General features: G+C 59.4%; 110 protein-coding genes and 1 pseudogene (1 of these 111 cut by a window edge). 52 read left to right on the forward strand and 59 right to left on the reverse strand.

Annotated features, from left to right (window positions below):
- The 5 genes from dnaA (at position 1) to LOY28_RS00025 (ending at position 7,547) form a co-directional block, all read left to right on the forward strand.
- Positions 1 to 1,521 carry a chromosomal replication initiator protein DnaA gene (gene dnaA, locus LOY28_RS00005; RefSeq protein ID WP_007934322.1) on the forward strand — a complete coding sequence of 507 codons (1,521 nt, stop codon included), beginning with the start codon at positions 1 to 3 and terminating at the stop codon, positions 1,519 to 1,521.
- Between the two features lie 39 nt (positions 1,522 to 1,560).
- A complete protein-coding gene (gene dnaN, locus LOY28_RS00010) occupies positions 1,561 to 2,664 on the forward strand; it encodes a DNA polymerase III subunit beta (protein ID WP_007903001.1) in 1,104 nt (367 codons plus the stop codon).
- A 20-nt stretch (positions 2,665 to 2,684) separates the two neighbouring features.
- Positions 2,685 to 3,788 (forward strand): DNA replication/repair protein RecF, encoded by a 1,104-nt coding sequence (recF, locus tag LOY28_RS00015; RefSeq protein ID WP_018927321.1) that lies wholly within the window; start codon positions 2,685 to 2,687, stop codon positions 3,786 to 3,788.
- Positions 3,789 to 3,793: 5 nt separating this feature from the next.
- Complete coding sequence (gene gyrB, locus LOY28_RS00020) at positions 3,794 to 6,211, forward strand: DNA topoisomerase (ATP-hydrolyzing) subunit B (RefSeq protein WP_007934319.1); 2,418 nt, start codon at positions 3,794 to 3,796, stop codon at positions 6,209 to 6,211.
- Positions 6,212 to 6,324: 113 nt separating this feature from the next.
- Positions 6,325 to 7,547, forward strand: a protein-coding gene (locus tag LOY28_RS00025) for an IS3 family transposase (RefSeq protein WP_258612894.1) whose coding sequence is annotated in 2 segments (ribosomal slippage) — positions 6,325 to 6,676 and positions 6,676 to 7,547 — 1,224 coding nt in all. Because the reading frame shifts where the segments join, the coding sequence is not laid out codon by codon here.
- Between the two features lie 59 nt (positions 7,548 to 7,606).
- Here LOY28_RS00025 and LOY28_RS00030 read toward each other — a convergent pair.
- Positions 7,607 to 8,326: a response regulator transcription factor gene (locus LOY28_RS00030; protein ID WP_026286512.1), complete on the reverse strand. Its 720-nt coding sequence runs from the start codon at positions 8,324 to 8,326 to the stop codon at positions 7,607 to 7,609.
- A gap of 236 nt (positions 8,327 to 8,562) precedes the next feature.
- On the opposite strand from LOY28_RS00030, the gene LOY28_RS00035 reads away from it, so the two are divergent.
- The 3 genes from LOY28_RS00035 to LOY28_RS00045 all read left to right on the forward strand — a co-directional run bounded on the left by LOY28_RS00035 (position 8,563) and on the right by LOY28_RS00045 (position 12,426).
- Positions 8,563 to 8,766, forward strand: a complete 204-nt coding sequence (locus LOY28_RS00035; RefSeq protein WP_172901216.1) for a hypothetical protein — start codon at positions 8,563 to 8,565, stop codon at positions 8,764 to 8,766.
- Positions 8,767 to 9,108: 342 nt separating this feature from the next.
- Complete coding sequence (locus LOY28_RS00040; RefSeq protein WP_372240837.1) at positions 9,109 to 10,095, forward strand: FecR domain-containing protein; 987 nt, start codon at positions 9,109 to 9,111, stop codon at positions 10,093 to 10,095.
- Positions 10,096 to 10,113: 18 nt separating this feature from the next.
- The gene (locus LOY28_RS00045; protein WP_258612895.1) at positions 10,114 to 12,426 is read left to right on the forward strand and encodes a CHASE2 domain-containing protein; all 2,313 of its coding nucleotides are present in this window, start codon (positions 10,114 to 10,116) and stop codon (positions 12,424 to 12,426) included.
- A gap of 182 nt (positions 12,427 to 12,608) precedes the next feature.
- On the opposite strand, the gene LOY28_RS00050 is transcribed toward LOY28_RS00045, so the two are convergent.
- From LOY28_RS00050 to glyQ, 4 genes are all read right to left on the reverse strand, one after another.
- A complete protein-coding gene (locus LOY28_RS00050; RefSeq protein ID WP_018927315.1) occupies positions 12,609 to 13,388 on the reverse strand; it encodes a 1-acyl-sn-glycerol-3-phosphate acyltransferase in 780 nt (259 codons plus the stop codon).
- An 81-nt stretch (positions 13,389 to 13,469) separates the two neighbouring features.
- On the reverse strand, positions 13,470 to 14,009 hold the full coding sequence (gene gmhB / locus LOY28_RS00055) for a D-glycero-beta-D-manno-heptose 1,7-bisphosphate 7-phosphatase (RefSeq protein WP_167331188.1): 540 nt from the start codon (positions 14,007 to 14,009) through the stop codon (positions 13,470 to 13,472).
- 4 nt (positions 14,010 to 14,013) lie between these two features.
- A complete protein-coding gene (glyS, locus tag LOY28_RS00060; protein WP_018927313.1) occupies positions 14,014 to 16,068 on the reverse strand; it encodes a glycine--tRNA ligase subunit beta in 2,055 nt (684 codons plus the stop codon).
- Positions 16,065 to 17,018: a glycine--tRNA ligase subunit alpha gene (gene glyQ / locus LOY28_RS00065; RefSeq protein WP_003213601.1), complete on the reverse strand. Its 954-nt coding sequence runs from the start codon at positions 17,016 to 17,018 to the stop codon at positions 16,065 to 16,067. The genes glyS and glyQ overlap by 4 nt, the downstream gene beginning before the upstream one ends.
- A gap of 81 nt (positions 17,019 to 17,099) precedes the next feature.
- Here glyQ and tag point away from each other — a divergent pair, with 81 nt between their 5' ends.
- Together tag and LOY28_RS00075 are read left to right on the forward strand one after the other, a co-directional pair.
- The gene (tag, locus tag LOY28_RS00070; RefSeq protein ID WP_018927312.1) at positions 17,100 to 17,657 is read left to right on the forward strand and encodes a DNA-3-methyladenine glycosylase I; all 558 of its coding nucleotides are present in this window, start codon (positions 17,100 to 17,102) and stop codon (positions 17,655 to 17,657) included.
- A 40-nt stretch (positions 17,658 to 17,697) separates the two neighbouring features.
- Positions 17,698 to 18,585 carry a lysophospholipid acyltransferase gene (locus LOY28_RS00075; protein ID WP_018927311.1) on the forward strand — a complete coding sequence of 296 codons (888 nt, stop codon included), beginning with the start codon at positions 17,698 to 17,700 and terminating at the stop codon, positions 18,583 to 18,585.
- Between the two features lie 60 nt (positions 18,586 to 18,645).
- Here LOY28_RS00075 and LOY28_RS00080 read toward each other — a convergent pair whose 3' ends face one another.
- The 5 genes from LOY28_RS00080 to def form a co-directional block, all read right to left on the reverse strand.
- A complete protein-coding gene (locus tag LOY28_RS00080; protein ID WP_018927310.1) occupies positions 18,646 to 18,960 on the reverse strand; it encodes a tetratricopeptide repeat protein in 315 nt (104 codons plus the stop codon).
- 142 nt (positions 18,961 to 19,102) lie between these two features.
- Positions 19,103 to 20,476, reverse strand: coding sequence for a Trk system potassium transporter TrkA (gene trkA, locus LOY28_RS00085; protein WP_018927309.1), 1,374 nt, complete (start codon positions 20,474 to 20,476; stop codon positions 19,103 to 19,105).
- A 22-nt stretch (positions 20,477 to 20,498) separates the two neighbouring features.
- Positions 20,499 to 21,809 carry a 16S rRNA (cytosine(967)-C(5))-methyltransferase RsmB gene (gene rsmB, locus LOY28_RS00090; RefSeq protein ID WP_258612896.1) on the reverse strand — a complete coding sequence of 437 codons (1,311 nt, stop codon included), beginning with the start codon at positions 21,807 to 21,809 and terminating at the stop codon, positions 20,499 to 20,501.
- Positions 21,806 to 22,765, reverse strand: a complete 960-nt coding sequence (gene fmt, locus LOY28_RS00095; RefSeq protein WP_258612897.1) for a methionyl-tRNA formyltransferase — start codon at positions 22,763 to 22,765, stop codon at positions 21,806 to 21,808. Before fmt ends, rsmB begins: the two co-directional genes overlap by 4 nt.
- Positions 22,766 to 22,835: 70 nt before the next feature.
- A complete protein-coding gene (gene def, locus LOY28_RS00100) occupies positions 22,836 to 23,342 on the reverse strand; it encodes a peptide deformylase (protein WP_007941507.1) in 507 nt (168 codons plus the stop codon).
- Positions 23,343 to 23,511: 169 nt separating this feature from the next.
- Here def and LOY28_RS00105 point away from each other — a divergent pair, with 169 nt between their 5' ends.
- The 3 genes from LOY28_RS00105 to LOY28_RS00115 all read left to right on the forward strand — a co-directional run bounded on the left by LOY28_RS00105 (position 23,512) and on the right by LOY28_RS00115 (position 26,337).
- Complete coding sequence (locus tag LOY28_RS00105) at positions 23,512 to 24,537, forward strand: LysM peptidoglycan-binding domain-containing protein (protein ID WP_258612898.1); 1,026 nt, start codon at positions 23,512 to 23,514, stop codon at positions 24,535 to 24,537.
- An 80-nt stretch (positions 24,538 to 24,617) separates the two neighbouring features.
- Positions 24,618 to 25,724 carry a DNA-processing protein DprA gene (gene dprA / locus LOY28_RS00110; RefSeq protein ID WP_258612899.1) on the forward strand — a complete coding sequence of 369 codons (1,107 nt, stop codon included), beginning with the start codon at positions 24,618 to 24,620 and terminating at the stop codon, positions 25,722 to 25,724.
- A 55-nt stretch (positions 25,725 to 25,779) separates the two neighbouring features.
- On the forward strand, positions 25,780 to 26,337 hold the full coding sequence (locus LOY28_RS00115) for an L-threonylcarbamoyladenylate synthase (protein WP_018927304.1): 558 nt from the start codon (positions 25,780 to 25,782) through the stop codon (positions 26,335 to 26,337).
- Between the two features lie 116 nt (positions 26,338 to 26,453).
- On the opposite strand, the gene LOY28_RS00120 is transcribed toward LOY28_RS00115, so the two are convergent.
- Entirely contained in the window at positions 26,454 to 27,431 is a 978-nt protein-coding gene (locus tag LOY28_RS00120; protein WP_019580323.1) for an NADPH:quinone reductase, read from the reverse strand.
- Positions 27,432 to 27,612: 181 nt separating this feature from the next.
- On the opposite strand from LOY28_RS00120, the gene hemF reads away from it, so the two are divergent.
- Together hemF and aroE are read left to right on the forward strand one after the other, a co-directional pair.
- Entirely contained in the window at positions 27,613 to 28,527 is a 915-nt protein-coding gene (gene hemF, locus LOY28_RS00125) for an oxygen-dependent coproporphyrinogen oxidase (RefSeq protein ID WP_018927302.1), read from the forward strand.
- A gap of 13 nt (positions 28,528 to 28,540) precedes the next feature.
- Positions 28,541 to 29,362, forward strand: coding sequence for a shikimate dehydrogenase (gene aroE, locus LOY28_RS00130; RefSeq protein WP_018927301.1), 822 nt, complete (start codon positions 28,541 to 28,543; stop codon positions 29,360 to 29,362).
- A gap of 61 nt (positions 29,363 to 29,423) precedes the next feature.
- Here the strand turns inward: aroE and LOY28_RS00135 are convergent, their stop codons facing one another.
- The 3 genes from LOY28_RS00135 to betC all read right to left on the reverse strand — a co-directional run bounded on the left by LOY28_RS00135 (position 29,424) and on the right by betC (position 33,658).
- On the reverse strand, positions 29,424 to 30,992 hold the full coding sequence (locus tag LOY28_RS00135) for a SulP family inorganic anion transporter (protein ID WP_111453122.1): 1,569 nt from the start codon (positions 30,990 to 30,992) through the stop codon (positions 29,424 to 29,426).
- A gap of 202 nt (positions 30,993 to 31,194) precedes the next feature.
- Complete coding sequence (gene choX / locus LOY28_RS00140; protein ID WP_138866570.1) at positions 31,195 to 32,127, reverse strand: choline ABC transporter substrate-binding protein; 933 nt, start codon at positions 32,125 to 32,127, stop codon at positions 31,195 to 31,197.
- 16 nt (positions 32,128 to 32,143) lie between these two features.
- Positions 32,144 to 33,658, reverse strand: a complete 1,515-nt coding sequence (betC, locus tag LOY28_RS00145; RefSeq protein ID WP_258612900.1) for a choline-sulfatase — start codon at positions 33,656 to 33,658, stop codon at positions 32,144 to 32,146.
- A gap of 114 nt (positions 33,659 to 33,772) precedes the next feature.
- Here betC and LOY28_RS00150 point away from each other — a divergent pair, with 114 nt between their 5' ends.
- Positions 33,773 to 34,723: a choline sulfate utilization transcriptional regulator gene (locus tag LOY28_RS00150; protein WP_096481545.1), complete on the forward strand. Its 951-nt coding sequence runs from the start codon at positions 33,773 to 33,775 to the stop codon at positions 34,721 to 34,723.
- A gap of 5 nt (positions 34,724 to 34,728) precedes the next feature.
- Here the strand turns inward: LOY28_RS00150 and LOY28_RS00155 are convergent, their stop codons facing one another.
- Positions 34,729 to 35,394 (reverse strand): NAD(P)-dependent oxidoreductase, encoded by a 666-nt coding sequence (locus tag LOY28_RS00155; protein WP_018927296.1) that lies wholly within the window; start codon positions 35,392 to 35,394, stop codon positions 34,729 to 34,731.
- A gap of 83 nt (positions 35,395 to 35,477) precedes the next feature.
- Between LOY28_RS00155 and LOY28_RS00160 the strand changes: the two genes are divergently transcribed.
- The 10 genes from LOY28_RS00160 (at position 35,478) to LOY28_RS00205 (ending at position 46,490) form a co-directional block, all read left to right on the forward strand.
- Positions 35,478 to 35,804, forward strand: coding sequence for a DOPA 4,5-dioxygenase family protein (locus tag LOY28_RS00160; protein WP_230174647.1), 327 nt, complete (start codon positions 35,478 to 35,480; stop codon positions 35,802 to 35,804).
- Positions 35,805 to 36,197: 393 nt separating this feature from the next.
- Positions 36,198 to 37,505 carry a CitMHS family transporter gene (locus LOY28_RS00165; RefSeq protein ID WP_018927294.1) on the forward strand — a complete coding sequence of 436 codons (1,308 nt, stop codon included), beginning with the start codon at positions 36,198 to 36,200 and terminating at the stop codon, positions 37,503 to 37,505.
- Between the two features lie 82 nt (positions 37,506 to 37,587).
- A complete protein-coding gene (locus tag LOY28_RS00170) occupies positions 37,588 to 38,355 on the forward strand; it encodes a TerC family protein (protein ID WP_258612901.1) in 768 nt (255 codons plus the stop codon).
- Positions 38,356 to 38,566: 211 nt separating this feature from the next.
- On the forward strand, positions 38,567 to 40,225 hold the full coding sequence (locus LOY28_RS00175) for a Na/Pi cotransporter family protein (RefSeq protein ID WP_018927292.1): 1,659 nt from the start codon (positions 38,567 to 38,569) through the stop codon (positions 40,223 to 40,225).
- 55 nt (positions 40,226 to 40,280) lie between these two features.
- Entirely contained in the window at positions 40,281 to 41,657 is a 1,377-nt protein-coding gene (locus LOY28_RS00180) for a pitrilysin family protein (protein WP_258612902.1), read from the forward strand.
- 239 nt (positions 41,658 to 41,896) lie between these two features.
- Positions 41,897 to 42,925: a DUF5924 family protein gene (locus LOY28_RS00185; RefSeq protein ID WP_028940067.1), complete on the forward strand. Its 1,029-nt coding sequence runs from the start codon at positions 41,897 to 41,899 to the stop codon at positions 42,923 to 42,925.
- A gap of 53 nt (positions 42,926 to 42,978) precedes the next feature.
- Positions 42,979 to 44,127 carry an ABC transporter permease gene (locus LOY28_RS00190; protein WP_258612903.1) on the forward strand — a complete coding sequence of 383 codons (1,149 nt, stop codon included), beginning with the start codon at positions 42,979 to 42,981 and terminating at the stop codon, positions 44,125 to 44,127.
- On the forward strand, positions 44,124 to 44,927 hold the full coding sequence (locus tag LOY28_RS00195) for an ABC transporter ATP-binding protein (RefSeq protein WP_018927288.1): 804 nt from the start codon (positions 44,124 to 44,126) through the stop codon (positions 44,925 to 44,927). The genes LOY28_RS00190 and LOY28_RS00195 overlap by 4 nt, the downstream gene beginning before the upstream one ends.
- A 1-nt stretch (position 44,928) precedes the next feature.
- Positions 44,929 to 45,867, forward strand: coding sequence for an MlaD family protein (locus tag LOY28_RS00200; protein WP_018927287.1), 939 nt, complete (start codon positions 44,929 to 44,931; stop codon positions 45,865 to 45,867).
- The gene (locus LOY28_RS00205) at positions 45,864 to 46,490 is read left to right on the forward strand and encodes an ABC-type transport auxiliary lipoprotein family protein (RefSeq protein WP_018927286.1); all 627 of its coding nucleotides are present in this window, start codon (positions 45,864 to 45,866) and stop codon (positions 46,488 to 46,490) included. The genes LOY28_RS00200 and LOY28_RS00205 overlap by 4 nt, the downstream gene beginning before the upstream one ends.
- A 50-nt stretch (positions 46,491 to 46,540) precedes the next feature.
- On the opposite strand, the gene LOY28_RS00210 is transcribed toward LOY28_RS00205, so the two are convergent.
- From LOY28_RS00210 to LOY28_RS00230, 5 genes and pseudogenes are all read right to left on the reverse strand, one after another.
- Positions 46,541 to 47,770: a nucleoside recognition domain-containing protein gene (locus LOY28_RS00210; RefSeq protein WP_258612904.1), complete on the reverse strand. Its 1,230-nt coding sequence runs from the start codon at positions 47,768 to 47,770 to the stop codon at positions 46,541 to 46,543.
- Positions 47,771 to 47,874: 104 nt separating this feature from the next.
- Positions 47,875 to 49,206: a glutamate/aspartate:proton symporter GltP gene (gene gltP, locus LOY28_RS00215; protein WP_018927284.1), complete on the reverse strand. Its 1,332-nt coding sequence runs from the start codon at positions 49,204 to 49,206 to the stop codon at positions 47,875 to 47,877.
- A 683-nt stretch (positions 49,207 to 49,889) separates the two neighbouring features.
- A pseudogene (locus LOY28_RS00220) lies at positions 49,890 to 49,994 on the reverse strand (Ivy family c-type lysozyme inhibitor); the annotation flags it as partial.
- Positions 49,995 to 50,060: 66 nt separating this feature from the next.
- The gene (locus tag LOY28_RS00225) at positions 50,061 to 50,225 is read right to left on the reverse strand and encodes a DUF1328 domain-containing protein (RefSeq protein ID WP_003177151.1); all 165 of its coding nucleotides are present in this window, start codon (positions 50,223 to 50,225) and stop codon (positions 50,061 to 50,063) included.
- A gap of 81 nt (positions 50,226 to 50,306) precedes the next feature.
- On the reverse strand, positions 50,307 to 50,594 hold the full coding sequence (locus LOY28_RS00230; RefSeq protein WP_064615662.1) for a hypothetical protein: 288 nt from the start codon (positions 50,592 to 50,594) through the stop codon (positions 50,307 to 50,309).
- A 440-nt stretch (positions 50,595 to 51,034) separates the two neighbouring features.
- On the opposite strand from LOY28_RS00230, the gene algB reads away from it, so the two are divergent.
- Both algB and LOY28_RS00240 read left to right on the forward strand, forming a co-directional pair.
- On the forward strand, positions 51,035 to 52,381 hold the full coding sequence (algB, locus tag LOY28_RS00235) for a sigma-54-dependent response regulator transcription factor AlgB (protein WP_018927282.1): 1,347 nt from the start codon (positions 51,035 to 51,037) through the stop codon (positions 52,379 to 52,381).
- Positions 52,382 to 52,391: 10 nt separating this feature from the next.
- A complete protein-coding gene (locus LOY28_RS00240; protein WP_018927281.1) occupies positions 52,392 to 54,182 on the forward strand; it encodes a KinB sensor domain-containing domain in 1,791 nt (596 codons plus the stop codon).
- Positions 54,183 to 54,194: 12 nt separating this feature from the next.
- On the opposite strand, the gene LOY28_RS00245 is transcribed toward LOY28_RS00240, so the two are convergent.
- The 7 genes from LOY28_RS00245 to LOY28_RS00275 form a co-directional block, all read right to left on the reverse strand.
- The gene (locus LOY28_RS00245) at positions 54,195 to 55,811 is read right to left on the reverse strand and encodes an EAL domain-containing protein (protein WP_018927280.1); all 1,617 of its coding nucleotides are present in this window, start codon (positions 55,809 to 55,811) and stop codon (positions 54,195 to 54,197) included.
- Positions 55,812 to 55,884: 73 nt separating this feature from the next.
- Positions 55,885 to 56,664: an N-acetylmuramoyl-L-alanine amidase gene (locus tag LOY28_RS00250; RefSeq protein WP_258612905.1), complete on the reverse strand. Its 780-nt coding sequence runs from the start codon at positions 56,662 to 56,664 to the stop codon at positions 55,885 to 55,887.
- Positions 56,665 to 56,766: 102 nt separating this feature from the next.
- Positions 56,767 to 58,806, reverse strand: coding sequence for a diguanylate cyclase (locus LOY28_RS00255; RefSeq protein WP_258612906.1), 2,040 nt, complete (start codon positions 58,804 to 58,806; stop codon positions 56,767 to 56,769).
- The gene (locus LOY28_RS00260; protein ID WP_007940704.1) at positions 58,807 to 59,667 is read right to left on the reverse strand and encodes an endonuclease/exonuclease/phosphatase family protein; all 861 of its coding nucleotides are present in this window, start codon (positions 59,665 to 59,667) and stop codon (positions 58,807 to 58,809) included.
- A 14-nt stretch (positions 59,668 to 59,681) separates the two neighbouring features.
- The gene (locus tag LOY28_RS00265; protein WP_258612907.1) at positions 59,682 to 60,323 is read right to left on the reverse strand and encodes a thiol:disulfide interchange protein DsbA/DsbL; all 642 of its coding nucleotides are present in this window, start codon (positions 60,321 to 60,323) and stop codon (positions 59,682 to 59,684) included.
- A gap of 198 nt (positions 60,324 to 60,521) precedes the next feature.
- A complete protein-coding gene (locus LOY28_RS00270; protein WP_007940706.1) occupies positions 60,522 to 61,133 on the reverse strand; it encodes a cytochrome c4 in 612 nt (203 codons plus the stop codon).
- A gap of 46 nt (positions 61,134 to 61,179) precedes the next feature.
- On the reverse strand, positions 61,180 to 61,470 hold the full coding sequence (locus LOY28_RS00275; protein ID WP_019020904.1) for a cytochrome c5 family protein: 291 nt from the start codon (positions 61,468 to 61,470) through the stop codon (positions 61,180 to 61,182).
- 191 nt (positions 61,471 to 61,661) lie between these two features.
- Here LOY28_RS00275 and yihA point away from each other — a divergent pair, with 191 nt between their 5' ends.
- Positions 61,662 to 62,303: a ribosome biogenesis GTP-binding protein YihA/YsxC gene (gene yihA / locus LOY28_RS00280; protein ID WP_258612908.1), complete on the forward strand. Its 642-nt coding sequence runs from the start codon at positions 61,662 to 61,664 to the stop codon at positions 62,301 to 62,303.
- Between the two features lie 298 nt (positions 62,304 to 62,601).
- On the opposite strand, the gene polA is transcribed toward yihA, so the two are convergent.
- On the reverse strand, positions 62,602 to 65,370 hold the full coding sequence (gene polA, locus LOY28_RS00285) for a DNA polymerase I (protein WP_018927275.1): 2,769 nt from the start codon (positions 65,368 to 65,370) through the stop codon (positions 62,602 to 62,604).
- 74 nt (positions 65,371 to 65,444) lie between these two features.
- On the opposite strand from polA, the gene LOY28_RS00290 reads away from it, so the two are divergent.
- The gene (locus LOY28_RS00290) at positions 65,445 to 65,735 is read left to right on the forward strand and encodes a DUF2782 domain-containing protein (RefSeq protein WP_018927274.1); all 291 of its coding nucleotides are present in this window, start codon (positions 65,445 to 65,447) and stop codon (positions 65,733 to 65,735) included.
- Positions 65,736 to 65,793: 58 nt separating this feature from the next.
- Positions 65,794 to 66,744, forward strand: coding sequence for a homoserine kinase (locus LOY28_RS00295; protein ID WP_018927273.1), 951 nt, complete (start codon positions 65,794 to 65,796; stop codon positions 66,742 to 66,744).
- Between the two features lie 93 nt (positions 66,745 to 66,837).
- On the opposite strand, the gene LOY28_RS00300 is transcribed toward LOY28_RS00295, so the two are convergent.
- The gene (locus LOY28_RS00300) at positions 66,838 to 67,758 is read right to left on the reverse strand and encodes a zinc ABC transporter substrate-binding protein ZnuA (protein ID WP_086945255.1); all 921 of its coding nucleotides are present in this window, start codon (positions 67,756 to 67,758) and stop codon (positions 66,838 to 66,840) included.
- 66 nt (positions 67,759 to 67,824) lie between these two features.
- On the opposite strand from LOY28_RS00300, the gene zur reads away from it, so the two are divergent.
- The 7 genes from zur to LOY28_RS00335 all read left to right on the forward strand — a co-directional run bounded on the left by zur (position 67,825) and on the right by LOY28_RS00335 (position 73,410).
- Positions 67,825 to 68,307, forward strand: a complete 483-nt coding sequence (gene zur / locus LOY28_RS00305) for a zinc uptake transcriptional repressor Zur (RefSeq protein ID WP_026286509.1) — start codon at positions 67,825 to 67,827, stop codon at positions 68,305 to 68,307.
- Positions 68,307 to 69,092 carry a zinc ABC transporter ATP-binding protein ZnuC gene (gene znuC, locus LOY28_RS00310; RefSeq protein WP_007940713.1) on the forward strand — a complete coding sequence of 262 codons (786 nt, stop codon included), beginning with the start codon at positions 68,307 to 68,309 and terminating at the stop codon, positions 69,090 to 69,092. Before zur ends, znuC begins: the two co-directional genes overlap by 1 nt.
- Positions 69,085 to 69,873 carry a zinc ABC transporter permease subunit ZnuB gene (znuB, locus tag LOY28_RS00315; RefSeq protein ID WP_019580298.1) on the forward strand — a complete coding sequence of 263 codons (789 nt, stop codon included), beginning with the start codon at positions 69,085 to 69,087 and terminating at the stop codon, positions 69,871 to 69,873. Before znuC ends, znuB begins: the two co-directional genes overlap by 8 nt.
- Positions 69,874 to 69,910: 37 nt before the next feature.
- A complete protein-coding gene (locus tag LOY28_RS00320; RefSeq protein WP_064615672.1) occupies positions 69,911 to 70,627 on the forward strand; it encodes a PA5502 family lipoprotein in 717 nt (238 codons plus the stop codon).
- A 247-nt stretch (positions 70,628 to 70,874) separates the two neighbouring features.
- Positions 70,875 to 71,882 (forward strand): methionine ABC transporter ATP-binding protein, encoded by a 1,008-nt coding sequence (locus tag LOY28_RS00325; protein WP_007940716.1) that lies wholly within the window; start codon positions 70,875 to 70,877, stop codon positions 71,880 to 71,882.
- Positions 71,882 to 72,556: a methionine ABC transporter permease gene (locus LOY28_RS00330; protein WP_018927268.1), complete on the forward strand. Its 675-nt coding sequence runs from the start codon at positions 71,882 to 71,884 to the stop codon at positions 72,554 to 72,556. The genes LOY28_RS00325 and LOY28_RS00330 overlap by 1 nt, the downstream gene beginning before the upstream one ends.
- Before the next feature lie 80 nt (positions 72,557 to 72,636).
- Positions 72,637 to 73,410 carry a MetQ/NlpA family ABC transporter substrate-binding protein gene (locus LOY28_RS00335; protein WP_018927267.1) on the forward strand — a complete coding sequence of 258 codons (774 nt, stop codon included), beginning with the start codon at positions 72,637 to 72,639 and terminating at the stop codon, positions 73,408 to 73,410.
- A gap of 152 nt (positions 73,411 to 73,562) precedes the next feature.
- On the opposite strand, the gene LOY28_RS00340 is transcribed toward LOY28_RS00335, so the two are convergent.
- From LOY28_RS00340 to LOY28_RS00360, 5 genes are read right to left on the reverse strand one after another with little or no spacing between them, the layout of a single operon-like run.
- Positions 73,563 to 74,198, reverse strand: coding sequence for an SCO family protein (locus LOY28_RS00340; RefSeq protein ID WP_018927266.1), 636 nt, complete (start codon positions 74,196 to 74,198; stop codon positions 73,563 to 73,565).
- On the reverse strand, positions 74,195 to 75,094 hold the full coding sequence (gene cyoE, locus LOY28_RS00345; protein WP_018927265.1) for a heme o synthase: 900 nt from the start codon (positions 75,092 to 75,094) through the stop codon (positions 74,195 to 74,197). The genes LOY28_RS00340 and cyoE overlap by 4 nt, the downstream gene beginning before the upstream one ends.
- Positions 75,082 to 76,161: a heme A synthase gene (locus LOY28_RS00350; RefSeq protein WP_018927264.1), complete on the reverse strand. Its 1,080-nt coding sequence runs from the start codon at positions 76,159 to 76,161 to the stop codon at positions 75,082 to 75,084. The genes cyoE and LOY28_RS00350 overlap by 13 nt, the downstream gene beginning before the upstream one ends.
- A gap of 10 nt (positions 76,162 to 76,171) precedes the next feature.
- Positions 76,172 to 76,765, reverse strand: a complete 594-nt coding sequence (locus tag LOY28_RS00355; protein ID WP_026286508.1) for a hypothetical protein — start codon at positions 76,763 to 76,765, stop codon at positions 76,172 to 76,174.
- Positions 76,731 to 77,471 (reverse strand): SURF1 family protein, encoded by a 741-nt coding sequence (locus LOY28_RS00360; protein WP_018927262.1) that lies wholly within the window; start codon positions 77,469 to 77,471, stop codon positions 76,731 to 76,733. Before LOY28_RS00360 ends, LOY28_RS00355 begins: the two co-directional genes overlap by 35 nt.
- A 70-nt stretch (positions 77,472 to 77,541) precedes the next feature.
- Between LOY28_RS00360 and LOY28_RS00365 the strand changes: the two genes are divergently transcribed.
- Positions 77,542 to 77,745 carry a twin transmembrane helix small protein gene (locus LOY28_RS00365; RefSeq protein ID WP_018927261.1) on the forward strand — a complete coding sequence of 68 codons (204 nt, stop codon included), beginning with the start codon at positions 77,542 to 77,544 and terminating at the stop codon, positions 77,743 to 77,745.
- Positions 77,746 to 77,760: 15 nt separating this feature from the next.
- On the opposite strand, the gene LOY28_RS00370 is transcribed toward LOY28_RS00365, so the two are convergent.
- The 4 genes from LOY28_RS00370 to coxB form a co-directional block, all read right to left on the reverse strand.
- Positions 77,761 to 78,648: a cytochrome c oxidase subunit 3 gene (locus LOY28_RS00370; protein WP_018927260.1), complete on the reverse strand. Its 888-nt coding sequence runs from the start codon at positions 78,646 to 78,648 to the stop codon at positions 77,761 to 77,763.
- Positions 78,649 to 78,681: 33 nt separating this feature from the next.
- Entirely contained in the window at positions 78,682 to 79,239 is a 558-nt protein-coding gene (locus LOY28_RS00375) for a cytochrome c oxidase assembly protein (RefSeq protein ID WP_018927259.1), read from the reverse strand.
- Positions 79,240 to 79,404: 165 nt separating this feature from the next.
- Positions 79,405 to 80,997 carry a cytochrome c oxidase subunit I gene (gene ctaD, locus LOY28_RS00380; RefSeq protein ID WP_018927258.1) on the reverse strand — a complete coding sequence of 531 codons (1,593 nt, stop codon included), beginning with the start codon at positions 80,995 to 80,997 and terminating at the stop codon, positions 79,405 to 79,407.
- An 82-nt stretch (positions 80,998 to 81,079) separates the two neighbouring features.
- Positions 81,080 to 82,207, reverse strand: coding sequence for a cytochrome c oxidase subunit II (coxB, locus tag LOY28_RS00385; RefSeq protein ID WP_019580289.1), 1,128 nt, complete (start codon positions 82,205 to 82,207; stop codon positions 81,080 to 81,082).
- Between the two features lie 372 nt (positions 82,208 to 82,579).
- Here coxB and LOY28_RS00390 point away from each other — a divergent pair, with 372 nt between their 5' ends.
- Positions 82,580 to 83,230 carry a hypothetical protein gene (locus LOY28_RS00390; protein ID WP_018927256.1) on the forward strand — a complete coding sequence of 217 codons (651 nt, stop codon included), beginning with the start codon at positions 82,580 to 82,582 and terminating at the stop codon, positions 83,228 to 83,230.
- Between the two features lie 110 nt (positions 83,231 to 83,340).
- Here the strand turns inward: LOY28_RS00390 and LOY28_RS00395 are convergent, their stop codons facing one another.
- The 3 genes from LOY28_RS00395 to LOY28_RS00405 form a co-directional block, all read right to left on the reverse strand.
- Entirely contained in the window at positions 83,341 to 84,870 is a 1,530-nt protein-coding gene (locus LOY28_RS00395; RefSeq protein ID WP_111453137.1) for a SulP family inorganic anion transporter, read from the reverse strand.
- A 130-nt stretch (positions 84,871 to 85,000) separates the two neighbouring features.
- On the reverse strand, positions 85,001 to 85,732 hold the full coding sequence (locus LOY28_RS00400) for a carbonic anhydrase (RefSeq protein WP_018927254.1): 732 nt from the start codon (positions 85,730 to 85,732) through the stop codon (positions 85,001 to 85,003).
- A 243-nt stretch (positions 85,733 to 85,975) separates the two neighbouring features.
- Entirely contained in the window at positions 85,976 to 87,034 is a 1,059-nt protein-coding gene (locus LOY28_RS00405) for a PA0069 family radical SAM protein (RefSeq protein WP_258612909.1), read from the reverse strand.
- A 242-nt stretch (positions 87,035 to 87,276) separates the two neighbouring features.
- On the opposite strand from LOY28_RS00405, the gene LOY28_RS00410 reads away from it, so the two are divergent.
- Both LOY28_RS00410 and LOY28_RS00415 read left to right on the forward strand, forming a co-directional pair.
- Entirely contained in the window at positions 87,277 to 87,582 is a 306-nt protein-coding gene (locus tag LOY28_RS00410; RefSeq protein ID WP_018927251.1) for a hypothetical protein, read from the forward strand.
- Between the two features lie 255 nt (positions 87,583 to 87,837).
- Positions 87,838 to 88,485 (forward strand): dual specificity protein phosphatase family protein, encoded by a 648-nt coding sequence (locus LOY28_RS00415; protein ID WP_026286506.1) that lies wholly within the window; start codon positions 87,838 to 87,840, stop codon positions 88,483 to 88,485.
- 46 nt (positions 88,486 to 88,531) lie between these two features.
- Here LOY28_RS00415 and LOY28_RS00420 read toward each other — a convergent pair whose 3' ends face one another.
- Both LOY28_RS00420 and prlC read right to left on the reverse strand, forming a co-directional pair.
- On the reverse strand, positions 88,532 to 88,819 hold the full coding sequence (locus LOY28_RS00420) for a YheV family putative zinc ribbon protein (protein ID WP_064615693.1): 288 nt from the start codon (positions 88,817 to 88,819) through the stop codon (positions 88,532 to 88,534).
- A complete protein-coding gene (gene prlC / locus LOY28_RS00425; RefSeq protein ID WP_258612910.1) occupies positions 88,816 to 90,867 on the reverse strand; it encodes an oligopeptidase A in 2,052 nt (683 codons plus the stop codon). The genes LOY28_RS00420 and prlC overlap by 4 nt, the downstream gene beginning before the upstream one ends.
- 101 nt (positions 90,868 to 90,968) lie before the next feature.
- Here prlC and LOY28_RS00430 point away from each other — a divergent pair, with 101 nt between their 5' ends.
- Complete coding sequence (locus LOY28_RS00430; RefSeq protein ID WP_007940736.1) at positions 90,969 to 91,514, forward strand: gamma carbonic anhydrase family protein; 546 nt, start codon at positions 90,969 to 90,971, stop codon at positions 91,512 to 91,514.
- Positions 91,515 to 91,559: 45 nt separating this feature from the next.
- Positions 91,560 to 92,210: an HAD family hydrolase gene (locus tag LOY28_RS00435; RefSeq protein WP_086945262.1), complete on the forward strand. Its 651-nt coding sequence runs from the start codon at positions 91,560 to 91,562 to the stop codon at positions 92,208 to 92,210.
- A gap of 38 nt (positions 92,211 to 92,248) precedes the next feature.
- Here the strand turns inward: LOY28_RS00435 and LOY28_RS00440 are convergent, their stop codons facing one another.
- Positions 92,249 to 93,340 (reverse strand): aminopeptidase, encoded by a 1,092-nt coding sequence (locus LOY28_RS00440; RefSeq protein WP_258612911.1) that lies wholly within the window; start codon positions 93,338 to 93,340, stop codon positions 92,249 to 92,251.
- Between the two features lie 59 nt (positions 93,341 to 93,399).
- Here LOY28_RS00440 and LOY28_RS00445 point away from each other — a divergent pair, with 59 nt between their 5' ends.
- Complete coding sequence (locus LOY28_RS00445; protein WP_018927245.1) at positions 93,400 to 93,816, forward strand: hypothetical protein; 417 nt, start codon at positions 93,400 to 93,402, stop codon at positions 93,814 to 93,816.
- 40 nt (positions 93,817 to 93,856) lie between these two features.
- The gene (locus LOY28_RS00450) at positions 93,857 to 94,276 is read left to right on the forward strand and encodes a hypothetical protein (protein WP_018927244.1); all 420 of its coding nucleotides are present in this window, start codon (positions 93,857 to 93,859) and stop codon (positions 94,274 to 94,276) included.
- Positions 94,277 to 94,282: 6 nt separating this feature from the next.
- Here the strand turns inward: LOY28_RS00450 and LOY28_RS00455 are convergent, their stop codons facing one another.
- Together LOY28_RS00455 and LOY28_RS00460 are read right to left on the reverse strand one after the other, a co-directional pair.
- Entirely contained in the window at positions 94,283 to 94,516 is a 234-nt protein-coding gene (locus LOY28_RS00455; RefSeq protein ID WP_018927243.1) for a DUF1161 domain-containing protein, read from the reverse strand.
- Between the two features lie 178 nt (positions 94,517 to 94,694).
- Positions 94,695 to 95,126 (reverse strand): OsmC family protein, encoded by a 432-nt coding sequence (locus tag LOY28_RS00460; protein ID WP_008152515.1) that lies wholly within the window; start codon positions 95,124 to 95,126, stop codon positions 94,695 to 94,697.
- 238 nt (positions 95,127 to 95,364) lie between these two features.
- Between LOY28_RS00460 and LOY28_RS00465 the strand changes: the two genes are divergently transcribed.
- The gene (locus LOY28_RS00465) at positions 95,365 to 96,366 is read left to right on the forward strand and encodes an LLM class flavin-dependent oxidoreductase (protein WP_258612912.1); all 1,002 of its coding nucleotides are present in this window, start codon (positions 95,365 to 95,367) and stop codon (positions 96,364 to 96,366) included.
- Between the two features lie 62 nt (positions 96,367 to 96,428).
- Here LOY28_RS00465 and LOY28_RS00470 read toward each other — a convergent pair whose 3' ends face one another.
- Entirely contained in the window at positions 96,429 to 96,653 is a 225-nt protein-coding gene (locus tag LOY28_RS00470; RefSeq protein ID WP_018927241.1) for a DUF1161 domain-containing protein, read from the reverse strand.
- Between the two features lie 126 nt (positions 96,654 to 96,779).
- Positions 96,780 to 96,995, reverse strand: coding sequence for a dodecin (locus tag LOY28_RS00475; RefSeq protein WP_018927240.1), 216 nt, complete (start codon positions 96,993 to 96,995; stop codon positions 96,780 to 96,782).
- Between the two features lie 156 nt (positions 96,996 to 97,151).
- On the opposite strand from LOY28_RS00475, the gene LOY28_RS00480 reads away from it, so the two are divergent.
- Positions 97,152 to 97,478, forward strand: coding sequence for a YqjD family protein (locus LOY28_RS00480; protein WP_064615705.1), 327 nt, complete (start codon positions 97,152 to 97,154; stop codon positions 97,476 to 97,478).
- Here the strand turns inward: LOY28_RS00480 and LOY28_RS00485 are convergent.
- Positions 97,475 to 98,368 (reverse strand): LysR family transcriptional regulator, encoded by an 894-nt coding sequence (locus LOY28_RS00485; protein WP_258612913.1) that lies wholly within the window; start codon positions 98,366 to 98,368, stop codon positions 97,475 to 97,477. The two genes, LOY28_RS00480 and LOY28_RS00485, sit on opposite strands and share 4 nt — an antisense overlap.
- Positions 98,369 to 98,480: 112 nt before the next feature.
- Here LOY28_RS00485 and trpB point away from each other — a divergent pair, with 112 nt between their 5' ends.
- Positions 98,481 to 99,716, forward strand: a complete 1,236-nt coding sequence (gene trpB / locus LOY28_RS00490) for a tryptophan synthase subunit beta (protein WP_007940749.1) — start codon at positions 98,481 to 98,483, stop codon at positions 99,714 to 99,716.
- Positions 99,716 to 100,528: a tryptophan synthase subunit alpha gene (gene trpA, locus LOY28_RS00495; RefSeq protein ID WP_018927236.1), complete on the forward strand. Its 813-nt coding sequence runs from the start codon at positions 99,716 to 99,718 to the stop codon at positions 100,526 to 100,528. The genes trpB and trpA overlap by 1 nt, the downstream gene beginning before the upstream one ends.
- Before the next feature lie 84 nt (positions 100,529 to 100,612).
- On the opposite strand, the gene LOY28_RS00500 is transcribed toward trpA, so the two are convergent.
- The 10 genes from LOY28_RS00500 to LOY28_RS00545 form a co-directional block, all read right to left on the reverse strand.
- Complete coding sequence (locus LOY28_RS00500) at positions 100,613 to 102,574, reverse strand: DUF4105 domain-containing protein (RefSeq protein WP_258612914.1); 1,962 nt, start codon at positions 102,572 to 102,574, stop codon at positions 100,613 to 100,615.
- Positions 102,571 to 102,891: a DUF2388 domain-containing protein gene (locus tag LOY28_RS00505; RefSeq protein ID WP_018927234.1), complete on the reverse strand. Its 321-nt coding sequence runs from the start codon at positions 102,889 to 102,891 to the stop codon at positions 102,571 to 102,573. The genes LOY28_RS00500 and LOY28_RS00505 overlap by 4 nt, the downstream gene beginning before the upstream one ends.
- 27 nt (positions 102,892 to 102,918) lie before the next feature.
- Positions 102,919 to 103,236 carry a DUF2388 domain-containing protein gene (locus LOY28_RS00510; RefSeq protein WP_018927233.1) on the reverse strand — a complete coding sequence of 106 codons (318 nt, stop codon included), beginning with the start codon at positions 103,234 to 103,236 and terminating at the stop codon, positions 102,919 to 102,921.
- Between the two features lie 107 nt (positions 103,237 to 103,343).
- Entirely contained in the window at positions 103,344 to 103,661 is a 318-nt protein-coding gene (locus LOY28_RS00515) for a DUF2388 domain-containing protein (RefSeq protein ID WP_018927232.1), read from the reverse strand.
- Positions 103,662 to 104,000: 339 nt separating this feature from the next.
- Positions 104,001 to 104,216 carry a DUF1127 domain-containing protein gene (locus LOY28_RS00520; protein WP_018927231.1) on the reverse strand — a complete coding sequence of 72 codons (216 nt, stop codon included), beginning with the start codon at positions 104,214 to 104,216 and terminating at the stop codon, positions 104,001 to 104,003.
- 325 nt (positions 104,217 to 104,541) lie between these two features.
- Positions 104,542 to 106,035: an acetyl-CoA hydrolase/transferase family protein gene (locus LOY28_RS00525; RefSeq protein WP_258612915.1), complete on the reverse strand. Its 1,494-nt coding sequence runs from the start codon at positions 106,033 to 106,035 to the stop codon at positions 104,542 to 104,544.
- Between the two features lie 188 nt (positions 106,036 to 106,223).
- Positions 106,224 to 107,672, reverse strand: coding sequence for an NAD(P)(+) transhydrogenase (Re/Si-specific) subunit beta (locus LOY28_RS00530; RefSeq protein ID WP_018927229.1), 1,449 nt, complete (start codon positions 107,670 to 107,672; stop codon positions 106,224 to 106,226).
- Positions 107,672 to 107,995, reverse strand: a complete 324-nt coding sequence (locus LOY28_RS00535) for an NAD(P) transhydrogenase subunit alpha (protein ID WP_003187010.1) — start codon at positions 107,993 to 107,995, stop codon at positions 107,672 to 107,674. Before LOY28_RS00535 ends, LOY28_RS00530 begins: the two co-directional genes overlap by 1 nt.
- A 15-nt stretch (positions 107,996 to 108,010) precedes the next feature.
- Complete coding sequence (locus LOY28_RS00540) at positions 108,011 to 109,132, reverse strand: Re/Si-specific NAD(P)(+) transhydrogenase subunit alpha (RefSeq protein WP_018927228.1); 1,122 nt, start codon at positions 109,130 to 109,132, stop codon at positions 108,011 to 108,013.
- Positions 109,133 to 109,566: 434 nt separating this feature from the next.
- Complete coding sequence (locus LOY28_RS00545) at positions 109,567 to 110,466, reverse strand: LysR family transcriptional regulator (RefSeq protein ID WP_258612916.1); 900 nt, start codon at positions 110,464 to 110,466, stop codon at positions 109,567 to 109,569.
- A 157-nt stretch (positions 110,467 to 110,623) separates the two neighbouring features.
- Between LOY28_RS00545 and LOY28_RS00550 the strand changes: the two genes are divergently transcribed.
- On the forward strand, positions 110,624 to 111,805 hold the full coding sequence (locus tag LOY28_RS00550; RefSeq protein ID WP_018927226.1) for an acyl-CoA dehydrogenase: 1,182 nt from the start codon (positions 110,624 to 110,626) through the stop codon (positions 111,803 to 111,805).
- Positions 111,806 to 111,818: 13 nt separating this feature from the next.
- Positions 111,819 to 112,624, forward strand: the 5' portion of a protein-coding gene (locus LOY28_RS00555) for a CaiB/BaiF CoA-transferase family protein (RefSeq protein WP_258612917.1). It continues 415 nt past the right edge of the window; the window shows 806 of its 1,221 coding nt (coding positions 1-806); its start codon is at positions 111,819 to 111,821; the stop codon falls past the right edge of the window.

The following is a 112,624-nucleotide window of genomic DNA, read 5'->3' on the forward strand; positions in this document are numbered from 1 at the left end:
GTGTCAGTGGAACTTTGGCAGCAGTGCGTGGAGCTTTTGCGCGATGAGCTGCCTGCCCAACAATTCAACACTTGGATCCGCCCGCTACAGGTCGAAGCCGAAGGCGACGAGTTGCGTGTCTACGCACCGAATCGTTTTGTTCTCGACTGGGTCAACGAAAAGTACCTGGGCCGCGTCCTTGAACTGCTGGATGAGCACGGCAATGGCATGGCGCCGGCGCTTTCCTTATTAATAGGCAGCAAACGCAGTTCGGCACCGCGTGCGGCACCCAATGCCCCGTTGGCCGCTGCGGCGTCCCAGGCTCAGGCGGCGGCCGCACCGGTCAGCGCTCCAGCCCCTGCTCCGGCGGCGGCACCGACCAAGCGTTCGACGCAAAAAGTTGCCGAGGTCAGTGAAGAGCCGTCCCGCGACAGCTTCGACCCTATGGCCGGCGCCAGTTCGCAACAGGCCCCGGTTCGTTCCGAGCAGCGCACGGTGCAGGTCGAAGGTGCGCTCAAGCACACCAGCTACCTGAACCGCACTTTCACCTTCGAGAACTTCGTCGAAGGTAAGTCCAACCAACTGGCACGGGCTGCGGCCTGGCAGGTGGCGGACAACCCCAAGCACGGTTACAACCCGCTCTTCCTTTATGGTGGCGTCGGTTTGGGTAAAACCCACTTGATGCACGCTGTGGGTAACCACCTATTAAAGAAGAACCCGAATGCCAAGGTCGTGTACCTGCATTCGGAGCGTTTCGTGGCCGACATGGTCAAGGCGCTGCAGTTGAACGCGATCAACGAGTTCAAGCGCTTCTACCGTTCGGTGGATGCGTTGCTGATCGATGACATTCAGTTCTTCGCTCGCAAGGAACGTTCGCAGGAAGAGTTTTTCCACACCTTCAACGCCCTGCTCGAAGGTGGCCAGCAGGTCATTCTCACCAGTGACCGCTATCCGAAAGAAATCGAAGGCCTTGAAGAACGCCTTAAATCCCGCTTTGGCTGGGGCCTGACGGTTGCCGTCGAGCCGCCGGAGCTGGAAACCCGTGTAGCGATCCTGATGAAAAAGGCCGACCAGGCCAAAGTCGATCTGCCACACGACGCGGCATTCTTCATCGCCCAGCGTATTCGCTCCAACGTCCGTGAGCTGGAAGGCGCGCTCAAACGCGTGATCGCCCACTCGCACTTTATGGGGCGCGACATCACCATCGAGTTGATTCGCGAATCCCTGAAAGACTTGTTGGCGTTGCAAGATAAACTGGTCTCTGTGGATAACATTCAGCGCACCGTCGCTGAGTATTACAAGATCAAGATATCCGACCTGCTGTCCAAGCGTCGTTCACGCTCGGTAGCACGTCCGCGTCAGGTCGCTATGGCGTTGTCCAAGGAATTGACCAACCACAGCCTGCCGGAAATCGGCGATGTGTTTGGCGGCCGCGACCATACGACTGTTTTGCACGCCTGCCGCAAGATCAACGAGCTTAAGGAATCCGACGCGGACATCCGCGAGGACTACAAGAACCTGCTGCGTACACTGACCACTTGATGAACACCAGCGCAGCTTATTAAGGCAAGGGACTAGACCATGCATTTCACCATTCAACGCGAAGCCCTGTTGAAACCCCTGCAACTGGTCGCAGGCGTCGTCGAGCGCCGACAGACCTTGCCGGTGCTTTCCAACGTGCTGCTGGTTGTCGAAGGCCAGCAACTGTCGCTGACCGGTACCGACCTGGAAGTCGAGCTGGTCGGTCGTGTGCAACTCGAAGAGCCTGCAGACCCGGGTTCCATCACTGTGCCTGCGCGCAAGCTGATGGACATCTGCAAGAGCCTGCCAAACGACGCGCTGATCGACATCAAGGTCGATGAGCAGAAGCTCGTGGTGAAGGCCGGCCGTAGCCGCTTCACCCTGTCGACCCTGCCGGCCAACGACTTCCCGACGGTGGAAGAAGGCCCGGGTTCGCTGACCTGCAGCCTTGAGCAAAGCAAACTGCGTCGCCTGATCGAACGCACCAGCTTCGCCATGGCGCAGCAGGACGTGCGTTATTACCTCAACGGCATGCTGCTGGAAGTCTCGGCCGGGATCATCCGCGCTGTGGCGACCGACGGTCACCGTCTGGCCATGTGCTCGATGCAGGCCGATATCGGTCAGCCGGATCGTCATCAGGTCATCGTGCCACGCAAAGGTATCCTGGAACTGGCACGTCTGCTGACCGAACCGGACGGCAACGTCAGCATCGTGCTGGGCCAGCACCACATCCGTGCTACCACCGGCGAGTTCACCTTCACCTCGAAACTGGTCGACGGTAAATTCCCTGACTACGAGCGTGTTCTGCCTAAAGGTGGCGACAAGCTGGTACTCGGCGATCGCCAGGCCCTGCGTGAAGCGTTCAGCCGTACCGCGATTCTGTCCAACGAGAAGTACCGCGGCATCCGTCTGCAGCTGGCCAACGGTCAGCTGAAGATCCAGGCGAACAACCCGGAGCAAGAGGAAGCGGAAGAAGAAGTGGGCGTTGAGTACAACGGCGGCTCTCTGGAAATCGGCTTCAACGTGAGCTATCTGCTCGACGTATTGGGCGTGATGACCACCGAGCAGGTTCGCCTGATCCTGTCCGACTCCAACAGCAGTGCGCTGGTGCAAGAGTCCGACAACGACGACTCGGCTTACGTTGTCATGCCGATGCGTCTGTAATCATGCTCAGCAGAAGCTAGATGTCCTTAAGTCGCGTCTCGGTCACCGCGGTGCGCAATCTGCACCCGGTGACCTTCTCCCCCTCCCCCCGAATCAACATTCTTTACGGCGCCAACGGCAGCGGCAAAACCAGTGTTCTGGAAGCCATTCATCTGCTGGGGCTTGCCCGTTCGTTTCGTAGCACCCGCCTGTTGCCGGTTATTCAGTACGAACAATTGGCGTGCACAGTATTTGGCCAGGTCGAATTGGCCGAGGGTGGGCACAGCGCATTGGGGATATCTCGCGATCGTCAGGGAGAGTTCCAGATCCGTATCGACGGGCAGAACGCCCGTAGTGCGGCACAACTGGCGGAGATCCTGCCGCTGCAGTTGATCAACCCGGACAGCTTTCGCCTGCTGGAAGGCGCGCCGAAGATTCGCCGGCAGTTTCTCGACTGGGGTGTGTTCCACGTGGAACCGCGATTTATGTCTACGTGGCAGCGCTTGCAGAAGGCCTTGCGCCAGAGAAACTCTTGGCTGCGGCATGGTACACTTGACGCCGTTTCGCAAGCGGTTTGGGACAGGGAACTGTGCCAGGCCAGCGATGAAATAGATGAATACCGCCGCGCTTACATCAAAGCCTTGAAACCAGTCTTTGAACAGACCTTGAGCGAACTGGTTGAGCTTGAGGGCTTGACGCTCAGCTATTACCGAGGCTGGGACAAAGACCGTGAGTTGAGTGCGGTGCTCGCTGGATCCCTTCAGCGGGATCAGCAAATGGGTCATACCCAGGCCGGACCACAACGGGCTGATTTGCGTCTCCGATTAGGCGCACATAACGCCGCGGACATTTTGTCCCGTGGTCAGCAGAAGTTGGTGGTCTGTGCATTGCGGATTGCCCAAGGGCACTTGGTCAGCCAGGCCCGACGCGGCCAGTGTATTTATCTGGTGGATGACCTGCCGTCCGAACTGGACGAGCACCACCGTCGCGCGCTTTGCCGCTTGTTGGAAGACTTACGCTGCCAGGTCTTTATCACCTGTGTAGATCACGAATTATTGAGGGAAGGCTGGCAGACGGAAACGCCAGTCGCTTTGTTCCACGTGGAACAGGGCCGTATCACCCAGACCCACGACCATCGGGAGTGAAGGCATTGAGCGAAGAAAATACGTACGACTCAACGAGCATTAAAGTGCTGAAAGGCCTGGATGCCGTACGCAAACGTCCCGGTATGTACATTGGTGACACCGACGATGGCAGCGGTCTGCACCACATGGTGTTCGAGGTGGTCGATAACTCGATCGACGAAGCTTTGGCCGGCCACTGCGACGACATCAGCATCATCATCCACCCGGATGAATCCATCACTGTTCGCGACAACGGTCGTGGCATCCCGGTAGACGTGCATAAAGAAGAAGGCGTTTCGGCGGCCGAGGTCATCATGACCGTGCTGCACGCCGGCGGTAAGTTCGACGACAACTCCTACAAGGTTTCCGGTGGTCTGCACGGTGTAGGTGTATCGGTGGTTAACGCCCTGTCCGAAGAACTGGTCCTGACCGTTCGCCGCAGCGGCAAGATCTGGGAACAGACCTACGTCCACGGTGTTCCGCAAGAACCGATGAAAATCGTTGGCGACAGCGAATCCACCGGTACCCAGATTCACTTCAAGCCTTCGGCTGACACCTTCAAGAACATCCACTTCAGCTGGGACATCCTGGCCAAGCGGATTCGCGAACTGTCCTTCCTCAACTCCGGTGTTGGCATCGTCCTCAAGGACGAGCGCAGCGGCAAGGAAGAGTTGTTCAAGTACGAAGGTGGTCTGCGTGCATTCGTTGAATACCTGAACACCAACAAGACTGCGGTCAACCAGGTGTTCCACTTCAACATCCAGCGTGAAGACGGCATCGGCGTGGAAATCGCCCTGCAGTGGAACGACAGCTTCAACGAGAACCTGTTGTGCTTCACCAACAACATTCCGCAGCGCGATGGCGGTACTCACCTGGTGGGTTTCCGTTCGGCACTGACGCGTAACCTGAACACCTACATCGAAGCTGAAGGCCTGGCGAAGAAGCACAAAGTCGCCACCACCGGTGACGATGCCCGCGAAGGCCTGACGGCGATCATTTCGGTGAAAGTGCCGGATCCGAAGTTCAGCTCCCAGACCAAAGACAAGCTGGTGTCTTCCGAAGTGAAGACCGCGGTCGAACAGGAAATGGGCAAGTACTTCTCCGACTTCCTGCTGGAAAACCCGAACGAAGCCAAGCTGGTCGTCGGCAAGATGATCGACGCGGCGCGTGCGCGTGAAGCGGCGCGTAAAGCCCGTGAGATGACCCGTCGTAAAGGCGCGCTGGACATCGCCGGCCTGCCGGGCAAACTGGCGGACTGCCAGGAAAAAGACCCTGCCCTTTCCGAACTGTACCTCGTGGAAGGTGACTCTGCTGGCGGCTCCGCCAAGCAGGGACGTAACCGCAAGACCCAGGCCATCCTGCCATTGAAGGGCAAGATCCTGAACGTCGAGAAGGCGCGCTTCGACAAGATGATCTCTTCGCAAGAAGTGGGTACCTTGATCACCGCGCTAGGCTGCGGCATCGGTCGCGACGAGTACAACATCGACAAGCTGCGTTATCACAACATCATCATCATGACCGATGCTGACGTCGACGGTTCGCACATCCGTACCCTGCTGCTGACCTTCTTCTTCCGTCAGCTGCCGGAGCTGATCGAGCGTGGCTACATCTACATCGCTCAGCCGCCGCTGTACAAAGTGAAGAAAGGCAAGCAAGAGCAATACATCAAAGACGACGACGCCATGGAAGAGTACATGACGCAGTCGGCCCTGGAAGATGCGAGCCTGCACCTGAACGAAGAAGCCCCGGGTATCTCCGGTGAAGCTCTCGAGCGTCTGGTGAATGACTTCCGTCTGGTGATGAAGACCCTCAAGCGCCTATCGCGCCTGTACCCGCAGGAACTGACCGAGCACTTCATCTACCTGCCAGCCGTGAGCATGGAGCAACTGTCCGACCACGCAGCGATGCAGGATTGGCTGGCTCAGTACGAAGTTCGCCTGCGCACCGTCGAGAAGTCCGGCCTGGTCTACAAGGCCAGCCTGCGCGAAGACCGTGAACGTAATGTCTGGCTGCCAGAGGTCGAACTGATCTCCCACGGCCTGTCGAACTACGTCACCTTCAACCGCGACTTCTTCGGCAGCAACGATTACAAGACCGTCGTTTCCCTGGGCGCTCAACTGAGCACCCTGCTGGACGATGGCGCTTATATCCAGCGTGGCGAACGCAAGAAAGCCGTCACCGAATTCAAGGAAGCCCTTGAATGGTTGATGGCCGAAAGCACCAAGCGTCATACCATCCAGCGATACAAAGGTCTGGGTGAGATGAACCCTGATCAGCTGTGGGAAACCACCATGGATCCGGGCTCGCGCCGCATGCTCAAAGTGACCATCGAAGACGCCATCGGCGCCGACCAGATCTTCAACACCCTGATGGGGGATGCGGTCGAACCTCGCCGTGACTTCATCGAAAGCAACGCCTTGGCGGTGTCCAACCTGGACTTCTGATCCGGCAGGACCGCTAAAACAAAAAAGGCCAACGCTAAGCGTTGGCCTTTTTTATTGATCTGTCTCGTCCTGAATAAGGTTTACACCTTCTGACTTATCTTCAGGAGGAACCAATGGATACGGGAAAAAGGCGCAGCCAACGTGATTACACGCTGGGCTTTAAATTGGCAGTCGTCGATCAGGTCGAAAAAGGCGAGTTGAGTTATAAAGAGGCTCAACGGCGCTATGGGATTCAGGGGCGGTCGACTGTGCTGGTGTGGTTACGCAAGCATGGGCGGCAGGACTGGAGCCAAGGCGCCTCTATTCGCACCCAGAGGAGCCGACCGATGGACGAACAAAGTTTGCCTCTGACGCCTGAGCAGCGAATCAAGGAGCTGGAGGAAAAGCTAGCCCTTGCCAATCAGAAAGCCCAATTCTTCGAAGCGGTGGTTGACGTGTTGAAGAACGATTACGGGGTTTCTATCGTAAAAAAGCGATCCGGCAAGTCCTCACCCAAGGGCAAGTCCAAGGCCTGAGCATTCAGAGGGCTTGCCAGTTTCTGGGTATATCCCGGCAGGCGTACTACAAACGAAACCGGGCTCATGACGCGCAAGCCAATCATGCTCAGAAAGTGCTGGGTTTTGTCCTGGAAACACGTCTTCAGATGCCCCGGTTGGGCACTCGTAAGCTGCATGGCCTTATGCAGGCGGAGCCTGAGCTGACGCAAACGGTAGGTCGAGATCGGCTATTCGATATCTTGCGAGACAATCGGCAACTGGTTCCTCGCAAGCGCGCCTATCACAAGACCACTGACAGCCATCATCGCTTCCGCCGACATCCGAATCGGTTAAAACCTGGCCCTGATCAAGTGACTGCTACGGGCCCCGAGCAGGTCTGGGTGGCGGACATCACCTATTTGCCGACCCAACAAAGCGTTGCCTATGTGAGCTTGGTGACCGATGCCTACTCTCGCAAAATCGTCGGCCATCACGTGCATGAAACCCTGCACACCGAATCGGTCATACAGGCAATGAACAAGGCTCTAAGGAACAGAAGAACGGATCAGGCGCTGGTGCACCACTCAGATCGCGGCTCGCAATACTGCTCTGATCTCTACCAGAAGTTGCATGCCAAACATGGAGTCAGGTGCTCCATGACCGACGGGTACGACTGTTATCAGAACGCTTTGGCGGAGCGTGTAAACGGGATCTTGAAGACAGAGTTTCTGCTTCACCGACCTAGAGATCTGGCCGAGGCGATTCGAATGGTCGACGAGTCGATAAGCATCTACAACAGCAAACGTCCGCACCTATCGTTGAAATGCAAAACGCCCGATGCGGTGCATCGGGCGTTTTGAGGGTGAAACAGGTGTAAACCTATTTCAGGACTAGACAATCGAAGGAATGTAACAGCTGTTCACTCGCTGGCAGTCGCTACGCTCTCAAGCCGATACCCATACCCGTAAATCGTCAGCAGTTGCCAACCGCGATCAGCCGTCAGACCCAGCTTGTTGCGCAGGCGATAAATATGAGTATCCAGAGGCCGGGAGGACACGATTTCTTCATGGGTCCAAAAGCGTTCATACAAGTATTCACGGGACAAAGGTCGGCCCAGATTGGCGAACAGGCAGCGGGCGAGACGGTATTCCCGTTCGGTCAGGCTGATGGGGGTGGAGGCACGGGTGACAGTGAGTTCGGCGTCGTCGAATTCGAGGTCATTGAATGTGAGTATTTCGGTGGCTGCCGCGCGTTGCAGTCCATGCCGACGAAGTACGGCGCTCACCCGAGCCATCAGCTCATTAGGACGAAACGGTTTGCTCACGTAATCGTCGGCTCCGGCGTTCAAGGCCTGGACGATATCGCTTTCGGTATCGCGACTGGTGAGCATGATCGCGGCCGGTGGTGAGTCCATGTGTTCCCGGGTCCAGCGCAACAACGACAGACCGCTGATGTCGGGCAATTGCCAGTCGAGGATCAGCAGATCGAAAGTTTCCCGGCGAAGTTGCCGTAACAGGTCCTCTCCCCGCTCGAAACTGTGCAACGTCCACGTCTGCTCCCCCGTGACGGGGATCTGTCGCAGTGTCTGTTCCACCCGGCGGAGTTCGGCGGGTTCGTCATCCAGTATTGCGACACGCATGCCGAGTGCTTCCTTCATCTCGTAAGTGCAACGGTTAAGAAAATTCCTGCGGGAGTTTAGGCTGATTGGTTGAATCTGAACAATTGTGGCGAATTGCTGTGAACTTCCCAAGTGTGGATACGCTGATATCACTTAGCCGGTAGGCGATGAATTATCGGCAGAATGCTCCAGAGGGACTGTGGGAAAAAATGCGTCTAAAGATTATCTTTAACGGGTTTACAAGATTAACAGCGTTGATGTTGGCCGCGGGTCTCGGATTGGGATGCACCACGGTCCAGTCAATATCTGTCATCGAGCAGAATGTTGCACCGCGTTACTTCGGCCCGGCAGAGACGAACACGGTGATGGGCGACTCGCCAGGCTTTGCCCCGGTGCACTCCGCACAGGTGGAAGCCGCCCAGCTCGACATTCGTTCGGCGCAACAACGTTGGGTGTTTTAGGCGCCTTCAGTCAATTCTGAACAAATATTGAGAATGACCGCGCAAGGCCGCTTATGCCGGTAAATTCGTTTTCGCTGAGCGGCACAGGGGCATTGGGATGTGCTCCGACGCAGGGAGCGTCAATGCCAAACTGCAGGACCGTCGATCGCCGGTTTTCGGCGAGTCTGCAGTTCAGGGGAAAAACACATGGAGTGCCTGCTCGGTTCCGACACAGGGATGTGTCATCTCATTTCCTTTGCACCCATGGCTATCTGCCAGAGCATCCGGTCAGGTATCGTGCGTCAGCGCGGGCGTTTCCCGGCATGATTTGTATAAGAGCATAAAAGCCAATCCATGAACCTCATGACCTTATTGCTCCCACGCCGTTCTGGCGTTTGTCTTTTACTGGTTGCCGGGTTGATGGAATTGTTCACCCAGAGTGCATCGGCGGCTGCCGCCTCGGCAAAACGTCTGCCTTATATCGATGATAATCAACAATGTCGCGGCCAACCGCTGCCCGCGACTGTCGAGCACCTGACTGGCGAAGCCTGGAAGCTGGATGCCAAAGGTAAACAGACGCCACTGCAGGAAGGCATGCCGATCGACGAGCAGGAAGGCATCAAGACCTCGCCTTCGGCGTTTGTCAGCCTTTCCCTGGGCGATGGCTCGCGGGTAGTGCTGCCTTCCAGCTCCCAGATCACGCTACACCTCAATGAAGAACATTCGATCCCTCAGGTTATCCTCGAGCAGGGTCAGGTCGAGTCGTATGTGATCAAGCGTGCCAGCGACCATGATCGTTTTCAGATCGTCACGCCGGTCGGTGTACTGGGCGTACGGGGTACGCACTTCCGGGTGCGCAACGATGATGGTGGCCAGGCATTACTGGAAGTGCTGAACGGGCAAGTGGCGGTCAATCGTGATGAGGAACTGTCGCGCCCCCGCTCTGCCCGCTCCACTGCCAAACGGACTCAGGGCCCTGAGGATGATGAAGTCCAGGTCATGGCCCGTCAGGGCTTGCGTATTCAGAAACAAGGCACGTTGACGCCAATCGACTTGTTACCTGCCCCACGTTTGTTGGGGCAGGCCGGTCAAACGGGTAATGTGCCTGTCTGGCAATTGATCATGAAGCCCATCGAAGGCGCCACGCGTTATCGGGCGCAAGTGGCCACCGACGCGGCCTTTCTGGACATCAAGCAAGAGCAGTTTTCCAGCACGCCCGAGGTCAAATTCAGCGGGCTGAAAGCGTTGTTCTACCATGTTCGCCTGTCGGCGTATGACGCTCAGGGGCTAGAAGGAGAGACCGGGGTGTATGACATTTTCTATTACCCCAGGACCACGCGTGTCCAATAGCGCCCTGGCCGACGACCGATGAAGGGCCGCCCAAGGAAGGACGGCCGCGAGCCGACCCAGGCTCAGCGGCTGTTTCGGCGGATGGTCCGCGAGTGGCTGTGGGTCAGTCTGATCCTGTTGCCGCTGACGGCAGTGCTGTCCATGACCCATGGCCTGGTCTTGAGCAATCTGCTGTATGACAACCTGCGTCGGCTGAGCCCGCTGCCGGTGGACCCACGAATACTCATCGTCACGATCGATGACTACAGCTTGCAGCAGCTAGGCAAATGGCCTTGGTCGCGGGCCATGCACGCGCAGTTGCTTGATCGGCTAGACGCTGCGAACGCCAAAGGCATTCTGTTCGACGTGATTTTCAGCGAGCCCGATAGCCATCCCGGCAACGATCAGCTTCTGGCCCAGGCGGCCTGCCGTGCCGGAAATGTCTTCGTGCCGTTGCTGCGTGAAGGCGTGGCGCGTTATGGACAGCCTTTGGGGGAAATTGAACCGGTGGCGCCACTGAGCCATTGCGTCAAAGGCATCGGGCACATCAATGCCCAAGCGGATGCCGACGGGATCGTGCGCAGTGTGTATTTAAGCGAAGGACCGGCACAACAAACACGCGCGCAACTGGCCTGGCTGCTGTACGAACAGACCCTTGCCGACAAGGAGAATGTACCGATGCCCGGGACCCCGGCCCTGCCGTCGACGCAAGGCTGGCAGCGAGCCCACAAAATACGGATTCCTTTCATCCGTTCCGATGCGGGTTTTCCCAGTGTGCCCTACGTCAGCGTCTTGCGCGGTGAAGTCCCGCCCGAATTGCTGCGCGATCGCTTGATCCTGATCGGCTCCACCGCTCCAGGTTTGGGGGACCGTTACGTGACACCGCAATCGGCGAGCATGGGCACCACCCCGGGCATCGAAATTCAGGCAAATATCCTCAATGGGTTGCTGCAACAGCGCAACATTGTGGCTCTCGATGAACGTTTGGCGGCGTTGTTATCGGTGGTGATTGTCGGTGAGTTGCTGGGCCTTATGCTGGTGCGTCCGCGTCGCGCGTTATGGCTGACCCTGGGGGCAATGGCGGTCGCGCTGCTGGGTTCGAGCCTGCTGTTGCGTCTTGGTTGGTGGTGGTCACCGGCCGCGAGTCTGCTGGGTATGCTGTTGGGTTACCTGATCTGGAATTGGCGAAGGCTGAATGCGGTGCTCGCCTATTTCGGCTGGGAACTGGCGCGTCTGGACAGCGAGCCGAAAGTGTTTCCCGAACGCCGCCGGACCCAGGCCCCGGCTGGCGATGTGCTGCAAGGGCAAATCGTCGCGCTGGAACAGGCCATGAGCCGGACACGTGACACCCGGCGTTTCATTGCCGATGGCCTTGAGTACTTGCCGGTGGCGACGCTGATCAGCGATCCGAATGGGCGCATTCTGTTGGCCAACCGTAAGGCTCGGGAGATATTTTCCAGCAGCCTGGTGGGCGAGGAGATGCTCGAGCAACTGAGCGAGTTGGGTTACCCGGTGCCGTCCGATGGAACGCTGCCGGCGTTGTCGACCCTGGAGCTGCTGGAGTTTCGTGACACTCAGGCACGCAGCCTGCGTCTGGACCTGGCGCCGCTGTTGCCGGCCGAGGGCGACTCGGTGATTGGCTGGTTATTGAGCCTCACTGACTTGAGCGTCGAACGGGACGCCGAGGAGCAGCGGGCCGTGTTGCTGCGTTTTCTGTCTCATGACCTGAGGGCCCCCCACTCGGCGATTCTGGCTTTGCTCGACGTTCAGCGGCATCAGGTGTCTGGCGACACTCAAGTGTTCAGTCAGATCGAGTTACAAGTGCGCAAGGCGCTGAACCTGACCGAGGCCTTTGTGCAGTTGGCAAAGGCTGAATCCGAGGCCTATCAGTTTCAGCCGAGCATGTTCGCGATGTTGCTGCTCGATACTTTCGACCAGGCCTCGAGCATCGCTCATCTGAAGAACATTCAGTTGCTGCATGACCTCGACGAAGATGCTGAAGCGCTGGTCCTGGCCGATCAGTCGTTACTGACACGGGCACTGTTCAACCTGCTGGAAAACGCCATCAAGTACAGTCCGGCGGGTTCGCGGATCACCGTGCGGGTGAGTTGTACCGAGGGTTGGTTAACGTGCGAGATCGTCGACCAGGGCCGAGGGATTGCCGTCGAAGAGCTTCCCGAGCTGTTCAGTCAGTATCGACGCTTTGCATCGGCTCACGGCAGTGACGGCCTGGGGTTGGGGTTGTCCATGGTCAAGGCGGTGGTGGATCGTCACGGCGGGCGGATTTCCTGTCATAGCGTGGTAGGACAAGGCACGACGTTCAGTGTCCAGCTACCCCTTTTGAGCGAGTGAGCCTGATCATTTTTACAGGCATAAAAAAACCGGCTATATCAGCCGGTTTTTTTACGTCCGAAAAAAACTTATGCACGTTTTCCGAAGTTTTATTTGCTTAAGAAATATGTATAAAAATCAAAAGCTTAAAAACTAAATACAGCGATTTTCAACAAAACGGTACACAGGTTATCCACAGAACTTCAGACAGTCACTTGGTCGGTCGCACTCGGTGCTGCCGGGGCTGCTGGCAGCGAACCCATTTCGCGCTGCATCTGTTCGTTCCAGGCCTGCACCCGGTCATTCAGGTCGGCGATGGCCCGTGGCCCGCTACCCTCGGCGTACATCGGGGCGCCGATGATCACGGTGATCACGCCCTGCTTTTTGGCCCAACCGGTTTTTGGCCAGAACTTGCCGGCATTGTGTGCAATTGGCAGCACGGGCAATGACGCATTGACGGCCAACGCGGTGCCGCCTCGGGAGAACTTGCCGATGGTGCCGTAGGGAACGCGAGTCCCCTCCGGGAAAATCAGCACCCAGACATTGTCCTTGAGCAGTTCATCGCCCTTCTTCGCTACATGCTTGAGCGCGGCTTTCGGGTTGTCGCGGTCGATGGCGATCGGCCGCAGCATGGCCATGGCCCAGCCGAAGAACGGCACGTAGAGCAGTTCGCGCTTGAGCACCTGGCTCAACGGTTCGAAGTAGGCCGAGAGAAAGAACGTCTCCCAGGTGCTCTGGTGGTTCGACTGAATCACGCAGGGCTGTTCAGGCACATTCTCGGCGCCCTTCACTTCGTAGCGAATACCCAGAAAGACTTTGCTCAGCCACAAGGCGCAGCGGCACCAGTACACGTTGATAAAGCGATAACGCGCCTTGAACGGCAGAAACGGCGCGATAAAAAAGCTCAGGGTGCACCAGAGTAACGAACTGGTGCCCAGCAGCAGGTAAAAGAGGAAAGTTCTGATGGCCTGCAGTATCGACATGGCGACATTTACCGTTGCGGGCACTGCCCGCCTATTCAAGCGCACTCCCGATCAGTCCTTGGCCAGGATGTCAGAAGAGCCTTAGTTGTGGATAAGTTCTGCGGCAATCGCCGCCAGATCGTCAAAAATCAAGGTGCCTGCCGGTAGGGTCTTGCCCTGAGTCTTTTCGCCTTTCCCGGTCTTTACCAAAACTGGCTGACAGTCGACGGCTTTGGCGGCCTCCAGGTCACCGAGAGTATCGCCGACGAACCATAGATTCGTCAGCGAAACGTTGTAATGCGCGGCGATGGTTTTCAACATCCCGGGTTTTGGCTTGCGGCAATCGCAGCCATCGTCTGGCCCGTGCGGGCAATAGACGATCAGACCGACTTCGCCGCCCTGCTCTGCCACCAACTCGCGCAAGCGGGCGTGCATGGTCTCCAGGGTGGCGATGTCGTAATAGCCGCGAGCGATGCCCGACTGGTTGGTGGCGACCGCCACCGTCCAGCCGGCCTTGCTCAACTGCGCGATCGCTTCGATCGAACCGGGGAGTGGAATCCACTCCTCCACCGACTTGATGTACGCGTCGGAGTCGTAATTGATAACCCCGTCCCGATCGAGAATCAGCAGTTTCAACAGCAGCTCCTCAGCCCAGCAACGAAATGTCGGCGACGCCGAGGAACAACCCACGCAGACGCGCCAGCAGCGCATAGCGGTTGGCTCGCACCTTGGCGTCTTCGGCGTTGACCATCACGGCCTCGAAGAACGCATCCACTGGTTCGCGCAATGCGGCCAGACGCGCCAGCGATTCGCTGTACTGACGGGCAGCGGCCATTGGCTGCACAGCCTGGTCTGCCTGCTGGATCGCCGAATACAGCGAGAACTCGTTGGCGTTGTCGAAGTACTTGGCTTCAACGACCGTCGGCACGGAGCCTTCGACTTTGCTCAGCAGGTTCGACACGCGCTTGTTCACGGCGGCCAGGGCAGCGGCTTCCGGCAATTTGCGGAACGCTTCTACCGCTTGTACACGCTGGTCGAAGTCCAGGGCCGAACCCGGCTTCAGGGCACGTACCGACAGGTAGGTCGCGACGTCCACGCCTTCGTCTTCGTAACGGGCACGCAGACGGTCGAAGATGAACTCCAGCACGGCATCATTAAGGCCGGCAGCCTTGACCTTGGCACCGAACGCATTCACGGCGAAGGCCACGGCGTCGTTCAGGTCGAGGTCGAGCTTCTTGTCGATCAGGATCCGCAACACACCCAGCGCGGCGCGGCGCAGGGCATACGGGTCTTTGCTGCCGGTCGGCAGCATGCCGATACCGAAAATGCCCACCAGGGTGTCGAGCTTGTCGGCAATGGCCACGGCCGCACCGGTCAGGGTGGTAGGCAGTTCAGCGCCGGCACCGCGCGGCATGTACTGCTCGTTCAGCGCCAGGGCGACGTCTTCCGGCTCGCCGTCGTTGAGGGCGTAGTAGTAACCGGCGACACCTTGCATCTCCGGGAACTCACCGACCATTTCGGTCGCCAGGTCGCACTTGGACAGCAGGCCGGCACGCGCCGCCCAGGAAGCATTGCCGCCGATGCGAGCGGCAATGTAGGCCGCCAGTTTCGACACGCGCTCGGCCTTGTCGTAGACACTGCCGAGTTTTTCCTGGAACACCACGTTCTGCAGACGCAGATTGAACTCTTCGAGTTTTTGCTTCTTGTCTTGCTTGAAGAAGAACTCGGCATCGGTCAGGCGTGGGCGAACCACTTTTTCGTTACCGGCGATGATCTGCTGTGGATCCTTGCTTTCGATGTTGGCCACGGTAATGAAACGAGGCAGCAACTTGCCGTCGGCATCCAGCAGGCAGAAGTACTTCTGATTGTCCTGCATGGTGGTGATCAGCGCTTCTTGCGGCACGTCGAGGAAACGTTCTTCGAACGAGCACACCAGCGGCACCGGCCATTCAACCAGCGCGGTCACTTCGTCGAGCAGGTTTGGCGGCACGATGGCCGTACCTTCCTGCATCGTCGCCAGTTCTTCGGTGCGCTTGCTGATCAGCTCGCGACGCTCGTTGGCATCGGCCAGTACATAAGCAGCACGCAGATCGTTCAGGTAGTTGGCCGGCGAGGTGATGCGCACGCTTTCAGGGTGGTGGAAGCGGTGACCACGGGAATCGCGGCCGGCCTTCTGGGCGAGGATGGTGCAGTCGATGACGTGGTCACCGAGCAGCATCACCAACCATTGGGTCGGACGAACGAATTCTTCCTTGCGGGCACCCCAGCGCATGCGCTTGGGGATCGGCAGGTCGTTCAGGGAATCTTCGACGATGGTCGGCATCAGGCTCGCGGTCGGCTTGCCGGCGATGCTTTGGCTGTAGCGCAGCTTCGGGCCGCTCTGATCGATTTCGCTCAGTTCTACACCGCACTTCTTGGCGAAGCCCAGGGCTGCTTGAGTCGGGTTGCCTTCGGCATCGAACGCTGCCTGGCGTGGCGGGCCGTCGAGGTTGATGCTGCGATCCGGCTGCTGGGTCGCCAGCGCGGTAATCAGCACGGCCAGACGACGCGGCGCGGCGTAGACGGTTTTGCTCTCGTAGTTCAGGCCAGCGGCTTGCAGGCCTTTGTCGATACCGGCCAGGAATGCCTCGGCCAGGGTGTTCAGGGCTTTGGGTGGCAGTTCTTCGGTGCCCAGTTCAACCAGAAAATCTTGAGCACTCATTGTGCAGCCTCCAGCTTGGCCAGTACTTCATCACGCAGGTCCGGGGTCGCCATCGGGAAGCCGAGCTTGGCGCGAGCCAGCAGATAGGCTTGCGCAACGGAACGCGCCAGGGTGCGTACACGCAGAATGTATTGCTGACGCGCGGTCACCGAGATCGCCCGGCGCGCATCCAGCAGGTTGAAGGTGTGGGAAGCCTTCAACACCATTTCGTAGCTCGGCAACGGCAGCGGCTGGTCGAGTTCGATCAGGCGCTTGGCTTCGCTTTCATAGAAGTCGAACAGTTCGAACAGCTTCTCGACGTTGGCGTGTTCGAAGTTGTAGGTCGACTGCTCCACTTCGTTCTGGTGGAACACGTCGCCGTAGGTCACCTTGCCGAACGGACCGTCAGCCCAGACCAGGTCGTAGACCGAGTCCACGCCTTGCAGGTACATGGCCAGACGCTCCAGACCGTAAGTGATCTCGCCGGTCACCGGGTAGCACTCGATGCCGCCCGCTTGCTGGAAGTAAGTGAACTGCGTCACTTCCATGCCGTTGAGCCAGACTTCCCAGCCCAGACCCCAGGCGCCCAGCGTTGGCGACTCCCAGTTGTCTTCGACGAAACGGATGTCATGCACCAGCGGGTCCAGACCCACGTGCTTGAGGGAGCCCAGGTACAGTTCCTGGAAGTTGTCCGGGTTCGGCTTCAGCACTACCTGGAACTGATAGTAGTGCTGCAGACGGTTCGGGTTTTCACCGTAGCGGCCGTCAGTCGGGCGACGACTGGGCTGCACATAAGCGGCGTTCCAGGTTTCCGGGCCAATGGCGCGCAGGAACGTGGCAGTGTGGAAAGTGCCGGCGCCTACTTCCATATCGTAGGGCTGAAGTACCACACAACCTTGCTCGGCCCAGTATTGCTGGAGGGCGAGGATCAAGTCTTGGAAGGTACGCACGGCTGGCGTAGGCTGGCTCACGAAATTCACCTGTTTCTTGGGCTGCGATTTAAAGAGCGGGAGTATACCCGATTCGGTCCTGCGCACGCCCCCTGGAGCCTTATGCCACGCTGCTTTTGGTGTACCGAAGATCCGCTGTACATGGCTTATCACGATCAGGAGTGGGGCACGCCGCTACGCGATGCGCAGGGATTGTTCGAGTTGCTTTTGCTCGAAGGGTTCCAGGCCGGGCTTTCCTGGATCACTGTATTGCGCAAGCGAGAGCGTTATCGCGAGGTGCTGTTCGGCTTCGACGTGCAGCGCGTGGCGCAGATGAGCGATGCGGAAATCGATGAACTGATGCTCGATCCGGGGATCATTCGCAATCGTCTCAAACTCAACGCAGCCCGGCGCAATGCCCAGGCCTGGCTGGAGCTGGAAGACCCGGTGGCGTTTCTCTGGTCGTTCGTCGGCGGCACGCCGGTGATCAATCATTTCAAGGATCGCAGTGAAGTGCCGGCGGTGACACCGGCCGCCATCGAGATGAGTAAAGGCCTGAAAAAAGCCGGCTTCACGTTCGTCGGCCCGACCATTTGTTACGCGCTGATGCAGGCTTCAGGCATGGTCATGGACCACACCCTGGATTGCGATCGCTACGCCACGTTGACGAACGGCGGTTAGAATAGCCGCCTCGCGCACAGCACAAGATCAGGAGTGACCTGTGGATAAGTTTAAAGGCGCCTTGCTGGTAGGCGCTCTGCGGCTGTTTGCCCTACTGCCATGGCGGGCAGTGCAGGCGGTGGGTTCGGCGATTGGCTGGATCATGTGGAAAACCCCCAACCGTTCCCGCGACGTGGTGCGGATCAACCTCGCCAAGTGCTTTCCGCAGATGGACCCGGCCGAGCGTGAGCGTCTGGTGGGTCAAAGCCTGAAAGACATCGGCAAGTCTCTGACTGAAAGCGCCTGCGCGTGGATCTGGCCGGCCCAGCGTTCCATTGAACTGGTGCGCGAAGTCGAAGGCCTCGACGTTTTGAAAGAGGCGTTGGCGTCCGGTAAAGGCGTGGTTGGCATCACCAGCCACTTGGGCAACTGGGAAGTGTTGAACCACTTCTATTGCAGCCAGTGCAAACCGATCATTTTCTACCGTCCGCCAAAACTGAAGGCGGTGGATGAGTTGCTGCGCAAGCAGCGGGTGCAATTGGGTAACCGGGTGGCGGCTTCCACCAAGGAAGGCATCCTCAGCGTGATCAAGGAAGTGCGCAAGGGGGGCGCGGTAGGCATTCCGGCTGACCCGGAACCGGCCGAATCCGCCGGGATCTTCGTGCCGTTCTTCGCCACTCAGGCCCTGACCAGCAAATTCGTGCCGAACATGCTCGCCGGTGGCAAAGCGGTCGGCGTGTTCCTGCATGCCCTGCGGTTGCCGGACGGTTCGGGTTACAAAGTGATTCTCGAAGCCGCGCCAGAGGCCATGTACAGCACCGATACCGAAACCTCCTGCGCGGCCATGAGCCAGGTAGTCGAGCGCTACGTGCGGGCTTATCCGAGCCAGTACATGTGGAGCATGAAGCGCTTCAAGAAGCGTCCGCCGGGTGAAGAACGCTGGTATTGAGGTTGCTGTGGATAACTCCGCAGGCTGCGATCTATTGATCTTGGCCTGCGTTACCGCTGATCAGTGCGCCTGACGTTCAAGCTTTTTCAGAAACACCGTCATCTCCTTCTCCGCCTGTTTGTCGCCATGGGCGCGGGCAGCTTCCAGACCCTGCTCCCAGGCCTGTCGCGCCGCCGCGTAATCCGCCAGCGCCAGATGGGCCTTGCCCAAGAGCTTCCAGGCTGCCGAATACTTCGGATCGAACTCGACGCAGCGCTGGAAATGCTCTGCGGCCTTGGCGTTTTCCCCAAGATCCAGATAACCCTTGCCCAGGCCGAAGCGCAGCAATGAGTTATCCACACCCTTGGCGAGCATTTTTTCCAGGGATTCGATCATTGGGTGGCACCTCTGGTTTTTTGGGGGAGTTCGAAATCGCCTTCGCGGGCAAGCCTCGCTCCTACAGGTTTGAGCCGTCCAGCTATTATGCGAACGACTGAACCGTGTAGGAGCGAGGCTTGCCCGCGAAGAGGCCTTCGGATCAGAAGAAGCTCAACCCCACATGGAACAGCTTCTCCACATCCCGAATATGCTTCTTATCCACAAGGAACAGAATCACATGGTCGCCGGTTTCGATCACGGTGTCGTCGTGGGCGATGATCACTTCTTCATCGCGGATGATCGCGCCGATGGTGGTGCCCGGTGGCAGGCCGATGTTTTCGATGGCCTTGCCGATCACCTTGCTCGACTTCGCATCGCCGTGGGCAATCGCCTCGATGGCTTCCGCCGCGCCCCTGCGCAGTGAGTGCACGCTGACAATGTCCCCGCGCCGGACGTGGGCCAGCAAGGTGCCGATGGTCGCCAGTTGCGGACTGATGGCGATGTCGATGTCGCCGCCCTGGATCAGGTCGACGTAGGCCGGGTTGTTGATGATCGTCATCACCTTCTTCGCGCCCAGGCGCTTGGCCAGCAGCGAAGACATGATATTGGCTTCATCATCGTTGGTCAGGGCCAGGAAAATATCGGCGTCGGCGATGTTCTCTTCCAGCAACAGATCCCGGTCTGAAGCACTGCCCTGCAACACCACGGTGCTGTCGAGGTTGTCCGAGAGGTAGCGGCAGCGGGCCGGGTTCATCTCGATGATCTTCACCTGGTAACGGCTTTCGATGGCCTCGGCCAGGCGTTCACCGATCTGCCCGCCACCGGCGATGACGATGCGTTTGTAGCTTTCATCGAGGCGGCGCATTTCGCTCATCACTGCGCGAATGTTCGCTTTGGCGGCGATGAAAAACACTTCGTCGTCAGCCTCGATCACCGTATCGCCTTGGGGCAGGATCGGCCGGTCACGACGGAAAATCGCCGCGACGCGGGTTTCGACATTCGGCATGTGTTCGCGTAACTGGCGCAATTGCTGGCCCACCAGCGGCCCGCCGTAGTACGCCTTGACCGCCACCAGCTGCGCCTTGCCTTCGGCGAAGTCGATCACCTGCAACGCGCCCGGATGCTGGATCAGGCGCTTGATGTAATTGGTGACTACTTGCTCCGGACTGATCAGCACGTCGACCGGAATCGCTTCGTTGTCGAACAGTTCGGCACGGGTCAGGTACGCGGCTTCGCGGACCCGGGCGATCTTGGTGGGGGTGTGGAACAGGGTGTGGGCGACCTGACAGGCGACCATGTTGGTTTCGTCACTGTTGGTCACGGCCACCAGCATGTCAGCGTCGTCGGCACCAGCCTGCCGCAGTACGGTTGGCAGCGAACCGCGACCCTGCACGGTGCGGATGTCCAGCCGATCGCCAAGGTCGCGCAGGCGTTCGCCATCGGTGTCGACCACGGTGATGTCGTTGGCCTCGCTGGCCAAGTGTTCTGCCAGCGAACCGCCGACCTGCCCTGCGCCGAGGATGATGATCTTCATCCAGTCACTCCCTTAAACCCGGTTAACCGCGCGCGGCGGCAATCTTGATCAGCTTGGCGTAGTAGAACCCGTCGTGGCCGCCTTCCTGGGCCAGCAACTGGCGACCATGGGGCTGCTTGATGCCGGCCGCCGTGGCGAGGTCCAGTTCACGGGCGCCTGGCGTGCGGGCGAGGAACGCTTCGATGACTTCGGTGTTTTCGGTCGGCAGCGTGGAGCAGGTGGCGTAAAGCAGAATGCCGCCCACCTCCAGAGTTATCCACATGGCGTCGAGCAGTTCGCCCTGAAGCACCGCCAGTGCGGCGATGTCGTCGGGTTGGCGGGTCAGTTTGATATCCGGGTGACGGCGGATCACCCCGGTGGCCGAGCATGGCGCGTCGAGCAGAATGCGCTGGAACGGCTTGCCGTCCCACCAGGTGGCGGTATCGCGACCGTCGGCGGCGATCAGTTCGGCACTCAGACCCAGGCGTGCGAGGTTTTCCCGCACCCGCACCAGACGCTTGGCTTCCAGATCCACAGCCACCACGCCGGCCAGTTTGGGCTCGGCCTCAAGGATGTGGCAGGTCTTGCCGCCCGGTGCGCAGCAGGCGTCCAGCACCCGTTGGCCCGGCGCGAGGTCCAGCAGATCGGCGGCCAATTGAGCGGCTTCGTCCTGCACGCTGATCCAGCCTTCGGCGAAACCCGGCAGGCCGCGCACGTCGGCAGCAGCATCGAGAATGATGCCGTCGCGACTATAAATGCAGGGCTTGGCGGCTACGCCAGCGTCACTCAGCAAGCCAAGGTAAGCGTCGCGAGAGTGATGACGACGATTGACCCGCAGAATCATCGGCGGGTGTGCGTTGTTCGCTGCGCAAATGGCTTCCCATTGTTCAGGCCAGAAGGCCTTGAGGGATTTTTGCAGCCAGCGCGGGTGGGCGGTGCGCACCACCGGGTCGCGTTCCAGCTCGGCCAGCAGCGCTTCGTTTTCCCGTTGGGCGCGGCGCAGTACGGCGTTGAGCAAGGCTTTGGCCCACGGCTTTTTCAGTTTGTCGGCGCAACCGACGGTTTCGCCGATGGCGGCGTGAGCCGGGACGCGGGTATAGAGCAGTTGATAAAGCCCCACCAGCAACAGCGCCTCGACATCGGCATCAGCCGCCTTGAACGGCTTTTGCAGCAGCTTGGCCGCCAACGCCGACAAACGCGGCTGCCAGCGAGCCGTGCCGAACGCCAGGTCCTGGGTGAAGCCGCGATCGCGGTCTTCGACCTTGTCCATTTGTGTCGGCAGAGAACTGTTGAGTGAGGCTTTTCCGTTAAGGACTGCAGCAAGTGCCTTGGCGGCGGCCAGACGTGGGTTCATTGAGCGTCTGCCGTTTGACCGAGGACGGTGCCGACGGCGAATTTCTCACGACGGCTGTTGAACAAGTCGCTGAAGTTCAGTGCCTTGCCGCCGGGTAATTGCAGACGGGTCAGGCACAGCGCCTGTTCACCGCAGGCGACGATCAAGCCGTCCTTGCTGGCGCTGAGGATTTCCCCCGGTGCGCCCTGCCCTTCGGCCAGGCTTGCGGCCAACACTTTCAGCGCTTCGCCGTTCAGCGTGCTGTGGCAGATCGGCCATGGATTGAAGGCGCGGACCAGACGCTCCAGCTCAACCGCCGGGCGGTTCCAGTCGATGCGCGCTTCGTCCTTGTTCAATTTGTGTGCATAGGTGGCGAGGCTGTCGTCCTGCACTTCGCCTTCCAGTGTGCCCGCAGCCAGGCCGGCAATCGCCTGGATCACGGCCGGTGGGCCCATCTCTGCGAGGCGATCGTGGAGGCTGCCGCCGGTGTCTTCGGCGCTGATCGGCGTGGTGACCTTGAGCAGCATCGGTCCGGTATCGAGGCCGGCTTCCATGCGCATCACGGTCACGCCGCTTTCGCTGTCGCCCGCTTCAACGGCACGCTGGATCGGCGCCGCACCGCGCCAGCGTGGCAGCAAGGAGGCGTGGCTGTTGATGCAACCCAGGCGTGGGATATCCAGCACCACTTGCGGCAGGATCAGGCCGTAGGCGACCACCACCATCAAATCCGGTTTCAGCGCGGCCAGTTCCGCCTGAGCGTCTTCGTTGCGCAGGGTTGGCGGTTGCAACACCGGGATGTTGTGCTCCAGAGCCAATTGCTTGACCGGGCTTGGCATCAGCTTCTGTCCACGGCCCGCCGGACGGTCCGGTTGGGTGTAGACCGCAACGATCTCGTAAGGACTGCCCAGCAGGGCCTTGAGGTGTTCGGCGGCGAATTCCGGGGTGCCGGCAAAGACAATGCGCAGTGGCTCAGTCATGGAAGTTCTCAATTGCAAAGCATCTTGAAAAGAAAAAGGCTTGCCGCGGCAAGCCTTTGAAAGAAGGGCATCAAGCGTTCTGGCGGTGGAGCTTTTCCAGTTTCTTCTTGATCCGGTCGCGTTTGAGCGTGGACAGGTAATCGACGAACAACTTGCCGTTGAGGTGGTCGCATTCATGCTGGATGCACACGGCGAGCAAGCCTTCGGCGATCAGTTCGTAAGGCTGGCCGTCGCGGTCCAGGGCCTTGATCTTGACCTTTTGCGGGCGATCGACGTTTTCGTAGAAGCCCGGCACCGAGAGGCAGCCTTCCTGGTACTGACCCATCTCGTCGGTCAGGGTTTCGAACTCGGGGTTGATGAACACCCGCGGTTCACTGCGGTCTTCGGAGAGGTCCATCACGACGATACGTTTGTGCACGTTGACCTGGGTAGCGGCGAGGCCGATGCCTGGCGCTTCATACATTGTTTCAAACATGTCATCGACCAACTGACGCACTTCGTCGTCCACTACGGCCACTGGTTTGGCGATAGTGCGCAGGCGCGAATCGGGGAATTCGAGGATGTCTAAAATGGCCATAAGCTTAATTGCTGCACGTGTGAGGTAAAGTCGGGTCGATGGCCTGGCGAGTCCGAAGATGCAGGCTACCGTTGTGAACGTAGCTTCCGGCTTTTCAATAATGAGCCGGAGGCGAGCCACGAGGGCTCTGGCGTTTCACGCGAACGTACATAATAAAGGGATTCACCGCATGAGGAAATCACTACTCGCCTTGCTCCTTCTGGCCTCGGCCGGTTTTGCGCATGGGCAAGTGCAACTCAGGGAAGGTTTTCCACAGCAATACACCGTGGTGGCAGGGGACACACTCTGGGACATTTCCGGCAAATACCTGCGTGAGCCGTGGCAGTGGCCGCAGCTTTGGCAAGCCAATCCACAGATTGAAAACCCCAATCTCATCTATCCCGGCGATACGCTGTCGCTGGTCTACGTCAACGGTCAGCCACGCCTGACCCTCAACCGCGGCGCTTCCCGGGGCACCATCAAGCTGTCGCCACGAGTCCGCAGTTCGCCGGTGGCCGACGCCATCCCGAGCATTCCGCTGAAGTCGATCAACAGTTTTCTGTTGAGCAATCGCATCGTCGACAAGCTCGAGGATTTCGACAAGGCGCCCTACATCGTTGCCGGAGATGCCGAACGGGTACTCAGCGGCACCGGCGATCGAATCTTCGCGCGTGGCCATTTCGACCCGGCGCAGTCGGTCTACGGCATCTTTCGTCAGGGCAAGGTCTACACCGATCCGCAGAGCAAGGAGTTCCTGGGGATCAACGCCGACGACATCGGTGGTGGCGAAATCATTGCCACTGAGGGCGACGTCGCCACCCTGGCCCTGCAACGCACCACTCAAGAGGTGCGACTCGGCGACCGGTTGTTCAGCGGCGAAGAGCGCTCGATCAATTCGACCTTCATGCCCAGTGCGCCAACCACCGACATCAATGGCCTGATCATCGATGTGCCGCGTGGGGTCACCCAGATTGGCGCGCTGGATGTCGTCACGCTGAACAAGGGGCAGCGCGATGGCCTGGCCGAGGGCAATGTGCTGGTGGTGATGAAAACCGGCGAAACCGTGCGCGACCGGATCACCGGTCAGCCCTTGAAAATCCCCGACGAACGGGCCGGCCTGCTGATGGTATTCCGCACCTACGACAAGCTCAGCTACGGGCTGGTGCTCAACGCATCGCGCTCCTTGGCGGTGATGGACAAGGTGCGAAATCCTTAAGCCTGCTCACAAGTTACCAACAGAGTTATCCACAGCTTATTCCCGATTCGACGGGACCTTATAACGATCAAGGATGATCCATGTCGCTGTCTGCCTGTACGTCCGTTTCCCCTGCGGAACTGGAAGCCCGTTTACGCCTGCACCTTTTGCCTGGACTCGGTCCGGCACGTTTCAAGAAGTTGCTGGAGGCTTTCGGTTCTGCCTCCAAAGCCATCAGCGCACCCGCCAGCGCCTGGCGCGCGTTGGGCCTGCCCCTCGCTTGCGCGGAGGCCCGGCGCTGCAGTGAAATTCGTGATGGCGCCAGCCACGCATTGGCCTGGCTAGAGCGTCCGGGCCAGCATTTACTGATGTGGGACCAACCTGACTACCCCGCGCTGCTGGGGCAAATCAGTGATGCGCCGCCGCTATTATTCGTCGCGGGCGATCCGGGCATTCTGGAAAAACCGCAGTTGGCGATGGTCGGCAGCCGTCGCGCATCGCGACCGGGCATGGATACCGCCAGTGCGTTTTCCCGCAGTCTGGCCGGCGCCGGTTTTGTCATCACCAGCGGTCTGGCCCTGGGCATCGATGCCGCCGCGCATCAGGCGGCTCTGGACGTTGGCGGGCAAACGGTAGGGGTGCTTGGCACGGGACTTGAAAATTTTTATCCACAGCGCAATCGACGACTGGCGGACGCCATGATCGCCTCGGGAAGCGCCGTACTTTCGGAGTTCCCGCTGGACGCCGGGCCTTCCCCGGGCAACTTCCCCCGGCGCAATCGAATCATCAGCGGTTTGTCCCTTGGTGTGTTGGTGGTCGAGGCAAGTATTGCCAGCGGTTCATTGATTACCGCGAGGCTGGCGGCGGAACAGGGGCGTGAGGTGTATGCGATTCCAGGTTCGATTCACCACCCTGGCGCAAAGGGTTGCCATCAGTTGATTCGCGACGGTGCGGTGCTGGTGGAAACCATCGAGCACATCCTTGAGGCCTTGCGCGGCTGGCAACGGCTGCCGTTATCCACAGAAACGCCGCAAACGACGGTAACTCATCCACTGCTCATGTTGCTCCACGCGGCGCCTCATACCAGCGAAGCCCTGGCGGTCACCAGCGGCTGGGCCTTGTCGAAAGTGCTGGCAGCGCTGACGGAGCTGGAGATGGATGGCCGGGCGGTCTGTGAGAGCGGTCGATGGTTTGCGCGGGTAAACTAGGTTTTATAAGGAAGATCGGTAAACTGCGCAGAGCCTTATTCCGGAGAGTTTTTTCATGGTTAACAGTTGGCGTGTGCAACAAGCCGCACGAGAAATTCGCGCCGGGGCGGTCATTGCCTACCCAACGGAAGCCGTCTGGGGACTGGGTTGCGACCCGTGGAACGAAGAGGCGGTGGATCGTCTGCTGATGATCAAGGGCCGATCTGTGGATAAGGGCCTGATTCTGGTGGCCGACAATATTCGTCAGTTCGACTTCCTGTTCGAAGACTTCCCGGAGTTGTGGATGGACCGCATGGCCAGCACCTGGCCGGGCCCCAACACCTGGTTGGTGCCGCATCAGAATCTGTTGCCCCAGTGGATTACCGGTGTGCATGAAACGGTGGCGTTGCGGGTCAGCGACCACCCTCTGGTGCGGGACTTGTGTGCGGTGGTCGGCCCGTTGGTGTCGACCTCGGCGAACCCTCAGGGCCGACCGGCGGCACGGACGCGGATTCGCGTGGAGCAGTATTTCCGGGGGCAGGTTGATTATGTACTCGGTGGCAATCTGGGCGGGCGCAAGAATCCGAGTGTGATTCGCGATCTGGCGACGGGGCATGTGGTGCGCCCGGATTGAGACCGCGTCATCGTTCTTCGCGGGCAAGCCTCGCTCCTACAGGGGATCAATGTCGTTCCGTGATCGTGTGAACGACACAAATCCTGTAGGAGCGAGGCTTGCCCGCGAAGAGGCCCTCAAGGCAACAGAATCGTTGAACCAGTCGTACGGCGCGCCGACAACTCAGTCTGCGCCTTCGCTGCATCAGCCAGTGGATACCGCTGGCTGATGTCCACCTTCAGCTTGCCGCTGATGATCATCTCGAACAGTTCATCAGCCATGCGTTGCAGGTTTTCAGCATTGTTGGCGTAGGTCGCCAGCGTCGGCCGGGTCACGTACAGCGAACCCTTGGCCGCGAGAATCCCCAGATTCACCCCGTCTACTGCGCCTGAAGCATTACCAAAGCTCACCACCAACCCCCGAGGCGCAACGCTGTCGAGCGATGTCAGCCAGGTATCTTTGCCTACACCGTCGTACACCACCGGGACTTTTTTACCGTCAGTCAATTCCAGCACGCGTTGTGCGACGTTCTCATGGCTGTAATCGATGGTCGCCCAGGCACCATTGGCTTTCGCCAGGGCGGCTTTTTCCGCTGAACTGACCGTGCCGATCAGCTTCACCCCCAGGGCCTTGGCCCATTGGCAGGCAAGCGATCCGACGCCGCCGGCCGCGGCGTGAAACAGGATGGTTTCGCCACCCTTGAGCTCATATGTCTGACGCAGCAGGTATTGCACGGTCAGGCCTTTGAGCATCACGCCGGCGGCTTGTTCGAAGCTGATGGCGTCCGGCAGGTGCACCAGGTTGGCTTCCGGCAAGACATGCACGTCGCTGTAGGCGCCCAACGGGCCACTGCCATAAGCCACGCGATCGCCAACCTTGAAGCGGGTGACTTCGCTACCGACTGCGTCGACCACGCCCGCGCCTTCGGCGCCCAGGCCCGATGGCAGGGCTGGCGGCGCATAAAGGCCGCTGCGGTAATAGGTGTCGATAAAGTTCAGGCCAATGGCCTTGTTGGTCACGCGTACCTGTTGCGGGCCGGGCTCGGCGGGTTGGTAATCCACGTATTCGAGCACTTCGGGGCCGCCATGGACGCGGAACTGGATACGCTTTGCCATCTGCTCTCTCCTTAGGTCTTTGGCTTCTAGAGTCGTAGCGCCAAGCGCCCTATCGAACTCCCAAGCTTGATCTTCGTCAACTGCGGCAGGCTCGCCTGCGATGTTATGCTACGGACCCATTTGCGCCGGCCCCCCGCTCTGATGGAGCGCCGCGTAGCTTTGCCCGATTCAAGGTGATGCCATGACTACCCGCACCGAGGCCGTAAAAGCCTACCTGCTCGACCTGCAAGACCGTATTTGCGCTGCCCTGGAAGCCGAAGACGGCGGCGCGCGTTTCGTCGAAGACGCCTGGACCCGGCCTGCCGGCGGCGGTGGTCGCACCCGGGTGATTGAGAACGGCGCAGTCATCGAAAAGGGCGGCGTCAACTATTCCCACGTGTTTGGCAGCGGTCTCCCACCGTCCGCCAGTGCTCATAGGCCGGAATTGGCCGGTCGAGGCTTCGAAGCCTTGGGCGTGTCGTTGGTGATTCACCCGCATAACCCCCATGTGCCGACGTCTCACGCCAATGTGCGCTTTTTCATCGCCGAAAAAGAAGGTGAAGAGCCGGTCTGGTGGTTCGGTGGTGGCTTTGACCTGACCCCTTATTACGGCAATGAAGAAGATTGCGTGCATTGGCACCGCGTCGCCGAACAGGCCTGCGCGCCGTTCGGCCCGGACGTTTACCCGCGCTACAAGGCCTGGTGCGACAGCTACTTCCACATCAAGCATCGCCATGAGCCACGGGGCATCGGCGGCCTGTTTTTCGATGACTTGAACGAGTGGGACTTCGATACCAGCTTCGCTTTCATGCGCGCCATCGGCGATGCGTTCATCGACGCGTACCTGCCGATCGTGCAACGCCGCAAGAATGATGCGTTCACCGCCAAACAGCGTGAGTTCCAGGAGTTTCGCCGTGGTCGTTACGTTGAATTCAACCTGGTCTATGACCGCGGCACGCTGTTCGGCCTGCAATCGGGCGGGCGTACCGAGTCGATTCTGATGTCGCTGCCGCCGCAAGTACGCTGGGCCTACGACTGGAAGGCCGAGCCGGGCAGTGAAGAAGCACGCCTGACCGAATACTTCCTGCAAGACCGCGATTGGTTGGCCAAGGCCTGAACGAGGAATTCTGATGGACCGTTATGTCGTATTCGGTAACCCGATCGGCCACAGCAAGTCGCCGCTGATCCACCGTCTGTTCGCCGAGCAGACCGGGCAGAAACTGGACTACAGCACCTTGCTGGCACCTCTCGACGATTTTTCCGGCTGTGCATTGGAATTTTTCCGCGAAGGCCGTGGGGCGAATGTGACAGTGCCGTTCAAGGAAGACGCCTATCGCCTGGCGAACAGCTTGACCCAGCGGGCGCAACGGGCCGGCGCGGTGAATACCCTGAGCAAACTGGCTGATGGCAGTCTGCTGGGCGACAACACCGATGGTGCCGGGCTGGTGCGGGACCTGACGGTCAACGCCGGATTCAGCCTCGCGGGCAAACGCATCCTGCTGCTGGGGGCCGGTGGTGCGGTGCGCGGCGCGCTGGAGCCGCTGCTGGCGGAGCAACCGGCGTCGGTGATCATTGCCAACCGCACCGTGGAAAAAGCCGAATTGCTGGCGCAATTGTTTGCCGATCTGGGGCCGGTGTCGGCCAGCGGTTTCGACTGGCTGCGCGAGCCGGTGGACCTGATCATCAACGCCACATCCGCCAGTTTGTCCGGCGATGTACCGCCGATTGCCGGCAGTTTGATCGAACCGGGCAAGACGGTTTGCTACGACATGATGTACGGCAAGGACCCAACCTCGTTCTGCCGTTGGGCCAGTGAACATGGGGCTGGCGTGTCGATGGATGGCTTGGGCATGTTGGCCGAGCAGGCGGCGGAAGCTTTCTATCTGTGGCGCGGTGTGCGCCCGGATACGGCGCCGGTGCTGGCCGAACTTCGCCGGCAACTGGCGCTGTAGTTCTGTGGCGAGGGAGCAAGCTCCCTCGCCACAGGTTATCTGTTTGTCAAAACAGTGGCGTTTAGTCCTCAAACCGGATCGGGCATTTCTCCGCGCCTTCCAGCTTCCTCAATTCCTCCACCACTTGCGGCCGTGCCTGCCGCAGAGTCAGGCTGCGATCCTGACGCAGCAGCCGTCGTGCTTCCTGGTGCAGCATTTCCACGCCCGAGTAGTCGATGAAGTTGATCTGCTGTGCTTCGATCACCACTCGCGGGCCTTGCATCCGTTGCAGGCGCACTTGCAGGTAATGGCTGGCGCCGAAAAAGATCGAGCCGCCGACCCTCAGGATGTCTTCGTCACCATTGCGCCAGTGCTGCACCCGTGGCTGTGAGGTGCGTTTGAGGTAGAAGAACAGTGACGCCAGCACCCCGGCGTAGATCGCCGTCTGCAACTCCAGCAACAGGGTGGCGACACAGGTCAGCGCCATGACCAGGAATTCGGCATGGCTGACCCGCAACAAGGCACGAATGCCGCGATGATCCACCAATCCCCAAGCGATCAAAAGGATGCTGCCAGCCATGGCCGGGATCGGGATGTGCGCAATCAATGCCGCACCGAAGATCGCGAACAGTGCCACCCACAGCGCCGAAAAAAACCCGGCCAGCGGTGAACAGGCGCCGGCATCGTAGCTCAGGCCCGAGCGAGTGAAGGAACCGGCGGACAGCGAACCGGAAAAAAACGCCCCGACCATGTTCGAGAAACCCTGGGCGCGAACTTCCTGATTGGCATCGAGCAACTGCTGCGAGCGGGCCGACAGGGAGCGGGCAATCGACAGGCTCGTCACCAGCCCGAGCATGCCGACCGCCACCGCACTGGGCAGCAGGCGCAATATCAGGTCCAGATCCAGCGGCAGCGAGCTGAAGGGCGGCAGCCGCCCGACAAACGCGCTGACCAGCTTCACATGACCGAACATCGCTGGCCACAGCCACACCAGCAATCCGCTCAGGGCCAGAGCGATCAACAGCGTCGGCCAGCGCGGCACCAGCAGTTTCAGCACGATGCCAACCGCGACCGTGGCCAGGCCCAGCAGCAGCGAGGGTTTGTCCACTTCGCCGAGATGATTGAGCAGCATCATCAAGCTGTTGAGCGCCGTGGCCTGGTTGGGCACATCCAGCCCCAGCAGGTTCGGCAGCTGCCCGATGGCAATCACCACCGCCGCGCCGAGGGTGAAGCCCAGCACCACCGAGTGAGAGACGAAATTCACCAGGGCACCGAACCGCAGCAAACCCAGTAACCACTGGAAAATGCCCGCAAGGAAAGTCAGAAGCAGGATCAGCGTGACGTAGTCCTGCGATGCAGGGACGGCCAGAGGACTGACGCTGGCATACAGGACGATGGAAATGGCCGCCGTAGGGCCGCAGATCAAATGCCATGACGAACCCCAGAGGCAGGCAATCAGCACCGGGATGATGGCGGCGTACAGGCCATATTCCGGTGGGAGGCCGGCGATCAGGGCGTAGGCAATGGATTGTGGCAACGCGAGAATCGCACCGCTCAGGCCGACGATCAGGTCACGACCAACGCTGGCGCGGGTTTGCCGGGGCAACCAGGTCAGGAAGGGAAAGAGTGAATGGCGGCTGGGGAAGGCCATGGGTCCTCTCGGTACGGGGTAAATCGTCAGGGTAAAGCATTGGCTCGTAGTGGGCAGATCATTGTGGCGAGGGAGCTTGCTCCCGCTCGGCTGCGCAGCAGTCGCAAATCCGGACAACTCGGTGAGGCTGATAAACCGAGTTTGCCGAAATGGGAGTGCTACGCCCTCCAGCGGGAGCAAGCTCCCTCGCCACAGCGGAACCTTACAACTTGGCTTTGACCGCCGGCAGAGCATCCTTGCCGTCCACGGTCTTCACGCCCTCCAGCCATTTATCCAGCACCACCGGATTGGCCTTGATCCACGCCTTGGCCGCGTCGGCGTTGCTGACCTTCTTGTTCACCACTTCGGCCATGATGCTGTTCTCCATTTCCTGAGTAAAACTCAGGTTGGTGAGCAGTTTGCCGACGTTCGGGCAGGCCTGTGCATAACCTTTGCGGGTCAGTGTATAAACACTGCCGGTGTCACCGAAGTACTTCTCGCCACCCTTCAGATAATGCATTTTCAACTGCATGTTCATCGGGTGTGGCGTCCAGCCGAGGAAGGTCACGAACTTCTGTTTCTTCACCGCGCGGGATACTTCGGCCAGCATCGCCTGCTCGCTGGACTCGATCAGTTTCCACTGGCCCATCTCGAAGTCATTCTTCTTGATGATCTCTTGCAGCGAAATGTTCGCCGGGGCGCCGGAACCGATGCCATAGATCTTCTTGTCGACTTCTTTGGGGTGTAGCTCGGCGTACTTGTTCAGGTCGTTAAAGTTATGCACACCCGCGTCCCAGACGTAATCCGGGACCGCCAGGGTGAACTCGGTGCCGTCGAGGTTCTTCGCCAGCTGCGTGACATCGCCGTTGGCCACGAACTTGTCGTAGAAGCCTTGCTGCGCCGGCATCCAGTTACCCAGAAACACGTCCACCTGGCCATCCTTCAGACCGCCAAAGGTGATCGGCACTGCCAGCGTGTCGACCTTGGCCTTGTAGCCCATGCCGTCCAGCAGAAACCCGGTGATGGCGTTGGTGGCGGCGATGTCGCTCCAGCCAGGGTCGGCCATCTTCACCGTTTCGCAGCTTTGCTCGGCGTAGGCCGAGGTGCTGCCCAGAGCCAGAAGCCCGACTGTCAGTACTGTGGATAACTTTTGCATGGACGTCCCCTTAACATTATTGGTTTTGGCAGGGTTGTGGATAACGGGCTTTACGCTCCAGATCGTCGAGGTCGATGTGGTTGCGCATGTACTGCTGACTGGCATCTACCAGCGGCTGGTGGTCCCAGCTCTTCAGCTTGCCGATGGTCAGGGCGTCGGCGACGAAACGCCGGCGTCGCTGACTGGCGAGCACCTGTTGGTGGATCGCCGGGATATTCCATTTGGCCCGTGCTTCGGCGAGAAAATCCTCGAACAGCTGACGATGTTGCGGCGAATGGCTGAGTTCTTCCTGTTCACTCGGGTCGTTATGCACATCGAAGAGCAGGCAAGGGTCGTCTTCGCTGTAGATGAATTTGTAGGCGCCGCGACGAATCATCATCAACGGGCTGATGGTGCCTTCGGCCATGTATTCACCGAACACCTCGTCGTGACCGCCCTGCCCTTGCAGGTGTGAAACCAGCGAGCGGCCGTCCAGCGGCAGGCCTGGCTCCAATGAGCCGCCGGCCAGTTCCACAAAGGTCGGCAGCAGGTCGGCGGTGGATACCGCTGCGCTGACCCGTCCGGCGCCGAATTGCCCCGGCGCGCTGATCAGCAGCGGTACGCGGGCGGCCATTTCGTACCAGTGCATCTTGTACCAGAGGCCGCGCTCGCCGAGCATGTCGCCGTGGTCACCGGAGAACACGATGATGGTGTCATCGATCAGCCCGGTTTCCTCGAGTGTTTGCAGGAGTTTACCGACGTTGCTGTCGATATAGCTGCACGCACCAAAGTAGGCACGGCGCGCGTCGCGAATCTTATCCACAGGCAGCGGCTTGTCCCACAGGTCATAGACTTTGAGCAGGCGCTGGGAGTGAGGATCGAGTTCATCCTGTGCGGGTGTTTCCGGCAAAGGGATGTCGGCGTCGTCGTACAGATCCCAGAACGCCTTGGGAATCGTGTACGGGTCGTGTGGGTGCGTCATCGACACGGTCAGGCAGAACGGCTGATCGCCATCCTCGCGGATGTGATCGAACAGGTATTGCTGGGCCTTGAACACCACCTCTTCGTCGAAATCCAGCTGATTGGTGCGCACGCAGGGCCCGGCTTGCAGCACCGACGACATGTTGTGGTACCAGGTCGGCCGCACGTCCGGCTCGTCCCAGTTCACCGCCCAACCGTAGTCGGCCGGGTAGATGTCACTGGTGAGACGTTCTTCATAGCCGTGTAACTGGTCCGGGCCGCAGAAGTGCATCTTGCCCGACAGCGCGGTGCGGTAACCGAGGCGCCGCAGGTAGTGGGCATAGGTCGGAACGTCGGCGGGGAAATCGGCCGCGTTGTCGTAAGCGCCGATCTTGCTCGGCAACTGACCGCTGACCAGGGTGAAACGTGACGGTGCGCAGAGCGGGCTGTTGCAGTACGCGGCGTCGAACACCACGCCTTGGGCGGCGAGGCGGCTCAGATTCGGCAGTTTGATGGGCGAAGGGCCGTAGAACGGCAACATTGGCGCGGCCATTTGATCGGCCATGATGAAAAGAATATTTTTGCGCTTCATGTGATCGCGGCATTCCATAGTGGATATTTATGCGAGAGTGCTGTGATCGAGCATGCAACCCATGGAAATTGTGGTAAAGCCCACGCCAGGCAATGACTAGGATAAGCACAGCTTATGTATGACGCCCTCGGTGATTTGTCTCTGGACCTGTTGCGCGCCTTTGAAGCCGCGGCCCGCCAGCGCAGTTTCACTGCCGCTGCAGTGGAGCTCGGCACCACGCAACCGGCCATCAGTCAGCAGATCAAACGATTGGAGGAGCAGCTCGCTACACGATTGTTTGACCGCATTTATCGCGGTATCGAACTGACCGAGGCTGGCGCGATTCTGTTTGAGCAAGTTCAGCTCGGTTTACAGAATATCGACGCCGGATTGAGCGCGATCAGTGCGCAGCAGCAACACGAAGTGTTGCAGGTGGCCACCGACTTCGCCTTCGCCGCGTACTGGCTGATGCCGCGGCTGCACCGCTTCCATACCGCCAATCCTCAGGTGGACGTCAGCCTGGTGACCAGCGAACGCAGCCACAACATGCTGCGCACCGATATCGATGTGGCGGTGCTGTTCGGCGATGGCCGGTTCAAGCAAGGCGAGAGCCATTGGTTGTTCAGTGAAGAAGTGTTTCCGGTGTGCAGCCCGCTGCTCTTGAAGGATCGTCCCCTGCCCTTGCCGGCTCAGTCATTGCTGGAGTTTCCGCTGTTGCACCTGCGTGGCGAACACAGCAGCAACTGGTTCGACTGGAGCGGCGTGTTTCGCGAACTGGGGATCACGTCGGCGCCAGCGCCGGGGCAACTGCGCTTCGACAATTACACCTTGCTGATTCAAGCGGCGATTGGCGGCCAGGGCGTTGCGATCGGTTGGCGGCACCTTGTGGATAACTTGCTGGCGCAAGGTCTGTTGTGTCGACCGATTGCCGAGACAGTGATTTCCAGGCTGGGTTATTACGTGGTCCTGCCCCAGCGCAAACGGCGCGGGGCGTTGATTCAAACATTTGTGGATTGGTTGATGGCGGAACAGGCCAGCAGTGCGCAATCGCTTAATGGTCTTCCTTTGCCATCGATTGCGGTATGAGGGCTTTACGGTTCCGAAGTCGCGACAAAATTCACATGCTGACCGACATGCAAATTCAGCCATAACTCATCGGCAATCCCGACGGCAACTCGGTTCAGCCGTTCCAGCGGTTCGGCCAGGCCAGGTTCCAGGCTCGTGCTGACGTGACTGAAATGCTCGATGGACAGTCCTGGTACGCCGCGTGGGGCATTCACCAGGGTCCAGTGCAATGGGCTGCTTTGCAGTGCCTCGCGGATTTCTTCTGCGGCGTGGCGTTGCAGTTCGTCTTCTATCTCCGGATCGTCCAGCACCTCGAAATCACCCACCACAAACAACCGCGCGATACCCGCGGCCTGCATGCCGTCAATCAGTGCATCCACTGCCAGCACCTGCTCGACCGGGCCAGGCACGATGGATTTTTCGATGTGTTCGCTGTTCATCGGCAACCCCGGCGCATCCAGCAGGCAGATCACCGCCGAACAGCCGGCCACGCTTTGCTTGACCCGTTTGGCATCGAACAGATTGCCGGCCTTGGTGCGCAATCCGGGGCGTGGCGCGAGTGCCGTCAGGTCATCGAGAATCGCGATCACTTCATGTTGGCGCCGCAGCATTTCCGCCATCAGCGCGCTGCCCAGGCTACTCATGGCACCATAAAGCACTACCTTCACTACCGGGGTTTCGGCATTTTTCATGGCTGTGCTCCGAACGTCCTGCCTATATAACGTAAGACCTGTGGGGAGCGGTGTGGGTTCGACCAGGTTCAAAGGGGTTTCAGATGCAACAGATCAAGGGCTACCACGCCCATGTCTATTTCGACGCCAATACTCTCCCGCAGGCCCGGGCCTTGTGTGAGCAGGCCGCACAATTGTTTCCACTGAAGATGGGCCGCGTGCATGAACGCCTGGTTGGCCCGCACCCGGACTGGAGCTGCCAATTGGCCTTCGAGCCGCAACATCTTGGCGAGGTATTGCCGTGGCTGGCGCTCAATCGCAAGGGGTTGGTGGTGTTCCTGCACCCGGAGACCGGCAACGATCTGCTCGACCACACCGAACACGCGATCTGGATGGGTGCGATCCGGCCGCTGGACCTGTCTGTTTTCTGATCAGAGTTGTTCTTCGGGCTCGCCGGACGGCAAATCGAGCAATGGCAGTGGGCGATATCCTGCATGGGGTCGCCGATGTCTTGCTCCTGACCCACATCTACAGACTTTCAACCCGGCCGACGACCGGTCGTACATTCGGTCAATGCTTTCATCCGCGAAAGCTGGCTGAAAGCTTCCCCGATTAGGATCGCCTCACTGCCGGCAACAGACCGGTTGGCCAACGCGAGTGTTTCATTGCCCGCCCGGCCCATTTAACAACAACAATGGTGATTCTGATGTCCGCTCCTATCCGCCTCTTCGCTGCACCTCCGCCCGTACGTTTCGTGCTTCCCGTTCTGCGCTGACCTCATCGGTTCGCCCATTCCCTAGCCGCGCTACGCCTGGAGTATTCCTATGCTGACTTTCCTTGGCTTTGCCATGGTCATCACGTTCATGTTCCTGATCATGACCAAGCGCCTGTCCGCGCTGATCGCCCTGATTATCATCCCGATCATCTTCGCCCTGTTCGGCGGTTTCTCGCCGAAGATCGGCCCGATGATGCTCGAAGGCATCACCAAGCTTGCGCCGACCGGCGTGATGCTGATGTTCGCCATCCTTTACTTCGCCCTGATGATCGACTCCGGCCTGTTTGACCCGGCCGTGCGCAAGATCCTCAAACTGGTCAAGGGCGACCCGTTGAAGGTGTCGGTCGGTACCGCGGTGCTGGCGCTGATCGTGTCCATGGACGGTGATGGCGCCACCACTTACATGATCTGCGTGGCCGCCATGCTGCCGCTCTACAGCCGCATCGGCATGAGCCCGCGGATCATGGCCGGTCTGATCATCCTCGCCGGTGGCGTGATGAACATGACCCCTTGGGGCGGTCCGACCGCTCGTGCGGCCAGTGCGCTGCATGTGGACCCGTCCGCGATCTTCGTACCGATGATTCCGGCGATGCTGGCCGGTGTGGTGGCGATTCTGGCGATTGCCTATGTCTACGGTAAACGCGAGCGTGCGCGTCTGGGTGAATTGCATCTGGTCGGTGATGAAATCGACCACAGCGAAATCAGCGTTTCGCAGTTCCCGGACGCCCGTCGTCCAAAGCTGATCTGGTTCAACGGCGCGCTGACCCTGGCACTGATGGGCACCTTGATCGCCGGCCTGTTGCCGCTGCCAGTGCTGTTCATGGTGGCGTTCAGTATCGCGATGATCGTCAACTATCCTTGCCTGCAACAGCAGAAGGACCGCGTTGCGGCCCACGCCGGTAGCGTGTTGGCGGTGGTCGGGTTGATCTTTGCCGCGGGTATCTTCACCGGTATCCTGACGGGCACCGGCATGGTCGACGCCATGTCCAAGAGCCTGCTGGCAGTCATCCCGGATTTCCTCGGCCCGTACCTCGCCGTGATCACCGCGCTGGTGAGCATGCCGTTCACGTTCTTCATGTCGAACGACGCATTTTATTACGGCGTGTTGCCAGTGCTTGCTGAAGCCGCCAGTCATTACGGTATAACCGCGGTAGAAATGGCACGTGCCTCGATCGTCGGTCAGCCCGTCCACTTGCTGAGCCCGCTGGTACCATCGACCTACCTGTTGGTGGCCCTGGCCGGTATCGAATTCGGTGACCATCAGCGGTTCACCCTGAAGTGGGCGGTGCTGGTTTGCCTGTGCATACTGGTGGCAGCCTTGCTGATGGGGATCTTTCCGCTGTTCAGCACGCTATAAGCCAAGACTCGCCATGAGGGGTCCAGGCTTTGTTTGAAGTCTGGGCCCTTCGTGGTTTAAACACATCCTCAAAGGAATACACATGGAATGGCTGACCAACCCTGAAATCTGGGTTGCCTTCTTCACCCTGACCGCCCTGGAGATCGTCCTGGGCATCGACAACATCATCATGATCTCGATCCTGGTCAGCCGCATGCCCAAACACATGCAGGCGCGTACCCGGATCTTCGGCCTGGCGCTGGCCATGGTCACCCGGATTCTGTTGCTGCTGTCGATCACCTGGGTCATGCGTCTCACCGCGGACCTGTTCGAAGTGTTCGGCCAGGGTATTTCCGGGCGTGACCTGATCTTGTTCTTCGGTGGTCTGTTCCTGCTGTGGAAAAGCTCGCAAGAGATGTATCACGCGCTGGAAGGCGAGGATGAAACCAGCGACGAGCCAAGTGGCAAGGGCGGTAACTTCCTCTACACCATTATCCAGATCGCGATCATCGACATCGTGTTCTCGCTGGACTCCGTCATCACTGCCGTTGGCATGGTGTCCCACGTACCGGTCATGGTCGCGGCAATCATCGTCGCAGTGCTGGTGATGATGTGGGCTTCCGGCACCATCAGCGAGTTCATCGACAAGCACCCGTCGCTGAAAATGCTGGCGCTGTCTTTCCTGTTGATCGTCGGTACCGTGCTGATTGCCGAATCCTTCGATGTGCATGTGCCGAAAGGCTACGTCTACTTCGCCATGGCGTTCTCGCTGGTAGTGGAAGCGATCAACATCAGGATGCGCACCGCGATTGCGAAAAAACGCACACAGCAAGAGCCGGTGAAACTGCGCAAGGATGTTCCGGGTCAGTAACCCGAACACCCTGCTGTGACAAAGGGGCCTTCGGGCCCCTTTGTCATGTCTGCATCAAACTGTTTTCATGACAGTTTTGTTTCAATCGCTTCTTTAGCTATGCGATGCTGGCGTCCAGACCGTTAGCCAACTACAGCTTAAGTACAGAACGTAGAAGAACGCGGCATCGTTAACTTGCCCCGCTGGGGCGCTACCACCACAGGGGGCCTGTATGCTCACCCTGCTCAATTTGTTATCGGCCGTGGCCTTGCTGATCTGGGGCACGCACATCGTCCGAACCGGCATCCTGCGGGTTTATGGCTCCAACTTGCGCCATGTGATCGGGCAGAACATGGCCAGGCGCTGGCTGGCGTTTATCGCCGGGATCATGGTGACCGCCATGGTCCAGAGCAGCAACGCCACCGCCATGCTCGTCACTTCGTTTGTCGGTCAGGGCCTGATGGCGCTGACCCCGGCCCTGGCGACGATGCTCGGTGCCGACGTCGGTACCGCACTGATGGCGCGGGTACTGACCCTCGACCTGTCGTGGCTGTCACCGCTGCTGATCTTCCTCGGGGTGATTTTCTTTCTGTCGCGCAAGCAGACCCGGGTCGGGCAGATGGGGCGGGTCAGCATCGGTCTGGGGCTGATCATTCTGGCGCTGCAACTGATCGTCGAGGCCGCCACGCCGATCACTCATGCTCAGGGAGTGAAGGTGATTTTTGCCTCTCTGACCGGCGATATCTTGCTCGATGCGCTGGTCGGTGCACTGTTCGCGATGATTTCATACTCCAGCCTGGCCGCCGTATTGCTGACCGCGACCCTCGCCGGTGCCAGCGTGATCAGCCTGCCAGTGGCCATCGGCCTGGTGATCGGCGCCAACATCGGCAGCGGCGTTCTCGCCTTCCTCAGCACCAGCATGCAGAACGCCGCCGGCCGTCAGGTGGCGCTGGGCAGCCTGTTGTACAAACTGATTGGTCTGCTGCTGATCATTCCGGTGCTCGATCCACTGGTGCACTGGATCGACAGCTTCGACTTCAGCGCTCAGGAAATGGTCATCGGCTTCCACCTGCTCTACAACACCGCGCGCTGCCTGATCCTGTTGCCCAGCGTCGGGCTGATGGCCAGGCTCTGTGCTTGGCTGCTGCCGGAACGGCCGGACATCAACGGCACGGCCAAGCCGCGGCACCTTGACCCGACGGCATTGGTGACCCCCAGCCTGGCGCTGGCCAATGCCGCCCGGGAAACCCTGCGCATCGGCGATCTGGTCGACAACATGCTCGAAGCCATGCTCGCCGTACTGCGTGGCAAACAGACCGCCGTTACCCAGGAAATCCGTCGCCTGACCGATGATGTCGAAGCGCTCTACAGCGCGATCAAACTCTATCTGGCGCAAATGCCTCGGGAAGACCTCAGCGAACAAGATAGCCAACGGTGGGCTGAAACCATCGAGCTGGCGATTAACCTGAAACTGGCCAGTGACCTGATCGAACGCATGCTGCGCAAGGTTCAGCAGCAGAAAACCGCGCAGCGGCGGTCGTTTTCCGAGGTCGGTCTGGAAGAATTGGCGGGCCTGCACAGCCAGCTGATTGCCAACCTGCGCCTGGGGTTGTCGGTGTTCCTCAGTTCCGATCCGGAAAGTGCTCGCCAGTTACTGCGTGAGAAACGTCGCTTTCGCGCACAGGAACGCCGCCTGGCCCACGCTCATGTCAGTCGTTTGCACCGTAAGATTGTGCAAAGCATCGAGACCAGTTCGCTGCATCTGGAGCTGATCGCTGACATGAGGCGCCTCAATTCGCTGTTTTGCAGCAGTGCCTATGCGGTGTTGGGCACTTCGGACACCGGTGCTCTGGCGGTCGACGATTTGGCTGACATCACTCATTCACCCTGAACGTCCACAGTTGCCTGAAGTCTGTTGTACTTACGCTGTCGTACGGAAACTCGTTATGCGCTGTCTGCTATTCGCTTGTCTGTTGCTCGGCGCCCTGCCCTCATTTGCCCTGGATCGCTTTCAGGTCGAGGGCTATACGCTGCCCAACGGCCTGCAATTGGTCCTCAAACCGGGCACCGAGCGCGGGCATGTGGCGATTCGGCTGGTAGTCGGCGTGGGTCTGGATGATTTCAGCTGCGCCGACAAGGAGCTGCCGCATCTGCTCGAACACTTGCTGTTCAGCGGCATCGACGCCACCGGCGAAGGTGGTCTGGAGGAGCGCATGCAGGCCCTGGGTGGTGAGTGGAACGCTTACACCAGCAACGCCGACACCACGTTCGTCATCGAAGCACCGGCGAAAAACCAGCGTAAGGCCCTCGATCTGTTGTTGGCTCTGCTGACCCAGACCCGTATCGACGACAACGCTATCAACGTCGCCAAGCAGGTGGTCGAGCGCGAAGACGGTGGCCATTATTCGCACCTGCAACGCTGGCTGGATCGCCAGGACCTGGGCCACACCGCCAGTAATCAGTTGGCGGTGGAACTGGGCCTCAAATGCCAGGAGCGCGCCGAAGTCAGTCACCTGACCCGCGAGCAACTGGAGAGGGTGCGCAAAGCCTGGTACGCGCCCAACAACATGACCCTGATCGTGGTCGGCGAGCTCGACCGCCTGCTGCCGGCCTATCTGGAACGGGCGTATGGCGCGCTCGTAGCCGTCGAGCCTGCCGATCACCTGCCCTTGCCGACAATCCAGGCCAGCGCGGCCCACGAGCGTACTCTGAGCCACGGTTTTGTCGGTGGCGGCGCCAAGTTGCACTGGCTGGTGCCGGAACCGGTGCAGGAAGACCAGCCCGACGAAACGTTCGATCTGCTCAAGGACTACCTGGACTGGGCGCTTTATCGCCAACTGCGCCTGGTCCATGGGTTGTCCTATGGGCCCTCGGCCGAGCGTGAGGTGTTTGGCGGAGTGGGCTTCATGAGCCTGAACGCCGATCTTGAACGCGGCGACGTGCCGGCAGCTGAACAGGTGCTGGATGAGCTCAAAGCCGGTTTGCTCAAGGACGGTCTCGACGCCACCACCTTCGCCCGCCTCAAGCAGGCCGCCATCGCCCGTCAGGCCTGGGCCGTGCAAGGCAATAGCGCCCTGGCGGATTACTACTGGAGCGCCCTTGGGGACTACGAGGACGGCCATTTCACCAACCCGGCCAAGGCACTGCAAGAAGTGACGCTGGCCGAGGCGAACCAGGCGATGCGTGAGTTGCTGCTGCAACCGGGGTATTTGCGGATCGAGAAGCCGTTGGTGAGTTATGACCAGTTGATGTGGGCGATTGCCGGGGTATTTGGATTGATGGTGCTTGGGGCATTGGGTTGGCGTGTTCACCGCAGAAAGTAGTTATTTCCCTGTGGCGAGGGAGCTTGCTCCCGCTCGGCTGCGCAGCAGCCGTAAACCGGTATCGGAGATCTACTTGAAATTACGCGGTGGGTGGTTTTAGGGCCGCTTCGCGACCCAGCGGGAGCAAGCTCCCTCGCCACAGGGTTTGGGGTTGGTCAACGTAACCGGAACCCTCGCCACAGGCCCCCTCGGACGGTACCCTGTCGGGGATTTTTCCCACGACTATTGTGAACCGCCGAATGCCGACTCTGACCCTGTACATACAGCGCATCCTGGAATTGATGAAGCGCTACCCCGGGGTCATCGCGCTCGGCGGTTTCATTTCCGGGGTCGGCAGCTTCATCTTGGTGGATCGCCAGCAAGGCCTGGCGACCTGGATCACCACCATCATGCTGGTCAGCTGGGTCTGGCTGATGCTGGAAAACAGCCTCACTGAGTTGTTCGCCAAGGTCTTCAAGCGCGAAATACCCCAGCCCCTGCTGCGTTATGCGACGCAGATGATCCATCAGGAAAGCCTGTTCTTCGTCCTGCCGTTCTTTTTCATCACCACCACCTGGAACAGCGGCCAACTGTTTTTCACGGGGTTGTTGGGCATGGCGGCGTTGATCTCGATCACCGACCCGCTCTACTACAAATGGCTGGCGCCGCGCCGCTGGGCGTTCCTGGCGCTGCATACCCTGACCCTCTTCGCCGCCCTGCTGACCGCCCTGCCCGTCATCCTGCACCTGACCACCTCCCAGAGCTTCAAACTGGCGCTGGGCATCGCCATGGTGCTGTCGTTCCCCAGTCTGGCGTCGATCTTCCCGATTCGGACCGTGCGCAATGCGTTGGCGATCCTCAGCATCACCGTGGGTATCGGCGCTGTCGGCTGGGTGCTGCGTTCCTGGGTTCCGCCGGCCACCCTGTGGATGACCGATGTGGCGATCAGCACCCAAATGCAGGACCGCACCCCCGGCAAGAGCCTGGAAGAAGTCAGCGCCGAGCAGATTCGTGGCGACGGTTTGTACGCCTACACCGCGATCAATGCCCCACGGGGGCTGGACGAGCGGATTTATCACGTCTGGATGTTCAACGGTAAAGAGGTCGACCGCATCCCTCTGGATATCCACGGCGGGCGCAAGGAAGGCTACCGCGCCTGGACCCACAAGCAGAATTTCCCCGGCAATCCCGCGGGTAAATGGCAAGTTCGGGTGCTCACCGAAGACGGCCAGTTGATCGGCGTGCTGCGCTTCAAGGTCATGGACAGCACACCCATCAAAGATAAGTAACGCGGTTCGTGCTATTAATCTGGTCTGCGCAATTGCCGAACAAGCAGGAGCTTATGACCAGCAGCACAACGCCTGGCAATGTCCGACTGGATACCTCGCACATCCCTGCCCTGCTGCGGGTCACGGGTGACTGGACGCTCGCTCATTACGCCGATCTCAGCCACCTGAGCGAAAAGCTCCGTGGCCAATACGACAACAACACCCCCATCGACCTCAACGGCCTCGGTGCCCTGGACACGGCGGGTGCATCGCTGTTGGTGGAGTTGCTGGGTTCCGAGCGTCTGGGCAAGTCCGCCGAACACCCTGATTGCACCCTTTCCTCCGCCGATCGCGCCTTGTTGCAGACGGTGTATTGCTCGCTGACTGATTTCTGCGTGCCGATCAAAGAGCCGGAAATCAGCGTCGGCATTCAACTGCTGACCCGTATCGGCCGTGCGGTCGATGCGGTCTGGCAGGACGCCCTGCAGGTGCTGGGTTTTGTCGGCCTGATCCTGCAAACCATCGCGCGCGGGCTGTTATGTCCCAAGCGCTGGCGCCTCACGCCAATGGTCGCGCACATTGAGCAGACTGGCCTCGACGCCGCTCCCATCGTCGCCCTGCTGACCTTTATGGTGGGCGCCGTGGTAGCGTTTCTCGGTGCGACTGTGCTGGCGAGCTTCGGCGCGAGCATTTTTACCGTGGACCTGGTGGCGTTCTCTTTTCTGCGCGAATTCGGCGTGTTGCTCACCGCGATCCTGATGGCCGGCCGCACCGCCAGCGCGTTCACCGCGCAGATCGGCTCGATGAAGGCCAACGAAGAGATCGACGCGATCCGCACCCTCGGCCTCGACCCGATGGAGTTGCTGGTGGTGCCGCGGGTATTGGCGTTGCTGGTGGCGCTGCCGATGCTGACCTTCCTGGCGATGTTGTCGGGGATTGTCGGCGGTGGCGTGGTGTGTGCGCTGTCGCTGGATATATCGCCGGCGATGTTCCTGTCGCTGCTGCAATCGGACATCGGTGTTCAGCACTTCCTGGTGGGGATCGTCAAAGCGCCGATTTTTGCGTTCCTGATCGCCGCCATCGGCTGTCTTGAAGGCTTCAAGGTCAGCGGCAGCGCCGAGTCCGTCGGTGCGCACACCACGTCGAGTGTGGTGCAGTCGATTTTCGTGGTGATCGTCCTCGATGCCGTGGCCGCATTGTTTTTCATGGAGATGGGCTGGTGAGTCGTCTACCCCGAGCGCCTTCCGAGGCGGTGATCGAAGTCCGTGGGCTGTGCAATCGCTTCGGCCGCCAGAGCGTGCACGAGAACCTCGACCTGGATTTGTACAAAGGCGAAATTCTGGCGGTGGTCGGCGGTTCCGGCAGCGGCAAATCGGTGCTGTTGCGCAGCATCGTCGGCTTGCGCCAGCCCAGCGAAGGGCTGGTGAAGGTCTTCGGCAAGAACTTGCCGAGCCTGTCGGAGCACGAGCGTTCGCTGGTCGAGCGGCGCTTCGGCGTGTTGTTCCAGAAAGGCGCCCTGTTCTCTTCGCTGACAGTGACCGAGAACGTCGCCCTGCCCCTTATCGAACACGCCGGCCTGAGCCGTACCGATGCCGAGCACCTGGCGGCGGTGAAACTGGCATTGGCCGGATTGCCCTTGTCAGCGGCCGACAAGTACCCTGCTTCACTGTCTGGCGGCATGATCAAGCGCGCCGCCCTGGCCCGGGCGCTGGCGCTGGACCCGGACATTCTGTTTCTCGACGAGCCCACCGCTGGTCTCGACCCGATTGGCGCGGCGGCGTTCGATCAATTGATTCTGACCCTGCGCGACGCGTTGGGTTTGAGTGTGTTTCTGGTCACCCACGACCTCGACACGCTCTACACCATCACCGACCGGGTGGCGGTGCTGGCGCAAAAGAAAGTACTGGTGGCGGATGCCATCGACAAGGTTTCGGAAACCGACGACGCGTGGATTCACGAATACTTCCATGGCCCTCGCGGCCGCGCGGCGCTGACGGCCGCTAACCAGCTCAACGAGGTCTGACATGGAAACCCGAGCCCATCACGTATTGATCGGCCTGTTCACCGTCATAGTGGTGGCAGGCGCCCTGCTCTTCGGTCTGTGGCTGGCCAAGTCCAGCGTCGACACCGAATTCAAGGATTACGAAATCGTCTTCAACGAGGCGGTCAGCGGTTTGTCCAAGGGCAGCGCCGTGCAGTACAGCGGGATCAAGGTCGGCGACGTAGTGACGCTGCGCCTGGACCCGAATGATCCGCGCCGGGTGTTGGCGCGGATCCGCCTGGGCGGCGATACCCCGATCAAGGAAGACACCCAGGCCAAACTGGCGCTGACCGGGATCACCGGCACCTCGATCATTCAGCTCAGCGGGGGCACACCGCAAAGTCCGACACTCAAGGGCAAGGGCGGCAATTTGCCGACCATCGTGGCATCACCCTCGCCTATCGCCCGTTTGATGAGCGACAGTAACGATCTGATGACCGGTGTGAACGTGTTGATGCAGAACGCCAATCAGATGTTTTCTTCGGAAAACGTCGAGCGCATCAGCAAGACCCTTGAGCATCTGGAGCAAACCACCGGCATCATCGCCGACCAGCGCGGCGACATCGGCCAGGCCATGCAGCAACTGGCGTCGATCAGTAAACAGGCCTCCGCCACACTCGAACAAACTGCTGGGCTGATGCGCAACGCCAACAGCCTGCTCAACGATCAGGGCAAGCAGATGTTTGGCAGTGCCGAGCAAGCCATGAAGTCCCTGGAACGGAGCAGCGCGACCATCAACTCATTGCTCACCACTAATCAGGATTCCCTCAACAACGGCATGCAGGGCCTCAATGGCCTGGCGCCGGCAGTGCGTGAGTTGCGCGACACCTTGAGCTCGCTGCGCACCATTTCCCAGCGGCTTGAGGCCAACCCCAGCGGTTACCTGCTGGGCAGTGACAAGAACAAGGAGTTCACGCCATGAAGCTGATCCCGTTAGCCTTGACTGTCGGTTTTGCCCTGACCAGTGCCTGCTCGATTCTGCCCAAGTCCGAGCCATCCGATGTCTACCGGTTGCCCTCGGCCCAGAGCGGCGCACCGGCCAATCACAGCACGGCGCTGCACTGGTCGCTGCGGCTGGCCAAGCCGCAGACGAGCGAAGCCTTGAACAACCCGAAGATCGCCGTGATCCCTCAGGGTGACCTGATCAGCAGCTACAAGGCTTCCCGCTGGAGCGACCCGGCGCCGGTGCTGCTGCGCAATCGTCTGCTCGATGGTTTCCAGCGTGACGGTCGGGTGCCGTTGCTCAGCACCGATGACAGCAATTTGCAGGCGGACCTGGAGCTGGGCGGCAACCTGCAGGCGTTCCAGACCGAATACCAAGGCACGACGGCGAGCGTGGTCGTGCGGCTGGATGCATTGCTGGTGCGTGGGTATGACCAGCGCATCCTCGCCAGTCGGCGCTTTGAAGTGCGTCAGCCGTTGAGCGATGTGAAGGTGCCGGCGGTGGTCGCCGGGTTCGGCCAGGCCAGCGACCAGTTGACGGCACAGGTGGTGGCCTGGACGGTGGAGCAGGGTCAGAAAGTCGTGCCGCCGCTGAGGCCCTGAAGCCACCGCTGAACCCTGTGGGAGTGGGTTTGCCCCCACAGGGTTTTCGTTTAGCCGAAGAACCAGTAGCAAACCCCGATGGCCCCCAGCACCCCGCCAAGCTCCGCCAGCAGCGCACAGCCCACCGCATGCCGTGCACGCTGGATGCCCACCGCGCCGAAATACACCGCCAAGACATAGAAGGTCGTTTCGGTACTGCCCTGGACTGTCGCCGCCACCAGCGCCGGGAAGCTGTCCACCCCCTCGGTCTTCATGGTTTCAATCAGCATTGCCCGGGCGGCACTGCCGGAAAAGGGTTTGACCAATGCGGTCGGCAAGGCATCGACAAAGCGCGTGTCCCAACCGGCCCACGCCACCAGGTGACGAATCCCGTCCAGACCGAAATCCAGCGCTCCGGATGCTCGCAGTACGCCCACGGCGCAGAGCATCGCCACCAGATACGGCAGCAGGTTCTTGGCGACGTCGAAGCCTTCTTTGGCGCCTTCGACGAATGCCTCGTAGACCTTCACCTTGCGTAATGCGCCGATGATCATAAACAGCATGATCAAGCCGAACAGCGTCACGTTGCCGAGGACCGATGACAGGCTCGCCAGCGCAGTCGCCGAGAGCGTCGCCAGCAGTGCCATGAAGCCGCCAAGGGCGAGGGCGCCGGGAATCAGATACGCCAGCACCACCGGGTCCCAGATGCGCAGGCGTTGCATGAACGCTACGCTCAGGAAGCCGACGATGGTTGAGCAGCTGGTGGCGAGCAGGATCGGCAGGAACACCAGCGTCGGATCGGGCGCGCCTTGCTGGGCGCGGTACATGAAGATCGTCACGGGCAGCAGGGTCAGGGAGGAGGCGTTGAGCACCAGGAAGAGGATCTGCGCGTTGCTGGCGATCGTTGCACTGGGGTTGAGCTCTTGCAGCGCCTTCATGGCTTTGAGGCCGATCGGTGTGGCGGCGTTGTCCAGGCCCAGGCCGTTGGCGGCGAAGTTCAGGGTGATCAGGCCGATGGCGGGATGACCGGCCGGCACTTCCGGCATCAGGCGCAGGAACAGTGGCCCCAGCGCCTTGGCCAGCCACTCGACGATCCCGGCCTTCTCGGCGATCCGCAGAAAGCCCAGCCAGAGGGTGAGGGTGCCGAACAACAGGATCATGACCTCGACCGACAATTTGGCCATGGCGAAAATACTTTCCACCATCGCCGCAAAGATCCCGGCGTTACCACCGATCAGCCACTGCGCCAGCGCCGATACGGCTGCCACGATGAAGAAGCCAAGCCACAGGCCATTAAGCATCAGTCAAATCCCCCGGAAGATGCGGCGAATGATAGCGGGGTAGGCAGAAACGACAAACCCCGGATTTCTCCGGGGTTTGTTGGGGGCTCTTGTGGGAGCGGGCATTAGTTGCTGGAGGTTTCACCAACCGGCAGCTTTTCCTTGCTGCGCCAGTGCGGCAGGGAGTTCCAGTAGCGCTGGCCCTTGGCGTCGTCGTACATGCCTTCCCAACGCGAGATGACCAGCACGGCCAAGGCGTTGCCGATCACGTTCAGCGCGGTGCGTGCCATATCCATGATGCGGTCGACACCGGCGATGAATGCCAGGCCTTCCAGCGGAATACCGACGCTGCCCAGAGTGGCCAGCAACACCACGAAGGACACACCCGGTACGCCGGCGATGCCTTTAGAGGTGACCATCAGGGTCAGCACCAGCAGCAGTTGCTGGCTGATCGACAGGTCGATGCCGTACAGCTGGGCAATGAAGATCGCCGCGATGCTCTGGTACAGGGTCGAACCGTCGAGGTTGAACGAGTAGCCGGTCGGTACCACGAAGCTGCAAATGGCTTTCGGCGCACCGTAGGCTTCCATCTTCTCGATCACGCGCGGCAGCACGGTTTCGGAACTGGCGGTGGAGTAGGCCAGGACCAGCTCATCCTTGAAGATGCGCATCAGCTTGATCACCGAGAAGCCGAACAGGCGAGCGATCAGGCCCAGCACCACGAAGGCGAAGAAGGCGACGGCGAAGTAAACCAGGACGACCAGCTTGGCCAGTGGCAGCAGGGAGGCGAAGCCGAAGTTGGCCACGGTCACCGCGATCAGTGCGAACACGCCGATCGGGGCGTAGTTCATGATCATGTGGGTGACTTTGAACATGCTTTCCGACACGCCCTGGAACATCTTCACCAGAGGTTCGCGCAGGTCCGATTGCAGGCTCGACAGACCGAGACCGAACAACACGGAGAAGAAGATGATCGGCAGCATCTCGCCGCGCATCATGGCCGCAAAGATGTTCGACGGGATCAGGTTGAGGATGGTTTCGATGAACGCGTGTTCATGCTGAACCTCGGCAGCAGTGGCCTGGTACTTGGAAATATCCACGGTACCCAGGGTGCTCATGTCGATACCGCTGCCCGGATGGACCACGTTGGCCAGCACCAGACCGACCAGAATGGCGATGGTGGTGACGATCTCGAAGTAAATGATGGTCTTCAGACCGATACGCCCGAGTTTTTTCGCGTCCCCAACGCCAGCGATGCCGACGACCAGCGAGGAGATTACGATCGGGATCACGATCATCTTGATCAGACGGATAAAGATATCGCCTGCTGGTTGCAGGACGTTGCTGATCCACCAGGCCTTTTCAGCGCTGAAGTGGTTGAGCAGTGCACCTATTGCTATCCCCAGAACCAGACCGATGAGGATCTGCCAGGCGAGGCTAAGCTTTGCCTTCTTCATATCTTTACCCTTACTTGCGTTTGACTCAGGCCGATGCATGAACTGCAACGCTCAATGGCGAAGCCGTCTTGCACCAACCCCCGTATAAGGTCCCCGCGAGCGAGCATTTACAGCTCTCTGGCAGCGAAAAAGGCGCAACTATTCCGATGCGGGGAAGCGCCGTCTAATGCCGTAAACGCCTACCCTATGCCGAATCGGCATGAGATTTTTCAACTGAAACCCACGTCCCAGCCGGTTCGAATGCGACATTTCGGCAGGTATAAGTGCCGTGAACCGGCCATTTCAGCGCCGGTTGATGTTTTTTTGAACCAGTGAAAATTTAGGAGATGTCCTACGTTCGACTGCGATTTTTCTTCTCATGAAAGTCAGAGCTTTCTCGATATACGGTCACGAAGAAACACCGCGAAACGGTTTTGCGGGGAATATGCAGCAAGAACATATGAGCAGAATGCTCTAGATCAACGTTTTGCACGTTGAAGCTCTCCGCAAGTCCGTCGAGCCACGCTAGGCCGACGAACTTGCGTCGCAGCTTCACCTGACCCGGCCCTTGCGCGGCTACTCCCTGTACCCGTAGGTCACTCCGACCCTGAAGCAGTCAGAACGTCCCGACCCCTTGGTCATGCGTCTACCGTCCTCGGGTAGCGCAGTGGAAAGAAGCGTGAGGCCTCTTTCGTGTTTCGAACTCAATACCGGCGTGGATCTTTCTTCAGTCGCGCCATCCACATCTTCTGCATGCCTTCGTCCGGTTTACCGAGTAAGCGGTAGTCGGCATGTCGCGTGGGTGGCCGCGATCGTCATGGCACTGCCGCCCAGAAGCAGGGCGGCCGCCAATGTCTTTAACCAAAACACACATATCAACCTCGACCGCGACGGCCAAAGAAGAAGGAAGCAATGAACATCACCAGGAATACGACAAAGAGAATCTTGGCGATACCCGTGGCGGTGCCCGCGATACCACCGAAGCCCAATACTGCAGCGATGATGGCAATGATCAGGAATGTGATTGCCCAGCTCAACATGGTGATTCTCCTTACGCTTCTATTTAAGGATGTTGCTTGTGGTGCATTTCCCGGCGCGTTGAGCGCGCCAAGTTCGTTTGCTTAAAACACCCAACGTTCCTGGGAGGGCGTCTCGTCCACAGGCCGGGCCTGGTCGACGCCCATCATTCGTATTGAGGCGTTGTCAGCCGGGTTGCTGCTGACGGCGCTGAAGTGGCTTTGGGGGGGATGTGGAATCGAAAGGTGCACTGGCGCCGGTTGCGCGCTTTGCTCCCAACGCATGTACTGCTGGCCACCAATCAGGGTGATCAACAACGCCAACAGGGCAAACAAGCCTTGCTGGACATGCAGTGGCGAAAGACGCAATTGGGCGGCACTTTGGCGATTCATCCTGAAGTTCCTCCCATACGGGTAGTTATCTTTGGCGGGCGCTGGTTCATTAAATGCCCTGATTACCTAGACCATTGCAGCCTGCATGCCAGCTTTAATAAAGAATAAATACGATAGAAATCAAAAGGTTATTGTGTTTGTAGAAAACGTTTTAGACGCATCCTGCACGATGATCCGTTTGCAGTCGTGCGTAATGCACGATGAGTTCGCAGGCACTTTCAATATTTTTGGAATTGCGGGGAGGGCGTAGATGTCAGAAAGGGACGCAGGCAGTCGCTGAAAGAATGGTCTGTAAATAAAAATTCAAATAAATCAGCGTATTAGCTGCACTCTGAGTAGATAGATAGCCTGTTGTGGCTGGAATCGACCAGAATCAATCATGCAACTTGCCCGATTTTTCCGGGACTAACCAAGAACACCTATTAAAGGAGCGTAGGAACATGGAATCAGCCACTGAGCATCAAGGCCGCATTCTGCTGGTGGACGACGAATCCGCCATCCTTCGAACCTTTCGCTATTGCCTCGAAGACGAAGGCTACAGCGTGGCCACCGCGACCAGCGCTGCTCAGGCCGAAGCCTTGTTGCAGCGTCAGGTTTTCGATCTGTGCTTCCTCGATTTGCGCCTGGGTGAAGACAATGGCCTCGATGTGCTGGCCCAGATGCGAATTCAGGCGCCCTGGATGCGTGTGGTGATCGTCACCGCTCACTCGGCCGTAGACACTGCAGTGGATGCAATTCAGGCCGGTGCCGCCGACTATCTGGTCAAACCTTGCAGCCCCGATCAGTTACGTCTGGCCACCGCCAAACAGCTGGAAGTGCGGCAACTCTCGGCACGCCTGGAAGCCCTCGAAGGTGAAGTGCGTAAACCCAAGGAGGGGCTGGACTCCCACAGCCCGGCGATGAAAGTGGTGCTTGAAACCGCACGCCAGGTCGCCAGTACCGACGCCAACATTCTGATTCTCGGAGAGTCTGGCACCGGTAAAGGTGAGCTGTCACAGGCCATTCATGGCTGGAGCAAACGCCAGAAGAAATCCTGCATCACCATCAACTGCCCCTCCCTGACAGCGGAATTGATGGACAGTGAACTCTTCGGCCACAGCCGTGGCGCGTTCACCGGTGCCAGCGAAAGCACCTTGGGGCGTGTCAATCAGGCTGATGGCGGAACGTTGTTTCTCGACGAGATCGGCGATTTTCCCCTGACTTTGCAGCCAAAGTTGCTGCGTTTCATCCAGGACAAGGAATACGAGCGTGTGGGTGACCCGGTGACCCGTCGCGCCGACGTGCGAATCCTCGCGGCTACCAACCTCAACCTTGAAGACATGGTCCGCGACGGGCGGTTTCGTGAGGATTTGCTCTATAGGCTGAACGTCATCACTTTGCACCTGCCGCCGCTTCGCGAACGCAGGGAAGACATCCTGAACCTGGCTGACCGTTTCCTGGCGCGCTTCGTCAAGGAATACTCGCGTCCGGCCCGGTGTTTCAGCGACGAGGCCCGCGAGGCGCTGCTCAGCTACCGCTGGCCCGGCAATATCCGCGAGCTGCGCAACGTGGTGGAACGGGCGAGCATTATTTGTCCGCAGGAGCGGGTCGAGATCAGCCACTTGGGCATGGCCGAAGCTCCGACCAACAATACGCCACGCATTGGCGCCGCGTTGAGCCTGGATGAGTTGGAGAAAGCCCACATCGGCGCGGTCCTTGCCACCGCCGATACCCTGGATCAGGCGGCCAAGACCCTGGGTATCGACGCCTCGACCCTGTACCGCAAACGCAAGCAGTACAACCTGTGAGCTGCACCCGATGAAACTGGCGATGACATTGCGCACCCGGTTGTTCCTGAGTATTTCAGCCTTGATCACCGTGGCGCTGCTCGGGCTGTTGCTAGGGCTGGTCAGCGTGATGCAGATGGCTGGTACGCAGGAGGCCCTGATCCGTGACAACTTCGTCAGGCTGGATCTGGGATTGAAGCTGCGCCAGACCCTGGGTGATCAACTGATCATCATGCTCGGCGAGAAGCCTGATCCCGCGGCGCTCGAGGCATCCCGACAGCATTACCTCGAATTGCTCGATGAAGGCATTGCTCGCGAGCCGTCCAGCGAGGGCGCCCAGTACGGTTTCAAAAAGGCCAAGGCTGATTACCAGAGCTTTCTGCAGGCCTACGATCTTTCCCGCGATACGGCACAGGTGCTCACTGGGGGCGGGGATCTCACGGAAAAATTCAACACGCTGCGCAACGGTTTGATCGCCGAACAGAAGCGCGCGCTGGATAACATCAGTGAAACCGAACGCCAGGCCCGGGACCGCGCGTTGCTGATTGCCGGCCTGCTCGGGTTGATCGGGGTGGGGGTGCTGTTCATCGGGTTCATTACCGCCCATGCGATCGCCCAGCGTTTCGGAGCTCCGATCGAGGCCCTGGCGGCGGCGGCTGACAACATCGGCCAAGGCAATTTCGAAGTGACTCTGCCGATTTCCTCCGCAGTGGAAATGAACCAGCTGACCCGACGCTTCGGAATCATGGCCGAGGCCCTGCGACAGCACCAAGCCACTAATATCGACGAGCTACTCGCCGGACAGCAGCGTTTGCAAGCAGTGCTCGATAGCATCGACGACGGTTTGCTGATCATTGATCGTCAAGGTCAGCTCGAGCACCTCAATCCGGTGGCTCAGCGCCAGTTAGGCTGGGACACCGAGCGTCTCGGCCAAGGGCTGGGCACGGCACTTGAGCGTCCCGAACTGGATGAACAACTGCACCTGGTGCTGCGCGGCGGCACCCTGGAGCGAGTGCCGGACGACCTGAGCATCGAGGTTGACGGGGAGTCGCGATTGCTGACGTATAGCCTGACACCGGTCAGCCATACCCAGGGGCATATTCTCGGCGCCGTGATGGTGTTGCATGACGTCACCGAACAGCGTGCCTTCGAACGGGTGCGCAGCGAGTTCGTCTTGCGTGCTTCCCATGAGTTACGCACGCCAGTCACCGGGATGCACATGGCATTCGGCCTGTTCCGCGAGCGGGCGCATTTTGCCGAGGATTCCCGTGAGGCCGACTTGCTGAACACCGTGAATGAAGAAATGCAGCGCTTGATGCAGTTGATCAACGACCTGCTGAATTTCTCTCGCTATCAGAATGGCCTGCAAAAACTCACCCTGGCGCCGTGCTCCATCAAAGATTTACTGGAGCAGGCCCAGGCACGCTTTGCCGGCCCGGCGCAGGAGAAGGGCATTGAGCTGTTGGTGGAAGTGCAGGGAACGTTGCCACGGCTGCAAGCCGATCAGGCGCAACTGGAGCGGGTGCTCGATAACCTGATCGACAACGCCTTGCGTCATACCTCCCGCGACGGGCTGATACGTTTGCAGGCTCGACGTCATGGGGAGCGGGTGATTATCAGTGTCGAAGACAACGGCGAAGGCATTGCCTACAGCCAGCAAGGAAGGATATTCGAGCCTTTTGTTCAGGTCGGCCGCAAGAAGGGCGGCGCCGGGCTCGGTCTGGCGCTGTGCAAGGAGATCGTGCAGTTGCACGGTGGGCGGATGGGCGTGTATTCACGGCCGGGGCAGGGTTCGCAGTTCTACATGGCGCTGGCGGTATAAGCCTGAACCCTCTCAGTCTTCGTCATCCAGACGCCGCGTTGCCTGTCGGCGGCCACGGGTAATCAATTCGATGAATTGCACAGCGCTCAATGGGTGCGCGAACAGCCAGCCCTGACCGAACTTCACCCCCTCGCTGCTCAGAAACTCTGCCTGGGCTTCATGTTCGATGCCCTCGGCAATCACCTTGAGTTGCAGGGCCTGGGCCATGCGAATGATGTGCGGTGCCACGCCGCTGCTGGCGGCGTCATGACCCAGCGCGTCGATAAATGCCTTGTCGATTTTCAGGCAGTCCACGGGCAGTGTTTGCAGGTAGGCGAGGCTGCAATAGCCAGTGCCGAAGTCATCGATCAGCACCTGATGCCCGACATCGCGCAAGGCCTGCAGGTTTTCTCTGGCCACCACGACATCAACCAATCCGCGCTCGGTCACCTCAAAGGCAATCTGTCTGGCGGCTACACGGTGCAAGGCCAGCAGGCGCGCCATCACCTGACCGATACGCGGCACCATGACGTCGCAGGCCGCCAGGTTGACCGAGATATACAACTGCGGATTGGCGCGCAACAGTTGTCCGAGCTGTTCCAGCAGGCGCTGTAATACGAAATCAGTCATCTGGCGGATCTGGCCGGTGTTTTCCGCCATGGGAATGAACAGCTCGGGGCTGGTCAAGGTGCCGTCCGGTCTTCGCCAGCGCAGCAAGGCTTCGGCTCCGACACAGTTGCGACTGTCGAGGTCGAAGATCGGTTGATACAACACCTGCAATTCGCCTCGTTGTATCGCGCCGTGCAGTTCGGCATCCAGTGATTGACGCTGGCGCACCAGCAGAAACACCAGAATGCCTACGCAGGCACTTAGCGCGAGGCTGGCCGGAAGCAGCCACCACCAAACGGCCGGCACATGCATCCCGGTACGCGGGGTGATCAGCACCAGTTGGTATTCGGGAGTGTTGGTCGGCATTCGGTAAATCAGGCGGGTAGGGGTGACTTGCAGTGCATCGTGATTTTTCGGGGGCCAGGGTTGCGTCGGGGGCCACTCCTGCTCGGCACCGAGCACGGGAATCGCGCGGGTGTCGTGGTCGAGCACCACCAGCAGGCTGCTCCCCGGAGACAGATCAACCATGTCGGTCAAATGCCCGCGAGACGTAGCCACCCGGAAATTGCCACGCCCCAGCATCAGTGCGGCGCGGTTCTCATCGGGTTCGGTGGTGGTGTTCAACCAATAGCTGTAGGTGGGGCCCTCGATGTCCGGTGGCCGGATCACCGAAAGCCCTTCCTGGCGTGGGCGGTTGGAGCAGATTCCTGAAGCATCCATGTAAGCGGCTTCGTAAACGAAGCGGTAATTGAAGCTGACTTGCTGCAATGTGGCGATCATTTCATCATCGCAGCCCCGCAGCGGTTGAGCTTCAAGGTCGTCGAGGCTTTCGCGCAGTTGCCCGAAAAGCTGCTCCAGACGGACCAGAAAGCGCTCCCCCTGGGCGTTCATCTCCTGGCTTTCGTTGTCCTCGACCTGATGCATCGCAATGAACAGACTGCCGGTCATCAGTAGCGTGGCACTCAAGGCAGCCGCCAGCGTCGCCAGAAACCAAGGGCGATAGAACCAGCTACGCAGCTTCTCTCGAGCAGCCGTCATCATGGAATATCCGAAGGATTACCAATGAGTTATAGCTGCTGATTGGGAAAAGACCCTGACCGTCGGGCGGGCGTCATTATTTTGTCTGGTTCAACACCTGGAGAAGCGCCGCGGTTTGCGCGTCCGGCGTGCCGTCGAAACGGGACGGGCGAAAATGCAGCTGAAAAGCCGCCAGCACATTGCGTGTCGCTGCATCCAGTTCGCCGGTTTGTGGCGTGGCGTAGCCCAGGCGGGCAAGTTGTGCCTGAAACCAACTGATGCTTGGCAGCTGCATGGCGAACTGCGCTTGCTGACGCGCCACGGCCTGCTCGTTCGGCCAGATTCCCAGGCCTTCGGCCGCCAGGCGTTTCCAGGGGAACAGCGGGCCAGGGTCGAGCTTGCGCATGGGGGCGATGTCGCTATGGCCGATGATATGGCGAGGGCTGATGCCCTGGCGCTTGCTGATGTCCTTGAGCAGAAAGATCATCGATTGGACCTGGGCTTCGCTGTAGGGATACCAGAGACGCCCGGTCGGGGTGTCCTGGAAGCCCGGATTGACGATTTCGATGCCAATGGAACTGGAATTCAGCCAGGTCCGGCCTTGCCATTGGCTTTCGCCGGCGTGCCAGGCTCGAAGATTTTCATCCATCAGCTTATAGATGGTGGCGTGCTCGTCGTCGCCGATCAGGTAGTGGCTGCTGACTTCGCCATGGGTCAGCAATTGCAGCGAGTCCTCCAGGGATGCGGAGGTGTAATGCATCACCACGAACTGAATACGGCTGTCGTGATTGACTGAAGGGTGGCTGGTGTCAATCCGGGGACCGCTGGCGCAACCGGCTAATACAAGCAGCGAAGCAATAAGAGCAAGAAATTTCATGGTGGAGGCAATACACGCGAGACGATAATGCAACAGTGTAACGTATTGCCTTGCGCGCCGACCGCAAAAGCGCGCCTTTAAACAAAATGGAACAATTAACTGTCAGCCCAGTTCTATCCGATTACGCCCGGTGTTTTTCGCGCGATATAGCGCCTGATCAGCTCTTTTAAGCACCAGGTCGCTATGTTCGCCCGCTCTGAAGGCGGTCAGTCCCATGGAAATGGTGATAGTGACTCGCTCGCCCTTGAAGTGGAATGGGCAAGCTTCGATCGATGCGCGCAAGGTTTCCAACAGTTTCGCGCCGGCCATCGGCGCCGTGGCAGGCATCAACAGCACAAACTCCTCACCGCCAAACCTGGCTATGAAGTCCGTCCCGCGCAGACGCTTGCGCAGCACACTGGCGATGATTTTCAGCACCTTGTCGCCCGCGAGATGGCCGTAGTTGTCATTGATGCGTTTGAAATGGTCGAGGTCGAGCATCGCCAGCAACAGGGTATTGCCGTGTTGTTGCCATTGACTGATTTCGTGGTCCAGCCGTTCGCTCCAGGCTGCTCGATTCGGCAGGCCGGTCAACGGATCGATCAAAGCCTTCTGGCGCTGTTCTTCGAGGTGCTCGCGGTAGCCCAGCGCTTCCTGCTCCATGTGGGCCACCCTTTCAGCCAGGCTTTGCAGGCGGGCAGCGACTTCCTGCTCGCGCTCGTCGCGTTGCTTCTGGTGCTGATCCATGGTGCCGAGCAGGCCTTCGAGATGGTCTTCCAGCATGTGCTTGAGGTCATCGAGGTCCGCCGCGTCCTGCATGCTGTTTTGCAGGCCGTCGACTTGCTCGCGAATCTGCGTGTCCATCACCCGCGCGGCAGAGCGGTTGTCGGCGTGGCCTTCGCTGGCGGCTTGCAGGTTGCTCTGAAATGATTCGAGGCGTTCGTTGAGTCGCTGCAGATAGGCTTCGAATTCGTGTTGGCCGCTGTCAGTAATGGCCAGCATTAATGTTGCCAGATCATCGAGGATCGGTAGCAGCTCGTACCAATTCAAGCCGTTTTGAAGACGATTGCGCATCGCTTCGGCTTGCGGTCGATGGCGTTCGGGCAGCGTCAGGTCGTCGAGAAGGCCCAGCAGAGTGTCTTCGATGTGCTTGGCCACAGAGCTGTAGGACGGTTCCGGCGAGTCCGGCAGGGCATACAGAATGTCGTGTTCTGACGTTTGCGGATCGCTGGCCTCCGGGATCAGTTCATCCGGGTTGATTGCCGGCGGAGCCTGGGTGGCCGGTACGGCGATCGATGGAACCGGCTCTTGCGGCTGTTCGATGTTCGGCTGGATTTGTGGCTCCGGGGCCTGGCTGCTCGTGGCCTCTGGCTCCAGGATGGGCGGGGCGAACGCCACGACTTCGGCTATGGGTGCCGTTGTTGCTGTGGGAGCCGGAGTGTCCACGGGTTCAGCGGGCGCAGCGGCGGGCAGGGCAGCTTCAACGGTTGGCATTACCGCTTGCGGTTTGTTGGCGGCTGGCGCGAGATTGACCGTCGCGAGTGGGAGTTCGGCCAGTGGAGCTGCAACCGGCTCGACAGGTTGCGGTGCAGGCATTGGCAATTCGGGGGCGGCGATCTGTGGCGCAGCCTCGTCTGCATCCCGGCCACCGAACAGGCGCTGCAGAAAACCCGGACGACCCGGTTCCACAGGGTTCTCCAGCAGGCTCAAGGCTTTGCCTTGCAAGCCGCTCAGTTCGCTGAGCAGCAACGGGATTTCGCGAGCTTGGCCGACACGTCCGTCCAGCTGCTTGGCGAAACTCTTCAGCGGCCGGCTCACTTCCCGTGGCAGTGGCAATGCTTGCAACTGGGAGACCAGCGCCGTCAGTGCGGCGCTGACTTGATCAACCCGGGTTTCCCGGCGCTGCTCGGAGTCGAGCACGGCTTTTTCCAGGCGCGGCAGCAAGGCTGCCAGGCCGGCGTCCATGTCGTCCGTGCGTACGACTTCGCGCATTTCCTTCATGCATTGGTCAACGGCGCGATCGGTACCTTCGGCTGCCAGGGTGCTGCGCACCAGGCCGCGACGCAGCAGGTCGAGCCGGGCGTCCCATCGACGTTCGAGCTTTTCCTGTTGTTCGATGCTTTTGAGGTATTTCTCTTTCCAGCGCTGTGCTTCGTCGCTCATTCAGGCAGGACTCAACGCGGGGAATGCATCGGCCGTGAGCGAGCCCGGCAGACGAATCTCTACCGCGACCGGCAGGTGATCGGAAATGGGCTGTGCCAGCACCTCGACCTTTTCAAGCGTCAGGGTGGGGCTGAGCAGAATGTGGTCCAGACAGCGCTGTGGGCGCCAGCTGGGAAAGGTCGCTTCCATCTGCGGCGCGAGCAGGCCTAAATCGCGCAGCGGGGAATGTTGCAGCAAGTCACCGGCGTGGGTATTCATATCGCCCATCAGCACCTGGTGCTTATAACCGCCGATCAACTCGCGGATGTAAGCCAGTTGCATGCTACGGGCGCGAGCGCCCAGCGCCAGGTGCATCATCACCACCACGAGCGCCTCCGGACCTTCGCCGAAGCGCACCAGAATGGCCCCGCGACCCTTGGGCCCCGGCAGCGGATGATCCTCGATCGCCCACGGGCGCAGGCGGCTGAGCACGCCATTGCTGTGCTGGCCGAGATGACCGAGATTGCGATTGAGTTGTTGATACCAATAAGGGAAGGCGCCGAGCTGCGCCAGGTGTTCGACCTGATTGACGTAGCCCGATCGCAGGCTGCCGCCATCGGCTTCCTGCAAGGCGACCAGATCGAAGTCGCCCAGCAGATTGCCGATTTTTTGCAGGTTGTCGGCACGCCCGGTGTGCGGCAGCAGATGCTGCCAGCCGCGGGTCAGATAGTGCCGATAACGCTCGGTACTGATGCCGACCTGGATATTGAAACTGAGCAAACGCAGACGGCTGTCCACGGGCAACCCCGTCGATTCCAGGTGATGCTCGTTGACCCGCGGGTCGTGCAGGCCAACGATGCGTTCAGTTCCCCAGCGGCGCATGGCGGTCGCCGCGCTTAGTTGGCAACGGCCTTGGTTGCCGCTCGCTCTTTGGCGACCAGTTGGTCAGCCAGTTTCAACGCTTGTTCGGCGCCGCCGGCAGAGCCGATGTCAAAGCGATACTTGCCATTGACGATCATGGTAGGCACGCCGGAGATTTCATATTTCTTGGCAAGCTCTTTGGCTTTGTTGATCTGGCCCTTGATGGCGAAGGAGTCGAAGGTGGCCAGGAATTTTTCCTTGTCTACACCTTGGGTCGCCAGGAAGTCCGCCATGTCTTCTTTGTCGGTCAGCTTCTTGTGTTCTTTCTGGATTGCGTTGAACACCGCAGCGTGAACCTTGCTCTCGACACCCATGGCCTCAAGCGTCAGGAACATCTGGCCGTGGGCATCCCAAGGGCCGCCAAACATGGCCGGAATACGTACGAAATTTACGTCGGCAGGCAGCTTTTCAACCCATGGGTTGATGACGGGTTCGAAGGCATAGCAGTGCGGGCAGCCGTACCAGAACAGCTCCACGACTTCGATCTTGCCAGGCTCGGCCACCGGGACCGGGTTGCTCAGTTCGACATAGGGCGCTTCAGGTTTTTCGGCGGCTTGGGCAGTCATGCCGAACAGGCTGGCAGCGACGAGTGCGGCGCTGATGATCAGATTACGCATGCTTTACTCCTGGACAATTTGGGCGCCTCGCGCGACCTGTTTTCAGACAGATTCCGGCGGGCTTGAGTTCTGTAGTGTAACGGCAGCGGCCACAAAAAAGGGCAGCCAAAGCTACCCTTTTTATGTTTGCATCGACGGATTAATCGAGAGTTAACGTTGCAAGAGATGTACATCACTCACAACGCTCGATCACAGGCCTTAGTGCAAGCCTTGAATATAGCTGGAGACGGCGGCGATATCTTCGTCGCTCAGCTTTTTAGCGATGCTTTGCATTGGTTTGGTGTCGCCGTCGTTGGTCCGGCCACCTTCTTCTTTTCTGAATTCGGTCAATTGCTTGCCGACGTACTGAGCATGCTGGCCGCCCAGGTGCGGGAAGCCGGCAGCTGCGTTGCCTGCGCCATTGGGCGAGTGGCAGCCGGTGCAGGCTGGCAGCCCTTTGGCCAGGTCGCCGCCACGGAACAGTGCTTCACCGCGAGCCACGATTTTCGGGTCGGCGGCACCGACGCTGCCTTTCTGGCTGGCGAAGTAGGCGGAGATATCGGCCAGGTCCTGATCGCTGAGGTTGGTCAGCAGGCCGGTCATTTCCAGTACCGTGCGTTTGCCGGACTTGATGTCGTGCAGCTGCTTGTTCAGATAACGCTCGCCCTGGCCTGCCAGTTTCGGAAAGTTAGGCGCCATGCTATTGCCATCCGGGCCATGACAGGCGCCACATACTGCGGCTTTCGCCTGACCAGCAGTCGCATCACCTGCAGCATGGGCAATACCGGAGATCCCCACGGTCAACAGCAGACTCACGATCAATTTGTTCATCAGCTAATCCAACTACGGCTAAGGGTTAAAGAGTTATGGACCGGGTTTACTCGCTCATCCACTGGATGATGGCTCGGTAATCCTCGGCACTGCAGTCCATGCACAAACCACGCGGCGGCATCGCCTTGAAACCCTGGGTCACGTGTTGCACCAGCGTCTCCATACCTTTCGCCAACCTCGGCGTCCAAGCTTCCTGATCGCCCCTGCGGGGCGCCATGGGTAGTTGGCCGGAATGACAGGCACCACAAACACGGTTGTACACAGCTTCCGGATCCTGTGTAGCCTGAGCGCTGTAAAGCGGCATCAAGACACCGGCAGCTAGCAGCCATTTCGTCATAAAACGACCTTTTCAGGGTTGAGAGCGTGCTGCGTTCTAATGCGCAATCAAGGTCAATCGCTCTCGTGAACTTCATCCTACGCTGGGACAAAGCGCACACAAAATCTGCGGCATTATATACTGGCGTCACTGAAACGGAAACGACACTGCTTGCCGCGTCCATTCCCGGCGCCGCCCACATCGGAAATCCCATGCAACTCAAGAATCCCATCCTCGGCCTGTGCCAACAGTCCACCTTTATGCTCAGCGCCGCCAAAGTCGACCAATGTCCCGACGACGAAGGCTTTGAAGTGGCCTTCGCCGGGCGTTCCAACGCCGGCAAGTCCAGCGCGTTGAATACTCTGACCCACGCCAGCCTGGCGCGGACCTCGAAAACACCGGGTCGCACACAGCTGTTGAACTTCTTCAAGCTAGACGATGAACGCCGTCTGGTCGACCTGCCAGGCTACGGTTATGCAAAAGTACCGATCCCGTTGAAGATGCACTGGCAGCGTCACCTGGAAGCCTATCTGGGTGGCCGTGAGAGTTTGAAAGGTTTGATTCTGATGATGGACATCCGTCATCCAATGACCGACTTCGACCTGTTGATGCTCGATTGGGCCGTCGCCAGCGGCATGCCGATGCATATTCTGCTGACCAAGGCCGACAAACTGACCTACGGCGCGGCAAAAAACACGCTGCTCAAGGTTCAATCGGAAATCCGCAAGGGTTGGGGCGATACGATTACTATCCAGCTGTTTTCGGCCCCCAAGCGCATGGGCCTGGAAGAAGCCTACACCGTACTGGCGGACTGGATGGAGTTGGCGGACAAGGGTGCCGAGACTGCCGAGTAAGTCTCTCGAGGCCAATTGGCAGGCAAAAAAAACCCCGGACTTCGTATGGGGAGGGAGAAGTTCCGGGGTTCAAGTTCCGGACCGCTAGGGCGGGGTCCAGATATCTGCCAACACTTAACACAACATAGGAGCATCGAAGGGCTTCACCAGCCATTCAGTATCTCTGAGTGGCGGTTCGCGGATTTAGTTCAGACTATTTTCAAAATCCTTTGGAAATAATCACTGTCGTTTTTCGCTCTATAGCCCTTCGTCATGTGCTGCGGCGCCAGGCCGCAGCACAAACGTCTTTTCAGGTGGCTCAGTGCGCCTCATCCCAGTTGTTGCCTGCGCCCACCTCAACCAGAAGCGGTACGTCCAGTTGTGCGGCGTTGCTCATGTGCACGCGAATCTCCTCGCGTACCTGGTCGACCAGGTCCTCACGCACCTCGAGCACCAATTCATCGTGTACCTGCAGGATGACTTTGGCGTCCAGGCCTGACGATGCCAGCCAGTTGTCCACCGCCACCATGGCTTTCTTGATGATGTCCGCCGCGGTGCCTTGCATCGGGGCGTTGATCGCCGTGCGCTCGGCAGCTTTGCGCAGGGCCTGGTTTTTCGCGTTGATTTCCGGCAAGTACAGGCGACGACCAAAGATGGTTTCGACGAAGCCTTGCTCGGCGGCCTGGGCGCGCGTGCGCTCCATGTACTGCAGCACGCCGGGATAACGGGCGAAATAACGGTCGATGTAGGCCTGGGACTGTTTGCGGTCAACGCCGATCTGCTTGGCCAGGCCAAACGCGCTCATGCCGTAGATCAAGCCGAAGTTGATGGCTTTCGCGCTTCGACGCTGATCGTTGGTGACCGCATCCAGCTCGACGCCGAACACTTCTGCGGCCGTGGCCCGGTGGACGTCGAGGTTGTTGCGGAAGGCATGCAGCAAGCCTTCGTCCTTGGCCAGGTGCGCCATGATCCGCAGTTCGATTTGCGAGTAATCCGCGGCCAGCAGTTTGTAGCCTTTCGGCGCGACGAACGCCTGACGAATCCGGCGACCTTCGGCGGTACGGATCGGAATGTTCTGCAGGTTCGGGTCGATGGACGACAAACGCCCGGTGGCTGCGACAGCTTGCTGGTAAGACGTATGAATGCGCCCGGTGCGTGCGTTGATCTGCTCTGGCAAACGGTCGGTGTAGGTGCTTTTGAGCTTGCTCAGCGAGCGGTATTGCATCAGCACCTTGGGCAGCGGGTAGTCCTGTTCTGCCAACTCGGCCAGCACGGCTTCGGCAGTCGACGCCTGACCCTTGGCGGTTTTGCTGAGTACAGGCAAACCGAGCTTTTCGTAGAGAATCACGCCCAGTTGCTTTGGCGAGCCAAGGTTGAATTCTTCACCGGCAATGGCAAAGGCCTCACGCTCAAGGGCGACCAGTTTCTCGCCCAGCTCGACGCTCTGGATGCCCAGCAGGTTGGCGTCTACAAGCGCGCCCTGGCGCTCGATACGGGCCAGGACCGGCATCAGCGGCATTTCAATCTCGTTGAGCACTTTGACCAGGCTTGGCGTCGCGGCCAGTTTTTCCTGCAATACCAGATGCAGGCGGAAGGTGACATCGGCGTCTTCGGCGGCATAGGGACCCGCCAGCTCAAGGGAAATCTGGTCGAAGGTCAGCTGTTTGACGCCTTTGCCCGCAATCTCCTGGATGTCGGTCTTGCTTTGGCCCAGGTACTTGAGCGCCAGGCTGTCCATGTCGTGGCGGGTGGCCGTTGAGTCCAGTACGTAGGACTCGAGCATGGTGTCGTAGGCAATACCCTGAACAGTAATCCCGTTGTTCTGATCGCCACCGATGGCGCAATTGGCGAGGATATTGGTGTCGAACTTCGCATGTTGGCCGACTTTCAGTTTATTCGGGTTTTCCAGCAGCGGTTTCAACGCCAGCAGCACGGTGTCACGGTCCAGTTGTTCCGGTACGCCCATGTAGGAATGGGTCAGCGGAATGTAGGCTGCTTCGTTGGCCGCGACAGAGAACGACAGGCCTACCAGTTGCGCGTGTTGGGCATCGCTGCCATTGGTTTCGGTGACGAAGGCGATCAGCGGCGCCTTGTCGAGTTTGTCCAGCCAGGCCTCGAAGCGCTTCTGGTCGAGGATGGTTTCGTATTTCGCTTCGGCGGCACCCGGCTGCTCCTGGGCGACCTCGACGATGTCCTGACCCGAACGCTTGGCGTCGCGCTGGTTCTCTTCGAACCAGCTCTTAAACTCCAGCAGGGAATAGAGTTCGGCAAGCTTGTCGTGATCCGGTGGGCCCATCTGCAGATCGTCGAGGCCGATGTCCAGCGGTACGTCGATCTTGATGGTTGCCAATCGGTAAGAAAGAAAGGCCATTTCCTTATGCTCTTCGAGCTTGGCCGGCAGGGTCTTGGCGCCGCGAATCGGCAGGGTCGGGACGATATCGAGCTGCGCATAGAGCTCGGTCAGGCCGCCATTCACGCCAACCAGCAGGCCGGAAGCGGTCTTCGGACCGATACCCGGAACGCCCGGGATGTTGTCGGACGAATCGCCCATCAACGCCAGATAATCGATGATCTGCTCGGGAGCGACGCCGAATTTCTCCTTCACGCCTTCCACGTCCAGCGCGCTACCGGTCATCGTATTGACCAAGGTAATGTGCCCGTCGACCAGTTGTGCCATATCCTTGTCACCGGTGGAAATCACCACCGGACGGTCGGCGGCCGCGCTGCTGCGGGCCAGGGTGCCGATCACATCGTCCGCTTCGACGTTGTCCACGCACAGCAATGGAAAGCCCAAGGCCTTGACGCTGGCGTGCAGCGGCTCGATCTGGACCCGCATATCGTCAGGCATGCTTGGGCGGTTGGCCTTGTATTCGGCGAACATCGCGTCGCGGAACGTCCCGCCCTTGGCGTCGAACACCACGGCGAACGGGCTGTCCGGGTACTGCTTGCGCAGACTCTTGAGCATGTTCAACACGCCTTTGACCGCTCCGGTCGGCAGGCCTTTGGACGTGGTCAGCGGAGGCAGCGCGTGAAAGGCGCGGTACAGATAAGAAGAACCGTCCACCAGGACGAGGGGGGCTTGGCTCATGAGCAGGATCAACCTTTTCGGCGGGTCCGGCGCTAGAATAGCGGGACCGTTGACGACAAAGGGACAAGGTTATCATGCGCACACTAAATCGCTTGTTGCTGGCTGGCTTGTTTGCAATCACTCCATTGGCTGTCATGGCGGCGGATGACAAGCCCTCGGCGGACCCGGAAGTAACGATCCGCACGGAAGGCGATAAAACCATTCAGGAGTATCGCCAGAACGGCTTCGTGTACGCGATCAAGGTCACCCCGAAGGTCGGAAAACCGTACTTTCTGATACGTGCGGACGGAACAGATGCAAACTATATCCGCTCGGATCAGCCGGATATGCTGATTCCCTCGTGGAAAATCTTTGAGTGGAAGTAGTTTCTTAATTTCAATCGGCGCTGGCTCAACCGCGGCGCCCGTACTGGCAGTTTTAACCATGTCTGTGTTCACCCCCCTGGCTCGGCCCGAGCTGGAAACCTTTCTCGCCCCTTACGGGCTCGGCCGCCTGCTTGATTTCCAGGGGATCGCCGCCGGTAGCGAAAACACCAATTTCTTTATCAGCCTGGAGCAGGGCGAGTTTGTCCTGACCCTGGTCGAGCGCGGTCCGGTGCAGGAGATGCCGTTCTTCATCGAACTGCTCGATGTGCTGCACGACGCCAACCTGCCGGTGCCTTATGCCCTGCGCACCACCGACGGCGTTGCATTGCGCGAGCTGGCCGGTAAACCTGCGCTGTTGCAGCCACGTCTGGCGGGCAAGCACATCAAGGACGCCAACGCCCAGCATTGCGCTCAGGTCGGCGAGCTGCTGGCTCACCTGCACCTGGCGACCCAGGCCAACATGATCAAGCGCAAAACCGATCGTGGCCTGGACTGGATGCTGGAAGAGGGCACGCAGTTTCTCTCGCACCTGAACGCCGAACAAAGCGATTTGCTGCAACGGGCTCTGGAAGAGATCACCCAGCAGAAGACGAAAATTCTGGCGCTGCCGCGGGCCAACATCCATGCGGATCTGTTCCGCGACAATGCGATGTTCGAAGGCACGCACCTGACCGGGTTGATCGACTTCTACAACGCTTGTTCAGGGCCGATGCTCTATGACGTGGCAATTGCCTTGAACGACTGGTGTTCGGACGAGCAAGGGCAGCTCGACGGGGCTCGGGCGCGGGCGTTGCTGGGCGCTTATGCCGCGCTGCGACCGTTCACCGCTGCCGAAGCGGAGCTGTGGCCGACCATGCTGCGCGTGGCGTGCGTGCGGTTCTGGTTGTCGCGGTTGATTGCGGCGGAGTCTTTCGCCGGGCAGGACGTGTTGATTCACGATCCGATGGAGTTTCAACTGCGCTTGGCGCAGCGGCAGAAGGTCGACACGCCGCTGCCTTTCGCCCTCTAAAAGCTTCGCGGGCAAGCCTCGCTCCTACAGGATGTGCGCGATCCCTGTAGGAGCGAGGCTTGCCCGCGAACGATTCACCACCAAACTTCCCGCTTACAACGACTCCAGGCACCCGGCCAAATCATTCCCCAACTTTTCCAGCACCTGCTCATACCCTTGGGCAGTCGCTGGTGTGTATCCGCCCAATGCATCCAGCTCCGCCAGTTTCACCGGTAGCCCGGCCACCAGGGTTTCTGCCAGGCGCGGGCGCAGCGGCGGTTCGCTGAACACGCAAGTTTTGCCGACTTCCTGCAACCGCGCGCGCATCGCCGCGACGTGCTGGGCACCGGGCTGTACTTCGGCTGCGACACTGAACACACCGGCGTGCTTGAGGCCGTAGGCGTCTTCGAAGTAGTCGAAGGCTTCGTGGAACACGAAGTAAGGCTTGTTCGCGATCCCTGCCAGGCGAGCCTTCAGGCGTAGGTCCAGGGCATCCAGGCGTTCATCGAAGGCTTTGAGGTTGCTCTGATAGCGCGCCGCGTTAGCCGGATCGGCTGCACTCAGATCGGCCGCCATTTTGCTGGCGATCACTCGGGCGTTGATCGGTGACAACCACAAGTGCGCATCCAGGCTGCCGGGGCGATGATCGTGGTCATGCTCATCGGCTTCTTCGGCGTGGGAGTGGCTGTCTTCGGCGAAACGTCGCAGCTTCAGGCCAGGCAAATCCTGCACTGCGACGCTGGGCAGCGTACGACCTTTCAGTACGCGAGGCAGAAAACCCTCCATGTCCGGACCGATCCAGTAAACCAGGTCCACCGACTGCACCTTCCGTACGTCGGATGGGCGCAAGGCATAGTTATGCGGTGATGCTCCGGGCGGCAGCAACACTTCCGGAATCGCCACACCTTCCTGCACCGCAGCAGCAATCAGCTGCAGCGGCTTGATGCTGGTAAGTACTTTGACTTCGGCCTGGGCTGAACCGATCAGCAGAAAACTTGCGACAAATGCGACAAAGATAGAAAAAAGTCGGGACACGATGACCACTCGAAGAGGCGAGAACGGGTAACATAATAACGTCTCTCACAACACTCGTCGCCGCTCATGCCTAAAACACCGATTGCCAGTCGTCCCCACGACCACTCTCATTGCGTCCATAGCGCATTGTCTGAGGCCGATGCCTTGTGCGCACGTCAGGGGCTACGCCTGACCGCTTTGCGCCGGCGGGTGCTGGAACTGGTCTGGCAAAGCCATAAACCGCTGGGTGCCTACGACATTCTGGCGGTGCTCAGCGAGCAGGACGGCCGCCGAGCTGCGCCGCCGACCGTGTATCGCGCGCTGGATTTTCTGCTGGAAAACGGCCTGGTACACCGCATCTCCTCGCTGAACGCCTTCGTCGGCTGCAATCACCCGGAACACGCTCACCAAGGCCAGTTCCTGATTTGCCGCCAATGCCACGCCGCCATTGAGCTTGAACAGAAGTCCATCAGCGACGCGATCGTCGGCAGCGCCAGGGACGTCGGATTTATCGTCGAGGCCCAGACCGTTGAAGTCATCGGTCTCTGCTCGGGTTGCCAGGGGGCTTAATGAGCAATGCGCTGATCCGTCTTGAGCAGGTGGCCGTCACTTTTGCCGGGCAAAACGTGCTGGATAACATCGAACTGAGCGTCGAGCCGGGGCAGATCGTTACCCTGATCGGCCCTAATGGCGCCGGCAAAACCACGCTGGTGCGCGCGGTGCTCGGTTTGTTGAAGCCGGACAGCGGCAGCGTCTGGCGCAAGCCGAAGTTGCGCGTCGGTTACATGCCGCAAAAACTCCATGTCGATCCAACCCTGCCGCTATCAGTGCTGCGTTTCTTGCGTCTGGTCCCTGGCGTGGACCGCGCTCGGGCCTTGGCCGCCCTCAAGGAAGTCGGCGCCGAGCAGGTGATCGACAGCCCGGTGCAAAGTGTTTCCGGTGGCGAAATGCAGCGAGTACTGCTGGCCCGGGCATTGCTGCGCGAGCCGGAGTTGCTGGTGCTCGATGAGCCGGTACAAGGCGTCGACGTGGCCGGTCAAGCCGAGCTCTATAGCCTGATCACACGTCTGCGCGACCGTCATGGCTGCGGCGTATTGATGGTCTCTCACGATTTGCATCTGGTGATGAGCACCACCGACCAGGTGGTGTGTCTGAATCGCCATGTCTGCTGCTCCGGGCATCCCGAGCAGGTCAGCGGCGATCCCGCGTTCGTCGAACTGTTCGGAAAGAACGCACAAAGTCTGGCGATTTATCACCACCATCACGACCACGCTCACGACCTGCATGGCTCGGTGGTCATTGCGACCCCGTCGGCCCATACCCACGTTCATGGAGATAGCTGCAAGCATGGCTGATTTTCTGCTCTTCGCCCTGCTTGCAGGTCTGGCCCTGGCGCTGGTTGCGGGCCCGTTGGGTTCGTTCGTGGTCTGGCGGCGCATGGCTTATTTCGGCGACACCCTGTCCCACGCTGCGCTGCTGGGTGTGGCGCTGGGCTTTCTGCTGGATGTCAGCCCGACCGTGGCTGTCACCGTAGGCTGCCTGTTGCTGGCAGTGTTGCTGGTGACGCTGCAACAGCGGCAGCCATTGGCGTCTGACACGCTGTTGGGAATTCTCGCACCGAGCACGCTCTCCCTGGGCCTGGTGGTACTAAGCTTCATGCATGAAGTGCGGATCGACCTGATGGCCTATCTGTTTGGCGACCTGCTGGCGATCAGCCCGACCGATCTGGCCTGGATCCTCGGCGGCAGCGCGGCGGTGCTGGTATTGCTTGTCACGCTGTGGCGACCCTTGCTGGCGATCACCGTGCATGAAGAACTGGCCAGGGTGGAAGGTTTGCCGGTGGCGGCGTTGCGTCTGGTCCTGATGTTGCTGATCGCCGTGGTGATCGCGGTGGCGATGAAAATCGTCGGCGTGTTGCTGATTACTTCGTTACTGATTATTCCGGCGGCTGCGGCACAGCGTCACGCCCGCTCGCCGGAGCAGATGGCACTGGGCGCGAGCCTGCTGGGCATGCTCGCGGTGTGTGGCGGGCTGGCGTTGTCCTGGTTCAAGGACACCCCGGCTGGCCCGTCGATTGTGGTGGCGGCCGCCGCGCTGTTTCTGCTGAGTTTTGTCCTGCCCCGTCGAGGGGTGTAGACTTGCTCGTTTTTTGCGCAAATAGAGAGTCGCAGGAATGAAGCCGTTCGCCTCCCGTTATCTGCTCCTTGTCGCATTTTCGCTGCTACTGGGTGCTTGCCAAAGCACGCCGCCGGCGGCCACCGAGGCCCCCGATGCGCGGGCCACGGCTATTGCACAACTGGAACAAAGCCTGGCCAGCAGCGAGCTGGCCACCGCCGAGGATCAATTGGCGGCCTTGCAGGCCGAGTCGCCCAACGATCAATCCCTTGAGCAATACCAGCGGCAATTGGCCGAAGCCTATTTGCTGCGCAGCCAGATCGTGTTGCAAAAAGGTGATGTGAATGCCGCGGCCACTGCCCTCAGCCGTGCCCGGGTATTGATGCCCAAGGCCCCGGCGCTGACCGGTGGCGTTAACAATGCCATCGTTCATGCACGCAAGGCTGAACTGGATAAAGCCGAAGCGGCCCTCAAGGCTGCCGAAGCCAGACCGCAGGCCAAAGTGATCGACCCGACGGCTGAAAGCACGACGGTGGCATTGAACCTCAACGATATGAGCAAACTTCGTCGTCAACTGGATGCTATCGCCGCCGATGTGGTGAATTATCAGTGCGACGTGAGCATTCAGGTTCCCCGTACTCAGGACTACCCATGGTTGGCCACGTTGCTGACCAAACGGGTGAAGAAGCTGGATTCGGGGTTTGATCTGAAGCTTGAGAAGCAGATTCTGCGCAATATTCCGGCGCAGATGGTTTTGAGCCCTCGCAAGCCATAAAGAAAAGATCGCAGCCTGCGGCAGCTCCAACGGACCGTTTAGGAGCTGCCGCAAGCTGCGATCTTTTGCTTTTCTAGATGCATCAGGCCGCAATTGCCTCGGTCCCAGGTTCCTACCTTTGATCGCCTTATTGCCAAATCGCTGGTTGAAGGCGAAATAAATGCTAAGAACCTCTATACGGACAGGCTAAAATGCGCGCCCGGCTAACCGCTGATCCTTTTCTAACGCGCCCCACAAGGTTCGCTACGTGATCGAGTTTCAAAACGTCCACAAAACTTACCGCGTCGCCGGTAAGGATATTCCCGCCCTGCATCCGACCAGTCTGACGATTGAGAACGGTCAGGTCTTTGGCCTGATCGGCCATTCCGGTGCGGGAAAAAGTACCCTGCTGCGCCTGATCAACCGCCTGGAAAACTCCAGTGGCGGCAAGATCATCGTCGATGGTGAAGAAGTCACAGCGCTGGATGCCAACGGCCTGCGACGTTTCCGTCAGCAGGTCGGGATGATTTTCCAGCACTTCAACTTGCTGGCGTCCAAGACCGTGGCCGATAACGTCGCGCTGCCGCTGACCCTCGCCGGTGAGCTGTCGCGTAGCGAAATCGACCAGCGTGTGGCGCAGTTGCTGGCGCGGGTTGGCCTGGCCGACCATGCGAAAAAATACCCGGCGCAACTGTCCGGTGGTCAGAAGCAGCGTGTCGGCATCGCCCGCGCCCTGGCAACCAAGCCGAAAATTTTGCTGTGCGACGAAGCCACCAGTGCCCTCGACCCGCAGACCACGGCGTCGGTTTTGCAATTGCTGGCCGAGATCAATCGCGAGCTGAAGCTGACCATTGTTCTGATCACCCACGAGATGGATGTGATTCGTCGAGTCTGCGATCAGGTGGCGGTGATGGATGCCGGTGTGATCGTCGAGCAAGGTTCGGTGGCCGAAGTGTTCCTGCACCCCAAGCACCCGACCACCAAGCGCTTCGTCCAGGAAGACGAGCAGATCGACGAGAACGAACAGCGCGACGACTTCGCTCATGTGCCGGGCCGCATCGTGCGTCTGACCTTCCAGGGCGAAGCGACCTACGCACCATTGCTGGGTACCGTCGCCCGGGAAACGGGCGTGGACTACAGCATCCTGGCCGGTCGTATCGATCGCATCAAAGAGGTTCCCTACGGCCAATTGACCCTGGCCGTCACCGGTGGCGACATGGAAGCGGCGTTTGCTCACTTCACCGCAGCTGATGTCCATATGGAGGTGCTGCGCTGATGGAAGTCCTGATGAGTTTCTTTTCCAATATCGACTGGTACGAAATCTGGCTGGCCACCGGCGACACCCTGCTGATGCTTGGCGGTTCGCTGTTGTTCACCGTGCTGCTGGGATTGCCGTTGGGCGTGCTGTTGTTCTTGTGCAGCCCGCGCCAGTTGCTGGAAGCCAAAGGCGTCTACGCGATGCTATCGCTGGTGGTGAACATTCTGCGTTCGCTGCCGTTCATCATTCTGCTGATCGTGATGATTCCGTTCACCGTATTGATTACCGGCACCTCCCTCGGTGTCGCCGGTGCGATCCCACCGCTGGTGGTGGGCGCCACGCCGTTCTTCGCGCGACTGGTGGAAACCGCCCTGCGTGAAGTGGATCGCGGCATCATCGAAGCGACCCAGGCCATGGGCGCGACGACCCGTCAGATCATCACCAACGCCTTGCTGCCGGAAGCCCGCCCGGGCATCTTCGCAGCGATTACGGTGACAGCGATTACACTGGTGTCCTACACAGCAATGGCCGGTGTGGTCGGCGCTGGCGGCTTGGGCGACCTGGCGATCCGTTTCGGTTACCAGCGTTTCCAGACCGACGTGATGGTGGTCACCGTGGTGTTGCTGCTGGTGCTGGTTCAAGTGCTGCAAACCGTCGGCGACAAGCTGGTGGTTCATTTCTCCCGCAAATAAACAGTTTTCGTCACTTAAGACATGAGCCGGCCATTCGCTGGCAGGCGCCGAAGACTGGCGCCTCACAAGGAGTTAGCTGAATGAAAAAACTACTCGTCGCATTCGCTGCCATTGCAGCCTTTTCCGCCCACGCTGCCGACACCTTGACCGTTGCGGCCACCCCGGTGCCCCACGCGGAAATCCTCGAGTTCGTTAAACCAGCCCTGGCCAAAGAAGGCGTGGACCTGAAAGTCAAAGTCTTCACCGACTACATCCAGCCAAACGTACAGGTGGCCGAGAAGCGTCTGGACGCCAACTTCTTCCAGCACCAACCGTACCTGGATGAATTCAACAAGGCCAAGGGTACTAACCTCGTCAGCGTTGCCGGTGTGCACCTGGAGCCGCTGGGCGCTTACTCCAGCAAGTACAAGAAACTGGAAGAGCTGCCGGGCGGCGCCAACGTGGTGATCCCGAACGACGCCACCAACGGCGGCCGTGCGCTGTTGCTGCTGGAGAAGGCTGGCCTGATCAAGTTGAAGGATTCGAAAAATATCCTGTCGACCGTGAAGGACATCACCGAGAACACCAAGGATCTGAAATTCCGTGAACTGGAAGCCGCGACCATCCCCCGCGTGCTGACTCAGGTCGACCTGGCGCTGATCAACACCAACTACGCGCTGGAAGCCAAGCTCGATCCGTCCAAGGACGCGCTGGTCATCGAAGGCAGCGACTCGCCGTACGTGAACATCCTCGTTGCCCGTCCGGACGACAAGGACAGCGCGGCAATGCAGAAACTGGTTGCTGCCCTGCACAGCCCGGAAGTGAAAGCCTTCATTCTCGAGAAGTACAAAGGCGCGGTATTGCCGGCGTTCTGATCGGCTGACGTAAACGAAAAAGGGGCGCATTGAATTGAATGCGCCCCTTTTTTTGTCTGTTTGCCCCGTTCTGTAGGAGCCAGGCTTGCCGGCGAAGGCGCCCGTGAGATCGCCTTCGCCGGCAAGCCTGGCTCCTACAAAGAGTGTGGTGCTTATTGACGGTTGAGCATCACCGGCAACTGCGCCACCAGTTTCTGGTTATTCAGCGGTGCACGAATGAACCCGCGTTGAGTCCCGTCCGGTCCGATCACCGCCAGGTTGCCGCTGTGGTCGACGGTGTAGTTCGGCTTGCTGGTGTCCGCCGGAATGAACGGAATGCTCACCGCGTTGGCCATTTTCTGAAGGTCTTCGACCGAGGCTGCGGTCAGCCCGATGAATTGCGGATCGAAGTAGCCTAGGTACTGCTTGAGTTGCTTGGGCGTATCGCGGTTAGGGTCGACGCTGACCAGGATGACCTGCAACTTGTTCACCGCATCCGCCGGCAGTTCACTCTTGATCTGCCGCAGCTGGGCGAGGGTGGTCGGGCAGATGTCCGGGCAGAAGGTGTAGCCGAAGAACAGCAAACTCCACTTGCCTTTCAGTTCGTTGACCGCCACTGGCTTGCCGTCCTGATCGGTCATCTTCACGTCCGGCAGATTACGGCTTTGGGGCAGCAGAATGATCCCTGCATCGATCAGCGCCGTCGGGTCGCCCTGGTTCTTCCCGGTCAGTACTTTATTGACGGTCAGGCCCAGGATCAGCGCGATCAGGGCAACGAGGATGAAGACGGTTTTCTGGGTTCGGGTCATAGGATCAACAGTAAGTAGTGGTCTACGAGCAGCGCGATGAACAGCAGGAACAAGTAGTAAATAGAGTACTTGAACGTGTTGATCGCCGCGTGCGGCCGAGTGCCACGGTACAGCACCACGGCCCATTGCAGAAACCTGGCGCCCAGTAAGAGGGCACACATCAGGTAGAGCACGCCGCTCATGTGGATCACGTAGGGCATCAGGCTGACGGCCAGCAACGCAAAGGTATAAAGCAGGATGTGGACTTTGGTGTAGTGCTCGCCATGGGTCACCGGCAGCATCGGAATGTCAGCCTTGGCGTATTCCTCCTTGCGGTGAATCGCCAGCGCCCAGAAGTGCGGTGGGGTCCAGGCGAAGATGATCAGCACCAGCAACAATGGTTCGGCGCCGACATGACCGGTGGCGGCGGTCCAGCCGAGCAGTGGCGGGGCAGCTCCGGCGAGGCCGCCGATGACGATGTTCTGCGGCGTCGCGCGTTTCAGGAAACCGGTGTAGACCACGGCATAACCGAGCAAGGAGGCGAGGGTCAGCCACGCCGTCAACGGGTTGGTGAAAGTCAGTAGCAAGGCCTGGCCGAGCATCGCCAGTATCAGGGCGAAGGTCAGCGCGGCGGCTGGAGATACCCGGCCTTCGGCCAGGGGCCGTTTGTGGGTCCGGGCCATGACCGCGTCGATGCGCCGGTCCACCACATGATTGACCGCCGCGGCACCGCCGGCACACAGGGCGATCCCCAGATTGCCGAACACCAGCACCGTCCATGGCACCCCGGCGCGGGTCGCGAGGAACATGCCGACCAGCGAGGTGATGAGCATCAGCACCACCACTTTCGGCTTGGTCAGTTCCAAGTAGTCTCGCCAGATGGCCTGACTGTGACGTTCGCCGATCAGAGTCGCCATGGCATCTCTCCTTTTATTGTTATGGGCCCGGCCGAGTGTTTACGCAGGCGTAGACGCCAGCGACGAGGGGGCTGATGCTTGACCCGAACCAGGCTGGTTCGCGCGTGATAATTGACCAGCACCATCGTCAGCAACAGCGCCGCACCGCCGGCGTTGTGGGCGACGGCCACCGGCAGCGGCAAGTGAAACACCACGTTGCTGATGCCCAGGGTGATTTGTGCGGCAAGGGCGATCAGCACCATGACGGCCAGGCGCGTCATGCCGACGACCTTCAGTTGCCAGGCCAGACCGAGCAGAACAAAGGTGACCAGTAATGCGCCGATGCGGTGAGTCAGGTGAATCGCGGTGCGGGCATCGCTGTCCAGCTGCCCGCCCAGATAATTCGGGCCGATGTGCTGGGTCAGGTGAAAACCGTTGGCGAAATCAGCCGGCGGCAGCCATTGGCCGTGGCAGGTTGGAAAGTCGATGCAGGCTACCGCCGCGTAGTTGGAGCTGACCCAGCCACCGAGAGCAATTTGCAGGATCACCAACAGCAAGCCGGCGGTTGCCCAGTATTGCAAACGTCGAGGCACGGTCAGCGCCGGCAATACGCCGGACAGGCGCAAGGTCAGCAGAAACAACAGGCTCAAGGTCGCAAAACCACCGAGCAAATGTCCGGTGACCACTTGCGGCCAAAGCTTGAGCGTCACCGTCCACATGCCGAAAGCCGCTTGGCCAATGACCAACGCCAGCAAGAACAGCGGCAACTTCACCGGCTGCCCCGGATGATGACGATGGACCCAGGCGCGGCCCGCCAGCACCGCGATCAGCAGCCCCAGCGTGCCGGCGAAGTAGCGATGGACCATTTCGTTCCAGCCCTTGTGGGCTTCCACCGGGGTGTCTGGAAAATGCAGTTCGGCATGAGCCAGCTGGGCTTCGCTTTGCGGCACGCTGATAAAACCGTAGCAGCCGGGCCAGTCCGGGCAGCCGAGGCCGGCGTGGGTCAGGCGTGTGTAAGCGCCGAGCAACACCACAATCAGTGCCAGCAAGGTGGCAAACAGCGCGAGGCGAAATCCAGGTTTGGCCATGACGATGCCCTTATCCGATGTTCGACAGTTTCAGCAGGTGGCGCAGGTCGTTGAGCAGATCCTTGCCCTTCACCGTCGGGTCGTAACGCAGCACCAGATTGCCGTGAGGGTCGATGATCCACAGGTGCGGCGTGTCATTGCTCTGTGCGCCTTTGATGTAGGACGGCAGGTCCAATGAATAGCGTTGTAACTGTGGGTACTCGCGTTGAAGTTTAGTCTCGTAATCGCTGTTCAGCGGCTGCGCGATGGCCAGCGCATGGCTGGCACGGGCAGCATCGCGACCGAGGCCGATCTGGATCTGCCGCGCCAGATAAACCAGCTGTTGGCAGTCCACCGAGCAGTCCTTGGGCGCCGTCACCAGCAACTGCCAGCGTTCTTCTTGCGCTTGTACGCCAATGTCGGCGCGGGTCTGGCCGTTGCCGATCAGCTCACCGTGATAACTGCGGCCTTCGGGTACCCAGAACTGCAATTTGTACATGCCGGTGGCGAGGATCATCGGACCGATCACCCCCAATAGAATCAGCAGCAACTGCAAGCGTCCGCGCCGCCGATTCACCGGTGTTTTCGCCTCAGACATGCCGGGTGGATTCATGGCCACTCCCATTATTGTTCTCCTTTGCGTTGTGCCAGCCGAGATAGAGATAAAGGCCGAACAGCGCGATCGCCAGGGCGAACCACTGCACGGCGTAAGCCAGGTGCTTTTCCGGCCCCATGGCCACCACCGGCCAATCGGCGCGGTAGGTCGCAGGGCCACTTTGCGCGCGTAATTCGTAGGCGAAACCGTCACGTTCAAGCGCCGTCCACAACCTGGCCGGTTCAACGGCGGTGATCAGTTGTGGCCAGGTCGTGGTGTTGGGGTCGGCGTGCAACTGGAACGTTGCGCCGGGGGAGACGTAGACCCAGGCGTCGAGGCTCAACACCTGAGTCGGTGTGGTGAATGACGGCGGGGTACGCCGATCCGGCCACGGCAGCCAGCCGCGATTGACCAGCAACCAGAGCCCGCTTGCCTGATCCTGAAACGGTTGTAACAGCTCGACCCCGACCTTGCCGTCGCGCTGCCGGTTATCCAGCAGCAGGCTGTGTTCGGCATCGAACTGGCCGTGCAGGCGAACCCGGCGAAAGGCCGGATCTTCGGTGTGTTGCAGTTCGGTGCTGGCCATCGGTTCGGCCGCCCGGCGCTCAGCGTAATTTTGCAGCAGCGCGCTTTTCTCCGCGCCCCGGCTCAACTGCCAGAAGCCGAGTGACACCAGCAAGGGCAGCAGCACCGCGACCACCAGAGTCGGCACGAGGCCCAGCCGGAAGCGCTTCATGGCGTCGCCAGAAAGTCGGTCGTCGCGATAGCTATACTCACATGCATCGCCTGTCCCCCGGAGTGTCACCATGCTCAAAGCAGCCATCGTCCTGATGCTGATTGCCACGGTTGTCAGCCTGTTCAGCGGCCTGTTTTTTCTGGTCAAGGACGACAGCAGCTCGAATCGCCTGGTCATCGCCTTGAGTATTCGTGTTGCGCTGGCCGCCATTACTGTCGGCTTGATCGCCTGGGGTTTTTTCAGCGGCCAACTGGTGTCCCACGTGCCTTGGTAGCCATGAGTGCCAGGCTCAAAGTACGTAGACGAAAACGAACAGCCCGATCCACACCACATCCACGAAGTGCCAGTACCAGGTCGCCGCCTCGAAGCCGAAATGGTGGTCTGCATTGAAGTGCCCGCGCATGATGCGCATCAGCATCACGAACAGAATGATGGTGCCGATGGTCACGTGGGCACCGTGGAAACCGGTGAGCATGAAGAACGTTGCGCCGTAGATGCCGGAACCGAGGGTCAAGCCCAGCTCGTGGTAGGCGTGCAGGTATTCTTTGGCTTGAAAGCCCAGGAAGCCGCAACCGAGCAACACGGTCAGCGCCAGCCAGATTTTCAGCGCCCCGCGATGGCCTTTCTTCAAGGCGTGGTGAGCGATGGTCACGGTGACGCTGGAACTCACCAGCAGCACGGTGTTGAGCAACGGCAGGCCCCAGGGGCTGATGACTTCCTTGGGGGGAGGAAAGAGTTTCGAGTCCGGGTTGTTCAGCAGCGGCCAGGTGAACTCGAACGTCGGCCACAGCATGTGGGCGATGCCTTTGGTGCCTTCACCACCCAGTGCCGGGCCCGCGATGTTGCGCACATAAAACAGCGCACCGAAAAAGGCCAGGAAGAACATCACCTCCGAGAAAATGAACCAGCTCATGCCCCAGCGGAACGAGCGGTCGAGTTGCGGGCTGTACAACCCCGCGCGACTTTCCTTGACCACCGTCCCGAACCAGCCGAACAGCATGTAGGCCAGCAGCAGTCCGCCGACGAAAAAGATCAGCGGGCCATGGGATTCCGGCCGCGCAGCCTTCAGGTCGTTGAACCAGGTGCCCAGGCCGAACACCGTGACCAGCATGCCGATCGTGGCGATGATCGGCCATTTGCTCTGGGCTGGAACGTAATAATGTTCATGAGTTGCCATTTATTGTTCTCCTTATCGGGCACGCTTTAACGCCTAGCCACCCGTGCTTGCTGCAACAGCCACGGGCGGATGACGTGCGGTGATATCGAACAGCGTGTAGGACAGCGTCAGGTGCTTCACATCCTTGGGCATGTCGCGGTCAACGATGAACCGTACTGGCATCTCGATGCGTTGACCGGGCTGCAGCACTTGCTGGGTAAAGCAGAAACATTCGGTCTTGTGGAAGTACGCCGCAGCTGCACTCGGCGCGATACTCGGCACCGCCTGGGCGCTCATCGGCCGGTCGGTGGGGTTGTGGGCGATAAAAATCATCTCGTTCACCGCCCCGGGGTGCGCGGTCAGCTCATCCGTCTTGGGGTAGAAGTCCCAAGGCATGTCAGCAGCGTTGGTCGACAGAAACTGCACGCGAACCTGCCGCGAGGCGTCGACCGTTTGCTCGCCTTCATACTGCCCGGCGGTTTTGCCATTGATGCCGAATGCCTTGCACATCACGTCGTAGATCGGCACCAGGGCAAAGCCGAAGACAAACATCGCCGCCACCACCAGTAACAGGCGGGTGACCAGCTTCTTCATCGAGATCGAGTCAGCCATGGCTTCGAACCTTTACGCATAACCCGCTGGGAGCAGGCCCTTGTGGCGAGGGAGCTTGCTCCCGCTGGGTCGCGAAGCAGCCCCAAAAGTTTTGCGTCTGCTTCGCAGCCGAGCGGGAGCAAGCTCCCTCGCCACAAAAGCTCGCTTCCACAAAGGCTAGTGCGTTCATTTCACTTCCGGCGGTGTGGTGAAGGTGTGATACGGCGCGGGCGATGGAATGCTCCATTCCAGGCCTTCGGCACCATCCCACGGCTTGGCCGGTGCCGGCTCGCCGCCGCGAATGGTCTTGATCACGATGAACAGGAAGAAGATCTGCGTGGCACCAAACATGAACGCGCCGATCGACGACACCATGTTGAAGTCGGCGAATTGCAGGTTGTAGTCCGGAATCCGCCGCGGCATGCCCGCCAGGCCCACGAAGTGCATCGGGAAGAACGCCATGTTCATGCCGATGAAAGACAGCCAGAAGTGCAGCTTGCCGAGGGTTTCGTCGTACATGTGGCCGGTCCATTTCGGCAGCCAGAAGTAAGCCGAGGCGAAGATCCCGAAGATCGCCCCCGGCACCAGCACGTAATGGAAGTGCGCGACCACGAAGTAGGTGTCCTGGTACTGGAAGTCTGCCGGGGCGATGGCCAGCATCAGCCCGGAGAATCCGCCAATGGAGAACAGGATCACGAACGCCACGGCGAACAGCATCGGCGTCTCGAAGGTCAGCGAGCCTTGCCACATGGTGCTGGCCCAGTTGAACACCTTCACGCCGGTCGGCACTGCGATCAGCAGCGTGGCGTACATGAAGAACAACTCGCCCACCAGCGGAATGCCGACCACGAACATGTGGTGCGCCCAGACGATGAATGACAGGAACGCAATACTGGCCGTGGCATAGACCATCGAGGTGTAGCCAAACAGCGGCTTGCGCGAGAACGCCGGAATGATCGAGCTGACGGCACCGAAGGCCGGCAGGATCATGATGTACACCTCGGGGTGACCGAAGAACCAGAACACGTGCTGGAACAGCACCGGATCACCGCCACCGGCGGCACTGAAGAAACTGGTGCCGAAGTGGATGTCCATCAGCATCATGGTTACGCAGCCGGCCAGTACCGGCATCACCGCGATCAGCAGGAACGCGGTGATCAGCCAGGTCCAGACGAACAGCGGCATTTTCATCAACGTCATGCCGGGGGCGCGCAGGTTGAGGATGGTCGCGATCACGTTGATTGCGCCCATGATCGAACTGATCCCCATCAAGTGGATGGCGAAGATGAAGAACGTCACGCTTTCCGGCGCGTAGGTGGTCGACAGCGGTGCGTAGAAGGTCCAGCCGAAGTTCGGCCCGCCACCGGGCGTGAACAGGGTCGATACCAGCAGCAGGAACGCGGCCGGCAACAGCCAGAAGCTGAAGTTGTTCATTCGCGGCAGGGCCATGTCCGGCGCGCCGATCATCAACGGGATCATCCAGTTGGCGAGGCCGACGAAGGCCGGCATCACCGCGCCGAAGACCATCACCAGACCGTGCATGGTGGTCATCTGGTTGAAGAACGCCGGTTCGACGATTTGCAGTCCCGGCTGGAACAGCTCGGCACGGATCACCATGGCGAACGAGCCGCCGAGCAGAAACATGGTGAATGCAAACCACAGGTACAGCGTGCCGATATCCTTGTGGTTGGTAGTCAACACCCAGCGCATCAGGCCTTTGGCGGGGCCGTGGGCGTGGGCGGTATCGGTATGAACATGGTCATCGACTACAACAGTCATGTCCTGTCTCCTGCAAACGGCTGGGCTGGGCGAACCGGGACGTCATGCCCCGACCGATTCCTTGAGTACGCAATAGACCGGGTCATTTGCTTTCCGCCTGTTTCAGCTCCAGCACTTCTTTAGGGGTGACCATGTCGCCTTTGTTGTTGCCCCAGGCGTTACGTTCGTAGGTCACGACCGCCGCGATATCGACTTCCGAGAGCTGCTTGCCGAACGCCGCCATCGCGGTGCCGGGCTTGCCATGGAAGACCAGGCTCAGGTGAGCCTCTTTCGGCCCGGTGGCGATTTTCGAGCCCTTGAGTGCCGGGAACATCGGCGGCAGGCCCTGGCCTTCGGCCTGGTGACAGGCCACGCAAGTGGTGTGATAAATCTTGTCGCCGCGCTCCTTGAGCTCGTCGAGGGTCCATTCCTTGCTGGTCAGCTCTTTGAGTTGCGCGGCTTCCGCCTTGCGCTCGCCCAGCCATTTTTCGTAGTCGGCCTTTTCCTTGACCTCAACCACGATCGGCATGAAGCCGTGGTCCTTGCCGCACAGCTCGGCGCACTGGCCGCGGTAGATGCCGGGCTTGTCGACTCGGGTCCAGGATTCATTGACGAAGCCCGGAATCGCATCGCGCTTGACTGCGAAGGCCGGCACCCACCAAGAGTGGATGACGTCGGCGGAGGTCACCAGAAAACGCACCTTGGCACCGATCGGCAGCACCAGTGGCTTGTCGACCTCCAGCAAGTAATGCTCGCCCTTGGCTTCCTTGTTGTGGATCTGATCGGCGGGGGTAGTCAGGTTGCTGAAAAATTCGACGTCCTGACCCAGGTATTTGTAATGCCACTTCCACTGATAGCCGGTGACCTGGATATCGATATCCGGCTCCGTGTTGTCGTACATCTTGATCAGTGTGGCGGTTGCAGGGACCGCCATGGCCACCAGGATAAGCAGGGGGACGATGGTCCAGAGGATTTCAACGGTGGTGCTTTCATGAAATTTTGCGGCCACCTGCCCGGTCGAGCGGCGGTGGATCATCATCGACCAGAACATGGCGCCGAAGACGATGATGCCGATCACCACACAAATCCAGAAAATGGTCATGTGCAGATCGAATACTGCGTGACTGATCTCAGTCGCTCCAGGCGCCATATTGACAGTCCAGGCCGCTTGCGCCTGACTGAAAATCGACCACAACAGGAGGCCCATCCAGACATGTGGATGTCGCATCATTGCGGGTTCCCCTTATCGTTCTTGTTATCCCGTAGGCGTAACGCCTGCGGCAAGGGAGCGGCATTTTCAGACCACGAACTTGAATCGCCGAGCCTTGCTGCGTATGCAGTCGGGTGTCATCAGCTAACTCCATTCAGAACCGAGTATAGACAGCGACTGCCACCTCGCAACGCGATGGGGTAAATCAGCTGAAACAGGTTGGACTTGCGTTCCAGGTCACGAATGGAGAAGGATGCAGACGAGTGGTGGCAAATCGATATAACTTCGATGTCTCAAGGATGAAATAATTATGACAAATGCGTCTTAGCCTTTTTCCTGAGCCAGCTAAGTTATGTCTTCCCTATTTCATTGCCTTTGTTTCCTGGAGTTTTCATGAACACCGCCGCATTGCGCGAGCAGATCCAACAAGCCCAACAACACGAGGCCGAGACCGGCCTGCTGACTCGTCAGCTGGAAACCCAACTGCCGCACCTTCACTCCGCCATCCAATTGCCGGATGTCGACGCTAACGGCGTGATGACGCGTTTTGTGGCCGCGTATATAGAACAAGTGCCAGACCTGCTGGATGCAGCCAATGAAGTCGCCAGGGAAGCGGGCATCGAATCGCAGATCAAGCCGGTGCTGACAATCGCCGAGCAGTTCTTCCTCCAACCGCCGGCGATCATGGCCGGTCACGTTGGCCTGGACAGCCTGCTGGACGAAGCTTATCTGGCGCACCGCCTGGTCGAAGAGGTCAACGACCTGTACATCAAGCATTTTGGTCAGCCATTGATCCCCTTGGACATGACTGTCGCCAACCTGATTGCCCACCAATTGATTGGCGAGGAATTTGCCAACCAACTGGATGAGGCGGTGCATCACGCCGTGGACGAGATGCTTGACGATGAAAGTTTCGCGCTGGAGTCGGTGGAGGCCTACCGCGAGAAACTCAACAGCCCGGACACCGGCGCCGCGTGGAAGCGCTGGCCGTGCCTGTCGCGCCAATTGGGTGTCGAGCTGGAGCTGGATCAACCAGCCGCGTAAGTCTATGCAACCCTGTAGGAGCGAGGCTTGCCCGCGAAGGCGTCCCCAAGTACGCCAAAAGCTTCGCGGGCAAGTCGGATCGCCGCACCGCTCGCTCCTACAGGGGGGCTTCAACCGGCCGTTGAGCCTACCCCGGTGGTGGTCCGCAACCGCCCTTCAAGTCTGCGCTTCAACCCCCGCGCTTCAATCACCAACTTCGAACCCTTGGCCGCATTGGCCCGGCCCCACTCTTCCAGCAACTCAAGGCACGAGTGATCGATGTAGCTCAGGTTATTGAGCGGCACATGCACCGTCGCGCCAGCGGGAATGCTCCCCAGCACCTGGGTCAACGCCGGCACCTTGAGGAAAGTCGCCGCCCCCACCAGACGCAGTTCCATCTCGCCGTCCGCCGGTAGATCGATCAGGCTGATTTTCAGGCGCGACGCTTTCCAGGCCAGTTTGGCCAGCGTCAGGCCGAAGCCGATCAGCACGCCCGTCAGCAGGTCGGTGAAGATGATTGCCAGTGCAGTCGCCGCATAGGTAAACATCGGCATCCGGCCATAACGGCCCAGGCCGCGAAAGGCCTTGAGGTCCACCAGTTTGAAGCCGGTGTAAACCAGGACGCCCGCCAGGCTCGCCACCGGAATGCTTTGCAGCACGCTCGATAGCAGCAACACGAAAGCCAGCAACCACAGGCCATGGAACACCGTCGACAGGCGGGTGGTGGCGCCGGCTTGAACGTTGGCCGAGCTGCGCACGATCACCCCGGTCATCGGCAGCGCGCCGAGCAGGCCACACAACATGTTGCCCACACCTTGTGCCGACAATTCGCGGTCGAAGTCCGAGCGTTGACCACTGTGCATGCGATCCACGGCGGCGGCCGAGAGCAGGGTTTCGGCGCTGGCGATAAAGGCCACGGCGAAGGCGGCGATCAGCAGGGTTGGGTCAGCCAGGTTGAGCAGATCCGCCGGGCGTAGCCAATCGATGGCCTCCGCCAGGTTAGCCGGGACCTCCACACGTTTGACCTGCAAGGCGAGCGCCAGGCTGGCGATCGTTGCCAGACCGACCCCGAGCAATGCGCCGGGAACGAAACGCAGGGAATGCGGGCGGAATTTTTCCCACAGCCACATCACGGCAATGGTCGACAGCCCGAGCAAACCCGCTTGCCAGCCAAACGAAGGCAAAGCCTGAATCACTGCAGCAGGAAAGGCCGCCAGGTTATCCAGCCCTGAGGGCTTGGGCACGGCATCGAGCATTACGTGCACCTGCGACAGCACGATCAACACGCCGATGCCGGCGAGCATGCCGTACACCACAGCCGGCGCCGTGACCCGAAACCAGCAACCCAGTTTCAAACGCCCGGCTACCAATTGCAGAAAACCCGCCAGTAGCAGGATCGGCCCGAGCATGGCGATACCATGCTGGCGCACCAGTTCGAACACCAATACCGCCAGGCCTGCCGCCGGACCGCTGACTTGCAGCGGTGAACCGGCAAGCCAGCCAACAACCAGCCCACCGATGATGCCGGTGATCAGGCCTTTGGCTGGTGGCAGCCCCGAGGCGATGGCGATGCCCATGCACAAAGGCAGGGCAACCAGAAACACAACCACCGAAGCCAGCAGCTCCCGTGGCAGAACAGCTTTTAATTGAGCGGCACGCATGGTGACTCTCCCGAAGTTTTCTTCAGGCATGGCAAAGCCGGGCTGCCTGATCAGCAGCCTCGGCTAAACCACACAGGGATCTGTTGACCTGTCTCGCAAACGTTGTTGTGAGACAGGCTACGAAGAGGATTTAGAAGCGCGCTTTGGGCGTCGCCACCGGAATCGGATGGCTGCCATCGAGCGGCAGGAAACAACCCTGATCCGCGTCGTAAGCCTGGATTTCGCTGGTTTCGATGTTGTACACCCAACCATGGATAAACAGCTGACCGTTGGCCATGCGCGAGGCCACCGACGGGTGCGTGCGCAAATGTTGCAACTGAGCGATCACATTCTCTTCGGTAAGGATGTGCATGCTCTCGCTTTCATTCGAGCAATGGCAGTTGTCCTGAACCATGGTTTTCGCCACTTCCGCATGGCGCAGCCAGGCTTTGACCGTCGGCATCTTTTCCAGGCTCTGCGGGTTGAGTACTGCGCGCATGGCGCCACAGTCGGAGTGGCCGCAGATGATGATGTGCTGCACGCCGAGCGCCAGCACTGCGTATTCGATGGCTGTGGAAACACCACCGTTCATTTGCCCATAAGGCGGCACGACGTTGCCGACGTTACGGGTGACGAACAGGTCGCCGGGGGCGCTTTGGGTGATCAGCTCGGGAACAATGCGCGAATCGGCGCACGCGATGAACATCGCCCGAGGCCGCTGGGCCGTGGCGAGTTTTTTGAAGAGTTCTTCCTGCTGCGGAAAGATCTCGTGATGAAAATGCAAAAAGCCGTCAACGATATGCTGCAGCGCTGCATCGGCGGTTTCCGCCTCGGGTTGGGCTGAAGCCGACGCAGCCAAAGGCTGTTTATCCTTGTCACTCATGATTCATCCTCTTTGGCGGAGTCAGGGAATTTTCCCGTTTTGTCCGATGTGAAGCCAGTGGCTGTATAAAAAACATCCAGGTCGAAAAGCAGACCCATCAGTCACTCGATGAACAAGGTAGCGGCCGAAGCTTAACTCAAACTGAATCAAGCGCTCTAGAACGTACGTTCCAGGTCATAAGAAATATGACCAGCTTGAACGCGACGTACTTTTTTCACTACTCCACCATAGGTCCGATTGTCCTTAAATCAATGACATCTGGCGACCCGGCGGACAAAAGGCTTTGCAGTCCAGATCGAAACCTTCCCGACGGTTGAGCCCCAGGCGCTTGATGGTTTTGGAAAAGCGCTGCGCCAGCAGATCGGCAAACGGTCCTTCACCGCGCATACGGGCGCCAAACCGACTGTCGTAAAGCTCCCCACCACGGCTCTGGCGGATCAGGCTCAACACATGAGCTGCACGCTGAGGATAATGGGCGGCCAGCCACTCTTCGAACAGCGGCGCCACTTCCAGCGGCAGGCGCAACATCATATAAGCCGCAGTTTGCGCTCCGGCCGCATGGGCTTCAGTCAGCAGGCTTTCGAGTTCGCTGTCGTTGATCATCGGAATCATCGGTGAACACAAGACACCCACCGGAATCCCCGCTTCACGCATTACCCGGATCGCCCGCAGTCGTGCCTTGGGCGCAGCCGTACGGGGTTCGAGGATGCGTTTGAGCTCATCGTCCAGAGTGGTGAGGCTGATCATTACCGCCACCAGTCGTTGTTCGGCGAGTTCGGCCAGCAGGTCCAGATCGCGCAGAATCAGCGAGCCCTTGGTGATGATGGTCACCGGATGGCGATAGCGCAGCAGCACCTCGAGGGTCCTGCGGGTGATTTTGTATTCACGCTCGATCGGCTGATAAGGATCGGTGTTGGAGCCCAGGTTGATCGGCGCGCATTGATAGCCGCGTTTGGACAGTTGTTCTTCCAGCACATCGGCGGCGTTGGTCTTGGCGATCAGTCTGGTTTCGAAATCCAGCCCTGGCGACATGTCCCAGTAGGCGTGGCTGGGCCGAGCATAGCAATAGATACAGCCATGCTCGCAGCCACGATAGGGATTGATCGAGCGGTCGAAGGGCAAGTCCGGCGAGTTGTTGCGGGTAATGATGGTCTTCGCCGTCTCGATGCGCACCTCGGTGCCTTGGGTGATTGGCGCTTCCTGATACCAGCCGTCATCCTCGGCCACCGAACGGTTCGGTGCGAAACGGTTGTGAGGGTTGGTGGCGGTGCCGCGACCGCGGGGTGGCAGAGGCGTGTTCATCGATAAAAACCCATTGGCTGTATGTGCATACAGTATCAAGGAGGAAAGCGACAAGCCAGTGCCGTTCGGCGAGTGAACATCGGAGATTATATAAAGGAACTAACAAGACAAGTTTATGGATCAAGCGCATCGCGCGACTGTCATCACTGGAAATATATATAAAGTGGCGCAATTACAAAGGCTGTTAGTACTATCCTCGCCACACGAAGTTGTCGTGGATTATTAATTAAAAGGATTTAGTCATGTCGTTTTTTAATCAGCGTGGTATTTTTTTACAACTGTTGGCGCCCAGCATAACCAATCCTCGCGAAGCACAAGTATCGATGCAGCTTGCCCGTAAAGAGCCGGGATGGGATGCGGTAAATGAAGTGCAGACAGAGGCACTGGTCGATTCCATCTATGTGACAGCGGTTTCCAGCGATGGTGGTCAGTCCTTCACGATCAAAACCATTAACAGCGATGTGGACGGTGATGGCGATATCGATGGTGATGACAAAGCAAAACTGCTGGCCTTGGCCAAGGCTTATTCCAGTATCGTAAATCCCTGAAGTTGATAGTTGTTGCCAGGTCTGCATGAAACTCCATGCAGGCCTGGTTTTATCGGTGTCTATTAACTCAAGGTCTTGCCGGATAGTGTCTCTCAGGCAACTAGCGATGTCGGACAGTCTGACTGATCTGAATGACAACCAGCCTCGGGCATTTGCTGTTCTATTCACGATTCTTTGACAGTGCCCTCACAGGTCTTTGACTGTCCCGAGTTCAGGCTATCGATCACTTATCCACCACTTCACGGTCGCCTGAGCATGTCCCTACTGCGCCTTCTACCTGCGACGCTTCTTTTGTCGCTGGCCGCACTTTTCAACCTGACGCTGGCCCACGCTGACGACGCTGCTCTATCCCGGCCTGCGGACTGGGCTCAATCGGTGGAGGTTCAGTACAACCTCTATCAGATGTCCCCGACCCTCTATCGCAGTGCGTTGCCGGACAAGGGGGCGGTGCCGTTGCTGGAAAAACTCAAGGTCGCCACCGTCATCAACTTCCTGCCTGAACCGGACTCGAGCTGGTTGTCAAAACCCGGAATCACCCAGATACAACTGCCCTACCGCACCAATCATGTGGATGACAGTGATGTGCTCAAGGCCCTTCGCACGATTCAGAGCGCGGAGGCCAAAGGGCCTGTGCTCATGCACTGCAAACACGGCTCGGATCGCACCGGCCTGATGGCGGCGATGTACCGTGTGGTGGTGCAGGGCTGGAGTAAGGAAGATGCGCTGAGTGAAATGACTCAGGGCGGTTTTGGCGATAGCACCCACTTCAAGGACGGCATTCGCTACATGATGCAGGCCGATGTCGACAAACTTCGTACGGCGCTGGCCAATGGTGATTGCAGCACAAGTCCGTTTGCCATGTGTTCGATGAAGAGTTGGTTCAACTCGGCCCATGTCGAGTAAGTAACACCTTCCACTGCGTTGCGCAGTGGAAGGTGTTTTTCGATACTCAGTGTTGCTCGTCAGGCTTTTTCTTCAGCTTCGGGTTCGGGAAAAACTGCACGGCCTGAACCTTGGCGTCCGGCACCTTGGGTGCCGAGGTGTTAACCCGGGTGCCCAATTCCTTGGGCACCGACAGACCTTGTTCATTCAGCGTGTCGGAATAACCGCAGGCCACGCACTCGCGATGCGGAACGGTATCTTCGTTCCACATCATCAATTTGTCCGGCTCGCTACAGGCCGGGCAGACCGCCCCGGCGATAAAGCGTTTTTTGGTAATCACAGGTCCCTCACTCATGCTGCCGCGTCCTCGGTCAGGCCGCTGTGGCGCAAGAGTGCGTCAATCGATGGCGCACGGCCACGGAAGTCGACGAACAGCACCATCGGTTCCTGGGAACCACCTCGTGCCAGGATCGCTTCGCGGAAGGCACGACCGGTCTGGGCATTGAGCACGCCGTCTTCTTCGAACTTCGAGAAGGCATCGGCCGACAATACTTCAGCCCACTTGTAGCTGTAGTAACCCGCCGCGTAGCCACCGGCGAAGATGTGGGCGAAGCTGTTGGGGAAACGGTTGTAGGCCGGTGGACGCATGACCGAAACCTCATCACGTACCCCTTCGAGCACTTGCAGCACGCTGCGGCCGTCGCCGTGAGTGGCGTGCAACTCGAAGTCGAACAGCGAGAACTCCAGTTGGCGGACCATCATCAGGCCGGACTGGAAGTTCTTCGCCGCGAGCATTTTCTCCAGCAGATCCTGAGGCAACGGTTCGCCGGTTTCGTAGTGACCGGAAATCAGTGCCAGACCTTCCGGCTCCCAGCACCAGTTTTCCATGAACTGGCTTGGCAGCTCGACCGCATCCCAGGCCACGCCGTTGATGCCGGATACGCCAGCGTGCTCGACACGGGTCAGCAGGTGATGCAGGCCGTGACCGAATTCATGGAACAGGGTGGTCACTTCGTCGTGGGTCAGCAGGGCTGGTTTACCGCTGTCGGCCGGGGTGAAGTTGCACACCAGGTTCGCTACCGGGCTTTGCAGCACACCATTGATTGTACGGCGGTGATCGCGGGCGCCGTCCATCCAGGCACCGCCACGCTTGTTGGCGCGGGCATAGAGGTCGAAGAAGAAGCGGCCGACGTGCTGGCCGTTTTCCTTGATTTCGAACAGGCGAACGTCCGGGTGCCAGGTATCGAAGCCTTTCAGCTCGGCGATCTCGATGCCGTACAGCCGCTGGACGATGGCGAACAGCCCACCCAGAACCTTGTCGATCGGGAAGTACGCGCGAAGGGTTTCCTGGGCAACGCTGTAGCGCTGCTCACGAAGTTTTTCACCGTAGAAACCGCTGTCCCAGCTTTGCAGGTCCGGGCAACCCTGTTCGGCGGCGTAGGCCTTGAGCTGCTCCAGATCCCGGACGGCGAACGGCTTGCTGCGCTTGGCCAGGTCGCGTAGGAAGCTGAGTACCTGATCGCTGGATTCGGCCATTTTGGTCGCCAGGCTCAGCTCCGAGAAGCTGGTGAAACCCAACAGTTTTGCCAGTTCCTGACGCAGGTCGAGGATTTCTTCCATGACCGGGCCGTTATCGTTCTGACCGGCATTCGGACCTTGGTCCGACGCACGGGTGCAGTAGGCGGCGTAGACTTCTTCGCGCAGGGCGCGGTCCTGGGCGTAGGTCATCACCGCGTAGTAACTCGGGAATTCCAGGGTGATCAGCCAGCCGTCGAGGTCTTTGGCTTGCGCGGCGGCGGCCATCTGCGCCTTGGCCGAATCGGTCAGGCCAGCGAGGGCGGCTTCGTCAGTGATGTGCTTGGTCCAGGCCTGAGTGGCGTCGAGCAACTGGTTGGAGAAGCGACTGCCCAGCTCCGACAGTTTGCTCTGCACGTCGGCATAACGCTTTTGTTCGGCTTCAGGCAGGTCGATACCCGACAGGCGGAAGTCACGCAGGGCGTGCTCCAGGATGGTTTTCTGCGCCACGTCGAAACCGGCGGCCTCAGGACTGTTCGCCAGCGCTTCATAGGCCTGAAACAGTTCACGGTTCTGGCCCAGCTCGGTGGCGTAGGTGCTCAGGGCCGGCAGGCAGGACTCGTAAGCCTCGCGCAACTCAGCGCTGTTGCACACGGCATTGAGGTGGCTGACCGGGCTCCAGGCGGCGCCCAGACGATCGTTGAGTTCGTCCATCGCCAGCACCAGGCCGGCCCAGGTCGGTTGTTTGGCCTGGGTCTTGAGGATTTCGACAATGGCGGCGCGGTTGTCAGCCAGGATTTTTTCAATGGCCGGTTGCACGTGTTCGGCACGGATCGCCGAGAACGGCGGCAGGTCGTAGGACTGCAGAAGAGGGTTGTTCACGCTCACGGTTGGCACCTTGGCTGGAAAACATGCGGGAAGAAACATGCGCCCATCTTAATTACAATCGACGTTCACCGCAGCTATCGGCAACAGAGAGAAACCCTATCGTGACCCTTCGCAAGTATCAGAACTACACGCCGCTGCTGGGCAAAGGCGCTTTTGTCGACGGCTCGGCAGTGGTGATCGGCGACGTCGAAATCGGCGAAGACAGCTCCGTCTGGCCGCTGACGGTGATCCGCGGCGACATGCATCGCATCCGGATCGGTGCGCGCACCAGCGTGCAGGACGGCTGCGTGTTGCACATCACCCATGCAGGGCCATTCAACCCCGATGGCTTTCCGTTACTGATCGGCGACGATGTGACCATCGCGCATAAAGTCATGCTTCATGGTTGCGCCGTGGGCAACCGGATTCTGATCGGCATGGGCAGCATCGTCATGGACGGTGCGGTGGTCGAGGACGATGTGATCATCGGCGCCGGTAGCCTGGTGCCACCGGGTAAGCGCCTGGAAAGCGGTTTCCTTTATGTCGGGAGCCCGGTGAAGCAGATCCGGCCGCTGACGGACAAGGAAAAAGCCTTTTTCACCTACAGTGCAGCGAATTACGTGAAGCTCAAGGATCTGCATCTGGCCGAAGGCTACGACCAGCTCTAAGCCGCTTGATAACGGAAAGCGTCTCGCTATTGCTCAGGAATTTCCATGCATTACCAAACCGTACTGTTCGACCTCGATGGCACGCTGACCGACCCGCGCGAAGGCATCACCCGCTCCATCCAGTTCGCCCTGAGCAAACTGGGTATCGATGAACCGGACCTGACCAGGCTCGAACATTTCATTGGCCCGCCATTGTTGCAGGCGTTCATGCAGTTCTATGACTTCGACGAACCCAAGGCCTGGGAGGCAGTGAACTTCTATCGTGAACGCTTCAAGGTCACCGGCCTGTATGAAAACCGCGTGTTCGACGGCGTCACGCCTCTACTGGAAACCCTCGGTGGCCAAGGGCGGCAGCTGTACATCGCGACCTCCAAGCCGTGGGTTTTCGCCCGGGAAATTGCCCGGCACTTCGACTTCGCCAAGCATTTCAAGATGATTTATGGCAGTGAGCTGGATGGCACGCGGACCAACAAGGTCGAGCTGATTGCACACTTGATGGCCGAAGAGGGTCTCGACCCGGCCAATACGCTGATGATCGGCGACCGTAAGCACGACCTGATCGGTGCCCGCAGCAATGGGCTGGACGCGGCAGCGGTGGGTTATGGGTTTGGCAGCCGGGAAGAGTTGAGCGCCGAAGCACCGGCGTATCACTTCGAGACGCTGGATGAGTTGCATCAGGCGTTTTTGCAGCGCTGATCAAATCCCTTCGCGGGCAAGCCCGCGAAGGGGCCCGTTCAGCCACCGGAATTCGCTGATCCTGCCAACGCCCTCAACGCCGCCTTGCGCTCCCCAACCGGCAACGTGCCTACCTTCTCCACTGCCGCATAAAACCTCACCCAATCACCATCGACCTGCCTGAACAGTGCGGTAAACGCTGGCACCCACTGGTCATACAAACCAAACGGCAATAATCGGGCGTTGTTCATCGGGGCGTTGATCCATGCATCGTAGCGATTGTTGCCAGCCCATTGGCTGTCACGCAGGGTCCTGTACTCACGGCGCAGTTGTTCGAACTCGGCCGCTTTTCGCTCACGCATTTGGTCGGCCGGCAGCGGTAGGGCGTAAAGCCGTTCAAGCCGGGTGCGGGTGTCCAGAATCAATTGGATGAACTGGTCGCGTTGGCGTACCAACGCTCCATTGTCCGGCGGCATGTCTCGGAATGCGCGCCATTGGCGAGTGCCTTCCTGTTCGACGAACGTGGCGAAGGACTCGTTGAACTCGGTGTCGTCTTTCACATAAAAACGTTGGTGCGCGAGTTCGTGGAATATCAGCGTCGCCAACCGCTCGTCGCCCCACGCCATCATCGAGCTAATAATCGGATCGTTGAACCAACCGAGCGTCGAATAGGCCTCGACGCCGCCGATCGACACGTCCATACCTTGCAGGCGTTGCAAGGCGGCCTCACCGCGAGCAGCGCTCTGACTGTAAAAACCGCGATAAGCGACGCAGCCGGCGACGGGGAAGCAATGGTTCTGCGGCTTCAGCGAAAACTCCGGCGTGGCGAAGACATTCCAGACTACAAACGGTCGGCCGATGTCGGCGTACAAGCGGTAGCTCTGGTTGTCCGGCAGATGCAGGTGTTGGCTGGCGAACGTTCGGGCCTTTTGTGACTGGGCCAGGTGCGCACGCAATTGCCGATCGCGGTCGGGGTCGGCAATCACATTGGCAATCGGCTCCCGGGCCCGCAGCAAGTGCAGCTGACCACTGGCCAATTGGCCGTAATAGCTGACGCTCGCGCAGCCATTGAGCGACAAAAGAAAAACACCCGGAAACAAAATGCGTAAAACGCGATCAAGTAACCCAAGGCTTGTACGCGGCCTGATCAAAATAAAAAAATCCCTGGAAAGTCTGCCCGCAAGACTATCCCGCCTATTGGAGCTCCGCTATGCGCAAATTGATGCTGACGGGAGGCCTGCTGATGCTGGCCGGCTGTGCCGGATTGCCCACCCCTGATCCTTCGCAGGCCTGGATCGATCTTGATCCATTACAACAAGACGCCGCGCTGCAAGCGCTGAAAGTCGATGACAAGGCGTCCATCGACAAGCGCTACTTCCAGGTGCAGCCCGGCAGCCATGAGCTGAAGGTTCGCTATTTGTTCGCGGTCCAGCCGACCAACATTGGCCCCGATGCCGAGCCGTTGTGGCGCGACTGCCAGTTGAATGTGAAATTCAAGGACTTCAACGCCGGGCAGCGGTATCAGCTGCAAGCGGGGAATATCGGCTTTCGGCCGTGGGCAAAGCTTTATGATCAGCAGCGAAAAGTGATTGGGCAGGGTAAGCCAGCGGGCTGCCAACGCACCTGATCGGCGCTATGCTGAATGATCAGTCCTTGGGATATTCATCATGCGCAGGTTGTTGCTGTTGCTCGCTGCAGGTGCCTTTGTCGGCTGCACGAGTCCGTTGCCGGCGGTCAATCCGCAGATGGCCTGGGTCGACTTCGCTACGCCAGTTCCCGGCGGGAAACTGCTGATGGCCGATCGTCTGGACAACCAGCGGTTGAGCGATGGCCGTTACTTTCAGGTCACCCCGGGTAGTCATGAGCTCAGGGTACGTTTTGACTTTGAAGTGTTTGGCGGAGGGCCGGGGTTGCTGAACACTCCTCTGGAGCGAATATGCTACCTGACCATCAATTACGACCATTTCGAGGCCGGCCAGCGTTATCTGTTGGAGGCTCGCTCCATAGCGTTCACCCCCAGCGCCCGGCTGTATAACGCCAAGCGGGAGATTGTCGCCGAAGATCGCGAGAGCTACTGCCTCATGTGAGGCGAATCAACGGTCATTTTTTTGGTAGATGATTTTCTTCGTGCCGCCGTCGCACGTGCCGACCACCATATTCTGATCGTGCACTTCGTCGTTGGTGACGATTTCCAGGGTGTAGGACGAGACGTTATTGGCCTGGATCTTGGCTTCGATCTCAGCCTTGAGTTCCTCACACGATTTGGTTACCGCGAGAGCCGATGTGGCCAGCGTGCAACAGATAACCGCCAAGGCAAAACGTTTCATGGTTGAAGCTCCCTTGAGGCAGCGCGCACGGTGATGCGCTAAAGCTGCTGTCATTTATTCGACCACAATTACGCCAGCCATGTTTTGTTCCAACGCAAAAAAAGATCGCAGCTTTCGACAGCGCCTACCGATCAATCAATAATCCAGGCGCTGCCGACGGCTGCGATCTTTTATCGGTTTAGCTGACCAACGTCGCATCCAGGCTGATTTTCGCATTCAGCACCTTGGACACCGGGCAGCCCTCTTTGGCCTTGTTGCTCAATTCCTCGAATTGCGCCTGGGTCGCCCCAGGGATTTTCGCCTTGAGGATCAGTTTCACTGCGGTGATTGCAAAGCCGCCGTCCACCTGGTCCAGAGTGACTTCGGCATTGGTGTCGATGCTGTCGGCCTTGAGGCCGGCATCGCCGAGAATCATTGAAAATGCCATGGAGAAACAACCCGCGTGGGCCGCACCGATCAACTCTTCCGGATTGGTGCCTTTACCGCCTTCGAAACGGGCCTTGAAGCCGTAAGGGGCTTCTCTGAGTACGCCGGTTTCCGTGGAGATTGAGCCGATGCCAGTTTTCAGGTCACCTTCCCAATGAGCCGATGCTTTCTTTGTGATAGCCATGTCTGCCTCCTCAAGATCCGGTGCGAAACGTCGCGCCTTCGTGGTTTTCGGTTACCAGGGTTCTGAGGATAGACCGTCAGGCAAAGTTCACCTCATCTGATCAGTCCTCTAATCGTGCAGGAATTTTGTCTCTTCTATTGAAACTCGGGTATATGCCCTCATTGCATAGAACACGCTTATAGCCTCGGCAGGTTTTCGTTGGTGAAAAAACCTGCTTACCCATTGGAGAAGCAGGTTTATGAAACGACTGTCTGAGATCAAGTTTTCGACCCTCGATCTGGTGCCCGTGCGCGAGAACGGCAGTGCGGCCCAGTCTCTGCGCAATTCCCTGGACCTGGCGCAGCACGTCGAAAAATTCGGCTACAACCGCTTTTGGGTCGCCGAACACCACAATATGGACGGGATCGCCAGCTCGGCGACCTCGGTCCTGCTGGGCTATCTGGCCGGTGGCACTTCGACCATTCGTGTCGGCTCGGGGGGCGTGATGTTGCCCAACCATGCGCCGCTGGTGATCGCCGAGCAGTTCGGCACCCTTGAAAGCCTGTATCCAGGCCGGATCGACCTAGGCCTGGGGCGCGCGCCCGGCTCCGATCAAATGACCGCCCGCGCCTTGCGTCGCGAGCGTTCCGGCAGCGCCGACGATTTCCCGGAAGACGTGGCCGAGTTGATGCGCTACCTCGGCCCACGCACGCCGGATCAGCGGATCATTGCCATGCCGGGTACCGGCACCAATGTCCCGGTCTGGTTGTTGGGTTCGAGCCTGTTCAGTGCGCAGCTGGCCGGTGAGCGCGGATTGCCCTACGCCTTCGCTTCACATTTCGCACCGCGCTTCATGCATGAAGCGATTCGCGTCTACCGCAACCACTTCAAGCCATCAGCGGTGTTGGATAAGCCTTACGTGATGCTCGGTGTGCCGCTGGTGGCGGCAGACACCGACGAGCAGGCCGATTACCTGGCCACTTCGGTGTACCAGCGGATTCTTGCGTTGATGCGTGGCCAGAGCCTGGTGCAACGCCCACCCGTGAAGACCATGGACGGCCTGTGGCTGCCCCATGAGAAAGAAGCGGTCGGTGATTTCCTAGGGCTGGCGATGGTCGGCAGCCCGCAGAAAATCCGCGCCAAGCTTGAGGTGCTGACCGAACAGACCCAGGCGGATGAACTGATTTTCACCTGTGACCTGTATGAACATGCCGATCGCGTGCACTCCTATGAACTGTTGGCGCAGGTCATGAAGGGCTGACACTTAAACGGCATCCACAAAAAGCCGACGCCATGGCGTCGGCTTTTCGTTATTGAGGGAAGTCAGCCCTGTTTGTAAACGATTACCTTGGAGCCCTTCTCGCATTTCCCGACGACTTTTCCACCGGCAGCAGTGCCTTTGTCGACGATCTCCAGCGTGTAATTGGAAACACCCTTGGCGTCCAGTTTTGCAGCAATTTCGGCTTTCAGCTCTTCACACGACTTGACCTGGGCAAAGGCTGTTCCCGCAAGGCTCAACAAACCTACCGCCAGAATAAACTTCTTCATGGGTTGCACTCCTTGGTCGGATCAATAGAGGGAGGGCATCCTGTTACCGGATGCGCTCATTCTGTAGCGCTTTGCTGTTTCCTATGGCATTCAGTCGTCGCGCAAGTTCAGACGGCTGGCTCAAACTCAGCTGCTGGCAATCCGGAACCCGACTTTGAGTGTCACCTGGAAGTGTGCAGCTTTGCCGTCCTTGATATGCCCGCGAGTTTCGGTCACTTCAAACCATTCCATGTACTTGAGGCTTTTGTTGGCTTCGGCCAAGGCATTGTTGATGGCGTCTTCAATGCTGCTGGTGGACGAGCCAACCAGTTCGACTTTCTTGTAGGTGTGATGGTCAGACATGGCGTTCTCCTTGAGGTGTGAAATACAGCCTAGCAGTGATTTTTCTTATTTCTTCTGTCGACCAATCCGTAGTGACGTTCAGATTTACTGCACTTTCTCGAACCCCTGAAGTCCCAACCAACACACGTCACTCATCAACAATGCAGGAGAGCCATCATGGCCAACACGTCGTTACGCAACGCCTCATTGCAAAGCATGGAAGCCGAGATCGAGAGTCTGTTGAAATCGTTGGAAAGCTTGAAGGACGACGCCTCGGACGAGTCGCGTAAAACTATCAAGACGTTGAAAAGCAACGCCGAGAACGCGCTGAAACACTCACGCCATCTGCTCACCGATGCTTATGAAGAGGTTAAGGTCAAAACCCGTGAAACCGGGATCGCGACTCGTGACTACGCCCAGGAGCACCCTTGGACTACAGCCGGTGTTGCCGTTGGTGCGCTGGGATTGCTTGCGGCCTATTTATTGTTCAAGCGCGGTCATTAAGGTGTCTGGCGCAGTTCGTCTTTAAGCCACTGCGCCAACTGCCGAGCGCGCCCGTCCGCGGCGCGCTTGGGGAGCCACAACGCCAGTTGCGCCGGGGTTTCACGGAAGCCCCATGGCGCAACCAGGCGACCGGCCTTCACGTCTTCGGCCACCAGCGGCTCGGGCGCGATGGCCACGCCCAGCCCGGCCACTGCCGCTTCCAGCAAATAATACAAATGCTCGAAGCCCTGACCGTACTTCAGCGCCTTGTCGTCGAGGCCGCTTTGCTGTGCCCAGATCGGCCAGGCTTGCGGACGTGAGGTGGTGTGCAGCAAGGGTTCGCTCAACAGTGTGCTTGCTGGTGCGTTTCGTAGCCTTTCGTAGCCGGCAAATCGCGGGCTCATGACCGGGCCGATGCGTTCGCTCACCAACTCGTAGACCTGCATATCCGCCGGCCACGGCGGCTCGGCAAACACCAGCAGGGCATCCAGACCGGGCCGTCGTGGATCGAGATCGCCTTCGCCAGCCGACAGGTGCAAGCGCAGATCCGGCAGGTCCGCATTCAGGCGCCCCAAACGCGGAATGAACCAGCGCGCCAAAAGACTGCCCGAGCAGCCGAGCACGAACGGCGCATCGGCGGTGCTTTGGGTCAGCTCGGCGCAAACGCTGCGCAAACGCTCGAAGGCTTCGCCGCTGGCATCGCGCAATCGAACGCCGGCATCTGTGAGTTTAAGGCCGCGTCCATCCTTGATGAACAGGCTCACGCCGAGGTGTTCCTCCAGTACCTTGAGTTGCCGGCTGACCGCGCCATGGGTGACGTGCAGCTGTTCGGCAGCCTGACTGACGCTGTTCAGGCGGGCAGTGGCTTCGAAGGCGCGAAGCGCGTTCAGCGGGGGGAGGTCATGGCTCATGGGATCTGTGAGTTTTCCTGACAGGTTGCGGCGATCTTATCGGTTTTCAGCGTGGGATGTCAGGGGTAGAGTGAACCCCATCGTCACCTCTCGAATACAACTGGAGCGACCCATGACCCAGACTAATCTGCGCAACGGCCCCGACGCCAACGGCCTGTTTGGCGCGTTCGGTGGCCGTTACGTCGCCGAAACCCTGATGCCGTTGATCCTCGATCTGGCCCGTGAATACGAAGCAGCCAAGGAAGATCCGGCATTCAAAGAAGAATTGGCCTACTTCCAGCGTGATTACGTCGGACGCCCAAGCCCACTGTATTTCGCCGAGCGCCTGACAGAGTTTTGCGGTGGCGCGAAAATTTACCTCAAGCGCGAAGAGCTGAACCACACCGGCGCGCACAAGATCAACAACTGCATCGGCCAGATCCTGCTGGCGCGGCGCATGGGCAAGAAACGCATCATCGCCGAGACCGGCGCCGGCATGCACGGCGTGGCGACCGCCACCGTGGCCGCGCGTTTCGGCCTCGATTGCGTGATCTACATGGGTACCACTGACATCGAACGTCAGCAAGCCAACGTGTTTCGCATGAAGCTGCTGGGCGCCGAAGTGATCCCGGTAGTCGCGGGCACCGGCACCCTCAAAGACGCAATGAACGAAGCCCTGCGTGACTGGGTGACCAACGTCGACAGCACTTTCTACCTGATAGGCACCGTGGCCGGTCCGCACCCGTACCCGGCCATGGTTCGCGACTTCCAGGCCGTCATCGGCAAGGAAACCCGCGAGCAGTTGCAAGCCCAGGAAGGTCGTCTGCCAGACAGCCTGGTGGCGTGCATCGGCGGCGGTTCCAATGCCATGGGCCTGTTCCACCCGTTCCTCGATGACAAGAGCGTCGAGATCATCGGCGTCGAAGCGGCCGGTTACGGCATCGAAACCGGCAAGCACGCGGCCAGCCTGAACGGTGGCGTACCAGGCGTGCTGCACGGTAACCGTACGTTCCTGTTGCAGGACGATGATGGCCAGATCATTGACGCGCACTCGATTTCAGCCGGTCTCGACTATCCAGGCATCGGCCCTGAACACGCCTGGTTGCATGACATCGGCCGCGTCCAGTACACCTCGGTGACCGACGACGAAGCCCTCGACGCATTCCATAAGTGCTGCCGCCTGGAAGGGATTATTCCTGCACTGGAAAGCGCCCATGCCCTGGCCGAAGTGTTCAAGCGCGCACCGACCCTGCCGAAAGATCACCTGATGGTGGTCAACCTGTCCGGCCGTGGCGACAAAGACATGCAAACCGTGATGCACCACATGGAAAACTCTCAACAAGTGCAGTCCAAGCAGGAGAAACACTGATGAGCCGCCTGCAAACGCGTTTTGCCGAACTCAAGGAACAGAACCGCGCCGCCCTGGTGACCTTCGTGACCGCCGGCGACCCAAGCTATGACACGTCCCTGGCGATCCTCAAAGGCTTGCCCGGTGCCGGCGCCGACGTGATCGAGTTGGGCATGCCCTTCACTGATCCGATGGCCGATGGTCCGGCGATCCAGTTGGCCAACATTCGTGCCTTGGGCGCCAAGCAGAACCTGGCGAAAACCCTGCAAATGGTTCGCGAGTTCCGCAAAGGCAACAGCGAGACTCCGCTGGTGTTGATGGGTTACTTCAACCCGATTCACATGTACGGCGTGCCGCGTTTCATCGCTGAAGCCAAAGAAGCCGGTGTCGATGGCCTGATCGTGGTCGACATGCCGCCAGAACATAACGCTGAATTGTGCGACCCGGCACAGGCGGCGGGCCTGGACTTCATCCGTCTGACCACTCCGACGACTGACGATGGGCGTCTGCCGACCGTACTGAATGGCAGTTCCGGATTTGTTTACTACGTGTCTGTGGCGGGTGTGACCGGTGCGGGCGCGGCGACTCTGGAACATGTCGAAGAGGCCGTCACCCGTCTGCGTCGCCATACCGATCTGCCGATCAGCATCGGCTTCGGTATTCGCACACCGGAACAGGCAGCGGCAATCGCGCGTCTGGCTGATGGTGTGGTGGTGGGGTCGGCGCTGATTGATCACATCGCCAACGCCTCGACCCCTGATCAGGCTGTGGAGGGCGTACTCAGCCTGTGCGCGGCCTTGTCCGACGGCGTGCGTAAAGCGCGGGTCAGCTGAAAGTAAGAGAGGAATTAGTGCCTCGCGGCACAGCACATACAGCAAGACCGAGGGCTTCAGGACGTTCTGAAGCCCTTTTTGCTTTCAGGGCAACTCCAACCCACCCGCAGCCTTGTGCAACTTCCTCAAATGTTCGCCAACCTGTTTCAGGTTCTCTTCGTTGGCGGCCATTTCAGCAGTGCGGCTTGGCTCGAGCAGCGCTCGCACTTCCTTGTCGAGGTCTCCGGTCAGCACTTGAAGCTGCTTCTGACGCAGATTGCTTTCCGACTCCAGGCGTGTCCACTCGTTCGGCTGCGGCAAACCATAGCCACCGGTGCCGAGCAGTTCGGCCGGACGGCTGAGGAAGCCACTGTTGGCGAGAATCTGCTTCAAGGTCGCGTTGGCCTTATCCATGCTGCCGTTGTTCAATTCCTGAGCGCCCAGATAGCGTTGCTTCACTTCGTCCTGGGCCAATACTAATTGTTGGCGGAAGCTCGCCTGCTCCAGTAACAGCAATGCCGCGCTGGTGCGCAGGTCCGCCTGGTCAATCCATTTGCGGCGCTCATCAGCTTTCAATGCCAGCCAGTCTTCGACCTTTTCCTGCTTGATCGGCAAGTGCTTTTTCAGCACCTCGAACATCGCTTGATAACGCTCGCGGAAGGAGTCGAAGCGATAGCCCAGGCGTAACGCTTCGCGAGGGTCGTCGAGCACGCTGGTATCCGCCAGTCCGCGGCTCTTGAGTACTTCCAGCAAGCCGTTGGGCATGATGCTGTCGAGCCCTGTCAGCTGGGCATTATTGCTGCCGCTGCGCAGCAGCTTCAGGCTTTCCACGGCGCAGTTGTTGGACAGGAAGAAGTAATTGCCGTCGTAACTCCAGTGCATCTCGGCGGCGTGTTCCACCACGTCTTCGATCTCGCTGCGCGACAGGTTCAGCGGTACCGAGGCCAGGCTGCGCAGTTCGGTCTTGGTGTATTCGTCGATCACCTGGGCCAGCGGCAACACAAACAGGCGCGATGGATATTTGCCCACCAGCCCATCCCAACTCGACAACTGTACGTCGCCGACGAAGGCGCGGTAGGACAGCACCAGATGTTGATCCAGATCGAGGCGGCAATCCGGCCCGCGAGGCCGACCGGGCGCGCAGATCACCAGTCGCAGCATGCTGTGACCCCAGCGGCTGACCCAGTTCTGGTTGGCTTCTGCCAGCAGATAGTCGACGGCATACACCCGTTCCGGATCGACCTGGCCCAAGGGCTGTTTGGCGAAATCGTTACCCGCATTGAGGAAGGCGAATGATCGGGCGCAGGTGTCTTTGGCGGCGGGCGCCCAGCCGAAGTGTTCTTTGTAGTAGCGATACAGCGCAGGGCGACGGCAGGCATAGCTTGGGTCGAGGAGGAAGTACTCCATGTTGACCGCGACGAACTCCTTCGGGCTGCTCGTCTCGTAGATGTCCGGGCTGCGGGCAATCTGCCGGTTATGCTGTTCGCGCTCACCGCGCCGACCGACGTATTGCGGCCAGCCGGCCAGATCGAGCAGGCGAGGGTCGTCGCTGAGGGTCCAGCGTCGGTCGGTCTGTCCGCGGCACTGATCCGGGATGCCGATCAGTCCGGAGCTGCTGTTACGTTGTGTGCAGCGCTGGATCAGTGTGCGCTCGGCGTCCGGCCACAGGCGTGCGCGGTCGTAGATGTGGGTGAGCTCGTGCAACACCGTGGCGAGCAGTTCCTGACGCACGGTGCCGTGGGGGCGATAGGTTTTTTTGGTCGCGGCGCTGCCGTCGGTGAGGCTGGCGAGCAGGTTGCGATTCAGGTCGAGCTCGGACACCAGTGATGCCTGGCCATAGGCATTGCTCGGCATGTTGTCGGTCCAGCCGACATCGATGTGCCGGTCCAGCTGCTCGATGAAGCGTGGCGGTAACGCCTGCATGGCTTCATCGAGCAGCGCCTGACTGGCCTGCTGTTGCGCGGGGCTCAGGCCGTCGGTCTTGAGCCGTAATTGCAGGCCGGCCTGGGCCGTGTTGCCAAGCAGCAACACAACCCCGGCCAGCAGCCAGGTGCTTAGTGATTTCACAGTGCGAGGATGGCTTCGGCGAGGACCTGATCACTGGCGTCGCGGGCTTCCGGTACGCGGGTGCGCAAGGTGTCGAAGGCCGCCTCCAGGTGTGCACCACGGATTTCACCCTCGCTGGCGACGAAACTGGCCGCATCGTCGTGGGCTTCACGGACGATCTTCGAATCGCGGATGGACGTGGTGGTATCGGAAGTGAAATCAAGCGTGCGCTGGGAGGCACGAATGATCATGTTACTGGTGGCTACCAGGGTGTGGGCCTGGGCCACGTCGGCCAACAACAGCAGGCCAAGGGTGGCAGCAATCAGCGGGCTACGCATGGAGTGACTCCGGAGAAACAAGGATAACTATTGGACGAGAATTGCCTGCGCCAGTTCAAGGTCGCTGGCATGAAGTTTTGGCTGGGTCCGGCGCAGGTAGATCAAGGCCGATTCCAGTTGTGCTCCTCGCAGTTGGCCGTCACTGGCGATGAACGCTGCAGCGTCATCCCGGGCGGCGATCAGCATTTTATGGTCGAAGGGCGCGGAGGTCACCATGCTGGTGGCGTAACCACTGGCTACGGTGCCTTGTGTAGACAGGTTGAAAGCGTCGAAGGCATGGGCCGAGCCCGACCAGCAGGCCGCGAGAAAAACCGGAGTGATCAACAGGCTTGAAAGAAAACGCATGAGGCTCGATAGCTGAAAGCGAGCCCCAAGGCTAGCGCAATGCCCGGGCTAGAGCCAGCGCCGAAACATTGGGACACGACGGGCGTGTCCCGGTTCAGCGCAGTTGCCTAGATCGTCAGGATGGCCTGGGCCAGTTGTGCGTCGGTCGCATTCAGTTGTGGAGCCTGTTGGCGGATATGGTTGAGCGCGCTTTCCAGTTTCACGCCACGGATGGCACCGTCACTGGCAACGAAGCTGGCGGCATCGTCACGGGCAGCACGGACGATTTTGTTGTCGCGGAAGGAGGACGAGACATCCGAAGTCGCGTCGGAGGAAGCTTTCAGGCCATTAACGATGGAGTCGGTGGTCACGATAAAACTGGAGGCGTGGGCATTGGCAGCCATGGCAAGCAGGGCTGCAGCGCTGAGCAGGCGAAGGGGGGACATGAGGTAGCTCCTTTGGATAGACCGATAGAGAGGTGGCAAAGGATCAGACGCCTATCGTCTTAAAGCGTTCGCCACGTTTTATACAGATATTAGGCCTGCGTACATCGGTTAGAACAGTCCCGCTTGTTCATGCAGGCGAGCGCAGACACGCTTAGAATAAACTGTACTGGTTGTTTTTATATATTTAAAACTGTCACTGTCGGTGATTTTCTCTTCTGTACGCCCCCAATATGAAGCCCTAAAACGACAAAACCCGTCGTGGTTTCCCACGACGGGTTCTGTTTGTTCAATTCGGGTTGCTGGCGGTGGACCCGGTGGGTCAGAGCCAGCGACGCTAACTTAGCGCCAGAACGGCTTGCTCAGCTCTTCGTAGCGTTGTGCTTCGCTAATCCCGGCGTCAGCCAGCAGACGCGAATCCAGGCGAGCCAGTTGATGGCGGCTGGAGATGCGGCGCTGCCACAGCATCAGGTTGGCGATAACGCGCAAAGGCAGGGAAGCCTGGGTTTTTGCAGCAGTGTCTTCGAAGAACAGCTCGGAACTGAGTGTACGTTCCATGGTTGACATCCTTCCGCTTATGGCGGGATTAGGTAGTGGTTTAACTTTGACTGATGCCAATGATCCTCTCGTTTGGCCAGTCTCTGTAGATACAGTTCACCTGTATTGTGAGAGACCAGTTAACTGTTAAACGGTGGTGTACTGGTCTAAATTGAAGCAACTGTACCTATCAGCACCATTGTGGTGCATTTATAGGGGTTAGGCTGGAAAAGGTAGGCAATTACGGTAGAAAAAGACCGGTACAGCAGTACAGTTTTTGATTGAAAAGAATGCTGCAACAGCGAGCTGACGAAACTGTGTTTGCGTCAGCTGCTATCTGTATCAATTACACCGCCAGCATGCGCCCGGTTTCTTCCAGGTTTATGTGCCAGCTCAGTGCGTCACGCAGGATATGCGGGGTATGCCCGCCGACTGCGCAAGCAGCAGTGAAGTAGTCATTCAGGGCCTGGCGATAGTCCGGGTGAACACAGTTATCGATAATGACGCGGGCCCGCTCGCGCGGGGCCAGGCCACGGAGGTCGGCCAGGCCGATCTCGGTCACGAGAATATCGACGTCATGTTCTGTGTGGTCGACGTGGCTGACCATGGGGACCACGCTGGAAATCGCCCCGCCCTTGGCGATCGACTTGGTGACAAAAATCGCCAGGTGCGCATTGCGCGCGAAGTCGCCCGAGCCGCCGATGCCATTCATCATCCGCGTGCCGCAGACGTGAGTGGAGTTGACGTTGCCGTACAGGTCGAACTCCAGCGCGGTGTTGATGCCGATGATGCCCAGGCGCCGCACTACTTCGGGGTGATTGGAGATTTCCTGGGGGCGCAGCACCAGCTTGTCCTTATAGTGCTCCAGATTCCCGAATACATCGGCATTGCGCCGGCTCGGCAGGGTGATCGAACTGCCCGAAGCGAAGCTCAACTTGCCAGCGTCGATCAAATCGAAAGTCGAATCCTGCAGCACTTCGGAGTACATGGTCAGGTCTTCGAATGGCGAGTCGATCAAGCCGCACATCACCGCGTTGGCGATACTGCCAATACCGGCTTGCAGCGGGCCGAGTTTGTTGGTCATGCGACCGGCAGCCACTTCTTGCTTGAAGAAGTCGATCAGGTGGTCGGCGATGGCCTGGGTGTCCACATCCGGCGGCAGCACAGTAGAGGGCGAGTCGGATTGATTAGTGATCACGATCGCGACGATTTTTTCCGGCGGTATCGGGATGGCAGTGCTGCCGATACGGTCATCGACCTTCACCAGTGGAATCGGCGTGCGGGTCGGCCGGTAGGTAGGGATATAGATGTCGTGCAAGCCTTCGAGATTCGGGTTGTGCGCCAGATTGATCTCGACGATCACGTGTTTGGCGAAAATCGCGAAGCTGGCCGAGTTGCCCACCGAGGTGGTCGGCACGATATGGCCCTGCTCGGTGATCGCCACGGCTTCGATCACCGCGATGTCCGGCAGCTTGAGTTGCTGGTTACGCAGCTGCTCTACGGTTTCCGACAGGTGCTGGTCGATGAACATGACTTCGCCGGCATTGATCGCCTTGCGCAGAGTGCTGTCCACCTGGAACGGCATGCGTCGCGACAGTACGCCGGCTTCAGTCAGCTGTTTGTCGAGGTCGTTGCCCAGGCTGGCGCCGGTCATCAAGCTTATTTTCAGCGGCGTGACCTTGGCGCGCTCGGCCAGTGCATGAGGCACGGCCTTGGCTTCGCCGGCTCGGGTAAAGCCGCTCATGCCGACGGTCATGCCGTCCTGAATCAGAGCGGCAGCGTCGGCGGCGCTCATTACCTTGTCCAACAATGAAGGCAAGCGAATACGGTCACGGTACATGATTGTTATCTCGGGCAACGGAAGCAAGGTGCGCAGTCTAGTGAATTCGAGCGGTGCCCGTCCCGCTACCAAGGTCGCATTCGGGGCGTCTATTCCGGTGCTTTCAAGCAAAACACCTTTGCAGGATCGGTAACAGACGCAAACAAAAACGCCCCGACGAGTCGGGGCGTTCAGGTTGCCGAAGGGTTTTACTCGACGGCTTTAACCATGTCTTCGATGACTTTCTTGGCATCGCCGAAAACCATCATGGTCTTGTCCAGATAGAACAACTCGTTGTCCAGGCCGGCATAGCCGCTGGCCATCGAGCGCTTGTTGACGATGATGGTCTTGGCCTTGAACGCTTCGAGAATCGGCATGCCGGCAATCGGCGATTTCGGGTCGTTCTTGGCTGCCGGGTTCACCACGTCGTTGGCGCCGAGCACCAGCACCACGTCGGCCTGGCCGAACTCGGAGTTGATGTCTTCCATCTCGAACACCTGGTCGTAAGGCACTTCGGCCTCGGCCAGCAATACGTTCATGTGGCCAGGCATCCGGCCGGCAACCGGGTGAATCGCATACTTCACGGTTACGCCGCGGTGGCTCAGTTTCTCGGTCAGCTCTTTCAAGGCGTGCTGCGCCCGTGCTACCGCCAGGCCATAGCCTGGAACGATGATCACGGTGTCGGCGTTGGTCAGCAGGAAGGTGGCGTCATCAGCCGAACCGGATTTCACCGGACGGGCTTCTTTGGAGCCCGCCGGGCCAGCATCCGCGGTGTTGCCGAAGCCGCCGAGCAGTACGTTGAAGAACGAACGGTTCATCGCCTTGCACATGATGTACGAGAGGATCGCACCGCTTGAGCCCACCAGCGAGCCGGCAATGATCAGCATCGAGTTGTTCAGCGAGAAGCCGATACCCGCTGCCGCCCAACCGGAGTAGCTGTTGAGCATCGACACCACGACGGGCATGTCGGCGCCGCCGATCGGGATGATGATCAGCACGCCCATCACGAAGGCCAGGATCAGCATCAGGGCAAAGGCGCTGAAGTTGCCGGTCAGCATGAACGTGACACCCAGTGCCAGCGTCGCCAGACCCAGCAGCAGGTTCAGTTTGTGCTGACCGCTGAACTGTACTGGTGCGCCCTGGAACAGGCGGAACTTGTACTTGCCCGACAGCTTGCCAAACGCGATCACCGAACCGGAGAAGGTGATTGCACCGATGGCCGCGCCGAGGAACAGCTCCAGACGGTTACCCGCCGGAATCGAATCGCCCAGATGTTTAACGATGCCCAACGACTGCGGCTCGACGACGGCTGCAATGGCGATGAACACCGCTGCCAGACCGATCATGCTGTGCATGAAGGCGACCAGCTCCGGCATTTTGGTCATTTCAACGCGCTTGGCCATGATCGAACCGGCGGTACCGCCGGCCAGCAGACCGACGATGACGTAGCCGATGCCGGCGGTAGCACCGCCTTGCTCAATAGAGAGCGCCGCCAGCTTATAGATGAGACCGATGGTGGTGAGGATCGCCAAGGCCATGCCGAGCATGCCGTACACGTTGCCGCGCCGCGACGTGGTCGGGTGCGACAGGCCTTTGAGGGCCTGGATGAAGCAGATCGACGCGATCAGGTACAGCGTCGTTACCAGGTTCATGCTCATTACTTGGGCGCCTCTTCTTTTACGGCTTTCGGGGCTTTTTTCTTGAACATCTCAAGCATGCGACGGGTGACCAGGAAACCACCGAACACATTCACGGCCGCCAGAGCCACCGCCAGGGTGCCCATGGTTTTGCCCAATGGTGTTACGGTCAAAGCAGCCGCCAGCATCGCGCCGACGATCACAATCGCCGAAATGGCGTTGGTCACCGCCATCAATGGCGTGTGCAGTGCAGGTGTAACGTTCCAGACCACGTGATAACCGACATAAATCGCCAGCACGAAGATGATCAGGTTGTAGATACCGGGGGAGATAAGCTCTTCCATCGTCTGAATCCCTGCTTAGGCGTTTTTGCGGATGACTTGGCCGTCGCGGCACATCAGGCACGCGGCGACGATGTCGTCTTCTAGGTTCACTTCGAACTGGCCTTCCTTGTTGAAGACCAGCTTCAGGAAGTCCAGCAGGTTGCGTGCGTACAGCGCCGAAGCGTCTGCCGCCACCGCACCGGCCAGATTGGTCGGGCCGACAATGGTCACGCCATTCGAGACCACGACCTGGTCCGCCACGGTCAGCGGGCAGTTGCCGCCCTGCGCTGCGGCGAGGTCGACAACCACCGAGCCTGGCTTCATCTGCGCCACGGTTTCGGCGCTGAGCAGCGTCGGCGCCTTGCGACCCGGGATCAGTGCCGTGGTGATGACGATGTCAGCCTGCTTGGCGCGTTCGTGTACGGCCAGGGCCTGACGCTGCATCCAGCTGGCCGGCATGGGGCGCGCATAGCCGCCGACGCCGACGGCGCATTCGCGCTCTTCATCGGTTTCGTACGGCACGTCGACGAATTTCGCACCCAGGGATTCAATTTGCTCCTTCACCGCAGGACGCACATCGGACGCTTCGATCACGGCACCCAGACGTTTTGCCGTGGCAATCGCCTGCAAACCGGCCACACCGGCACCGAGAATCAGCACGCGCGCCGCTTTCACAGTGCCCGCGGCGGTCATCAACATCGGCATGAAGCGTGGGTAGTAGTGAGCGGCCAGCAGCACGGATTTATAGCCGGCGATGTTCGCTTGGGAGGACAGCACATCCAGGCTCTGGGCGCGGGAGGTGCGTGGCGCAGCTTCCAGCGCAAACGCGGTAATGCCGCATTCGGCCAGTTTGGCGATGGTTTCATTGCTGAACGGGTTGAGCATGCCGACCACTACGGTGCCGCTCTTGATCAGCGTCAGTTCGCTGTCGCTGGGGGCGACCACCTTGAGAATCAGCTCGGCACCAAACGCATCGTTGGCGCTGCCAATGGTTGCGCCTGCCGCTTCATAAGCACTGTCGACAACGCTGGCGTTAATGCCGGCGCCGCTTTGTACAGTGACCTTATGACCCTGGCCGATCAGCTTCTTGATGGTTTCCGGGGTTGCAGCAACCCGTGTTTCACCCGTCTGGGTTTCGAGAGGAACACCAATGTGCACGTCAAATCTCCTGCGTGATCTTATTGAGTAAACCCAGGCACTTCGGATGGTGCGGCTGGGGCGGCCGATCAGCACGACCCCACCAAATCAGGGCGGGGCGCGGCATTTTGCAGGCGAACTTTGTGCCCTTCAAGGGATTATGACGGGTGACGGAAAATTAACTACAAGTCACCCCGTGACCGAATGTCGCACCTTTCCGTTAAATCCCTTGCAGGCCGTGGCTTCTAAGGATTTTTGCCAAAATTCAAGAATTTACACATCCGCACGGTGAATAGGTTGTCATTGCCTGCCAATAGAGGCTCAAAGCCACGTACTCAAACGCTTGTGGGACGTTTGTGCTGTTTGTCGGTACAGTCTGTCAATATGCGACAAATACTTATATCTGTAGTGCTTTTGTTTTGCTGACTACGCGGTCAGCTAATGGCTATGAGCCTTTATCCTTCTAGGTTGTAGCTGTGTGCCTGATTCACCAGCCAATCGCGAAATGCCTTTAAAGAGGCTGATTCGACCTTTCGATCAGGAATCATCAGGTAGTAGGCCTTGATGCTCGATAGTGCTTGGGTATTGGCAATGACCAGACGCTTCTCTGCTAATTCGTGCTGAATCAGGAATGGCGGAATCAGCGCGATCCCCATGTCATGCATCGCTGCCTGGGCGAGCATGGAGAATAGCTCGTAACGCGGCCCTGTCATGTCTCGCGGGATATTCAGGTTCTGGGAGTTGAACCATTGGCGCCAGGCATAAGGGCGAGTGGTCTGTTGTAGCAAGGGCAGCTCGGCGATTTCACCGGGGCTCAGGTTGGTTTTTTGGCCCAGCAGCGTGGGGCTGCACACCGGCATCGGGTTCTCGCCCATTAACCTGTGGGATTCGGTACCTGGCCAGTCAGCGTCGCCGAAATAAATGGCGGCATCGAAGTCGGTGTCGGCAAACAGGAAGGGGCGCGTACGGTTGGTGAGGTTGACCGTCACCTCCGGGTGTTTGTGTTGGAAATCCTTGAGTCGTGGCAGCAGCCACTGAGTGCCGAAGGTCGGAACCACCGCCAGTTCGATCGAGTTGGCGCCTTGCTGGCCCATCACTGACAAGGTGTCCCGTTCAACCGCGTCGAGTTGGGTGGCCACCCTGCGACTGTAGGAAAGCCCGGCTTCTGTCAGCTTCACTCCGCGCCGTGAACGCCGGAACAGCTCGACATTGAGGAACTCCTCGAGGCTGGCTATCTGTCGGCAAATCGCTCCCTGAGTGAGAGAAAGCTCCTGGGCAGCCTTGGTAAAGCTCTCGTGGCGCGCTGCCGCTTCAAAGCTGATCAGGGCTGTTGTGCTGGGGATCTTCCTGCGCATGTACGTCAACCTCACTAATGCATTGCATAAAGGCGATTTTGCAACGTTTCGAAGTGAGAAATTAGCACAACAGTATGCGAAAACCTCGTTTGCCGGGACGCCGAACCCGGCCTAGGATCAATCCACGTTATTTGACCCGATTCGAGAGGACTCACTCATGGGCGGTAAAGCTAGCTTCAACTGGATCGATCCCCTGTTGCTGGATCAACAGCTCACTGAAGAAGAACGCATGATTCGCGACACGGCCGAGCAGTTTGCTCAGCAGAAGCTCGCACCGCGTGTTCTCGAAGCTTTCCGTCATGAGAAGACTGACCCGGCGATCTTCCGTGAGATGGGTGAGGTGGGTCTGCTGGGTGCGACCATCCCTGAGCAATACGGTGGCAGCGGCCTGAACTATGTCAGCTACGGCCTGATTGCCCGTGAGGTCGAACGTGTCGACTCCGGCTATCGCTCGATGATGAGTGTGCAGTCTTCGCTGGTCATGGTTCCGATCAATGAATTCGGTACCGAAGCACAGAAGCAGAAATACCTGCCGAAGCTGGCCACGGGTGAATGGATTGGTTGCTTCGGTCTGACCGAGCCCAACCACGGTTCCGACCCGGGCGCGATGATTACTCGTGCACGCAAAGTGGAAGGTGGCTACAGCCTCACCGGCAGCAAGATGTGGATCACCAACAGTCCGATCGCTGATGTATTCGTGGTTTGGGCCAAGGACGACGCGGGCGACATTCGTGGTTTTGTGCTTGAGAAGGGCTGGAAAGGTCTGAGCGCTCCGGCGATACACGGCAAGGTCGGCTTACGTGCGTCCATCACCGGCGAGATCGTCATGGATAACGTGTTTGTTCCTGAAGAGAACATCTTCCCGGATGTCCGTGGTTTGAAGGGCCCTTTTACCTGCCTTAACTCGGCGCGTTACGGCATTTCCTGGGGTGCACTGGGCGCTGCCGAGTTCTGCTGGCACACCGCTCGCCAGTACACCCTGGATCGTCAGCAATTTGGTCGTCCATTGGCGGCCACTCAGTTGATTCAGAAGAAGCTGGCCGACATGCAGACCGAAATCACTCTGGCGCTGCAAGGCTGCCTGCGTCTGGGGCGTATGAAAGATGAAGGTACTGCTGCGGTCGAGATCACTTCGATGATGAAGCGCAACTCCTGCGGCAAGTCCCTCGACATCGCTCGCATGGCGCGCGACATGCTGGGTGGCAACGGTATCTCCGATGAGTTCGGTGTGGCTCGCCACCTGGTCAACCTGGAAGTGGTGAACACCTATGAAGGTACGCATGACGTCCATGCGCTGATCCTCGGTCGCGCGCAGACCGGCCTCCAGGCGTTCTATTAATAGGAGAACGGCCATGGGCGCGCTTTCGCATCTACGGGTACTGGATTTGTCGCGGGTGCTCGCCGGGCCTTGGGCCGGGCAGATTCTTGCGGACCTTGGCGCTGACGTCATCAAGGTCGAGCGCCCGGGTAATGGCGATGACACGCGTGCCTGGGGGCCTCCGTTCCTTAAGGACGCTTATGGCGAGAACACCAGCGAGGCGGCTTATTACTTGTCCGCCAACCGCAACAAGCAATCGGTGACCATCGACTTCACGCGACCAGAGGGGCAGCGGCTGGTGCGTGAGTTGGCGGCGAAGTCGGATATCCTCATCGAGAACTTCAAGGTCGGTGGTCTTGCGGCATATGGGCTGGACTACGAGTCGCTAAAGGTGGCCAATCCGAAGCTGATCTATTGCTCGATCACCGGGTTCGGTCAGACCGGCCCGTATGCCAAGCGTGCGGGTTATGACTTCATGATCCAGGGCTTGGGCGGTCTGATGAGTTTGACCGGTCGCTCCGAAGGAGATGAAGGTGCAGGCCCGGTGAAAGTTGGCGTGGCGCTGACAGACATTCTGACTGGACTCTATTCAACGGTAGCGATCCTGGCTGCGCTGGCTCATCGGGATCATGGTGGCGGCGGTCAGCACATTGATATGGCATTGCTGGACGTTCAGGTGGCGTGTCTGGCGAACCAGGCGATGAACTACCTGACTACGGGCATTGCGCCTAAGCGCCTGGGCAACGCCCATCCGAATATCGTGCCTTATCAGGACTTCCCTACAGCCGATGGCGACTTCATCCTTACCGTGGGTAATGATGGGCAGTTCCGCAAATTTGC

It is taken from the genome of Pseudomonas sp. B21-017 (assembly GCF_024749245.1).
Taxonomy (GTDB): domain Bacteria; phylum Pseudomonadota; class Gammaproteobacteria; order Pseudomonadales; family Pseudomonadaceae; genus Aquipseudomonas.

Coding starts and splice junctions, on each gene's coding strand:
- dnaN (WP_007903001.1), top strand. CDS start 1,561: ATGCATTTCACCATTCAACGCGAAGCCCTGTTGAAACCCCTGCAACTG.
- recF (WP_018927321.1), top strand. CDS start 2,685: ATGTCCTTAAGTCGCGTCTCGGTCACCGCGGTGCGCAATCTGCACCCG.
- LOY28_RS00030 (WP_026286512.1), bottom strand. CDS start 8,326: ATGCGTGTCGCAATACTGGATGACGAACCCGCCGAACTCCGCCGGGTG.
- LOY28_RS00035 (WP_172901216.1), top strand. CDS start 8,563: ATGTTGGCCGCGGGTCTCGGATTGGGATGCACCACGGTCCAGTCAATA.
- LOY28_RS00040 (WP_372240837.1), top strand. CDS start 9,109: ATGACCTTATTGCTCCCACGCCGTTCTGGCGTTTGTCTTTTACTGGTT.
- LOY28_RS00045 (WP_258612895.1), top strand. CDS start 10,114: ATGAAGGGCCGCCCAAGGAAGGACGGCCGCGAGCCGACCCAGGCTCAG.
- LOY28_RS00050 (WP_018927315.1), bottom strand. CDS start 13,388: ATGTCGATACTGCAGGCCATCAGAACTTTCCTCTTTTACCTGCTGCTG.
- glyS (WP_018927313.1), bottom strand. CDS start 16,068: ATGAGTGCTCAAGATTTTCTGGTTGAACTGGGCACCGAAGAACTGCCA.
- tag (WP_018927312.1), top strand. CDS start 17,100: ATGCCACGCTGCTTTTGGTGTACCGAAGATCCGCTGTACATGGCTTAT.
- LOY28_RS00080 (WP_018927310.1), bottom strand. CDS start 18,960: ATGATCGAATCCCTGGAAAAAATGCTCGCCAAGGGTGTGGATAACTCA.
- trkA (WP_018927309.1), bottom strand. CDS start 20,476: ATGAAGATCATCATCCTCGGCGCAGGGCAGGTCGGCGGTTCGCTGGCA.
- rsmB (WP_258612896.1), bottom strand. CDS start 21,809: ATGAACCCACGTCTGGCCGCCGCCAAGGCACTTGCTGCAGTCCTTAAC.
- fmt (WP_258612897.1), bottom strand. CDS start 22,765: ATGACTGAGCCACTGCGCATTGTCTTTGCCGGCACCCCGGAATTCGCC.
- def (WP_007941507.1), bottom strand. CDS start 23,342: ATGGCCATTTTAGACATCCTCGAATTCCCCGATTCGCGCCTGCGCACT.
- LOY28_RS00105 (WP_258612898.1), top strand. CDS start 23,512: ATGAGGAAATCACTACTCGCCTTGCTCCTTCTGGCCTCGGCCGGTTTT.
- dprA (WP_258612899.1), top strand. CDS start 24,618: ATGTCGCTGTCTGCCTGTACGTCCGTTTCCCCTGCGGAACTGGAAGCC.
- LOY28_RS00115 (WP_018927304.1), top strand. CDS start 25,780: ATGGTTAACAGTTGGCGTGTGCAACAAGCCGCACGAGAAATTCGCGCC.
- LOY28_RS00120 (WP_019580323.1), bottom strand. CDS start 27,431: ATGGCAAAGCGTATCCAGTTCCGCGTCCATGGCGGCCCCGAAGTGCTC.
- hemF (WP_018927302.1), top strand. CDS start 27,613: ATGACTACCCGCACCGAGGCCGTAAAAGCCTACCTGCTCGACCTGCAA.
- aroE (WP_018927301.1), top strand. CDS start 28,541: ATGGACCGTTATGTCGTATTCGGTAACCCGATCGGCCACAGCAAGTCG.
- LOY28_RS00135 (WP_111453122.1), bottom strand. CDS start 30,992: ATGGCCTTCCCCAGCCGCCATTCACTCTTTCCCTTCCTGACCTGGTTG.
- choX (WP_138866570.1), bottom strand. CDS start 32,127: ATGCAAAAGTTATCCACAGTACTGACAGTCGGGCTTCTGGCTCTGGGC.
- betC (WP_258612900.1), bottom strand. CDS start 33,658: ATGAAGCGCAAAAATATTCTTTTCATCATGGCCGATCAAATGGCCGCG.
- LOY28_RS00150 (WP_096481545.1), top strand. CDS start 33,773: ATGTATGACGCCCTCGGTGATTTGTCTCTGGACCTGTTGCGCGCCTTT.
- LOY28_RS00155 (WP_018927296.1), bottom strand. CDS start 35,394: ATGAAAAATGCCGAAACCCCGGTAGTGAAGGTAGTGCTTTATGGTGCC.
- LOY28_RS00160 (WP_230174647.1), top strand. CDS start 35,478: ATGCAACAGATCAAGGGCTACCACGCCCATGTCTATTTCGACGCCAAT.
- LOY28_RS00165 (WP_018927294.1), top strand. CDS start 36,198: ATGCTGACTTTCCTTGGCTTTGCCATGGTCATCACGTTCATGTTCCTG.
- LOY28_RS00170 (WP_258612901.1), top strand. CDS start 37,588: ATGGAATGGCTGACCAACCCTGAAATCTGGGTTGCCTTCTTCACCCTG.
- LOY28_RS00175 (WP_018927292.1), top strand. CDS start 38,567: ATGCTCACCCTGCTCAATTTGTTATCGGCCGTGGCCTTGCTGATCTGG.
- LOY28_RS00180 (WP_258612902.1), top strand. CDS start 40,281: ATGCGCTGTCTGCTATTCGCTTGTCTGTTGCTCGGCGCCCTGCCCTCA.
- LOY28_RS00185 (WP_028940067.1), top strand. CDS start 41,897: ATGCCGACTCTGACCCTGTACATACAGCGCATCCTGGAATTGATGAAG.
- LOY28_RS00190 (WP_258612903.1), top strand. CDS start 42,979: ATGACCAGCAGCACAACGCCTGGCAATGTCCGACTGGATACCTCGCAC.
- LOY28_RS00200 (WP_018927287.1), top strand. CDS start 44,929: ATGGAAACCCGAGCCCATCACGTATTGATCGGCCTGTTCACCGTCATA.
- LOY28_RS00205 (WP_018927286.1), top strand. CDS start 45,864: ATGAAGCTGATCCCGTTAGCCTTGACTGTCGGTTTTGCCCTGACCAGT.
- LOY28_RS00210 (WP_258612904.1), bottom strand. CDS start 47,770: ATGCTTAATGGCCTGTGGCTTGGCTTCTTCATCGTGGCAGCCGTATCG.
- gltP (WP_018927284.1), bottom strand. CDS start 49,206: ATGAAGAAGGCAAAGCTTAGCCTCGCCTGGCAGATCCTCATCGGTCTG.
- LOY28_RS00225 (WP_003177151.1), bottom strand. CDS start 50,225: ATGTTGAGCTGGGCAATCACATTCCTGATCATTGCCATCATCGCTGCA.
- LOY28_RS00230 (WP_064615662.1), bottom strand. CDS start 50,594: ATGAATCGCCAAAGTGCCGCCCAATTGCGTCTTTCGCCACTGCATGTC.
- algB (WP_018927282.1), top strand. CDS start 51,035: ATGGAATCAGCCACTGAGCATCAAGGCCGCATTCTGCTGGTGGACGAC.
- LOY28_RS00240 (WP_018927281.1), top strand. CDS start 52,392: ATGAAACTGGCGATGACATTGCGCACCCGGTTGTTCCTGAGTATTTCA.
- LOY28_RS00245 (WP_018927280.1), bottom strand. CDS start 55,811: ATGATGACGGCTGCTCGAGAGAAGCTGCGTAGCTGGTTCTATCGCCCT.
- LOY28_RS00250 (WP_258612905.1), bottom strand. CDS start 56,664: ATGAAATTTCTTGCTCTTATTGCTTCGCTGCTTGTATTAGCCGGTTGC.
- LOY28_RS00255 (WP_258612906.1), bottom strand. CDS start 58,806: ATGAGCGACGAAGCACAGCGCTGGAAAGAGAAATACCTCAAAAGCATC.
- LOY28_RS00260 (WP_007940704.1), bottom strand. CDS start 59,667: ATGCGCCGCTGGGGAACTGAACGCATCGTTGGCCTGCACGACCCGCGG.
- LOY28_RS00265 (WP_258612907.1), bottom strand. CDS start 60,323: ATGCGTAATCTGATCATCAGCGCCGCACTCGTCGCTGCCAGCCTGTTC.
- LOY28_RS00270 (WP_007940706.1), bottom strand. CDS start 61,133: ATGAACAAATTGATCGTGAGTCTGCTGTTGACCGTGGGGATCTCCGGT.
- LOY28_RS00275 (WP_019020904.1), bottom strand. CDS start 61,470: ATGACGAAATGGCTGCTAGCTGCCGGTGTCTTGATGCCGCTTTACAGC.
- yihA (WP_258612908.1), top strand. CDS start 61,662: ATGCAACTCAAGAATCCCATCCTCGGCCTGTGCCAACAGTCCACCTTT.
- polA (WP_018927275.1), bottom strand. CDS start 65,370: ATGAGCCAAGCCCCCCTCGTCCTGGTGGACGGTTCTTCTTATCTGTAC.
- LOY28_RS00290 (WP_018927274.1), top strand. CDS start 65,445: ATGCGCACACTAAATCGCTTGTTGCTGGCTGGCTTGTTTGCAATCACT.
- LOY28_RS00295 (WP_018927273.1), top strand. CDS start 65,794: ATGTCTGTGTTCACCCCCCTGGCTCGGCCCGAGCTGGAAACCTTTCTC.
- zur (WP_026286509.1), top strand. CDS start 67,825: ATGCCTAAAACACCGATTGCCAGTCGTCCCCACGACCACTCTCATTGC.
- znuC (WP_007940713.1), top strand. CDS start 68,307: ATGAGCAATGCGCTGATCCGTCTTGAGCAGGTGGCCGTCACTTTTGCC.
- znuB (WP_019580298.1), top strand. CDS start 69,085: ATGGCTGATTTTCTGCTCTTCGCCCTGCTTGCAGGTCTGGCCCTGGCG.
- LOY28_RS00320 (WP_064615672.1), top strand. CDS start 69,911: ATGAAGCCGTTCGCCTCCCGTTATCTGCTCCTTGTCGCATTTTCGCTG.
- LOY28_RS00330 (WP_018927268.1), top strand. CDS start 71,882: ATGGAAGTCCTGATGAGTTTCTTTTCCAATATCGACTGGTACGAAATC.
- LOY28_RS00335 (WP_018927267.1), top strand. CDS start 72,637: ATGAAAAAACTACTCGTCGCATTCGCTGCCATTGCAGCCTTTTCCGCC.
- LOY28_RS00340 (WP_018927266.1), bottom strand. CDS start 74,198: ATGACCCGAACCCAGAAAACCGTCTTCATCCTCGTTGCCCTGATCGCG.
- cyoE (WP_018927265.1), bottom strand. CDS start 75,094: ATGGCGACTCTGATCGGCGAACGTCACAGTCAGGCCATCTGGCGAGAC.
- LOY28_RS00350 (WP_018927264.1), bottom strand. CDS start 76,161: ATGGCCAAACCTGGATTTCGCCTCGCGCTGTTTGCCACCTTGCTGGCA.
- LOY28_RS00355 (WP_026286508.1), bottom strand. CDS start 76,765: ATGGGAGTGGCCATGAATCCACCCGGCATGTCTGAGGCGAAAACACCG.
- LOY28_RS00360 (WP_018927262.1), bottom strand. CDS start 77,471: ATGAAGCGCTTCCGGCTGGGCCTCGTGCCGACTCTGGTGGTCGCGGTG.
- LOY28_RS00365 (WP_018927261.1), top strand. CDS start 77,542: ATGCTCAAAGCAGCCATCGTCCTGATGCTGATTGCCACGGTTGTCAGC.
- LOY28_RS00370 (WP_018927260.1), bottom strand. CDS start 78,648: ATGGCAACTCATGAACATTATTACGTTCCAGCCCAGAGCAAATGGCCG.
- LOY28_RS00375 (WP_018927259.1), bottom strand. CDS start 79,239: ATGGCTGACTCGATCTCGATGAAGAAGCTGGTCACCCGCCTGTTACTG.
- ctaD (WP_018927258.1), bottom strand. CDS start 80,997: ATGACTGTTGTAGTCGATGACCATGTTCATACCGATACCGCCCACGCC.
- coxB (WP_019580289.1), bottom strand. CDS start 82,207: ATGATGCGACATCCACATGTCTGGATGGGCCTCCTGTTGTGGTCGATT.
- LOY28_RS00390 (WP_018927256.1), top strand. CDS start 82,580: ATGAACACCGCCGCATTGCGCGAGCAGATCCAACAAGCCCAACAACAC.
- LOY28_RS00395 (WP_111453137.1), bottom strand. CDS start 84,870: ATGCGTGCCGCTCAATTAAAAGCTGTTCTGCCACGGGAGCTGCTGGCT.
- LOY28_RS00400 (WP_018927254.1), bottom strand. CDS start 85,732: ATGAGTGACAAGGATAAACAGCCTTTGGCTGCGTCGGCTTCAGCCCAA.
- LOY28_RS00405 (WP_258612909.1), bottom strand. CDS start 87,034: ATGAACACGCCTCTGCCACCCCGCGGTCGCGGCACCGCCACCAACCCT.
- LOY28_RS00410 (WP_018927251.1), top strand. CDS start 87,277: ATGTCGTTTTTTAATCAGCGTGGTATTTTTTTACAACTGTTGGCGCCC.
- LOY28_RS00415 (WP_026286506.1), top strand. CDS start 87,838: ATGTCCCTACTGCGCCTTCTACCTGCGACGCTTCTTTTGTCGCTGGCC.
- LOY28_RS00420 (WP_064615693.1), bottom strand. CDS start 88,819: ATGAGTGAGGGACCTGTGATTACCAAAAAACGCTTTATCGCCGGGGCG.
- LOY28_RS00435 (WP_086945262.1), top strand. CDS start 91,560: ATGCATTACCAAACCGTACTGTTCGACCTCGATGGCACGCTGACCGAC.
- LOY28_RS00445 (WP_018927245.1), top strand. CDS start 93,400: ATGCGCAAATTGATGCTGACGGGAGGCCTGCTGATGCTGGCCGGCTGT.
- LOY28_RS00450 (WP_018927244.1), top strand. CDS start 93,857: ATGCGCAGGTTGTTGCTGTTGCTCGCTGCAGGTGCCTTTGTCGGCTGC.
- LOY28_RS00455 (WP_018927243.1), bottom strand. CDS start 94,516: ATGAAACGTTTTGCCTTGGCGGTTATCTGTTGCACGCTGGCCACATCG.
- LOY28_RS00460 (WP_008152515.1), bottom strand. CDS start 95,126: ATGGCTATCACAAAGAAAGCATCGGCTCATTGGGAAGGTGACCTGAAA.
- LOY28_RS00465 (WP_258612912.1), top strand. CDS start 95,365: ATGAAACGACTGTCTGAGATCAAGTTTTCGACCCTCGATCTGGTGCCC.
- LOY28_RS00470 (WP_018927241.1), bottom strand. CDS start 96,653: ATGAAGAAGTTTATTCTGGCGGTAGGTTTGTTGAGCCTTGCGGGAACA.
- LOY28_RS00475 (WP_018927240.1), bottom strand. CDS start 96,995: ATGTCTGACCATCACACCTACAAGAAAGTCGAACTGGTTGGCTCGTCC.
- LOY28_RS00480 (WP_064615705.1), top strand. CDS start 97,152: ATGGCCAACACGTCGTTACGCAACGCCTCATTGCAAAGCATGGAAGCC.
- LOY28_RS00485 (WP_258612913.1), bottom strand. CDS start 98,368: ATGAGCCATGACCTCCCCCCGCTGAACGCGCTTCGCGCCTTCGAAGCC.
- trpB (WP_007940749.1), top strand. CDS start 98,481: ATGACCCAGACTAATCTGCGCAACGGCCCCGACGCCAACGGCCTGTTT.
- trpA (WP_018927236.1), top strand. CDS start 99,716: ATGAGCCGCCTGCAAACGCGTTTTGCCGAACTCAAGGAACAGAACCGC.
- LOY28_RS00505 (WP_018927234.1), bottom strand. CDS start 102,891: ATGCGTAGCCCGCTGATTGCTGCCACCCTTGGCCTGCTGTTGTTGGCC.
- LOY28_RS00510 (WP_018927233.1), bottom strand. CDS start 103,236: ATGCGTTTTCTTTCAAGCCTGTTGATCACTCCGGTTTTTCTCGCGGCC.
- LOY28_RS00515 (WP_018927232.1), bottom strand. CDS start 103,661: ATGTCCCCCCTTCGCCTGCTCAGCGCTGCAGCCCTGCTTGCCATGGCT.
- LOY28_RS00520 (WP_018927231.1), bottom strand. CDS start 104,216: ATGGAACGTACACTCAGTTCCGAGCTGTTCTTCGAAGACACTGCTGCA.
- LOY28_RS00525 (WP_258612915.1), bottom strand. CDS start 106,035: ATGTACCGTGACCGTATTCGCTTGCCTTCATTGTTGGACAAGGTAATG.
- LOY28_RS00530 (WP_018927229.1), bottom strand. CDS start 107,672: ATGAGCATGAACCTGGTAACGACGCTGTACCTGATCGCGTCGATCTGC.
- LOY28_RS00535 (WP_003187010.1), bottom strand. CDS start 107,995: ATGGAAGAGCTTATCTCCCCCGGTATCTACAACCTGATCATCTTCGTG.
- LOY28_RS00545 (WP_258612916.1), bottom strand. CDS start 110,466: ATGCGCAGGAAGATCCCCAGCACAACAGCCCTGATCAGCTTTGAAGCG.
- LOY28_RS00550 (WP_018927226.1), top strand. CDS start 110,624: ATGGGCGGTAAAGCTAGCTTCAACTGGATCGATCCCCTGTTGCTGGAT.